Origin of the sequence: Curtobacterium sp. MCBD17_028, from assembly GCF_003234875.1 — a bacterium.
Classification (GTDB): domain Bacteria; phylum Actinomycetota; class Actinomycetes; order Actinomycetales; family Microbacteriaceae; genus Curtobacterium.
The window spans coordinates 283,699-365,808 of record NZ_QKTQ01000003.1; the positions used below are offsets into that span (position 1 = coordinate 283,699).

The window sequence follows — 82,110 nt, forward strand, 5'->3', positions numbered from 1 at the left end:
CGATGCTCATCGCGTGGCTCCGGCGGACGTGCTCGAACGTCGTGTCGGCGTGCTCCGGCGTGGTGGACGCGCGGAACGCGTCCCACGAGGCCGGACGGAGGTCCGCGGTGCGCCCGAACCAGCTCGCGACGCCCTCGGCGAGCCCGCGGACGCTCATCGCGCGCGGCGACACGACGTTGTAGACGCGGCCGGCGGCCACGTCCGGCCGCTCGATGGCGAGCGCGAACGCCTGGGCGACGTCGTCGGCGTGCACGTGGTGCAGCGTCTCGAGCCCGAGGTCCGGCACGGTGAGCGGCTCCCCCGCGGCGAGGCGTTCCCAGACGGTCGCGTCGAGGTTCCCGAGCGGCGTGATGACGGGCCACCCGGGGCCGGTGATGTGGCCGGCGCGGAGCACGGTGGCGGGGAGCCCGTCGGCGCGGGCGGACTCGGCGAGCAGCAGGTCCTCGATCGCCGCCTTCCGCGTGCCGTACTCGCCGATCGGCCCCCGCGGGTCGTCCTCCGAGGTGGGGACGACGAGCGACGGACCGTGCACCCAGATCGTGCCGCAGTGCACGAGGTGCCCGGCGCGCCCACGGAGCGCCTCGACGAGGGTCCGCGCGTCGTCCTCGGTGAAGCTCGTCAGGTCGACGACGACGTCGGCCCCGAGGTCCGCAACCGCACGCGGGAACCCTTCGGGGTCGCCCTCGCGGTCGAGCACGATCCGCTCCACGTCGTCCCACGCGGCGTCCGCCACGTAGGGGGCGCGGTGCCCGCGACTGATGGCGACCACGTGGTGTCCGCTCCGGACGAGGCGGGGCACGAGGAAGCTCCCGATGTGACCGGTGGCTCCGATGACGGCGACGTTGCTCATGTCCTCCATCGTGCTCCTCCGCGCGGGACCGCGAGCGGCCGCGGCCCCGGACCGACGACGAACGGGAGGCACGGTGCGGGCTTGCACCGTGCCTCCCGGCCGTCAGGCGGTCACGTCCCCCCGCCGCCGCGCGGCGGCGTCAGTGGTGGTGGTGGTGGTGGTGCCCACCGCCCCAGCCCGGCTTCCCCGGCTTCCCCGGCTTCCCCGGCCCGTGCGGCGGGGCCGGCGTGTGCGTCGGGACGGTCGACACGACCTTCGCGACGGCGCCGGTGGTGGTGTCCAGCAGGACCTCGCGCTGCTGCGGGTGCGCGAAGTCGAACATCCCGGCGAGTGATCCACCGCGACGGTCGAACGAGGCGTCCCCGATGTGGCCGAGGCCCCAGTTGTCCTCGATGAACGCCGTGGTCGACGTCTGCTCGATCCGGGTGTGGTCGACCGCGTTCTGCTTGGCGAAGGGCGAGATGACGAGGTACGGCAGGCGCTGCGAGGGGCCGCAGCGGTCCTGGTACCCGCCGGCGACCGCGGCACGGGCGTTCGTGCAGATGGTGCTGTCGGTCGCCGTGTCCTTCGACCCGTTGAGGATCGTCGGGGCCTGGTGGTCGTACCAGCCGTCCGAGTCGTCGTAGTTGATGACGATCGCGGTCGAGGACCACGCCTTCGACTGCTCGATGGCGTTGATCTCGCGCGTCAGGAACTGCTGCTCGTCGATCGGGTCGGAGTAGCCCGGGTGGCCGTCCTGCGCCTCGGGGGCCTTGAGGAACGACACGGCGGGGACGTTGTCCTGCGCGAGCGCGGTGGTGAACGCCGACAGGTCGTACTCGTGGTTCGCCTGGTCGCTGTGCCCGATCATCGCGTCGCTCGTCGGCGGCAGGTGGTGCGGGTTCGACGTCGACTTGTAGTACGCGAACGGGTTGTGGTGCGGCGAGTAGTCCTTCGCCGCGGTCCCGCCGAGGTTCGCGGTGGTGGCGTCGCACTTGGCGTACGTGCCGGAGCCCGCGTACTTCGTGGTCGGCGTGAAGCCGCCCTGGAACCAGCCCCACGTGACGCCCTTGGCGTTGAGCAGGTCACCGATGTTCTTGCCCTGCATGGCGACGAGGTTCGACGTCGACGTGTGGTCGCTGTCGGAGCAGTCGTCGTAGGCGGGGTCGGGGTCACCGATCACGGTGCCCACACCGTCCGCGTTCGCCGAGGCGACCGCGGTGGAGCCCTTGACCACGGCGCCGGTCACGGAGTCGACCGCCACGCCGCCGTGCGTCTGGCCGCTCACGAGGTTCAGCGCACCGGGGGTGGACGGCCCGAAGGTCGTGTCCCAGGCGTTGTCGCTCATGGCGTAGTTCTGGGCGTAGTTCCACAGACCCGTGACGGTGTTGCCGTCGTAGTAGTCCATGGCCAGGCCCGGGCTGCCGTACTCGCCCGTGCAGGTGTCGGTCGAGGTGTTCTGGACGAAGGCGTCCATCTTCCCGCCGTCCTCGGCCTTCTGCTCGGCGGCGTACCCGTGGTTCTGGTCGCAGGTGAGCGCCTGGGACGAGGTGAGCCGGCTCGGCGCGTAGAGGTTCGGGTTCTTCGTCAGCGTGCCCGAGGTGACGAGGTCGTTCACCCTCGGCGTGCCCTTGGCGGCGGCGAAGGTCGTGCCGTCGGTGTTCGTCGCGTTCGGGTAGGTCCCGAAGTAGTGGTCGAACGAGACGTTCTCGTCGAACAACACCACGAGGTGCTTGATGGGCGTGCTCGTGCGCGACGACGAGGCCGGTTGGTTCGTGGCCGATGCCGTGAGCGGCGCGATGGCGATGGCCCCCACGGTCACGGCGGCCACGGCGGTCGCTCCGGCGGCGAGTGCGAATCGCCCCTTCGTCGACCGCATGAGCGCGGATGGTCGGATCACTGGTGTCCCCTGTCTGGTGGTGTGTGGAACAGTGCGTCAACTGAGCAGTGGTCGCCCGAGCCAGTCGTCCGCGTGGCGGACACCGGGGAGGGCGAAGTAGTAGCCGCCGCCGACGGGCGAGATGTAGTCGACGAGCGGTTCGTCGGCGAGGCGCTTCTGGACCGTGACGAACTGCCGTTCGAGGTCCGCCTGGAAGCACGTGAACAGCAGCCCCATGTCGAGGTTCCCGTTCGCGTCGGTGCCGGCGTCGTAGTTGTAGGGGCGACGGAGCATCTGCTGACGCTTCGCCGCGGCCGTGCGGGGGTTCGCCAGCCGGATGTGTGCGTCGAGCTGGATGACGTCGCCCGTCGGGTCGTCCGCGTAGTCCGGGTCGTCGAACTCGTGCGTTCGGGTGAGCGGGGCGCCGGAGTCGCGGTGGCGGCCGATCATCGTCTCCTGCTCGTGCAGGGACACGCGGTCCCAGAACTCGACGAGCATCCGGATCGTCCGCACGACGTGGTAACTGCCGCCGGCCACCCAGTCCGGCTCGACGACGCCGTCCTCGGTCCGGCCCGCCCGGGTCCACACGAGGTCGTCCATGGCCGTCCGGTCGCTCGTCGACGGGTTGGCGGTGCCGTCCTTGAACCCCAGCAGGTTCCGCGGCGTGCCACTCGGCCGCGGCGGGGACACGAAGCCGTCCTGTCGCCACCGCACCTGCATCGCACCGCGCGTCGCCCGCGTGACGTCCCGGAGCGCGTGCACGACCGTGTCGGTGTTGTTCGCGCACACCTGCAGGAGCAGGTCGCCGTCGCAGATCGCCCGGTCGAGCGCGTCGTTCGGGAAGTCCTCCATCGTCCGCAGGCGCGCGGGCTTCCGGTCCGCGATGCCGTACCGGTCGTCGAACAGCGACGCCCCGACACTCGTGGTGATCGTCAGACCGTCGGCGGGCACGTCCGGTCCGAGCACGCCCGAGTCCGACGGCGGTGCCGTGATCCCGACGTCGGTCGGCTGTCCGCCGCGGGTGAGGAACCGCGAGCGCTCCGTGATCGTGCGCAGCAGGTCGCGCAGCTCGGACCGGGAAGCCGCGGTCACGTCGAGCGCCACGAAGGCCGCCGACCGCTGGGCCGGTGTGGTGATGCCCGCCTGGTGGGCGCCGTGGAACGCGTACGACGCGGCGGCACCACCGTCGGTCGCGGTGTCGCTCGCCGGGTTCCCGGCGCTCGCCGCGGTCGTGTCGGCCACGGCCGGGAGGCCCGGTGCCAGGGCCGCGGTCATGGTCGCCGCCGCCCCGGCGCCGGCTCCGGCCGCTCCCGCCAGGAACCCACGGCGGGAGGGACGGCGTGCCGCGGCGTGCGGGCACTGGGGCTGGTCGGTCACGAGGTCCTCCGGATGTCGCAGATCGCCGCGACGGGCGCGAGCAGTTCGAGTGCGCGGTCGATGGACGCGTCGAGGTCCTCCCGCTGCGTGGTCGTGAGGTCGGCGAGCGGCGTCCACGTGCCGTCGGCGTGGCGGCCCTCGTCGACGCGCGCCGTGAGCGCGGCGAGTGCCGCATCGGTCGCGGCGAGGTGCGGGTACCGGGTGCGGAGGATCCCCCTGATCGGGTCGAGGGCCCGCTCCGTGCCGGCGACGTTCGCGGCGATGGTGGCCAGGTTCGTGTGGCTGCCGGCGTCGGTCGCGCCCGTGGCCTCGAACTGCAGCGCGTTCTCGAGGATCTCGTGTGCGCGGAGCCCGATGTCGAGCGGGTCGATGCGGGCGGTCGGGAACGTGGCCTCGAGGTGCTGGACGGCCGCGACGAGCGCGTCGGCGACCGGAGCGCTCGCGGACACCGGTGCGCCGGACCAGAGCAGGGCCTCCAGGCGGTGGAACCCGGTGAGGTCCGGGTCGTCGAGCGCGGTCCGCCCCGACGCGGGAGTGCCGTCGATGGCCGTGTCGGCGTCGCCGAACGCCCCGTAGGCGGCGCCGAGCTGCTCGTACTCCACGTGCCCGGTCAGCCAGTCCCGCTCGGCGGCCGCGCGGTCGCCGCCGTACACGTCGGCGGCGACCCGCCGGACGTCGGCCTCGAGCACGGGCAGTCGACCCTCGATCCAGTCGCCGTACGCCTTGGCGGCCGGGATGAGGTCGTTCCGGGTGACGGGCACGACCCCGGGCGTCGCGCCGGTCACGTACGCCGCGCCGTGGAGGTGGACGACCGGACCCACCACCGCGTCGGCGTCCGCCGGCAGGCAGCGGAACCGGTAGACGCCCGAGCCGAGGCGCACGCGGTAGGTCTGGGACGCGCCGGCGCCGAGCCCCTCGGCGTCGAGGTACACGGCCCCGGACCGGGGGTCCTCGAGCTGCACCTCGACGCCCGCGACCGAGGTGTTCGTGATGCGGAGGGTCTGCGTGCCGCCCGCGGGGTCGGTCCATCCCGTCCCGCAGACGTCGGTGCCCGCGGCGACGTCGTAGTGTCCGGGGACGGCGCGCGTCGGCAGGAGGTGCGGCACGACGATGCCGGCCGTCACGACGAGTGCGACGACGATCCCGACGATCCCGTACGCGAACCGCTTCGGCACCCGAGCCCCTTCCGTTCCGGTCCTGTGGAGCAGCACAGGAAGCCCTGATCGGACCCCCGTCCGGGGGATCCGCGGAACACGGTAAGCCCGCTCCGAGGCCGGGTTTCCCCTGCGTTCACCGTCGTCACCGACTGTTCAGACAGCCGTCCGCCGACGGTCACGGAAGTGGGGGCTTGCCGAACCGTCCTGCGGGAACTGGGAGGATCGGGGCATGGACGCCGCCGACCTCGCACAGCTGCTCACGCCCGAGGGCATGGCGCTCCTCGACCGTGTCCCGGGCCTGGCCGAGGGCGACGACGTCGTGCGTGCCGTGTCGCGCCTCCGCGCGGAGGGCCACGATCCACGGCTCGTGGCGACGGTCCTGACGCAGGCGCGACTCCGTCAGCGGGCCCGGGCGAAGTTCGGCGACTTCGCGGGCCGGATGCTGTTCACCGAGGCCGGTCTCGAGCAGGCGACGCGCCTCCGCGTCGCGGCACAGCACGCCGGCCGGTTCGCCGCCGCCGGGATCACACGCGTCGCCGACCTCGGGTGCGGCATCGGCGGGGACGCGCTCGCGCTCGCGGCGCTCGACCTGGAGGTCGTCGCCGTCGACCGCGACGAGGTCACCGCCGCGATCGCCACGCACAACCTGGCACCGTGGCCCGCGGCCCGGGTCGAGCTCGGCGACGCGGCGCGGTTCGACGTCGGCCGCGTCGACGGCGTGTGGCTCGACCCGGCACGGCGCACCGCGGGACACAGCGACACACGACGGCTCGACGACCCGGACGACTGGTCCCCGTCCCTCGACACGGTGTTCGCCGCGGCGACGCAGCTGCCCACCGGGGTCAAGCTCGGGCCGGGCGTCGACCGCGACCTCGTCCCCGACACGGCCGAGGCGCAGTGGACGAGCGTCGACCGCGAGGTCGTCGAACTCGCGCTGTGGTTCGGTCCCCTCGCGCGGCCGGGCGTCCGCCGCGCGGCCACCGTCATCGGCGCGCACGGGGTCGCCGAGCTCACGGGTCCGGCCGACGCCGAGGACGTCGAGGTCGGCCCGCTGGGCGAGTACCTCGTCGAGCCGGACGGCGCGGTCATCCGAGCTCGGCTCATCGGAGATCTCGGGCGGCGACTCGGCGGTCGGATGCTCTCGTCGGGCATCGCCTACCTGAGCACGGACGCCCCCGTCGACACCCCGTTCGCGCAGGTGTTCCGCGTCCGCGACGTCCTGCCCCTCGACCCGAAGCGCATCGGCGCGCGGCTGGCAGCGGACGGCGTCGGCCGGGTGGAGATCAAGAAGCGCGGCGTCGATGTGGACCCCGCGCAGTTCCGTCGGCGGTTGCGCCTGCAGGGCGGGTCCGGGCAGGCGACGCTCGTCCTCACCCGCCTGGAGGGACGGCACGCGGCCGTCCTGTGCGATCGCCCCTGACGCCGGTCCGGCCCGGCCCCATCCACCGAGATCGCACAACACGCCGCTCACCTTCGAAGGTGAGCGGCGTGTTGTGCGATCTCGGTGAGGACCGCCGTCGGCGGGCGGCCGGGGCGGGGCGGCCGGGGAGGCCCGGGATCAGGTGTTCGGGTAGTTCGAGTAGTCGCCGTTGTGCGACGCGACGAACGCGAAGAAGATGACGATGAACACGATGTAGGCGACCCACAGCGCCGTGATCACGTAGCCCGCGATGAGCCCCGTGAGCGCGAGCGGGCGCCCCTGCTCCCCCGTGCGCTTGATCTGGTGCAGGCTGATGTGCCCGAACACCACCCCGAGGGGCGCCACCACGAAGCCGAACACGATGGCGAGGATCGAGAACAGGTTCCAGCTCGACGACGCCTGCGGGTACCCCGACCCGGGCTGCCCGTAGGGATTGGGCTGGCCGTACTGCGGCTGGCCGTACGGCTGCTGTCCGTAGGGCTGCTGGCCGTACTGCGCCTGCCCGTACGGCTGCTGACCGTGCTGCCCCTGCTGTCCGTACGGCGACTGCTGCCCGTGCTGCGGCTGTCCGAACTGGGGCTGTCCGTACCCGTGGTGTCCGGACGGTGTCTGTCCGGACGGCGCCTGGCCGGACGGCGTCTGTCCGTACTGCGGCTGGTCGTTCTGGTCGGACACGTGTTCCCCTCCTCGTCGCCCACGGTGCGGGCGTCCCGCCGATCCTCCCACAGGGCGCGTGCGCACGACCGGCCGCCAGCACCCCCGGAGCGGGGGAGGCACGGCCGGCGGACGCGCGGTGCCGCGCCGCCGCGGTCGTCAGGCCCGCACCGTCGTCGGACCTGCACCTCGTCAGCCCTGCATCGTCGTCAGGACCTGCACCGTCGTCAGGCCTGCACCGTCGTCAGACCTGCACGGTCGTCACGGGCAACGTCGAGTCCGCCGCGATCCCCAGGTCGCTCGGGGCGTGCCCGGACGCCACGAGCTGCGCCCCGATCGCGGCGATCATCGCGCCGTTGTCGGTGCAGAGGTCGAGCGGCGGGATCCGGAGCGTGACGCCGGCGGCCGCGCACCGTTCCTCGGCCACGGCCCGGAGCCGCCGGTTCGCGACGACACCCCCGCCGAGCAGGAGCCGGTCGACGCCGGTGTCCCGGCACGCGGCGAGCGCCTTCGTCAGGAGCACGTCGACGACGGCCTCGCGGAAGCTCGCGGCGACGTCGGCGACGGGGACGTCGCGCCCGTCGTCGCGGCAGCGCTCGACCCAGCGGGCGACCGCGGTCTTGAGGCCGGAGAACGAGAAGTCGTACCGGTGGGCCGCCATGTCCTTCGGCAGGGTGAGGCCGCGGGGGAACCGGATCGCGGAGGGGTCGCCATCGGCGGCGGCTCGGTCGATCTCGGGCCCGCCCGGGTACGGCAGCCCGAGCAGCCGTGCGACCTTGTCGAACGCCTCACCGGCAGCGTCGTCGATCGTCTCGCCGAGGAGCTCGACGTCGTCGACGAGGTCCCGCACGAGCAGGAGCGACGTGTGGCCGCCCGACACCAGCAGTGCGACGGTCGGCAGCTCGATGTCGGTGCCGTCGGCACGCAGGACGTCCGCCCCGACGTGGCCGACCAGGTGGTTCACGCCGTAGAGCGGCTTGCCGGTCGCGACCGCGAGCGCCTTCGCCGCGCCGACCCCCACCATGAGGGCGCCGGCCAACCCGGGCCCCGCGGTCACGGCGACGGCGTCGAGCTCGTCGAGCCGCACGCCCGCGGTGTCGAGTGCCTGCTCGAGCGTCGGGGTCATGGCCTCGAGGTGGGCGCGCGCCGCGACCTCGGGCACGACCCCGCCGTAGCGGGCGTGTTCCTCCATGCTCGACGCGATGACGTTCGCGAGCAGGGTGCGGCCCCGCACGATGCCGACGCCGGTCTCGTCGCAGCTCGTCTCGATCCCGAGGACCAGCGGGCCGTCCGTCGTCGTGCTCATGCCGTGCCTCCCGTCGTTCGGTCCCGGACCGCGCCCCGCATGACCAGCGCGTCGACGTCGTCGGGTTGGTAGTACCGCGGCCGCGTGCCGATGGCCTCGAAGCCGAACGAGCGGTACATGGCCTGCGCGACGGGATTGTCAGCACGGACCTCGAGGAACACCTCGCGCACGTCGCGGCGGGCGGCCTCGTCGAGCAGCTCGCGGAACAGCGCTCGCCCGAGGCCCTGCCCGCGGTGGTCGGCGGCCACGGCGATCGTCTGGACGTCACCGTCGTGTCCTCCGGGCAACGACGAGAACCCGGCGTACCCGACCAGGACCGGCTCCGGTGCCTCGTCGGTCGTCTCGGCCACGACGTAGTGGCCGTAGGGCGAGCGGAACTCCTCCCTCATCTGCGCGGTCGACCACGCGTCGGTCGGGAAGGAGGTCCGCTCGAGCCGCATGACCGCGTCGAGGTCGTCGGGCCGGGCGGGCCGGATCCGCCAGCTCACGAGCGCACCCGCTTCGGCGCACCCGGCATGGTCACGTCCGGGTCCCGGAGGTACAGCGGCTCGTCGTCGGCGAACGGTGCGCCGACCGCCAGACGTTCGGCGGCGAGCAGTCCGAGGCGCCCGGCCGGGATCGTCACCGCGGTGACGCGACGCAGGTCGGCGGCGTCACCGAGCACGGCGTCGAGGTCGTCCGGGCGCGCGAGCCCGGGCCCGGCGGTCCGCACCGGGAGCGGTCGGGAGGCACGGTGCCGGTCCGACCGGCCGGTCGCCACCGCCTCGCTGCCGCCCGCGTAGACGCTCCAGTAGACCTCGCGTCGGCGCGCGTCGGTCAGGACGACGAGCGGCCCGCCGTCGGCCTCGGCCGCGGCGACGGCGTCGTGGCTCACGACCGGGAGGAACGGCACCGATCGCGCGACGGCGAACGTCCGCGCCGCGGCGATCCCGACACGGAGGCCCGTGAACGGCCCGGGACCCATGCCCGCGACCACGCCCGTGACCGCCGCAGGGGTGACGCCGGCGATCGACAGGACGTCGGCCAGGAAGGGCCCGACGACCTCGGCGTGCCGCCGGGTGTCCTCGGTGCTCCGCTCGGCGAGCACGGTCCGGGCGGCCGGGTCGACGAGGGCGACGGCCGTGCCGGCGGACGTGTCGATGGTCAGGAGCACCGGACCATCGTACGGTCGTGGCGGGGACGCAGGGTGGCCACCCGCGCCTCCCCGGCGTACGCGGGGACGAGATCGAGCTGTCCGACGAGCTGGACGAGCGCGGGCGCACCGTCGCCGGCCGGTGCAGGGCACCGGCCGGCGGGTTGCTCAGTTGCTGATGCCGGCCGCGGCGAGGTCGTCCGCGATCGCGTCCCCGAGGACCCGCTGGCCCTCGACGGTCGGGTGCTCGCTGTCCCCCTGGAGGAGTTGCGGCTGTCCGGCGAGCGGCTGCCCGACGTCGACGAACGTCCCGCCGGCGGCGGTCACCGCGGCCTGGAGGGCGTCCGAGCTCTCCGAGACCACCGGGTCCGCGGGCCCGGGCTGGTTCCAGAGGGTGCTCAGCCCGACGATGCGGGCATCCGGCAGTGCGCCGTGGATGCGCGCCACGGTCCTCCAGGCTCCCCTGGCGATCGCAGCGGCGCTCTGACCCTGGTCGTTGTCGGACGCCTGGATGACGACGAGGTCGGGGTGCGCCGCGACGGCCTGCCCGACGAGCCCGTTGAAGTCCGTCCCACAGTCGCCGACGCGGACGAACCCGGCACCGCTGCACGCGAGGTTCGTGACGTCGACGTGCTCGTCCGCCGCCTCCAGGGCGGGCCACGCCTGGTCCGGGCTGGCGAGGCCGTAGCCGGCCATGATCGAGTCGCCGATCGTCACGATGTGCGGTCGCGTCGCGTTCGCCGCGGAGGGCGCCGTCGAGTCGGCCGCCTCTGCGAACGCGGTCTGTCCGACGAGGCCGGATGACGCGGCCACACCGAGGATGGACACGAGGATTGCTTTCGGGAGCATCTTCATGGCGGTGACGGTAGCGGCGTGACCGGATCGTGACCTGTGCGCTCGGGGGACGGAATCGCCCTCGCCTGGGACCCGACGGCGCTCCTCAGGACGACGCGACGACCCCGGTCAGAGCCGCGGATCGACCGGCTCCGACTCCATCGCGAGCACGGCGAACACCGGCTGGTGCACCCGCCACAACGGCTCACCGGCCACGAACCGCTCGAGCGCCTCGAGTCCGAGCGCGTACTCCCGCAGTGCGAGGGAACGCTTGTGCCCGAGCTCCCGGTCGCGGAGGCGTTCGAGATTGCGGGGTTCGGTGTACTCCGGCCCGTACACGATGCGGAGGTACTCACGCCCGCGCACCTTGATGCCCGGCTGCGTGAGCCCCTTCGCCCCGCGGTGCAGGTTGACGAACGGCTTCACGACCATCCCCTCGCCTCCCGCATCGGTCAACTCGGTCCACCACGCGGTCCCCGCCTCGACACTCGCCGGATCGGCGAGGTCGACCACCACCGAGCGCGTCCGCTCCACGAGGTCCGGCGCGGCAGCCGCCAGGCGGTCGGCGACGCCGAGGTGCCAGCCGTGGTCCGTCGTCGCGTACGTCCGTCCCTCGGCGGCGAGCACCTGGAACGGGGCGAACCGCACCCCGTCGAGCCCGTCCGCGTCCGCGGCGTACCTCCGGTAGGACGCGACGTACGCATCGGCGTCCACCGCCCGTGCCCGCGTCCGCTCGAGCAACGCGGTCACGTCGATCCCGGAGGCCGCGGCCTGCTCGAGCGCGGACACCGCGGTGGGCAACGCACCCGTGGCCGCGGCACCGATCGCGGCGTACTGGCCGCGGATCATCCCGCCGGCCTTGATCGACCACGGCAGGACCTCGCCGTCGAGCAGCAGCCAGTCCGTCGCCAGCTCCGACCAGAGTCCGGCGTGCTCCACGGCCGCGTCGAGCCGTCCGAGGAACCGGGCGGTCAGCTCGGGCGTGAAGAACGCCCGCCCGGTGCGGGTGGTGACCACGCCCCGCCAGCCGTCCGGTGCTCCGAAGCGCCGCGGATCGCGGGTCAGGAGGACCGTGGCCCGCGAGCCCATGTGCTTCTCCTCGCCGACGACGCGGTCCACCCCCGCGTCCCGGTAGGTCGCGAAGGCCTCGGCCGGGTGTTCGAGGAGGCCGTCGACCCGGGAGGACGAGGTCGGACTCATCGTGGGCGGCAGGTAGAGCAGGTGCGCGGGGTCGACCGCGAACCGGCTCATCACCTCGAGCGCGCCCGCCGCGTGCTCGCCGCGGACGCCGATCCGTCCGAGGAACCGGGTCTCGACGACCTGCCTGCCGAGCACGTCGTCGATCGCGAGCATGCCCGCCGGGCGCGGGCGGGTCGTCGTCACCTCGCGTCCGGGAGGCACCACACCGACCGTCGATGGGCCTCCCGGGCCGCTGTTCACCGGTCCGGTGCCGTCGGCCGACGCGACGCGGTCGGCGCGGAGGGGTTCGAGCGGCTTCGCCGCGGCGCACCAGACCCGCTCGGCGGGGACCTGCACGAGCTCGCGCTCCGGGTACCGGAGGGCGGACAGCACGCCGCCGAACACGCACCCCGTGTCCAGGCACATGGTGCCGTTGATCCACTCGGCATCGACGGTCGGGGTGTGGCCGTACAGCACCATGGCGCTCCCGCGGTAGGAGTCCGCCCACGGGAGCCGCACCGGGAGCCCGTACTCGTCGGTCTCGCCCGTGGTCTCGCCGTACAGCGCGAACGCCCGAACGCGACCGGAGGCCCGGCCCTGGTAGGCCTCGGTCATGCCGGCGTGAGCGACGACGAGGCGTCCGTCGTCGAGGACGAGGTGCCCCACCAGGCCCTCGCAGAAGGCCAGCACGGCTGCGCGGAACGACGCGGGCTCGGCCGCGAGCTGTGCCAGGGTCTCGGCGAGCCCGTGCGAGGTCTGGACCTTCCGCCCCCGGAGTGCCCGGACGAGCTTGTCCTCGTGGTTCCCGGGGACGGCGATCGCGTGTCCGGCACCGACCATGCCCATCACGAGTCGGAGCACGCCCGGGGTGTCCGGCCCGCGGTCGACGAGGTCGCCGAGGAACACCGCGCGCCGCCCGGCGGGGTGGACCGCGTCGACGGGGCGGCCGAGGTCGTCGCGGACGAGCGCGTAGCCGAGCTGGCCGAGGAGGGTCTCGAGCTCCGACCGACATCCGTGCACGTCGCCGATCACGTCGAACGGGCCGTGCTCGTCCCGCGCGTCGTTGAGGAGTCGATCACGGACGATCGTCGCGTCGGCGATCGCGTCGACGCCGTCGAGCACGTGGACGCGCCGGAAGCCCTCCTTGCCCAGCGACCGGAGGGATCGACGGAGCTGGTCGTGCTGCCGCTTGACGACGGATGCACCGAAGGTCCGGTCCGTCCGGGCCGCGTTCCGCTCGACGCACACCGACTCGGGCACGTCGAGCACGATCGCGACCGGCAGGACGTCGTGTTCGCGCGCCAACCGGACCCAGTCGCGGCGCGCTTCGGACTGCACGTTCGTCGCGTCGACGACCGTCAGGAGCCCCGCGCGGAGCCGCTGCGCGACGACGTACCGGAGGGCGTCGAACGCCGCCGGGGTCGCCGACTGGTCGTTCTCGTCGTTCGCGACGAGACCACGGAAGAAGTCGCTCGACAGGGTCTCGAAGCGGCCGAAGTGCCGTGCGGCGAAGGTGGACTTGCCGGACCCGCTCGGCCCGACGAGCAGCACGAGCGCCATGTCCGGGACGTGGAGCTCGCTCATGCGGCCGCCACCGTCCCGGCTGTGGCGAGGTCGGACCGACGGAACACCGCCATCTGCGTGGGTGGACCGACCTCTGCGTCGTCGTCGCCCACGGGGCGGTACTCGACGACGTAGCCGTTGTCGGCCGCCACACGCTGGCTCCACGCACGGAAGGCACCACGAGTCCACTCGAACCGGTGGTCCTCGTGGCGGACGTGACCCGCGTCGAGGTGCGGGAACCGCACGTTGTGCTCGGCGTTCGGTGTCGTCACGATGACCGCGCCCGGCCTCGCGACGGCGAACACGGAGACCTCGAGCGCCGGCAGTCGCCCGGGGTCGACGTGTTCGACGACCTCCATGAGGACCGCGGCGTCGAGCCCGGCGATCCGGTCGTCGAGGTAGGTGACGGAGGACTGCACCAGGCGGATCCGCGCACGTTCGGCATCGCTGGCCTCGTCGAGGTGGAGCCGACGCTCGGCCCGCGCGAGCTCCCGCGGCGACACGTCGCTGCCGATGACGGTGGTGAAGGACCGGTCGGACTTGAGCCGCATGAGCAGTGCACCCTCGCCACATCCGAGGTCGGCGACCGTGTGGGCGCCGACGTCGTGGAGTGCGGCCATCACCGCGTCGGCCCGTCGTCGGTACAGCGGCGCGTGGTCGGGTTCGGCGGCCGGGTCGTCGGGCGTGTGTCGGGCCTCCCGGTCGGCCGTGGCCGCTCCGTCCCGGTCGGCCGTCGCCGCTCCGACCGTGTCGCCGACCACGTCCTCGACCCCGAGGAGCCGGTCGGTGGCGTCGACGACCATGCCCCGCTGGTGGGCGAGGTACCGGGCCGTGATGAGGTCGCGGAGCGGGTGGTCGGCGAGCCAGCCCTCGCCTGCGCGGAGGAGCTTGCCGACCTCGTCGTCGTTCACCCAGTAGTGCTTCGCGTCGTCGAGGACCGGCAGGAGCACGTACAGGTGCCGGAGCGCGTGTCCGAGCCGCACCGTCCCGCGGAGGGTGAGACCGACGGTGGGAGCCGGTCCCCACGCCGGATGCGTCTCGTCCAGGAGCCGACGATGCTCCTCGACGTCCCACCCGAGCGGGGCGAACAGACGCGTGGCCAGGCCGGTGCCGTCCTGGTCGAGTTCACTCGGCACCGACGTCAGCGTCACCTCGAGGGGCATCGGCGCCGCGGCACGCTCGGGCAACGACGTGCTCCGGCCGCCCATCGCGGTGCGGAACACCTGCCCGATCGCGACCGCGACCATGGACGAGGAGGCGTACGGCCGGTCGTTCACGTACTGCGCGAGTGCGAGCGTGTCCCCGCCGAACCGCCGGCTCCGCGCGAGACCCACCGGATCGACCTCGAGCAGGAGCGCCGCCGTGCAGCGCTCGGAGGTCGCCTCCGGGTAGAAGACGTGGGCGTCACCGACGCTCAGCGAGAACGTCTGCGCGCGTCCCGGGTGCTTGTGGAGCAGGTGCCCGAGGTCGAGGGCGTCGACGCCGCCCGGGTCGGTGTCGCCGGTGGTGGAGATGGTGACGAGCACTGCTGCGGTTCCCCCCTGACACGACCGCCCTCCGCGGTCCGAGCGCCATGGTAGGGCACCCCCTCAGACGGTGACGCCGTCCCACCGCGGGCCCGTCGCGCGGACCACCACGTGCCGCGGTTCGTCGGGGACGTCGTCCGGGTCGACGTCGTCCGCTCCGATCCCGCCCGCACCGTCGCCGGGCAGCGCAGCACCACTCGCCCGCTCGATCTCGACCTCGAGCACGTCCGCGCTGATGCCGTCCACCATGCCCCGCCCCCACTCGACGACGACGACCGAGCCGTCCCAGTCGAGGTCGAGGTCGTCGAGTTCGACCGGGTCGGACAGCCGGTACGCGTCGACGTGCACGAGGTCGACGCCCCGGGCCGTCGGGTGGGTCCGGGCGAGCACGAAGGTCGGGCTCGACACCTGACCCCGTGCGCCCATGGCGGCGCCGAGGCCGCGGGTCAGGGTCGTCTTGCCCGCGCCCAGGGGCCCCGTCAGCACGACGAGGTCCCCCGCACGGAGCACCGCTGCGAGCCGGGCTCCGAGCGCCTCCATCGCCCCGGTGCCGTCGACCACGACGTCGAGCAACACGGTCACGGTCGGCCACCCGCACTGCGGTTCAGGACGGCGGCACGCTGGCTGAACTCCTCGGCGTGCCGCCCGGAGTAGCGCCGTGGCACGCGTCCGCCGATCCGGCAGGCGAGCTCCTCGCCGATCGTGTCGAGCCCCGCGGCCCACTCGAGGATCGTCGACTCGCCGCGCTCGCCCGTGCCGAACAACACGACCGTGTCGCCCACACGGACGTCGTCGTCCCCGACGTCGACGAGGAACTGGTCCATCGCCACCCGGCCCGCGATCGGGTAGCGGACGCCGCCGATCGTGACCTCGACCCGTCCCTGGGCGCGCCGGGGCACGCCGTCCGCGTAGCCGACGGGCACGAGGGCGAGCGTGGTCTCGGCGGCGGTCCGGTAGGTGTAGTCGTACGAGACACCCGTGCCGACGGGGACCCGCTTGACCTTCGCGACCGACGCCGTGAGCGTCATCACGGGGGTGAGCCCGAGGTCCGCCGCGACGACGCCGTCCGCGCCGGGGATGCCGTACGTGTTCGCCCCCATGCGGACCATGTCGTGCCGGAACTCGGGCCGCTCGAGGCCGGCGAGGCTGGCGGCGACGTGCCGGATCGGCAGCTCGAGCCCGAGTCCCGCAGCGGCGTCGACCGCCTCGGTGAACACGGCGACCGCCGCGGCGTCGTCGTCGTCGGACGCCTCCGCGAGGTGCGTGTACGCGGCGACGACCTCGATCGCATCGGCGCGCTGGGCGTCGCGGGCACGCTCGACGAGCGCAGGCCACCGGTCCGGCGTCGCGCCGTCGCGGTGGAGGCCCGTGTCGACGCCGAGGTGCACGCGCGCCGGCCGCTGGGTCACGGCCGCGACGATCCGGTCGAGCTCGGCCACGTTCGACACCCCGAGGTCGACACCGGAGTCCACGGCGTCCCGGGGGTCGAGGTCCGGGTCGTGCTGCCACGCGAACAACCGGACGTCCTCGCCGACACCGACCGAGCGCAGCCGCAGGGCCGCCTCGACCGTGAGCACCCCGAGCCAGCGGACGCCCGCGTCGACCGCGGTGAGCGCGAGGGGCACCATGCCGTGTCCGTACCCGTCGGCCTTGAGGACCACCATGACCTCGACCGGGTCCATCCACGACCGCAGGAGGTCGATGTTGGCCCGGTACGCATCGAGGTCGACGACGGCCTCGCGGAGCGGCGCGCTCACATGGTCCTCCTCGCCAGGAGGGGGCCGAGTCGTGCGACCACCTCGTAGTTGATCGTGCCGATGGCGGCCGCCCACTCCTCGACGGACGGCACCCCGGTGGCCGGGTCGCCCCAGAGGACGACCTCGTCGCCCGCCGCGACCTCCGCGTCGCCGACGTCGATGTGCATCGCGTTCATCGCCACGCGGCCGACCACCGGGAAGCGTCGGCCGCCGATCGACACCGACACCCGGTTGCCGAAGCCACGGTCGAAGCCGTCCGCGTAGCCGAGTCCGATGATCGCGAGCGTCGTCTCGCGCTCGGTGCGGTGGGTGTAGCCGTACGAGACACCGTGCCCCGCCGGCACCCGGATCGTCCGGAGGACCGACGCTGTGACCGTCATCGCCGGGCGGAGTCCGAGCTCGGCGGACGTCCGGTCCGCGAACGGGCTCAGGCCGTACAGGGACAGGCCGATCCGGGCCAGGTCGCGTCGCGTCTCGGGCACCGCGATCGACGCCGCGCTCGCCGCGAGGTGGACGACCTCGGGCACGATCCCGTGGGCGGCGAGCGCCGAGAGCGCCCGCTCGAGGGCGGCGTCCTGGGCGAGGTCGTCCTCGCGGGACGCGTTGGCCAGGTGCGACATGACGCCCTCCACCCGTGTCCGCGGCAGCGCGGCGGCAGCGGCGAAGAGCTCGGGCCACTCGGACTCGACCGCGCCGTTGCGGCTCAGGCCGGTGTCGAGGACGAGGTGGACCGCGGGCACCTCCGCGCCGGCCGCCGCGGCGAGCTGCTCGACCGACGAGACGGCTGGCGTGATGCCCTCGGACGCGGCGCGTACGAAGTCCTCGTCCGGGGCGTGCAGCCACGCGAGGATCCGCACGTCGATGCCCGCGCGCCGGAGCGCGAGGGCCTCGTCGACGTCCGCGACGCCGAGCCACTCCGCGCCCGCGTCGACGAAGGCGCGTGCCGCCTCGACGGCGCCGTGCCCGTACCCGTCGGCCTTGACGACCGCGATCACACCCGCCGGTGCCACCCGCTCGGCGAGCGTCGCGTAGTTGGCGATCAGGGCCTCCCGGTCGACGGTGACGCCGGTGAACGCGCTCACCGGGTCACCACCACGGACGGGAGGCACGGTTCGGCCCCGGCGTGCTGGGTCGGCCGCGCGCTCCCGCGCGGCCTCCACGTATGGTCGGTCAACTCCTCAGTTCCCTTCGATGACGACGAACGCCGTCGCGATCGGTCCATCGTGCGACAGTGACAGATGGACGGCCGTCACGCCACGCGCGTCGGCCACCGCCTGGGCCCCCGCGTGCAGGGTCAGCGACGGTGCACGCTGGTCGTCCGCGACGACCTCGAGTTCCTGCCAGCTCAGTCCCGCACTCGTGCCGAACGCCTTGATCAGGGCCTCCTTGGCCGCGAAGCGGGCGGCGAGCGAGGCGGTGGGGCGGGGCTCGCCGTCCCGCAGCAGCTCCGCCGGCGTGAACAGGCGACGCCGGAGCGCGGGCGTGCGCTCGAGGACCCCGGCGAACCGAGCGAGGTCCACCACGTCGACACCGATGCCGATGATCACGGGACTACTCGACGGTCACCGACTTGGCGAGGTTGCGGGGCTGGTCCACGTCGAGCCCCTTGGCCGCCGCCAGTTCCATCCCGAACATGTGCAGCGGCGCGACCGCCAGGAGCGGCTCGAACAGCGGCGTCGCCAGCGGGATGCGCAGGACCTCGTCGGCGTAGGGCAGGACGGCCGCGTCGCCCTCTTCCGCGATCGCGATGACCCGCGCGCCACGGGCCCGGATCTCCTGGATGTTCGAGACGACCTTCGGGTGGAGCGACCGCTCGTCGCGGGGGCTCGGCACGATGACGAACACGATCTGCCCCGGTTCGATGAGCGCGATCGGGCCGTGCTTGAGCTCGCCCGCGGCGAAGCCCTCGGCGTGGATGTACGCGAGTTCCTTGAGCTTGAGCGCCCCCTCGAGGGCGATGGGGTAGCCGACGTGGCGCCCGAGGAACAACACGCTCCGGGTGTCCGCCATCCAGCGCGCGAGCTCGGTCACCGAGGCGGCGTCCTCGATCGTCTGCTGCAGCTTCGCCGGGAGCGCGTCGAGCTCCGCGACCTGCGCCGCGACCTGCTCCGGCGTGAGCGTGCCCCGGAGCGTCGCGAGGTGCAGGCCGAGCAGGTACAGCGCGACGCCCTGCGCCAGGAACGCCTTCGTCGAGGCCACGGCGACCTCGGGGCCCGCGTGCGTGTACAGCACGGCATCGGACTCGCGCGGGATCGTCGCGCCCTGGGTGTTGCAGATGGACAGCGTGCGGGCACCCTGCTCACGGGCGTACTTGACCGCCATCAGGGTGTCCATCGTCTCGCCGGACTGGCTGATCGACACGACGAGGGTCCGCTCGTCGAGCACCGGGTCGCGGTACCGGAACTCGTGCGCGAGCTCGACCTCGACCGGGACCCGCGCCCACTGCTCGATCGCGTACTTGCCGAGGATCCCGGCGTACGCCGCGGTGCCACAGGCGATCACGATGACGCGGTCGACCTGGGCGAGGCGGTCCGCGATCGGCTCGAGGTCCGTCAGGGTCACGGCGCCGTCGTGCACGCGGCCGAGCAGCGTGTTCGCGACCGCCTCGGGCTCCTCGCTGATCTCCTTCGCCATGAAGCTCGACCAGCCGCCCTTCTCGGCTGCGGACGCGTCCCACGACACCTCGAACTCGCTCGCGGTCGCGGGCGTGCCGTCGAACCCGATCACCGTCACGGCGTCGGGCCGGATCGTGACGATCTCGTCCTGCCCGATCGCCAGCGCGCGCTTGGTGTGCGACACGAAGGCCGCGACGTCCGAGCCGAGGAAGTTCTCGCCGTCGCCCAGGCCGACCACCAGGGGCGAGTTGCGGCGGGCGCCGACCACGACGTCCGGCTCGTCCGCGTGCACGACGAGCAGCGTGAAGGCGCCGTCGAGTCGGGCGACCGTCCGCCGCATCGCCTCGGTCAGGTCGTGGCCGGCACGGAACTCCCGCGCGACCAGGTGCGCCGCGACCTCGCTGTCCGTCTCGCTGTGGAACGTCACACCCTCGGCCAGGAGCTCGTCCTTGAGCAGGGCGAAGTTCTCGATGATGCCGTTGTGGATGAGCGCCAACTTGCCACCGTCGGCCAGGTGCGGGTGGGCGTTGCCATCGGTCGGGCCGCCGTGCGTCGCCCATCGCGTGTGGCCGATGCCCGTGCGGCCGTCCGTCATCGGGTCGGCCTGCAGGTCGTCCTTGAGGACCTGCAGCTTGCCGGCCCGCTTGCGCGACTCGAGGTCGCCCGCGGCGTCGATCACGGCGACGCCCGCGGAGTCGTACCCCCGGTACTCGAGCCGACCCAGTCCGCCGAGGAGGACCTCCAGACTGCTGCCGTTGCCGACGTACCCGACGATGCCACACATGCGCTCGATCCTATGGGGTGCGCGGCCGGGAGCCCGCCGCAGGGGCGTCGCGCGATCGCCCTGCCGGTCGCCGGTCCCGGGACACGCACGGCGCCCAGCTGCCGGGTCTAGCTTCGGCCCGTGACCCTCACCGACATCCCGATCACCACGCTCCAGGGCGAGCAGACCACCTTCGGCGCGTTCACCGACAAGGTCGTCCTCGTGGTGAACGTGGCCTCCCGATGCGGCCTCGCGCCGCAGTACGAGCAGCTCGAGGAACTCCAGCGCCGGTACGGCGACCGTGGGTTCACCGTCCTCGGGTTCCCGAGCAACCAGTTCCTGCAGGAGCTCGGGTCGTCCGAGGCCATCGAGGAGTACTGCAGCACCACCTGGGGCGTCACGTTCCCGATGTCCGAGAAGGTCAAGGTGAACGGCCGCGGAGCCCATCCGCTGTACCAGGAGCTCAAGCAGACCCCGGACGCGAACGGCAAGGCCGGACGGGTGACGTGGAACTTCGAGAAGTTCGTCGTGACGCCGGACGGCGCCGTCCACCGGTTCCGGCCCACCACCGTGCCGGACGACCCGGCGATCGTCGCCGTGATCGAGGCCGCGCTCCCCGCCTGAGCCCGGGCGAGGCCCCGCACGCTCGGTGGCGTGCGGGGCCTCGGACCGATCGGCGGTCAGTCCTGGTGCAGGTGTCGCCCGATGAGGCTGAGGTCGGCCGCGCTCGACCGACCGTCCGCCGTGTTCGCCTGGTGCCAGTACGGGTACTGCAGCGGGGTCGCGCTCGCGTCGTCGAGGCGGGCGATCTCGTCCGCGGAGAGCTGGACGTCCGCCGCTCCGAGGCTGTCGGTGAGCTGCTCCTCGGTCCGTGCGCCGACGATCGCCGACGTCACGCCCGGCTTCGCGAGCGTCCAGGCCAGGCCGACCTGCGTCGCGGTGACGCCCCGCTGCTCGGCGATGTCGACGAGCACCTCGATCGTGTCGTACAGGCGGTCCTCGTCGTCGATGGGCGGCTCGGTCCAGCCCTCGAAGCGCCGCGAACCCTCGGGCACGTCCTGACCGCGACGGTACTTGCCGGTGAGCAGCCCGCCCGCGAGCGGACTCCAGACGAGGATGCCGATGCCCTGGTCGAGCGTGATCGGCACGAGCTCGTTCTCGGCGTCACGGGACTGCAGCGAGTAGTAGATCTGCTGGCTCGCGAAGTGCTCCAGGTGGTGCTTGTCGGAGGCCCACATCGCCTTCATGAGGTGCCATCCGGAGAAGTTCGACGCACCGATGTAGCGCACCTTGCCCGACCGGACGAGGTCGTCCAGCGCGCCGAGCGTCTCCTCGAGGGGCGTCGATCCGTCCCAGCCGTGCAGCTGGTAGAGGTCGATGTGATCGGTGCCGAGCCGACGGAGGCTGTCCTCGGCGGCCTTGACGATGTGGTGGCGGGACAGTCCGCCGTCGTTCGGTCCGGGCCCCATGCCCCCGCGGACCTTCGTGGCGATGAGCACGTCCTCACGCGCGCTGCCCAGCGCCTGGCCGAGGATCTCCTCGGACGCGCCGTCGGAGTAGACGTCGGCCGTGTCGATGAGGTTGACGCCCGCGTCGCGCGCGATGTCGATCTGCCGGCGAGCCCCATCGACGTCGATGTGGCCGACCGGACTCGCCCAGCCGGTGCCGGCGAACCCCATCGTGCCGAGGCTGATCGTGGAGACCTGCAGTCCCGTGTTGCCCAGATGACGGTATTCCATGCGGCCGACCCTACTCAGACAACAGACAGCAGTAACCCCAGATGAGCGACGCGCTCGGTCACTTCGACGAGGCCTGGGGCGGGGTGTAGACGGCGGAGGGAGTGCGCGGAGCGTGCGCAGGGGCCGGCCGGTTCGTTGCGGGAGGCGCGCCCCACCACTGCACGGGTGGCGCCTCGAGACGGAGTTCCGCGTGGAGGCCCAGGGCCAGTGCGGTGGGGATGACGACCGCCATCACGAGGATCGCGACGCCGGCGAGCGCCGACTGTGCGCTCAGGGTCTCCCGCGGCGCTGTGATCCGGTCCACCCGCTGTGGACAGCACGTCGTCCAGACCGCGTCGGCTCGGAGGCTGCACCGTCCTCTCGTCTACCCTCGTCCTCATGGCCAACGCCCACGCGGAGACCGTCGCCCACCCGACGCCCTTCGTCGAGATCGACCGCCCCGAGTGGTCCGCCCTCGCACCCTCCCAGCACCTCGCGCTCACCGAGACCGAGATCGTCCAGCTCCGCGGGCTCGGCGACCGGCTCGACATGGACGAGGTGCAACAGGTCTACCTCCCGCTGTCCCGGCTGCTCAACCTCTACGCGGCGGGCGCCCGGAGCCTCCACGCGGCAACGAGCGGGTTCCTCGGCGAGCGAGCGTCACGCACGCCCTTCGTGATCGGCGTCGCGGGGTCGGTCGCGGTGGGCAAGTCGACCGTCGCGCGGCTGCTCCGCGAGCTGACGAAGCGGTGGGAGGACACCCCGCGGGTCGAACTCGTGACGACCGACGGCTTCCTCTACCCGAACGCGGAGCTCGAGCGCCGCGGGATCATGGACCGCAAGGGGTTCCCCGAGTCCTACGATCGCCGCGCCCTGCTGCGCTTCGTCAGCCAGGTCAAGAGCGGTGCGGCCGAGGTCCGCGCCCCGTTCTACTCGCATCTGCAGTACGACATCGTGCCCGACACCGAGATCGTCGTCCGCCAGCCCGACGTGCTCATCGTCGAGGGGCTCACGGTGCTCGCACCACCCGTCAACGGCGGCCTGGCACTGTCGGACCTCTTCGACTTCACGATCTACGTCGACGCGAAGACCCGCGACATCGAGTCCTGGTACGTCGACCGCTTCCTCGCCCTGCAGCAGGCGGCCTTCGCGGACCCGAACTCGTTCTTCCACCGCTTCGCGACGCTCTCCCACGAGGACGCCGTCCGCACCGCGACGGACGTCTGGCGGAGCATCAACGAGCCGAACCTCCTCGAGAACGTCCTGCCGACGCGATCCCGCGCGACGCTCGTGCTCAAGAAGGGTGCGGACCACTCGGTCTCGAGCGTGCTGCTCCGCAAGATCTGACGCACCACCCGGACACGACCGGGAGGCGCGGTGCGGGTCCGATCCGCACCGCGCCTCCCGCCCGTGATCAGGCCGCGTCGAGTCCGAGCCGGTCGTGCACGACCGCGGCGAGTTCGTCGGCGACGCGCTCCGCGGTCGCCTGGTCCGCCGCCTCGACCATCACCCGGACCACGGGTTCGGTGCCCGACGGCCGGAGCAGGACCCGCCCGGTGTCACCGAGCGCTGCCTCCGCGCCCGCGATGGCGCGCTGGACACCGGCGTCGTCGAGGCCGTGCCGGTCGACACCGCGCACGTTGACGAGCACCTGCGGGAACACGGTCATGCAGGCGGCCAGTTCGGCCAGGGTCTTGCCCGTGCGGGCCATCTCGGCGACCAGGTGGAGCCCGGTCAGGATGCCGTCGCCGGTCGTGGCGAACTCGTTGAAGATGATGTGGCCCGACTGCTCGCCGCCGAGCGAGTACCCGCCCTCGACCATCTTCTCGAGCACGTACCGGTCGCCCACGGCGGTCTCGAGCACCGCGATGCCGTTCTCGGCCATCGCCCGGCGGAGACCGAGGTTGCTCATGACCGTGGCCACGAGCGTGTCGTCCTGCAACCGGCCGCGCTCCTTGAGGGACAGCGCGAGGATCGCCATGATCTGGTCGCCGTCGATCGCGTTGCCCTCGGCGTCGACCGCCAGGCACCGGTCGGCGTCGCCGTCGTGGGCGATCCCGACGTCGGCGCCGGCCTCGAGCACGGCGCGGGCGAGGTTGTCGATGTGGGTCGACCCGACGCCGTCGTTGATGTTGACGCCGTCCGGGTCGGCACCGATGAGGGTGATCCGCGCGCCGGCGTTGACGAACACCTCGGGCGACACCGCGGCCGCTGCCCCGTTCGCGCAGTCGAGGACGACGTGGATGCCGTCGAGCCGCGCGGGCAGGGTGCTCAGCAGGTGGACGACGTAGCGGTCCTCGGCGTCGGCGAAGCGGGTGATCCGCCCGACGTCGGCGCCCGTGGGCACCGGGACCTCGGCGCTCCCGATCGCTGCCTCGATGCGGTCCTCGACCTCGTCGGGGAGCTTCCGGCCGCCGGCGGCGAAGAACTTGATCCCGTTGTCGGGCGCCGGGTTGTGGGACGCGGAGACCATCACGCCGAAGTCCGCGTCGATGTCGGCGACGAGGAACGCCGCCGCGGGGGTGGGGATGACCCCGGCGTCGAGGACGTCGACGCCGGCGCTCGCCAGGCCGGCCGCGACGGCCGCGCCCAGGAACTCCCCGGAGACGCGCGGATCGCGCGCCAGGACCGCGATGGGACGCGGCCGACCGGACGCACGACGTGCGTCCGCGTGGTGTCCGTGCGTGAGCACGGCCGCGCTCGCCTGGGCGAGGCCCAGTGCGAGCGCGGCCGTCAGCTCGCCGTTGGCGAGACCACGAACACCGTCCGTTCCGAACAGACGTGGCACGGTGATGCCGTCCGAAGCGCGATCAGCGCTTCGAGAACTGCGACGCCTTACGGGCCTTCTTGAGACCGGCCTTCTTGCGCTCGATGACGCGGGCGTCACGGGTGAGGAAGCCCGCCTTCTTGAGCGTGGCGCGGTTGTTCTCGCGGTCGATCTCGTTGAGCGCCCGGGCGATCGCCAGACGCAGCGCGCCGGCCTGGCCCGAGGGGCCTCCACCGGTGATGCGGGCGGTGACGTCGTACGAACCGATGAGCTCGAGGACCTTGAACGGGTCGTTGATGAGCTGCTGGTGGAGCTTGTTCGGGAAGTAGTCCTCGAGCGAGCGGCCGTTCACCGAGAACGTGCCGGCGCCGGGGACGAGGCGCACGCGGGCGATGGCCTCCTTGCGGCGACCGACGGCCGCGCCGGAGACGTTGAGGATCTGACGAGGAGCCGCCTCCGAGGTCGCCGGGGCGCTCTCGGTGCTGAAGCTCGACGGGGTCTGGTCGATGGAGTCTGCGATCTGAGCCATGAGTGTGGAGTCCTGTGTCTTCTGCTGCGTGGCCGTCGTTACTGCGCGACCTGGTCGAGGGTGTACGGCGTCGGCTGCTGGGCGACGTGCGGGTGCTCGGGACCGGCGTAGACCTTGAGCTTCTTGAGCTGGGCGCGGCCGAGGCTGTTCTTCGGGAGCATGCCGCGGATCGCCTTCTCGACGGCGCGGGTCGGGTGCTTCTCGAGCATCTCCGGGTAGGTCGTGGCGGTGATGCCGCCCGGGTAGCCGGAGTGCCGGTAGTACGTCTTCTGCGCCAGCTTCGAGCCGGTCAGGGCGACCTTCTCGGCGTTGACGATGATGACGAAGTCACCCATGTCCATGTGCGGAGCGAAGGTGGCCTTGTGCTTGCCACGCAGGAGCGCCGCGGCGTGCGAGGCGAGACGGCCGAGGACGACGTCGGTGGCGTCGATGACGAGCCACTTCGGCTGGACGTCCGCGGGCTTCGGTGAGAACGTGCGAGTCACAGGTGTGCTGCTTTCGTGTCGAGGTGAGGTGTCCGTGAATCCCACTCCGGTGGGGTGTTCCGCGGGGCGACGCCCGGCGAACGCTCCGGTGGAGGGCTCAACTTCGGGTCCGACGCACGAGGCGCAGACCAATCGACGACACTACCGGAGCGTCGCGGTACCGTCAAACCTCGACGGACTCAGTGGCCGATCGGGACCCAGCGGTCACCGACCCGGTGCACGGCGGGCCCGTGGCCCGGCAGCACGATCCCCGGCAGGGGCAGCGCCGCGGCCGACTCGACAGCGGTGGCCGTGTCCGCGGTGAACAGGGCCGGGATCATCCGCGGCCGCGGCGACCACGACCGGGGCTGCACGTCGTGGTGCGTGACGACCGCGTCGCCGGTGACGAGCGCGTCCGCGGCGGGCAACAGGTACGCCGTCGACCCGAGCGTGTGCCCGGGGGCCGGCAGGGGTGCGATGGCCCGCTCGTCGAAGTCGCGGGCCGTGAACGCGCGGACCGGGGGCACGGTCACGGGGTCGAGGCCACCCGAGCGGACGGCACGGGCGGCCCAGCCGAGCACCCGCGGCGCCGCGATCCGGCCACCGATGTCGCCGAGCGTCGCCTGGTCCCGCTCGGGCCCGCGCACGGCCGCGACCTCGTCGGCGTGGGCCAGCACGGTCACGCCGGGGTGGGCCTCCAGGATCGCGGGGAGGCCACCGATGTGGTCGACGTGCCCGTGCGTGACGTACACCCGGCGCAGGTCGGCCGGGTCGTGTCCCGCGTACCGGATGGTGTCGAGCACGAGTCCGGCGTCGGCGGGGTACCCGGCGTCGACGAGGGCGACCCCGTCCTCCTCGGCGAGCACGACCCAGTTCGACACGGGTCCCTCGACGAACACCACGCCCGGTGCGACCGCGACGACGGCCCGGGGCCTGCGCCGGCTCACGCGCGTCGCTCCGCGACCGCACCCGACCCTGCGGGGCCTTCCGGGACGGCGGTGGGCGCGGCGGTGCTGATGGCGACCTGTCGAGCCTGGTCGGCCTCCGACCGGTGCCCGTCCTGGTCGCGGCGGGCCCGGGTCTGCTCCGCGCGGGCCGCGAGCTCGTCGTCGGGCGGGTAGCCGACCTCGGTGAGGACGAGCCCCTTCGCCGGGGCGACGTTGAACGCGCTCGTGCGCACCGCCTCCTCGCGCAGCTCCGCCAGCCGGTGCGGCGCGAGCCGCCCCTCGCCGACCGCGAGCGACGCACCCACCATCGCCCGCACCATGCTGTGGCAGAACGCGTCGGCCTGGAGGGACGCCACGAGCACGCCGTCCGGCTCACGGTGCCATCGGAACTCCTGGAGCGTTCGGATGGTGGTGGCGCCCTCCCGCGGCTTGCAGAACGTGGCGAAGTCGTGCAGGCCGAGCAGCGTCAGGGCGCCCGTCTCCATCGCGCCCTCGTCGAGGCGCGTGGGGTACCACAGCGTGTGGCCGCGGCGGAGCGGGTCCCGCGGTGCCCCGAGGTCCGCGACGCGGTACGCGTACCGTCGCCAGACCGGGGAGAACCGGGCGTCGAACCCCGGCGGCGCGACCGCGACGGCCGTCACCACGACGTCACTGTCGAGCCCCGCGATGCCGTTCAGGCGGTGCAGGAGGGCGTCCGTCGGCAGCCGCTGGGGTCGGCCGACCGCACCGCGGTGCGGTCGAGCGAGGCTCCCCCACTGTTCGGGGGTGAGGTCACAGTGGGCGACCTGCCCCGTCGCGTGCACGCCCGCGTCCGTCCGGCCCGCCACCGTGAGGCGGGGCGCCGGACCGGAGCGCCGGAACACGGTCTCGAGCGCGGACTCGAGTTCGCCCTGCACCGTCCGGAGGGTCGGCTGCCGAGCCCATCCCGCGAAACCGCTGCCGTCGTAGGCGATGTCGAGCCGGAGACGCACGGTGCCGGCCTCGTCTGTCACGGGACGAGGGTACCGGCGTCAGCACCACGTCAGTGCCACGTCAGCGCCCGCCCGGAGCATGGGCACCGTCGAACGAAAGGACACCCCATGAACGACCAGGCGACGCTCGCCGTCGAGGCGACCGGCCTCGTCAAGACGTTCGGGCAGAACCGTGCGGTGGACGGCGTCGACCTGCGGGTCGAGGCGGGCACCGTGTACGGCGTGCTCGGGCCGAACGGCGCGGGCAAGACCACCACCATCAGCATGCTCGCCACGCTGCTCAAGCCCGACGCGGGCGAGGCACGCATCTTCGGACACGACGTGCGGCACGAGGCCCAGGCGGTCCGACGGCTCATCGGCGTGACCGGGCAGTACGCCTCCGTCGACGAGACGCTGAGCGCGACCGAGAACCTCGTCATCTTCTCCCGACTGCTCGGCCTCGGTCGGGCCGAGTCGCGGGCGAAGGCCTCGGACCTCCTCGAGCGTTTCGGACTGACCGAGGCCGCGAAGCGCCCGCTCAAGGCGTTCTCCGGCGGGATGCGACGGCGGCTCGACCTCGCCGCGAGCCTCATCGCGCAACCGCCACTCATCTTCCTCGACGAGCCGACCACCGGGCTGGACCCCCGGACGCGTGCGCAGATGTGGGACACGATCCGCGAGCTCGTCGCGACCGGCTCCACCGTGCTCCTCACCACGCAGTACCTCGACGAGGCCGACCAGCTCGCCGACCGGATCGCCGTCATCGACCGGGGCCGTGTCGTCGCCGAGGGCACGGCGGACGACCTCAAGGCGTCGGTGGGCACGGCCTCCCTGCAGCTCCGGCTCGTGGAGGCCGCCCGGCTCGACGCGGCGCAGGCGATCGTCGAGCGGGTCCTCGGGGCCGGCGCGGCCGTGTCACCCGAGGGTGCCCGCATCACCGCGCCGATGGCCGACCCGGACCGCGTCACCGACCTGCTCGTCGCGTTCCGCGACGCGGGCGTCTCCCTCGCCGAGATGAGCGTGCAGAAGCCGACGCTCGACGAGGTCTTCCTCACCATCACCGGTCGGCCCGTCGCGCAGGACGACCCGACCAGCGACACCGACCGCGTCCTCGAAGGGACCCTCGCATGACCACCATCACCAGCACGCCCCGCACCATCGCTCCGCGCCCCGGCGTCGGCGGTTCGGGACTCGGGGCCACGGTGCGCCAGTCGCTCACGATGGCCTACCGCGGACTGATCAAGGTCCGCCGCACGCCGGAGCAGCTCTTCGACGTCACGCTCATGCCGATCATCTTCACCGTGATGTTCACGTACATCTTCGGCGGGGCGATCGCGGGCGGTGTCACGGCCTACCTGCCGATCATCATCCCGGGCATCCTCGTGCAGACGAACATCACCTCGTCGATCGTCACGGGCGTCCAGCTCCGCGAGGACATGGACAAGGGCGTGTTCGACCGGTTCAAGTCGCTGCCCATCGCCCGCATCGCCCCGCTCGCCGGAGCGCTGCTCGCCGACACGGTCCGCTACGCGATCGCGACGACCATCACGTTCGTCGTCGGGTTCTGCATGGGCCTGCGTCCCGAGGGCGGCTTGGGGTCGGTCGTCGCCGCGGGACTCCTCGTCGTCGTGGTCGCCTGGGCGATCAGCTGGGTGTTCGCGTTCTTCGGTGTCGTCGCGCGCACCGCGTCGAGCGTCTCGGGCATCTCGAACATGGTCCTGTTCCCGCTGACGTTCCTGTCGAACGCGTTCGTCCCCGCCGACACGCTGCCGTCCTGGCTCCGGTGGTTCAGCGAGGTGAACCCGATCTCGCACCTCATCACCGCCGTGCGCGACCTCGTCAACCACGGGCAGGTGGGCAACGACCTCGTGCTCTCGCTCGTCGGTGCCGCGGTCGTCGTCGCGGTCTTCGCCCCCTTGACCGTCCGCGCCTACATGCGGAAGGCCTGAGCCTCCGCCCGCCGCGGGACGCGGACCTGCTCGAGCAGCGCTCGGGCCCGCGCGACGGCCTCGGCCCGGTCCAGACCGGCCGAGGCCGTTTCGGCGTCCGCGAGGGCGGCCCGTCCCGTCCACCGCGCGAGCACGTCCCGGACGCGCTCGTACCGGAGCACGGCGAGGTCCTGCCGCGCTCCCACGCGCACGGCGGTCCCCCAGATCGCCGCGACGAGACCCGGTTCGACGCGCTGCGTGGTGGCCCCCCACAGGGCAACCGCGATGAGCGCGTCGCCGATCACCGGCAGGTCGAGCCACCACGCGCCGATGCGGATCGCGACGAGCGCGCCGACCTTGGCCACCCGGGCCGCCTCCGTCGCCCTGCCGTCGTCCGGGAGGCGCGGTGCACCCCCGTCCCGCTCGCGGGCCTCCAGGTCGATCGCGATGCGCGCCGCGGCGACCATGAGCGTCCACTGCGGTGCCTGCTTCATGTGGTCACGGACGTACGCGAAGCCGCGGTCGTACTCCTCCAGCGCGGTCTGCACGTCACCCTCGGCGCGGGCGGCCTCCGCCCGGACGGCGAACGCGAGCGTCCGGAACTGGAGTCCGTCGTCGTCGAGTCGGGCGCCCGGTCGGGGCAGGTCGAGGTCGACCGCGACGGCGCGCGCCCGGTCCGGCTGACCGGCAGCAGCGGCAGCCAGGCCCATCGACCAGCTGATCTCGGCGAGGTCGTCGTCCGCGCCGAACCACTGCAGTCGCTCCCGTGCGCGATCCGCGGCGACCAGTGCCTCCTCGGGGTGCCCGGTCTGGGTGAGGAGCTGCACGCGGGACACGTCGGCCGTTCCCGCCGTCCAGAGGTCGCCGTGGGCGCTCGCGAGCGCCTCCGCCCGGCGGGCGTAGCGGAGCGCGTCCGCCACGTCGCCCGCGTTCTCGGCCAGGGGCGCACTGATCGTCAGGGCGAAGCACGCGACCTCGGGGTCGTCGTCGTCGCGGAGGCGGGCGAGGGCCGCCATCGCGAGGTCGGCGCGTCCGATCGCGGTGAAGAGCTCCGCTTGCGCATCCGCCAGGCGGACTCCGGTCGGACCGTGCTTCCGACGCAGTCGGCGCAAGGCGGACACGGCGACGGCGGCCGTCCGGAGGTCGGTGAACGCCGACGACGCCCCCATGACGGTGAGGGCCACGACGGTGGGCAGGAGCAGGTCGGGGTCGGGCGCGCCGCCCGCCAGCGCCGCGACGACGTCGGGCGCGATCGCCACGACCTCCCCGTGCACGCCCCGGAGTGACCAGTAGGTCCCGAGCGCTGCGGCGATCGGCGCGATCGCCCTGTGGTCGCCCCGGCCGAGCGACCACCGCAGGAGCGCGACGAGGTTGTCGACCTCGCGTTCGACCTCGCGGAACACGCGACGCTGCCCGGGACCGGCGAGGAGCACGTTCCGATCGAGGGCGTGGGCCGCGCCCCACCGGATCATCACCGTGCGCACGTCCTCGGTCGTACCCCGCTCGGTGAGCCGCGCGGCACCGAACTCCCGGACCGTCTCGAGCAACCGGTAGCGTGCGGGCTCGCCCTCGCGCTCCGTCAACTGGACGAGCGACTGCTCGACGAGTTCCGCGAGGTCGTCGAGCGCCGTGTCGACCCGGTCCGGGCGCACGACGGCCTCGACCGCCGCCACCGCGACGCCGTCCGGGAACAGCGCCAAGCGGGTCAACAGGTCCTGGGCGCCGTCGTCGAGGAGCCGCCAGCTCCACTCGATCACGGCGAGCAGCGTCCGATGCCGTTCGGGCGCGGTCCGATCGCCTCCGCGGAGCAGGGCGAATCGGTCGTCGAGCCGTCGCTCGATCTCGTCGACACTCATGCCGCGGACGCGTGCCGCCGCCAGCTCGATCGCGAGCGGCGAGCCGTCGAGCCGGGCGCAGATCCGACGGACCGCATCGACCGGCAACACGGCGCCGGGCCGGGCGGCCCGGGCACGCTCGGTGAACAGCCGGACGGCGGCGCCGTCGGCCTCGACCGGCAGGGGCGGGAGTGGTGCGACCACCTCGCCCGGCACCGCGAGCGGGGCACGTGACGTTGTGAGCACGCGGAGGCTCGGGACCTCGCCGAGCAGGTCGACGACGAGTGCGGCGACCTCCCCGACGACGTGTTCGCAGTTGTCGAGCACGAGCAAGGTCGGCGCTTCCCCGAGAGCCCGGAGGACCCGTGACCGGAGGTCCGCGAGCACGACGTCCCGGAGTGACCGTCCGGCGCGGAGTTCCGCGATCCCGAGCACCGCGCCGAGCGCGGGGACGATGTCCGCGCCGTCCGTGAGCGAGGCGAGCTCGAGGACGACGACGGCGACGTCGAGCGCGGTGCGCCCGGCGACCTCCTGCGCGAGCCGGGTCTTGCCGAGGCCTCCGGCACCGAGGACCGTGACCAGCCGCTCCTCCTCGACGAGCCGCTCGACGGCCTCCACCTCGGCGTCCCGGCCGATGAGCGTGGTCGGGGATCGGCGCAGACCGAGGCGCCGCACGGAACGGGCCGACGTCGACGTCGCTCGGAGGATCTCGATGTTGAGCCGCACCAGGTCCGCCGACGGGTCCGCGCCGAGCTCCTCGGCCAGGCGATCGCGGTGTCCTGCGAACACCGTGAGGGCCTCGGCGCCCCGTCCGGCCGCGACGAGTGCCCGCATGTGCCCCGCGACCGCAGCCTCGTCGAACGGGTGGGCCACGACCTCCTGCTCCCACAGCCGCGCCGCGCCGTCGGGGTCGTCGCACGCCGAGAGCGCCTGGGCCAGGGCGCGCCGCAGGATCCGCTGCACGGTCGCCGCCCGGTCCGCGAGCTCCTCGGCGACCCGTCCCTCGAGGTCCGCACCCGGCTCACCGCGCCACGTGGCCAGCACGGCCGATGCCCGGCGGGCCGCGCCGGCTGGATCGGTCCGGAGTTCGTCGGAGATCCGCTCGGCGACCTGCTCGGCCCGTCCCAGGTCGAGCGCCGACGGGTCCAGGGCCAACCGGTAGCCGGTGCCCGTCGACGCGACGACGCCCTCGACGGTCGACCGCCGTACCCGCGACACCAGGGTCTGCAGCGCGGCGCGCGCCCCCTTCGGCGGGGTGTCGCCCCAGAGCTCGTCGATGAGCGTCTCGGTCGTGGCGGTGTTGCCCCGGGCGAGCACGAGGACCGCGATGAACGTCCGGGCGAGCGCGCCGGGCAGCGGATCGAGGTCCCCTGCCGGGGACTCGACGAGCACCGGGCCGAGGACGGCGACGCGTGGCTGACCGGTCACGCGTCGAGTCTAGGGACCGGGGGCCCCACCGACGACGGAGGGCCTCCGCAGCGATCGCTGCGGAGGCCCTCCGTGTGGCGTGCTGGCGAGGACCTACTCGGTCTCGTCGGCCTTGCTGGCGGCGTCCGCCTCGACCTCGGCGGCCGCGTCGGTCGTCTCCTCGGCGGCGACGGGCTCGGACTCCGCGACGGCGTCCGTGCTCTCGGCCTCAGCGGCGTCGGTCGCGGTCGCGTCGGTCGCGGTCGCCTCGGTCGTCTCCGCGGCGACGGCGGCGTCGTCGGTGGTCTCCTCGGTGGCGGCCTCCTCGGCGGCGGTCGTCGACACGGCCCCGGCTGCGGCCGAACCGGACGCACGGTTCGAGCGACGGTTCACCGGAGCGGGCGTGCCCGAGACGGGCTCGAGCACGAGCTCGATCGACGCGAGGGGCGCGTTGTCGCCCTTGCGGAAGCCGAGCTTGGTGATCCGGGTGTAACCGCCCTGGCGGTCGGCCATCTGCGGCGCGATCTCCGTGAAGAGCGTGTGCACGACGGACTTGTCCCGGATGATGCTGATCACCTTGCGGCGGGCGTGCAGGTCGCCACGCTTCGCGAACGTCACGAGACGCTCCGCGACGGGACGGAGGCGCTTGGCCTTCGTCTCGGTCGTGGTGATGCGGCCGTGCGTGAACAGCGCGTTCGCGAGGTTGCTCAGGAGCAGGCGCTCGTGCGCGGGACCGCCTCCGAGGCGGGGGCCCTTGGTGGGCTTGGGCATGTCAGTTCTCCAGTGGTGGGAAGGGGGTGGGTGTGCTGCGCTCCGTCAGGAGCGGCACGGGATCAGTTGGACTCGTCCTCGTCGTACCCGCTGTAGAAGTGGGCGCCGTCGAATCCGGGAACGGTGTCCTTGAGGGACAGGCCGAGCTCGGTGAGCTTGTCCTTGACCTCGTCCACCGACTTCTGACCGAAGTTGCGGATGTTCATGAGCTGCGTCTCCGAGAGGGCGACGAGCTCGCTGACCGTGTTGATGCCCTCGCGCTTGAGGCAGTTGTAGCTGCGGACCGACAGGTCGAGGTCCTCGATCGGGGTCTGCAGCTCGTTCGAGAGCACCGCGTCGACCGGCGCGGGGCCGATCTCGATGCCCTCGGCCGCCGTGTTGAGCTCGCGGGCGAGCCCGAACAGCTCGACCAGCGTGCGGCCGGCGGAGGCGATGGCGTCGCGAGGCGTGATCGCCGGCTTCGACTCGACGTCGACGACCAGACGGTCGAAGTCCGTGCGCTCACCGGCACGGGTCGCCTCGACCCGGTAGGTGACCTTGAGGACCGGCGAGTAAATCGAGTCGATCGGGATCTGACCGGCCTCGCTGAACTCGGAGCGGTTCTGGGTCGCCGAGACGTACCCACGACCGCGCTCGATCGTGAGCTCCAGCTCGAACCGGGCGGTGTCGTTCAGCGTGGCGATGACGAGGTCCGAGTTGTGGATCTCGACACCGGCCGGAGCCGAGATGTCCGCCGCCGTGACCTGGCCCGCGCCCTGCTTGCGGAGGTACGCCGTGATGGGCTCGTCGTGCTCGCTCGAGACGACCAGGTTCTTGATGTTGAGGATGATCTCGGTGACGTCCTCCTTGACACCCGGCACGGTGCTGAACTCGTGCAGCACACCGTCGATGCGGATGCTGGTGACGGCGGCACCGGGGATCGAGGACAGGAGCGTGCGGCGCAGCGAGTTGCCGAGGGTGTAGCCGAAGCCCGGCTCGAGCGGCTCGATGATGAACCGCGAGCGGAACTCGGAGATCGGCTCCTCGGTCAGGGTGGGGCGCTGTGCAATGAGCACTGTGGATTCCTTTCGGCGAAGTGTCCGCTATATGACACTTGGCGGTACGACGGGGCCCGAGGCCTCGCCGGGTCTGTTGAGTTGTGATCACGCGCACCGACGTGCGCGATCGAACGACCAGGAATGGCCGCGACCGGTCGACCCCGCTCGATGAGCGGGCGTCCGGTCGCGGCCGAGAGCTCCTAGCTCAGACGCGACGACGCTTCGGCGGGCGGCACCCGTTGTGCGCCTGCGGGGTGACGTCGTTGATCGAGCCCACCTCGAGGCCGGCGGCCTGGAGCGAGCGGATCGCGGTCTCGCGGCCCGAGCCCGGACCCTTGACGAAGACGTCGACCTTCTTGACGCCGTGCTCCTGCGCCTGGCGGGCGGCCGACTCGGCGGCGAGCTGCGCCGCGAACGGCGTGGACTTGCGCGAGCCCTTGAAGCCGACAGCACCGGACGAGGCCCAGCTCAGGACGGCGCCCGACGGGTCGGTGATGCTGACGATCGTGTTGTTGAACGTCGACTTGATGTGGGCCTGGCCCACGGCGATGTTCTTCTTCTCCTTGCGCCGCGGCTTGCGGGCAGCAGTCTTGGGGGTAGCCATGGTGATCTCCTATCGGGCCTTCTTCTTGCCTGCCACGGTGCGCTTCGGGCCCTTGCGGGTCCGCGCGTTGGTCTTGGTGCGCTGTCCACGCACCGGGAGACCACGACGGTGGCGGAGGCCCTCGTAGCTGCCGATCTCGACCTTGCGGCGGATGTCGGCGGCCACCTCACGGCGGAGGTCACCCTCGACCTTGAAGTTGCCCTCGATGAAGTCGCGGAGGGCGACGAGCTGGTCGTCGGTGAGGTCCTTGACGCGGATGTCGCCCGAGATACCGGTCTCGGCGAGCGCCTGGAGGGAACGGGTACGGCCGACGCCGTAGATGTACGTGAGTGCGATCTCCACGCGCTTCTCGCGCGGGATGTCGACGCCTGCTAGACGTGCCATGTCTGGCTGCTCCTGTTTTCGGTGGAGGTGTGGCGCAGTACCGGTGCCCGGGCCTCCGCCCCGAGGTGTCCCCGGTCGGTTCGTCGCCGATCGGTTCTGGCACTGCGTTGTCGATGTTCAGTTGTGCGTGCTGCTCAGCTGTTCGCTGTCGAGCCGGTGCGGGGCCTGGCGACCCCGCACGGCACCCGGCCGCGGCGGAGGGGCTAGCCCTGGCGCTGCTTGTGGCGCGGGTTGCTCTTGCAGATCACCATGACGCGGCCCTTCCGGCGGATCACCTTGCAGTGCTCACAGATGGGCTTGACGCTGGGGTTGACCTTCATGTCGATTCCTCGATCTCGCTGGCTTCGTACCCGACGGGGCCGTCGGGCCGTTCCTTTCCGGCGAGGATCACTTGTAGCGGTAGACGATCCGGCCGCGAGTGAGGTCGTACGGGCTGAGCTCCACGATCACGCGGTCCTCCGGGAGGATGCGGATGTAGTGCTGACGCATCTTCCCCGAGATGTGCGCGAGGACCTTGTGTCCGTTGGTCAGCTCAACGCGGAACATCGCGTTGGGCAGAGCCTCGAGCACCGAGCCCTCGATCTCGATGACGCCGTCTTTCTTGGCCATAGCCTCACTGTCGCTTGGGTTGCTGTCGCTGGGAGTGATCCGAACCGGTCTGCGGGTTCGGCGCCCGGTCTGGCAGGATGTGCAGACCGAACCGGTGACCACCGGAGCGGTCACCTGCGCCACGCCGAACGGCATGACACACCAAAGATCGATCTTATGTGGTAGCGGGACGATTGCCAAGTCCGGCCCGGTCTCGGCGCGTCCTGTTCGCGACCCGCGATCGCGCCGTCAGCGACCCCTCTTCAGGGGTTCTCCGGCGATTTCCAGGAGTGCGACAGGAGCGCCATCGTACGGTTCTCCACGGGAGTGCCGCCGCGCACCTCCGCCCGGCGACGCTCCGCCACCCGCGATGCCGCCCACGCCCCGCGCTGATGCGCCCACCGAACGGAGTCCACCTCGTGTCCGACGCCCCGCTGCGCCGCCGTCGCGGTCGCCCCGGCATCGCCCGGCACGGACGGCTCCGTCGTCCGAGCTCCTGGCGGACCCTGCTCACCGTCATCGCGTCCGTGCTCAGTGTCGCCCTCGTCAGCAGCGTCGCCGTCACGGCCTTCGCCGCGGTGACGCTCACGGGATCCGTCTCGACGGTCAAGCTCAGCGACGACGACCAGGCGAGCGCCAACAAGACCTCCATCACGGCGATGAAGGGCGGGGCGAACATCCTGCTCATCGGCAGCGACACCCGCGTGGGGCAGAAGGCGGAGTCGCTCGACACCGAGGGTGCGCGGAACGACGTCACGATCCTCATCCACATCTCCGCCGACCACACGCAGCTCACCGCCGTGAGCTTCCCCCGCGATCTCGTCGTGCCCCTCCCCGCCTGCACGAACCCGGACACGGGGACGTCCTACCCCGCGTCCTCCGCTGCGCAGATCAACACGGCGCTCGGCAACGGCGGTGTCTCGTGCGTCGTGGACACCGTCGAGAACCTGACCGGCCTGTCCATCCCGTACGCCGGTCTTATCACCTTCGACGGCGTCATCGAGATGTCGAACGCGGTCGGCGGTGTCTCGGTCTGCGTCGCGAACTCGATCAACGACAGCTACACGGGCCTCCATCTGTCGGCCGGGACGCACACGCTCCAGGGCACGCAGGCCCTCCAGTTCCTCCGGACCCGCCACGGCGTCGGCGACGGCAGCGACCTCGCGCGCATCAGCTCCCAGCAGGTGTTCCTGTCCGCCCTGCTCCGCAAGGTGACCTCGAACGGCACGCTGTCGAATCCCCTGACCCTGTACAAGCTCGCGCGCGCCGCGATCTCGAACATGACCTTGTCCGACGGTCTCGCCTCGGCCCAGACGCTCGTGTCACTCGCCACGACCCTCAAGAGCATGAGCACGGCGGACATGCTGTTCGTCCAGTACCCGGTGACCGACGATCCCTACGACGCGAACCGCGTGATCGTCTCCCAGAGCGACGCACACACGCTCAACGTCGCGCTGCAGAACGACACGAAGACGAGCCTCACCGACTCGAGCACCGGCCGTGCCTCCGAGGCCGAGGGCGGGACCGGCAGCGCGTCTTCCTCCGGCACCGGCAGCTCCGGGTCGTCGAGCAGCGGAACGTCGAGCAGCGGGACGTCGAGTGCGCCCTCCTCCGGGTCCTCGGCGAGCAGTTCGGCATCGAGCACGCCGAGCGCCACGGCGACGCCGCTGCCCTCGACGATCACCGGACAGTCGGCCGCCGAGCAGACCTGCTCGGTCGGCAACTGACAGCGGTCGCAGGCCGGGCGGGCCGCCCGCCGGTCCGCCGCTGACTTCCGCACGATCGGGAGGCGCGGCGCAGCCCGCCCGCCCGGCTCGGGAGGCGTGACGTGCTCCTGCCTCGGATGAGACGAACCGGGGCGTCGAGTGGCCTGTGACGTCGCGTCGCCCGCTGGTTCCCGCACTGCGGCTGGTTCACCCGCGCCGCTGGTTCCCGCACTGCGGCTGGTTCACCCGCGCCGCTGGTTCCCGCACTGCGGCTGGTTCACCCGCGCCGCTGGTTCCCGCACTGCGGCTGGTTCACCCGCGCCGCTGGTTCCCGCACTGCGGCTGGTTCACCCGCGCCGCTGGTTCCCGCACTGCGGCTGGTTCACCCGCGCCGCTGGTTCCCGCACTGCGGCTGGTTCACCCGCGCCGCTGGTTCACGCGCTGCGCTGGATCACGCGATGGGCTGCGGCTGCAGCCCGAGCGGTGCCAGGGCGGCGGCACCGCCGTCCGCTGCGGTGAGCACCCAGATGCCGTTTTCGTGCACCGCCACGCTGTGCTCCCAGTGCGCGGCGTCCGAGCCGTCGAGCGTGCGGACGGTCCAGCCGTCCGCATCGGTGCTGCTGTCGATCGTGCCGGCGGTCACCATCGGCTCGATGGCCACCGCGAGCCCCGGACGGACCGCGGGACCCCCGCCCCGCACCCGGTAGTTGAACACCGGCGGATCTTCGTGCATGGAACGACCGATGCCGTGACCCGTGAAGTCCTCCACGATGCCCCAGGCGCCGGTCTCGTCGATCGCGTCCTCGATGCTCGCGCCGATCTCGTTGAGGTTCCGTGCCGTCGCGAGAGCCGCGATCCCCCGCCACATCGACCGCTCGGTGACGTCCGCGAGCATCGTCCGTGCCGCGGCCCGCTCCGGGTCTCCCCCGGGCACGACGACCGTCACGGCGCTGTCGCCGTTCCAGCCGTCAACCTCGGCGCCCGCGTCGATGGACACGATGTCGCCGGCTTCGATCACCCGTTCGCCGGGGATGCCGTGCACGATCTCGTCGTTGACGGAGATGCACAGGGTGTGCTGGTAACCGGGGACCAGCTGGAAGTTCGGGACGCCACCGCCCTCGAGGATGACACGCTCCGCGATCGCGTCGAGTTCACCGGTGGTGATGCCGACGCGCAGCGCCGACCGGACGGCGTCCAGTGCCTGGGCGGTCAGGAGCCCCGGCCGGACCATCGCCCGGAGTTCCTCCGACGACTTGTAGAGCGACGGGCGGCGGAACCGCGCCACGGTCAGGCGACGGCGCGGCCGAGGCCGCGGGTCGCGAGCGCGTCGGCGATGCGGTCACCGACCTCGTCGACACCGCCGAGACCGTCGACGTCGATGACGAGCCCCCGCTGTGCGTACAGCGCCACGATGGGCTCCGTCTGCTCGAGGTAGACGTCCTGCCGGTGCCGGATGGCGTCCTCGGTGTCGTCGCTGCGACCCTGCTCGAGCGCACGCCTGCGGAGCCGGTCGACCAAGGCGTCCCGGTCGGCGACGAGCTGCACCACCGCGTCCAGGGCCTGCCCCTGCTCGGCGAGGAACCCGTCGAGGAACTCCACCTGCGCCGTCGTCCGGGGGTAGCCATCGAGCAGGAACCCCGGCTCGGCGTCCGGCTGACGGAGCCGATCGGCGATGAGCTCGTTCGTGAGGCTGTCGGGCACGTAGTCGCCGGCGTCCAGGATCGCCTTGACCCTGATGCCCAGCGGCGTCTCGTCACGGACGTTCTGCCGGAAGATGTCGCCCGTCGAGATCGCCGGGATCCCGAAGGCCTCGGCGATCCGCCCTGCCTGGGTGCCCTTGCCCGCACCAGGCGGGCCCACGATGATCAGCCGCGCGCTCATCGGAGGAGTCCCTCGTAGTGGCGCTGCTGCAGCTGCGAGTCGATCTGCTTCACGGTCTCGAGGCCCACACCGACGATGATCAGCAGGCTGGCACCACCGAACGGGAAGTTCTGGTTGGCGCCGAACCAGGCGAGTGCGGCGAGCGGGATGAGCGCGATGATGCCGAGGTAGAGAGCGCCGGGGAGCGTGACCCGTGTGAGCACGTAGTCGAGGTACTCCGCCGTCGGACGCCCGGCACGGATGCCCGGGATGAACCCGCCGTACTTCTTCATGTTGTCGGCGACTTCTTCCGGGTTGAACGTGATCGCGACGTAGAAGTACGTGAACCCGACGATGAGGAGGAAGTAGAGGACCATGTAGAAGGCGTTGTCGCCCGAGGTCAGGTTGTTCTGGATCCAGGTGACCCATGCCGCGGGCTCGGTCCCGTCGGACTTCTGGTTGAACTGTGCGACCAGCGCCGGCAGGTAGAGCAGCGACGACGCGAAGATGACGGGCACGACACCGGCCATGTTCACCTTGATCGGGATGTACGTGTTGTTGCCACCGTAGGTGCGACGCCCGACCATGCGCTTGGCGTACTGCACCGGGATCCGGCGCTGCGACTGCTCGACGAACACGACCGCCATCATGATCACGAGTCCGACGAGGATCACGAAGAGGAAGAGCTCGAAGGACTGCGACTGCTCGATGGCCCAGAGCGCGGTCGGGAACTGGGCCGCGATGGACGTGAAGATGAGGAGCGACATACCGTTGCCGACGCCGCGCTCGGTGACGAGCTCGCCCATCCACATGATGAGTCCGGTGCCAGCCGTCAGCGTGACCACCATGAGGAGGATCGCGTACCAGCTGTCGTTCGAGATGATCGACGTGCAGGAGGTCGACGCCGAGGTGCCGAAGAGCGCACCCGAGCGCGCGACCGTGATGAGCGTCGTCGACTGCAGGACCCCGAGCGCGATCGTGAGGTACCGCGTGTACTGCGTCAGCTTGGCCTGACCCGCCTGGCCCTCCTTGTAGAGGGCGTCGAAGTGCGGGATCACGACGCGCAGCAGCTGCACGATGATCGACGACGTGATGTACGGCATGATGCCGAGCGCGAAGACCGAGAGCTTCAGCAGCGCGCCGCCGGAGAACAGGTTCACGAGCCCGTACAGGCTCCCCTGGGATGAAGCGCTCGCGAGGCACGACTGCACGCTGGCGTAGTCGACGAACGGCGCGGGGATGTAGGACCCCAGGCGGAACAGCGCGATGATCGCGAGGGTGAAGCCGATCTTCTTGCGAAGGTCGGGGGTGCGCAAGATCCGCGCGACCGCTCTGAACACGAGTTCTCCGTACTTCGTTCAGTGCGACCCGAGCATCTCGGATCGCGTCAAGCGATGCCGAACCGGCGGCCCGAGCTGTGCTCGGACCGCCGGTCAGGTACTACTTGGAGACGGTGCCGCCCGCCGCCACGATCTTCTCCTCGGCGGAGCCGGAGACCTTGTCGACCGTGATGTTGAGCGCCACGCTGATGTCGCCCTGGCCGAGGACCTTGACCTTCTCGTTCTTACGGACCGCACCCTTGGCGACGAGGTCACTCACGGTGACGTCACCGCCCTGCGGGTAGAGCTCGCCGAGCTTGTCGAGGTTCACGACCTGGTACTCCACGCGGAAGGGGTTCTTGAACCCGCGGAGCTTCGGGGTGCGCATGTGCAGCGGCATCTGCCCACCCTCGAACCCGGCCTTGACCGAGTAGCGGGCCTTCGTGCCCTTGGTGCCACGTCCGGCCGTCTTGCCCTTCGAGCCCTCACCGCGTCCGACGCGGGTCCGGTCCTTCTTCGAGCCAGCAGCGGGACGGAGGTGGTGGACCTTGAGGACCTGCACGCGGCCCTCGGTGTTGCCGGCCTGTCCGGCCTTGGGGGTTTCGTCGCTCATGCGTTGATCTCCTCGACCTTCACGAGGTGCGCGACCGTCGCGACGTACCCGCGGTTCTGGGCGTTGTCCTCACGCTCGACCGACTGGCCGATGCGCTTGAGGCCCAGGCTGCGCAGGGTCTCGCGCTGGTACTGCTTCTCGCTGATAACGGACTTGATCTGGGTGACCTTGATCTTGCCGGCCATCAGGCACCTGCCTTCTCGGTCGCAGCCGTGCGGGCCGCGGCCTCGGCACGCAGCAGACGACCCGGGACGACCCGGTCGACGTCGAGGCCACGGCGGCTGGCGACCGCACGGGGCTCCTCGAGCTGCTGCAGCGCCGTGACGGTGGCGTGCACGATGTTGATGGTGTTGGACGACCCGAGCGACTTGCTCAGGACGTCGTGGATGCCGGCGCACTCCAGGACGGCGCGCACCGGACCACCGGCGATGACGCCGGTACCGGCAGCGGCCGGGCGGAGGAGCACGACGCCAGCGGCGGCCTCACCCTGCACGGGGTGCGGGATCGTGTTGCCGACGCGCGGGACGCGGAAGAAGTTCTTCTTCGCCTCCTCGACGCCCTTGGAGATCGCGGTCGGGACCTCGCGGGCCTTGCCGTAGCCGACGCCGACGAGTCCGTTGCCGTCACCCACCACGACGAGCGCGGTGAAGCTGAAGCGACGACCGCCCTTGACGACCTTCGACACACGGTTGATCGTCACGACGCGCTCGAGGAACTGGCTCTCGGCGGCGCGGTTGTTGCGGTCGCCGCGACCACCCTGCTGGCGGTCACGACCCCCACCACGGCGTCCGCGCTCGGGGCCCGTGTTCTCGCGGTTCGCCGACGCGGAGCCGGCTGCGGTCTCGACCGGCTTCTCGACCGGTGCTTCCTGATTGGTGCTGCTCGCGGTGTCGCTCACAGGTTCAGCCCTCCTTCACGGGCGCCTTCGGCGATCGCGGCGACGCGACCGGCGTACTTGCTGCCACCGCGGTCGAACACGACCGCCTCGACACCCGCGGCCTTCGCGCGCTCGGCGACGAGCTCGCCGACGCGACGCGACTTCGCGGTCTTGTCGCCGTCCAGGCTGCGGAGGTCCGCCTCCATGGTCGACGCGCTGGCGACGGTGTGGCCCTTGGTGTCGTCGATGACCTGCACGAACACGTGACGCGACGAGCGGGTGACGACCAGACGCGGACGCGTCTCGGTGCCGGTGATCTTCTTGCGGAGGCGGGTGTGACGGCGCGCCTTGGCGGCCGACTTGCTCGCTCCTCGAGTTCCGAGAGCCATGATCACTTACCTGACTTTCCGGCCTTGCGGCGGACGACCTCGCCGGCGTAGCGAACGCCCTTGCCCTTGTACGGCTCGGGCTTGCGAAGCTTGCGGATGTTTGCGGCGACCTCACCGACGGCCTGCTTGTCGATGCCGTTCACGGTGAGTCGGTTGTTGCCCTCGACGGTGAAGCTGATGCCCGCGGGCGGCTCGACCGTGATGGGGTGCGAGTAGCCGAGTGCGAACTCGACGCTCGTGCCGCGTGCCTGGACGCGGTAGCCGGTCCCGACGACCTCGAGGCCCTTGGAGTAGCCCTGGGTCACGCCGGTGATCTGGTTGGCGATCAGCGTCCGGGTCAGGCCGTGCAGCGAGCGCGAGGTGCGCTCGTCGTCCGGACGGGTGACGAGGATCTGGTTGTCCTCGATCGCGACCGCGATGGGGCTGGCGACGGTGAGCGCGAGCTCACCCTTCGGCCCCTTGACGGCGACGTTCGCGCCGTCGACCGTCACGGTGACGCCGGCGGGGATGTCGATGGGAAGACGTCCGATACGAGACATGGTCGATCACCACACGTAGGCGAGGACTTCCCCACCCACGCCCTTCTGCTCGGCCTCGCGGTCCGTGAGGAGACCCGAGGAAGTCGACAGGATCGCCACGCCGAGGCCACCGAGGACCTGGGGGATCTCCGTCGACTTGGCGTAGACCCGGAGACCGGGCTTGGAGACGCGCTTGATGCCGGCGATGGAGCGCTCGCGCTCGGGGCCGTACTTGAGGTCGATGGTGAGGGTCTGCCCCACGCGGGCATCCTCCACACGCCACTCGCTGATGTAACCCTCGCGCTTGAGGATCTCGGCGATGTGGGTCTTCAGCTTCGAGCTGGGCAGCGAGACGGCGTCGTGGTGCGCCGAGTTCGCGTTGCGCAATCTCGTCAGCATGTCTGCGACCGGATCGGTCATCGTCATGGTTGGTTCATCCTGTTCTCACCCGGTTTCGACACCCGTTCCACGGATGCCGACCTGTGTGATCGGGCGACGTCAGGGCGATTCCCCGACGTCTCGGTGCTCGTGCGGCGGGCCGGAGGGGGCGCCCCTCCGGCCCGGCCGTCCGAACGATCTTAGACCGTCTGCTCGCTGGAACGGAACGGGAAACCGAGCTGGCGGAGCAGCGCGCGGCCCTCGTCGTCCGTCTTGGCCGTGGTGACGACGGTGATGTCGAAGCCACGGACGCGGTCGATGCGGTCCTGGTCGATCTCGTGGAACACGCTCTGCTCCGTGAGACCGAAGGTGTAGTTGCCGTTGCCGTCGAACTGGCGGTCGCTCAGACCGCGGAAGTCGCGGATGCGGGGCAGTGCCAGCGACAGCAGGCGGTCGAGGAACTCCCACGCGCGGTCACCGCGGAGGGTGACGTGCGCGCCGATGGGCTGGCCCTCGCGCAGCTTGAACTGCGCGATGGACTTGCGGGCCTTCGTGACCTGCGGCTTCTGGCCGGTGATGGCCGTGAGGTCGCGCACCGCACCGTCGATGACCTTCGAGTCACGAGCGGCCTCGCCGACACCGGTGTTCACGACGACCTTGACCAGGCCGGGGACCTGGTGGACGTTCGTGTAGCCGAACTGCTCGGTGAGCGCCGCGGCGATCTCGTTCTGGTACTTCTGCTTCAGCCGCGGCTGGACCTTCTCGCTGGACGCGGCCTCGGCCGGCGCCGTAGTGGTGTCGCTCATCAGAGGTCCTCCCCCGACTTCTTGGCGTAACGGACGCGGACGGTCTTGGTGACGCCGTCCTTCTCGACCGTCTCGGTGCGGTGACCGACACGGGTCGGCTTCTTGGTCTTCGGGTCGACCACGGCCACGTTGGACACGTGGATCGGGGCCTCGTGGGTCTCGATGCCACCGGTCTTCGAGCCGCGCTGGGTCTGACCGACGCGGACGTGCTTCTTGACGAAGTTCACGCCCTCGACGACGACACGCTGCTCGTCGGGGAGCACCTCGATGACCTTGCCCTGCTTGCCGCGGTCGCCACCGCGCGCCTGCGACGGGCCCGAGATCACCTGGACCAGGTCGCCCTTCTTGATGTTCGCCATGACTAGATGACCTCCGGTGCCAGCGAGATGATCTTCATGAACTTCTTGTCGCGGAGCTCGCGACCGACCGGCCCGAAGATGCGGGTGCCCCGGGGGTCGCCGTCCGCCTTGAGGATCACCGCGGCGTTCTCGTCGAACTTGATGTAGGAGCCGTCCTGACGACGGGTCTCCTTCTTGGTGCGAACGATGACGGCCTTGACGACGTCACCCTTCTTGACGTTGCCGCCCGGGATCGCGTCCTTCACGGTCGCGACGATCACGTCACCGAGGCCGGCATAGCGACGACCCGAGCCACCGAGCACGCGGATGGCCAGGATCTCCTTGGCTCCGGTGTTGTCGGCGACCTTCAGGCGGGATTCCTGCTGAATCACTGCTGTCTCCTATTCCGCAAGTAGGCCCGGGGGCTTACTTGGCCTTCTCGAGGATCTCGACCAGGCGCCAGCGCTTGGTGGCGCTGAGGGGACGGGTCTCGCTGATGAGGACCAGGTCGCCGATGCCGGCGGTGCCCTGCTCGTCGTGGGCCTTCACCTTGGAGGTGCGACGGATGACCTTGCCGTAGAGGGGGTGCTTCACGCGGTCCTCGACCTCGACGACGATCGTCTTGTCCATCTTGTCGCTCGTGACGTAGCCACGACGCGTCTTGCGGTAGCCGCGCGCGGTGGTCGCGGCGTCGACCTCGGTGGCCTGCTTCTCGGTGGCCATCACTTCTCCTCGGTGCTGGTCGATGCAGCGGTGTCGGTCGTCGTGGCCTCGGCCGCGTCGGCCTTCTTGCGGGACGACTTCTTGGTCGTGGTGGTGCTCGCCTCGACCGGGGTCGGGGTGGCACGGATGCCGAGCTCGCGCTCGCGCAGCACCGTGTAGATGCGGGCGATGTCGCGCTTGACGGCACGGAGGCGGCCGTGGCTCTCGAGCTGGCCGGTGGCCGACTGGAAGCGCAGGTTGAACAGCTCTTCCTTGGCCTTCTTCAGCTCGTCAGCGAGACGCTCGTCCTCGAAGGTGTCGAGCTCCGACGGACGGAGCTCCTTGGAACCGATCGCCATTATGCGTCGCCCTCCTCGCGCTTGATGATGCGTGCCTTGAGGGGCAGCTTGTGGATTGCACGGGTCATCGCCTCGCGGGCGATGTCCTCGCTCACGCCGGAGAGCTCGAAGAGCACGCGTCCCGGCTTGACGTTCGCGACCCACCACTCGGGCGAACCCTTACCGGAACCCATGCGGGTCTCGGCGGGCTTCTTCGTGAGCGGACGGTCCGGGTAGATGTTGATCCACACCTTGCCGCCACGCTTGATGTGACGCGTCATGGCGATACGAGCGGACTCGATCTGGCGGTTCGTCACGTAGGCGGGGGTCAGGGCCTGGATACCGAAGTCACCGAACGACACCTTGGTGCCGCCGGTCGCCTGGCCGCGACGCGTGGGGTGGTGCTGCTTGCGGTGCTTGACTCGACGGGGGATAAGCATGGTTACGCCTCAACTCCTGCGCCGGCCGGCGCCTCCTGCGGAGCCTGCTGCTCGCGACGGTCGCCGCGGGGGGCGCCGTCACGGCCGCCACGACCGCCACGGCCGCCGTCACGACGCTCGGGGCGCGACGAACGCTGGTTCGCCTGCTCGCGAGCGAGCTCCTTGTTGGTGATGTCGCCCTTGTAGATCCAGACCTTCACACCGATCCGACCGAAGGTCGTGCGGGCCTCGTAGAAGCCGTAGTCGATGTTGGCGCGGAGCGTGTGCAGGGGCACGCGGCCCTCGCGGTAGAACTCCGAACGGCTCATCTCGGCGCCGCCGAGACGACCCGACACCTGGATCCGGACGCCCTTGGCGCCAGCGCGCTGGGCGCCCTGGAGGCCCTTGCGCATGGCGCGACGGAACGCGACACGAGCGCTGAGCTGCTCCGCGATGCCCTGGGCGACGAGCTGCGCCTCGGTCTCGGGGTTCTTGACCTCGAGGATGTTCAGCTGGATCTGCTTGCCCGTGAGCTTCTCGAGGTCGCCGCGGATGCGCTCGGCCTCGGCGCCACGGCGGCCGATGACGATGCCAGGACGGGCCGTGTGGATGTCCACGCGGACGCGGTCACGGGTGCGCTCGAGCTCGATGCGGGCGACGCCGGCGCGGTCGAGGGACTTGGTCAGCATCTGACGGATGCGGACGTCCTCGGCGACGTAGTCGCTGTACCGCTGGCCCTTCTTGGTGCTGTCCGAGAACCAGTGCGACACGTGGTCCGTCGTGATCCCGAGACGGAAGCCGTACGGGTTGACCTTCTGGCCCATTACTTGCTCGCCTTCTTGCTGGTAGCGGCCGCCTCGACCTCGTCCGGCGTCGCGAGGACGACCGTGATGTGGCTGGTGCGCTTGTTGATGCGGAAGGCTCGCCCCTGGGCACGCGGCTGGAACCGCTTCAGGGTCGTGCCCTCGTCGACGAAGACGCGGCTCACGTAGAGGTCGCGCTCGTCGAGGAAGCTGTTCGTCTGGTCCGCCTTGACCCGGGCGTTCGCGATCGCCGAGGCGACCAGCTTGTAGACCGGCTCAGAAGCGCCCTGCGGGGCGAACTTCAGGATGGCGAGGGCCTCGTGGGCCTGCTTGCCGCGGATCAGCTCGATGACGCGACGGGCCTTCTGAGGCGTGACGCGGATGTGTCGCACGCGTGCGATCGACTCCACCATTTCGTTCCTCCTTCAGCGTCCCCGCCTTAGCGGCGACGGCCCTTCTTGTCGTCCTTCACGTGACCACGGAAGGTGCGGGTCGGCGCGAACTCGCCGAGCTTGTGACCGACCATCGACTCGGTGACGAACACCGGGATGTGCTTGCGGCCGTCGTGCACGGCGATCGTGTGCCCGAGCATGTTCGGAACGATCATCGAGCGACGCGACCACGTGCGGATCACGTTCTTCGTGTTGGCCTCGTTCTGGACGACCACCTTGCGAAGCAGGTGCTCGTCGACGAAGGGGCCCTTCTTCAGACTGCGTGGCATCTTCTACAACTCCTACTTGCGCTTCTTACCGGCGGTGCGGCGACGGACGATGAGCTGGTCGCTCGGCTTGTTCGGCTTGCGCGTCCGGCCCTCCGGCTGGCCCCACGGGCTGACCGGGTGGCGACCACCGGAGGTCTTGCCCTCACCACCACCGTGCGGGTGGTCGATCGGGTTCATCGCGACACCACGCACGGTCGGGCGGACGCCCTTCCAGCGCATGCGGCCGGCCTTACCCCAGTTGATGTTCGACTGCTCGGCGTTGCCGACCTCGCCGATCGTCGCGCGGCAGCGCGCGTCGACGTTGCGGACCTCGCCCGACGGCAGGCGGAGCTGCGCGTAGGGGCCGTCCTTCGCCACGAGGCGCACCGAGGCACCCGCGGAACGGGCGAGCTTGGCGCCGCCACCCGGACGGAGCTCGATCGCGTGCACGACCGTACCGACGGGGATGTTGCGGAGCGGCAGGTTGTTGCCCGGCTTGATGTCGGCGCCGGCACCCGACTCGACGACGTCGCCCTGCTTCAGGCGGTTCGGCGCGAGGATGTAGCGCTTGGTGCCGTCCACGAAGTGCAGCAGCGCGATGCGCGCGGTGCGGTTCGGGTCGTACTCGATGTGCGCGACCTTGGCGTCGACGCCGTCCTTGTCGTTCCGACGGAAGTCGATGACCCGGTACTGGCGCTTGTGGCCACCACCGATGTGACGCGTCGTGATCCGGCCGGAGCTGTTGCGGCCACCGGTCTTCGGGAGCGGACGCAGGAGCGACTTCTCCGGGGTCGAACGCGTGATCTCGGCGAAGTCGGCGACGGAGGAGCCGCGACGACCCGGGGTCGTGGGCTTGTAGTTACGAATAGCCATGATGTATCCCTTCCGGTCCTCAGCCGACAGCCGTGAAGATGTCGATCGAACCGGACTTGAGCGTGACGATGGCGCGCTTGGTGTCCTTGCGCTTGCCGATGCCGAACCGCGTACGACGGGTCTTGCCCGGACGGTTCAGGGTGTTGATGCCCGCGACCTTGACGTCGAAGATCTTCTCGATGGCGAGCTTGATCTCGGTCTTGTTCGCGCGCGGGTCCACGAGGAACGTGTACTTGCCCTGGTCGATGAGGCCGTAGCTCTTCTCCGACACGACCGGCGCGATGATGATGTCGCGCGGGTCCTTGTTGAAGCCGCTCATGCGTTGTTCTCCTTCGCGGTCTTCGACGCGACGAAGGCGTCGAGGGCGCTCTTGCTGAAGACCACGTCGTCGCTCACGAGGACGTCGTAGGCGTTCAGCTGGCCGTACGTGAGCGCGTGGACGTTGGGCAGGTTCCGGACGCTCTTGAGCGCGACCTCGTCCGTCGACTCGAGCACGACGAGGACGTGCTTCGACGGGGCGATCTTCTCGAGGAGCGTGCGGACGCTCTTGGTCGAGGGGACCTCGGCGTCGAGGAAGGCCTCGACCGCGTGGATCCGCCCACCGCGAGCGCGGTCCGAGAGCGAACCGAGCAGCGCCTTGGCGATCATCTTCTTGGGGGTGCGCTGCGCGTAGTCGCGCGGCACGGGTCCGTGGACGATGCCACCGCCGGTCATCTGCGGGGCGCGGATCGAGCCCTGACGCGCGCGGCCGGTGCCCTTCTGCTTGAAGGGCTTGCGGCCGGCACCGGAGACCTCGCCGCGGCGCTTGGTCTTGTGGGTGCCCTGACGCGCGGCGGCGAGCTGCGCGACGACGACCTGGTGGATCAGCGGGACGTTGGTCTCGACGTCGAAGATCTCGGCGGGGAGCTCGACCGTGCCGGCCTGGGCGCCCGACGCGTCGAGCACGTCGATCGTGGTTGCAGTCGTGGTGGCCATGCTCACTTACCCTTCACGGCGGTGCGGACGAAGACGATGCGACCGCGAGCACCGGGGACCGCGCCCTTGACGAGCAGCAGGTTCTTCTCGGCGTCCACGGCGTGCACCGTGAGGTTGAGGACGGTGACGCGCTCCCCACCCATGCGACCGGCCATGCGCATGCCCTTGAAGACGCGCGACGGGGTCGACGAAGCACCGATCGAACCGGGCTTGCGGTGGTTGCGGTGCGCACCGTGCGAGGCGGAGACACCCTTGAAGTTGTGGCGCTTCATGACACCGGCGAAGCCCTTGCCCTTGCTGGTGCCGACGACGTCGACCTTCTGGCCGGCCTCGAACATATCGACGGCGAGCTCCTGGCCGAGCGCGTACTCGCCGGCGTCAGCGGTGCGGATCTCGGTGAGGTGGCGGCGCGGCGTGACACCGGCGGCCTCGAAGTGCCCGGCGGAGGGCTTGTTGACCTTGCGGGGGTCGATCGCGCCAGCGGCGATCTGGACGGCCTGGTAGCCGTCCTTCTCGGCGGTGCGGATCTGGGTCACGACGTTCGGGGTGATCTCGACGACGGTGACGGGGATGAGCTTGTTGTTCTCGTCCCACACCTGGGTCATGCCGAGCTTCTTGCCGAGCAGGCCCTTGACGGTCTTGGTTGCGATGGCCATCGTTGTCGCCCCCTTACAGCTTGATCTCGATGTTGACGTCGGCGGGCAGGTCGAGACGCATGAGCGAGTCGACGGCCTTCGGCGTCGGGTCGATGATGTCGATGACCCGCTTGTGCGTGCGCTTCTCGAAGTGCTCGCGCGAGTCCTTGTACTTGTGGGGAGAACGGATCACGACGACCACGTTCTTCTCGGTGGGGAGCGGCACCGGGCCGACCACGGTCGCACCGGCACGGGTCACCGTGTCGACGATCTTCCGGGCCGACGTGTCGATGACCTCGTGGTCGTACGACTTGAGCCGGATGCGGATCTTCTGTCCCGCCATGTCTCTCTCGTTCCTCTCTGCGCCGCGCACCGCGTGGGCCGCCTGACGCCGCCTGCCTCGTCGGGCAGGCTGTTTGCCTAGATCACCGGCACGTCACCGTCGGGATCACTCCCGCCGGCCATGACCGCTGTTCTCCTGTCAACTGCCCTCCCGGGCCGATCGAGAACCCACTCCGCAGGAGGGGGATTTCGACCGTTCCGGTCGGACCCGTATCGCCTCCGCGGAGCACACGGGTGTCCCCGTGCGTTCCAGGTGTGGAGTCGATGTGGTGTTCTTGCTGCCTGCGGCCCAGGCGCAGCCACCCGGAGGGCGGGGCCTGTGCACTGCCTGGGCAGTGACCCGGCGGACACGTGTGTCCGCGGAATTTGGAACCGGACAAGTCTCGCATGTCCTCCGCACTCGTGCAACCCGGGCGTGTCGCGTGCGATCCACGCCGTTGCGGGGCTCGAGGAGCGGCGGACGGGCGGTCCGGGGCGACCTGGTGACGGGCCTCCCGTCGGGAGTCCGGCGACCGCCCGCCGACGTCAGACCGTCGGACGGAACCAGGGCGGGAACACCGCGACACGCGGGGCGTGGCCGCCGGCCTCCGCCAGGACCGAGCGGACGTCGTCGCGGACGCGGTCGTTCGGCACGCCGACGACCGCGACGGCCGAGAACGGCACACGCGGACCCGCCAGCAGCTCGACGCGCTGCAACTCGGGGTCCTGGAGCGAAGCGCGTCGGAGCAGGGTGCCCGCGGCCTCCGGGCCGACGGCCGAGCGCGCCGCGGGGTCCTCCGCGTCGAGATCCGTCACGATGACCGACGCCCCGAACGCGACGGTCGGCACGACCAGCATGACGTAGTCGACCGGACGACTGCGACGTGCCGCCTCGGACCACCGGTCGCCCTCGGCGCCGGTGCGCAGCGACTGCCAGGTCAGGGCCTCCGGGGTGAGCACGAAGGCGACGTGGTCCGCGACGGACCCGCCGTCCGGGGTGGCCGCGGCCGCTCGGGCCGCGCGGACCTCCGCCGCGCTGACGTCGAACTCAGGGACCACCGACGACGCGGCCAGCAGCGCACCCTCGGCGACGATGGCCGCGAGGTTGTCACGATGGGTCCAGTGGTGCGCGCGCATCGACGCGAACGGGCGGACCTGGGGCTCCGCCGCCACCGGGGCCGCGGTCCGGGTCGCACTCCGGGAGGCCCGGGGCGCGTCCGACGGACCGTCCGACCGGAGCGAGACCGGACGGGCACGCCGCGGGGCGCGGGCCGGTGCGACGACCGGTTCCGCCCGCTGCCGTGGGGTGCAGATGTCACAGAGCTCGACGGGGAAACCGTGGATGCACTCGTCGGTCACGCTGGCCTCTCCGTGCCGACGCCCGAACGGTCGGCACGTGCATCAACGGTACGTCATTCAGTCGCGGTAGAGCAGCGCGCGGACCTCGGACTCCGCAGAGGCCAACCGGGCCGGATCGATCGTCTCGCCGTGGTTGTACGCGTCGATCACGCGCGGGTCGATGTAGCTCTGCCGCGCCACGGTCGGGGTGTTGCCGAGCACGTCGGACGCGGCCTTCACCGCATGCGAGATCGCCTTCTTGCGCTTGGCGTCGGACGACTGGGGGCCCGTCTTCGCCAGGTCCACGGCCGCGGCGACCGTACCGTGCAGCGTCCGGAAGTCCTTCGCCGTGAAGTCGTCGCCAGCGCGCTCCTTGACGTACTCGTTGATGAGCTCGGCCGACAGCGGACGCCACTCGGCACCGGGCTCGTCGCGGAACGAGAGCAGTCGCGCGTTCCCGCCCCGACGCTTCATGCCCACGAGCACCCGCGCGAGGTCGTGGTCGTGGATGGTGGACGACCACTCCTGCCCGCTCTTGCCCGGGAACCCGAGCTCGATGTCGTCGCCCGAGATGTGCGCGTGAGAACACAGCAGCGTCGACAGGCCGTGGCTCCCGTGCTCGAGCGCGTACCGCTCCGAGCCGACCCGGAGCGACCCCTGGTCGAGCATCCGGAAGGCCGCGGCCTGCGCACGTCGGAGGTCCGGGTCCGGTCGGCGGAGGTCCATGGTCACCATCCGTCGAGCGGACGGGAGCGACTCGGCGAGGGCGAGCGCCCGGTCGTACTTGATCTTGTCCATCCGCTCGCGCCAACCCGGGTGGTACATGTACTGGCGCCGACCGGCGCCGTCGATGCCCGTCGCGAGGATGTGTCCGTTCTCGTACGGCGAGATCCACACGTCGTTCCACGCGGGCGGGATCACCAGCTCGTCGAACCGGTGGCGGAGGTCGGCGTCGTGGACAGTACCGCCGTCCGGATCGCGGTAGGAGAACCCCTTGCCGGATCGGACCCGGTGGAATCCGCGTCCCGTCGTCCTCGAACGGCGCAGACGTGTCATGCGACCAGTCAACACCGGCATCCCCGCCGATGACCCACCGAGGTGCCCACGGTCCTCCCGGCTCACGGTGGGCTCGCGCACGTCGCGCCCTGCCTCGTCCCGCCCCGTCATGCCCAGGGACGCCACGTCACGCCCGGGGACGCCACGTCATGCCCAGGGACGCCGGGTCCCGCCCAGGGACGCCACGTCATGCCCAGGGACGCCGGGTCCCGCCCAGGGACGCCACGTCCCGTCCGGGAACGACGAAAGGGGCCGGACCCGAAGGTCCGACCCCTTGTCGCAGCAACCGGAGTTACTTGATGATCTTCTCGACCGTACCGGCGCCGACCGTACGACCACCCTCACGGATGGCGAAGCGGAGGCCCTCCTCCATGGCGATCGGCTGGATCAGCTCGACCGTGATGGAGGTGGTGTCGCCGGGCATGACCATCTCGGTGCCCTCGGGCAGCGTGATGACGCCGGTGACGTCCGTGGTGCGGAAGTAGAACTGCGGGCGGTAGTTCCCGTAGAACGGGTTGTGACGACCACCCTCGTCCTTCGACAGGATGTAGACGTTCGCGGAGAACTCGGTGTGCGGCGTGACCGAACCCGGCTTCACGACGACCTGGCCGCGCTCGACGTCCTCGCGCTTGGTGCCGCGGAGGAGCAGACCCGTGTTGTCACCGGCCTCGGCGGAGTCCAGCAGCTTGCGGAACATCTCGATGCCCGTGACGGTGGTCTTCTGCGTCGCGCGGATGCCGACGATCTCGACCTCCTCGTTCACCTTGAGCGTGCCACGCTCGACACGACCGGTGACGACGGTGCCACGACCGGTGATCGTGAAGACGTCCTCGATCGGCATCAGGAAGGGCTGGTCGGTGGCGCGCACCGGGTCCGGCACGTTCTCGTCGACGGCGTCCATGAGGTCGGCGACCGTCGCGGCCCACTTCTCGTCACCCTCGAGCGCCTGGAGCGCCGAGACGCGGACGATCGGGGCGTTGTCGCCGTCGAACTCCTGGCTCGAGAGGAGCTCGCGGACCTCGAGCTCGACGAGCTCCAGGATCTCCTCGTCGTCCACCATGTCGGCCTTGTTGAGGGCCACGACGATGTAGGGGACACCGACCTGACGGGCGAGCAGCACGTGCTCACGCGTCTGCGGCATCGGGCCGTCGGTGGCGGCGACCACGAGGATCGCGCCATCCATCTGCGCCGCACCCGTGATCATGTTCTTCACGTAGTCCGCGTGGCCCGGGGCGTCGACGTGCGCGTAGTGGCGCTTCTCGGTCTGGTACTCGACGTGCGAGATGTTGATCGTGATACCGCGCTGCTTCTCCTCAGGCGCGTTGTCGATCTGGTCGAACGCCGAGGCCGTGTTCAGCTCCGGGTACTTGTCGTGCAGGACCTTGGTGATCGCCGCGGTGAGCGTCGTCTTGCCGTGGTCGACGTGCCCGATGGTTCCGATGTTGACGTGCGGCTTGGTCCGCTCGAACTTGGCCTTAGCCACTGTGGGTCCTCCTCAGGACTCGGATGCAGGACCCCCGGTTCACGTCCGGCGGCGCTGCGTGTTGGTGTGGAACTACTGTACTTGGTGGCGAGGGGGCCGCTGCCGACCCCCTCGCCTGGGGAGTCACGCCGAGGGCGTCACTCCCCCTTGCTCTTCTGCACGATCTCGTCCGCCACGGCCCGGGGGACCTCGGCGTAGGAGTCGAACACCATCGAGTAGACGGCGCGGCCCGACGTCTTCGACCGGAGGTCGCCGACGTAGCCGAACATCTCGGACAGCGGCACGCTCGCGCGGACCACCTTGACGCCCGAGGCGTCTTCCATCGACGAGATCTGCCCACGACGGGAGTTCAGGTCGCCGATGACGTCGCCCATGTACTCCTCGGGGGTGCGGACCTCGACGGCCATGAGCGGCTCGAGCAGGACGGGGTTCGCCTTGCGCGCAGCCTCCTTGTAGGCCATCGAACCGGCGATCTTGAACGCCATCTCGGACGAGTCGACGTCGTGCGCCGCACCGTCGAGGAGGGTCGCCTTGACGCCGACCGTCGGAAAGCCCGCGAGGATGCCGACCTGCATGGCGTCCTGGATGCCGGCGTCGACCGAGGGGATGTACTCGCGCGGAACGCGGCCACCCGTGACCTTGTTCTCGAACTCGTAGACCTTCTCGGCCGTGACCTCCATCGGCTCGAGCGCGATCTGCACCTTCGCGAACTGGCCGGAACCACCGGTCTGCTTCTTGTGGGTGTAGTCGTACCGCTCGACCGGCTTGCGCAGGGTCTCGCGGTACGCGACCTGCGGCTTGCCGACGTTCGCCTCGACCTTGAACTCGCGCTTCATGCGGTCGACGAGGATGTCGAGGTGGAGCTCGCCCATGCCCTTGATGACCGTCTGACCGGTCTCCGCGTTGAGCTCGACCCGGAACGTCGGGTCCTCCTCCGCCAGCTTCTGGATGGCGGTGGAGAGCTTCTCCTGGTCCTGCTTGGTCTTCGGCTCGATCGCGACCTCGATGACCGGCTCCGGGAACGTCATCGACTCGAGGACGATCTGGTTGTCCGGGTCGCACAGGGTGTCACCGGTCGTCGTGTCCTTGAGGCCGATCACCGCGTAGATGTGGCCCGCGGTCACGCTGTCGACCGGGTTCTCCTTGTTGGAGTGCATCTGGAAGATCTTGCCGATGCGCTCCTTCTTGCCCTTTGTCGAGTTGATGACCTGCGACCCGGACTCGATGGAGCCCGAGTACACGCGGACGTAGGTGAGGCGACCGAAGAACGGGTGCACCGCGACCTTGAACGCGAGGGCGGAGAAGGGCTCGGTCGAGTCGGCGTGACGGGTGAGGATGGTCTCCTCGTTCTTCACGTCGTGGCCCTCGACCGCCGGGACGTCGAGCGGGCTCGGCAGGTAGTCGATGACCGCGTCGAGCATCGGCTGCACACCGCGGTTCTTGAACGCCGAACCACAGAGGACCGGGTAGACCTCGCTGTTGACCGTGAGCTTGCGGATGGCGCCCTTGATCTCGTCGACGGAGAGGTCCTCGCCACCGAAGTACTTCTCGAGCAGGGCGTCGTCGGTCTCGGCGACGCGCTCGATCAGCTTCGCGCGGTACTCGTCGGCCTTGTCCTTGAGGTCGGCCGGGATCTCCTCGATCTCGTAGTGCGCGCCCATCTGGACGTCACCCTTGGCGTCACCGCGCCAGGTGAGCGCCCGCATCTCGACGAGGTCCACGACACCCTCGAAGGTGCTCTCGGCACCGATCGGGAGCTGGATCACGAGCGGCTCCGCGCCGAGGCGGTTGATGATCGTGTCCACCGTGAAGTAGAAGTCCGCGCCGAGCTTGTCCATCTTGTTGACGAAGCAGATGCGGGGCACGTCGTACTTGTCGGCCTGACGCCAGACGGTCTCCGACTGGGGCTCGACGCCCTCCTTGCCGTCGAACACGGCGACGGCGCCGTCGAGGACGCGGAGCGAACGCTCCACCTCGACGGTGAAGTCGACGTGACCAGGCGTGTCGATGATGTTGATCTGGTTCTTGTTCCAGAAGCACGTCGTCGCGGCCGACGTGATCGTGATGCCGCGCTCCTGCTCCTGCGCCATCCAGTCCATCGTGGCGGCCCCGTCGTGGACCTCCCCGATCTTGTGGGTGATGCCCGTGTAGAACAGGATGCGCTCGGTGGTGGTGGTCTTGCCGGCATCGATGTGCGCCATGATGCCGATGTTGCGGACCTTGTTCAGGTCGGTGAGCACGTCCTGTGCCACAGGGTTCCTCCGAGTAGTTGTGGGAGTCGACAGCGCCCATGGGGGCGCCGGGATCATGTCGCCGGCACCCCCGATGGGGCCGGGAGTGTTACCAGCGGTAGTGCGCGAAGGCCTTGTTCGACTCGGCCATCTTGTGGGTGTCCTCGCGGCGCTTGACCGCGGCACCCAGACCGTTCGACGCGTCGAGGATCTCGTTCATGAGACGCTCGGTCATCGTCTTCTCGCGACGGGCCTTGGCGTACGAGGTGAGCCAGCGGAGCGCGAGCGTGTTCGCACGGTGCGGCTTGACCTCGACCGGCACCTGGTAGGTCGAACCACCGACGCGGCGGCTGCGGACCTCGAGGGTCGGACGGACGTTGTCGAGGGCCTTCTTGAGCGTCGCGACGGCGTCCTGCTGGTTCTTGGCGGCGACGCCTTCGAGTGCACCGTAGACGATGCGCTCGGCGAGGCCCTTCTTGCCGTCGAGCAGGATCTTGTTGACGAGCTGGCTGACGACCGGAGCGCCGTAGACCGGATCGGCGACGACGGGGCGCTTGGGGGCGGGTCCCTTACGAGGCATCTATCTCAACCCTTCTTCGCGCCGTAGCGGCTGCGGGCCTGCTTACGGTTCTTGACGGCCTGGGTGTCGAGCGCACCACGGACGATCTTGTAGCGGACACCGGGGAGGTCCTTCACACGACCACCACGGACGAGCACCATCGAGTGCTCCTGGAGGTTGTGGCCCTCACCGGGGATGTACGCGGTGACCTCGGTGCCGTTCGAGAGCTTGACACGAGCGACCTTGCGCAGTGCCGAGTTCGGCTTCTTCGGGGTGGTGGTGTAGACGCGGGTGCACACACCACGCTGCTGGGGGTTCGCCTTGAGGGCGGGCGCCTTGGTCTTGACGACCTTCGGCGCGCGGCCCTTGCGAACCAGCTGCTGAATCGTAGGCAACTGCTGCTCCTGGTTCCTGCTCGATTCCCTGGCCGACGTGATCCGTCGGCTTCCTCGTCCCGCGGCCGGACGGCGCCCGACACGGTGATCCGTGTCGCTCCCCGTACAACCCCGACACCGGGCCGACGATTCCAACGTCGGACCACGGCGGGCGACCGCTCTCGCGGTACCGCCTGGGACGGACATGTCCTGTACCGCTCCGTGAGCGTTCGGACTTCCGGGCACGCCGCTGTCGGCGCACACCGGAACAAGATTACTCGGCGTGACAGAGGCGGTCAATCCCGCTCAGGAGGCCGTGCCCGCGTCGGTGCCGTTCGTCACAGTCGGTCGGCACACCGCTCCCGCGTTCGTGCAGCCCGTGACGACACCGTCCGCGGGGAACGCGACCGGACACGCACTCGCGATGCCCGGTCCGGCCGGACTCGCGAACGTTGCCGAGAACGAGCGCTCCCGGGCGAGGCCGACCGGAGCGGCCGTCATGGCACCGGGAACCGGGACGGGAGGGACGGTGTGGGCGGCGTCGTCGGCCTCCTCGGTCGTCACGACCGCCCGGTACCGAGGCCGGGCCCGCCCTCCTGCCGGCGGCGGTCCTCGTGGCGGGCCAGGAGCACCGCCGCGATCACGACCACGAGCGCGATGACGACCGTGCCCACGACGAAGGGGCCGAGCGCGTAGCCGGCGGGGAACACCACGAGCTGCGCGGCGTCACCGTGGACCAACGCGTAGCCGACCGACCCGACGCCGAGCATGACGAGGTACGCCGTGGCCGCACACACCAGCCCGGACATCGCCGGACTGCCGCTCCGCGCGCCCACCGCCGTGCCTGCGAACACCACGATCGCGACGCCCGTCACCATCGCCGGGCCGAGGTACGGGGTGGCGTCGGGTTGGCGGATGACCTCGAGGCCGGAGAACAGGCTCTCGAACCCCGTGACCGCGATGACGAGCGCGAAGAACAGCACCGTCGTCATCGTCGCGAGGAGCCACCGGGACATGGGACGAGCGTAGTGCCGGGGGCGAGGGGAGGTCAGGCCGCCGCTCGGTTCACCCAGCCGCCTGTGTCGAGGTGGCATCGGTCGACGACGAGGACGCGGACGACGCCTTGAGGACGTAGATCTCTCCACCGAGCGACCAGTTCTGCCCGCCGGACCCGCCGCTCGAGGAGTCCGAGAGGGACTGTGAGACGGTGTCGACGAGGAACAGGCGGGACCCGTTCTGCAGGGCCTTGGTGAAAGCGAGCGCCTGCTGGTACGAACCCGTCACCGCGACCGTCACGGGGACGACCGTGAAGTCCGCACTCGTGATCGACGAGTCGGTCGTGGGGCCGCCAGGGGCGGGCGTCGCCGCTGGCGCGGCCGTGGGGGCCGCCGTCGCCGTCGCGCTCGGTGACGGGGTGGCCGACGCGCTGGCCGTCGGCGAACCGGTGCTCGTGCCCGTCGTGGTGGCACCGGCCCCGGCGGCGGCCGATGGCGCGTACGCGACCGGGGTGTCGAACTGCACCGAGGAGATCCCGACGCCGCTCGTGGTCGCGGCGGTGTTGATCTCACGCGTGAAGCCCGTGGTGTCGGCCTTCGCAGGGACCGATTCCTGGAGATCGGCGAACGTCGTCTTCATCGTGCCGAGCTTCTGGTACTGCTCCTCGAGGCGCGTCAGCTCCGCACGGTTCGAGGCGTTCGTCTCGTCGATGCTCTCGCGCTGGAGGTCGTTCGCGGACGCGGTCGCGAGCTGCGGCTGCACCCCGAGGAACCAGCCACCGACGATGATCACGAGCGCGGCGACGCCCGCGAGGACGAGTGAGAGCTTGTGCTTGTTCATCGGTTGCTCCCCGTGTACTTGCCGTCGTAGGCCTTCTCGTCCAGGTCGACCGAGATGGACGCCGTGTACGCGTCGCCGTCGGACGCGCGGTCGATGGACGCGATCGACGAGTCGACGTAGCCCTTGAGCTTCGAGAGTCGGTCGGTCCAGTCCGGTACCGACGGCACGGACGTGCTCGACACCGAGACCTGGATGGCCGCGACCCGCGACGCGTCGAGCGGCGACGTGCTCTGTGCGAACGGCACCGTCGCGTTGGCCGACGTGATCGTCATGCTCGTGATCGTGACGCCGCTCGGGAGGTACGACGCGAGGTTCCCGAGCATCGAGGACCAGTCGATCTCGGTCGATCCGCCGACGGTCTGACCCGCTTCGAGCAGTGCGATCTGCCCCTCGAGCGTGCGGACCTCGGCGTACTTCTGCTGCTCGAGGAGGAGTGAGGTCGTCTCGTTCTGAGCGGTCGCGAGATCGGTTCGCGACCGGATGGCATCGACCGTCGCTCCGCCCGCGACGAGCAGCACCACGACGGCGAGCACGACGACACCGAGCCACGCGCGTCGCGCGACCGCGCGCTCGCGTCGGTCGAGGTGCACCTCGGTGGGCAGGAGGTCGACACGGGGCTCTCGGCCGACGAGGGAGGACGCGACCGCCGCCCGCGTCGCCGGCGCCGCCGAGCCTCCCGTCGTCGCGGTACCGCCCTTGACCCGGGACTGCTTGCCGGTGCGCGGCGCCTTGGCGCCGCCGATCACCGAGGTGCGCTGCTTCTGCTCCTTGCGGATGTCCGCCTCGACCTTGCTCATGCTGCCCTGCTTCCGACGGCGAGCCCGAAGGCCACCGTGATCGCGTCGCCGCGCTCTGCGACGTCCTGCTCCGAGATCGATCCGGCGAGCGCCACTCCGCCGAACGCCTGCCCGTACGACACGGGGATCCGGGTGTAGTCGGCGAGTGCCTCCCGGAAGCCGCGCATCCGCGCGCCTCCGCCTGCGATGAGGATGTGGCCGACGGGTTGGTCCGGGTGGGTGTTGACGAAGTAGTTGATCGTGTTGCGGAGGCTCGCGAGGACCTCGGTGATCGTCTCGTGCGTGACCGCGATCGCGCGACGGTCGTCCGCGGTCTGGGCGACGGCCGCGATCCCGAGATGGCGCTTGACGGCCTCGGCATCGTCCGCCGCGATGTCGAGCTGTCCGCTGAGGGCGCGTGTGACGTCGGCACCGCCCGCTGGGATGATGCGCACGAACTGCGGCACGCCGTCCGTCGCGATGACGACGCTCGTCGTGTCGGCCCCGATCTCGATGAGCGCCACCGTCCCGACCAGACCCGGTCGTGAGACGAGTGCGCGGGTCAAGGCGAACGGGATCAGGTCGACGCCCGCCGGGTTCAGGCCCGCGAGTTGCACCGCTTTGACGTTCGCCAGCACGGCGTCCTTGATCGCGGCGATGAGCAGACCCCGGACGACCGGTCCGTTCTCCCCCATCCCCTCGGACGTCGGGTAGAAGTCGAGGATCGCGTCGATGACCGGCACGGGAAGCATGTCCTGGACCTGGAACGGCAACGACTCGCGGATCTGCTCGATGGGCGCGAGCGGCACGGTCAGGTCACGCGACAGCACACGCTGGTTCCCCATGCCGAGCACGACGTCCCGGGAGCGGAACTTGCCGAGGGACCACAACTGCTTCAACGCGCCGGCCACCGTGTTCGCCTCGAGGACCTCACCCCGGCTCACCGATCCTTCCGGCGTGGGGACCTCGGCGAACCGGACGACGGTCGGACGGCCGCGGTCGGCCGAGGCGACCTCGACCGCGCGGATCGAGGCGGCCGCGATGTCCAGGCCGACGATGCTCTTCGCCATGGGTGTGTTCTCCGTAGGGGGCGGCGCTCAGGCCAGACCGATGAGGTGCAGGTAGGCGTGCGACGCGGGCGCGCCGACGAGGACGCCGATCCAGGCTCCGGTGAGCATGGACGGGCCGAAGGGGATCCCTCCGCGCCACTTCGCTCGGCGCGCGGCGACGAGGACGAGCGCGAAGATACCCCCGACGAGGAAGGCGCCGAAAGCACCCACTGCGAGGGGTCCCCATCCGAGGTACGCGAGCGCGAGGCCCAGGATCCCGGCGAGTTTGACGTCGCCGAGCCCCATGCCGCCGGGCACCGCGATGGCGAGCACGAGGTACAGGACCCCGAGCGCAGCGGCACCGATGACGCCCCGCACGAACGCTGCCCAGTCGCCCGACAGTGCCGATGCACCGGCCAGGAGCACCGCGAGCACGACGGACGACGGGTAGGTGATGGCGTTCGGCAACGTGTGCGTGTCGACGTCGATCAGAGCCAGGGCCACGCTGATCGCCATGAGGTAGAGGAACGCCAGCAGCAGGACGACGTGCGCGGCGAGCACCCGGTCCCCCGCGGTGGTCGCCGGCCAGAACCGGAGCGCCACCACGACGAACAGGAGGCCCGTGGCGAGCTCGACGAGTGGGTACCGCGACGAGATGGGCGCGCCGCAGTCGCGACACCTGCCGCGCAACACGAGCCACGAGAGCACCGGGACGTTGTCGTACCCGCGGATCGGATGGTCGCACCGCGGGCACGCGCTCGGCGGCGACACGATCGACACGTGCGCCGGCACCCGGTACACGACGACGTTGAGGAACGAGCCGATGAGCAGCCCGAACACCCCGCCGAGGGTCGCGACGAGCGGGCCGAGGTCGAGCGCGGTCGTCATCGGCACTTCCCCCCAGTCGTCGCGCACGAGCCGTCCGGGTTGTAGGCCGGCTGGACCTCGACCTGCGTGGTAACGCCGTAGGACGTCGACACGGGCTGCAGGAACTTCGGCGGCGCGGTCGTGAGCAGCCGGTTGTCGTAGATGTAGTTCTTCGTGAAGCCGGTGCTCACCTTGCCGTTGCCGCTGTTCGAGGTCGCGACCGTGCCGCGGTACTTCTGGGCGATCGAGCCCTTCACCGTCAGGGTGCCGAGCGCGCTCCCCTGGTCGTAGTTCTGCACGTAGAACGTGCCGTTGTTGCTGGCGATGGCCGCGTCGATCGTCAGGTTGGCGCCAGCGGATCGGACGAGCTGGACGTTGCGGCACGTGACGTAGTTGCCGTAGCCCTGGTAGTAGACCGACTGGTAGTTCCAGCACGTCATCGGGTTGTAGACCTCGACCGCGTTCTGCCCGACCAGGCCGAGGATGTCGTCGTTCGGGTCGGTGTAGGTGATGTCACCGGTCACCCAGACCGTGCCCGCCGATGCGATCGTCATGTGCCCCGAGAACCTGCCACTGACGAAGACGTCGCCGGCGGTGCAGCTGTAGACGGAGGACGCCGTCCCGGGTGTCGAGTCGGTGCCGATCCACTCGTTCGACGTCGGGTAGCCGACCCCGTTGCTGAACGTCTGGTTGTCGCTGTAGCTGACCGAGTTGCCACTGACGGTCACCTTGGTCGTGCAGTAGGTGTTGGTGTAGCGCTGGGGGTACGACGAGCCCCAGTAGTTCGGGTCGGACTTCGTGGTGGGCACGCCCTGCACGTACATGAGGTTCGTCGGGAGCGTCGGGATAGTCGCACCGCTCGCGCTCTGGAGCGCGGCGCTGCTGCCACAGAGTGCATCCGCTGCCGCCGTGTCCGAGGAGTGGCTCGTCGCGGTCACCTGCGTGAACCGCGTCCACGGGGACCAGATCGTCATGGTGCCACCACTGTTGAACTGCACCTTCGTCGGTCCGGTGTACAGGCACCCGGGGCGCGGGACGGTCGTCGGCAGGTCCGTGCGGGCCTCCTGGGCCATGTTCGTGTTGAGGGACGGCAAGCCGAGGTAGGCGGCTGCACTCGGCTGGCCGCCGTTGTACTTCGGCTTCGTCGTGCAGCCGCTCGGCGCGAGCACCGTGCCGCTGTGGTCCTCGACGGAGGAGTTGAAGGTCGACCCGCAGGCGGTGAAGTCGTCGTCGGAGCGGATGGCACCGTTGAGCACGTCGCCACTGGCGAACTGCACGGGGTCGCAGGTCCTGCTCGTCGCCTGCCACTGGTAGTCGTTCGTGCAGTTGTCGCCCGTGATGTCGTTGTCCGCTGACTCGTACTGCGTGAAGTACAGGTAGTTGATGAAGCCGTCGCCGCGGAGGTCCGCCACGAGCGACCGGGTCTTCGTCCCGCTCTTGCCCGTCACCCGAACACGGAGGAAGCCCTGCGACGCGTACTTCGAGTTGTCGACCTCGTAGCGGAAGAACTCGTCGGTCGTTCCGACCACCGGAGCCCACGTCGAACCGCTGCTCGTGAACGCGACGTTGCCGTTGTCGCCCTGGAACACCGAGCCGCTGTCCTTGCTGAACTGCGCGTCCTTGTTGCCGTACGTCGCGTAGCCGTTGTCGTTCGAGATCTTCGCCTGGTAGTCCGCGAGCCCCGCGTACGCTGCCGCCGCCGCGTTCTGGTAGTTGCGGTCGTTCCCGGACTTGAGCGACCCGGCCGTCGAGAGAGCGACCATCGCGGCGACGATCATCGTGACGATCATGCCGAAGATGATGACGTTGGCGAGGACGAACCCCTGCTCGTCACCGCGGTCGACGCTCCGCATCACGCGGACGATGCGGTTCATCATGGTGCCGGGCTCGCAGTGCTCGTGCTGTACCCGACGTTGAACAGGTACAGGGTGTTCTGGATGTGGGTGTTCGAGGCGGTGCCGGCCTTGGTGGAGCCGAGCTCGAGGTTCACCTGGATCGCGCGGACCGCACTGGGGTTCGCCATCGGACTCGCGATCTTCGCACCGCTCGCGTCGAGGTACGTGAAGAGGTCCGTGCCGTCGCTCGTCGGCGACGCGATGGGACCTCCCAGCGTGACCGTCCGTGCGGCCGCGCCGGTGGTCGTGAAGCTGTAGTAGCCCTTGGCATCGGCCGAGCCGTCCCACTGCTTCTCGATCAGGTTGCCCGTCACGGTGTCGATCTTGAACTCGACGTACTCCGGCTGGTCCACCGTGCCGTTCGTCAGGTTGACGTACGAGTAGAAGGCGAGGTCTGTCGCCGTTGCGGTGGTGATCGCGTTCGCGTACGTGCCGTCCGGCTTCGGCAGGACCGTCGCGGCGTGGATGTACTGGGTCAGCGCGTTCATGACGTTGGACGCCTGCCGCGTGTTCGTCTCGGCCGTGCTGCCCGTCTTGCTCGCGTGCAGCGATGCGGCGAAGAAGCCGCCGACCGCGGTGAGGACGATCATCGAGACGGACACGGCGACGATGAGCTCGATCAGGGTGATGCCGCGCTGACCGCGGTGGAGCTGCCGGATGTCGCCGATCACTTCGTCTGTCCTCGCGGGTCGACGAGCACGGTGTTGCCGGTGACCGAACCGGGCGTGACGTTCTTGATGTTCGCGCCAGCGACGGTGCCGGTCACAGCACCGGACGCTCCCGATGTCGTGGAGATCGACCAGGTCCCGAAGGGCAACGCGAGCGTTGCGGTCGAACTCGTGGTCTTCGGGAAGTTCAGCGTCATGCCGGCCGAGCACCCGGGATCGTCGGCGGTGGTTCTCGACGCCGTCGTCGCCCTGAGGTACGAGCCGCTCGCGACCGACACCTGGATGACGCCGAGTGCCACGTTCTGCGGAGGCGACACGGTCTGCCCTGGGCTGACGCTGACGACCGGCACCGGCACACTGGTCCCGACGGCGCCTGCCGAGGTCGGGGTCGTCCACTTCGTCGGGTTGGTGTCGATGCAGCTGCTCGCACCCGAGCTGCTGTTGAACGTCCCCCCGTACATCTGGTAGCCGTCGGAGAAGGGGAAGACGTTCATCGACACCTTCGTCGACGACGTCACGGTGGCGCTGGTCGACCACGGGGTCATCGTGTCGAGGCCGCCGGAGTTGCTCGACAGGGTCGTCGTCATGTTCGTCGCCATGGTTGCGCTGTACGTCTGCGCGTAGTTGACGGGGATCGTCGCGGCTTGGTCGTACGAGATCGGTTGATACGCACTCGCGCCTGCGATGACGGGGATGGTCCAGGTGGACGTCGCAGCCTGGTTGGAATCGATCCCCCCGGTCGTGCTCGCGGTCAGCGTGTACGTGCCCGGCTGCACGTCCGTTGCGTACCAGCAGCCCGCCGCGTCGGTCGTGGTGGGGGCGGTGGTGATCGCCGCGCCGGTTCCCCCGCTCACGGGCGCCGCCGACACGCTGACGCCCGCGTTCGCCGCGCCAGCAGCGTCCCTGACGGAGACGATGATCGTTCCATCACCGGGATCGGTGACAGCGTCGGACGGCGCGATGGCCGAGGTCACGGTCGTCGACAGCTTGCCGGGGCCATGCGGGTTGTTCCAGCTGACCGTCTCGGCGACGCTCTTGTACGCCAACGTGCCGTTGCTCGATCCGCAGGCTCCGGTGGCACCGTCACTCTGGACCCAGTTGGCGGTGCGCGTGACGGTGTACGTGACACCGCCGATGCTCTTGGTGGTGGAGGCGCTCAGGACGCTGAAGATGCCGTTCGTCGTCGCCGCGGCGGTCTGTCGCATCGTGTCGATGTCCTGCGACGCGAGCGACACGGCCATGTCCCGGCCGCGGCTCGCTTGCGTGGTCTGCAGGGAGTTCGTGATGCCGTAGGCGAGGCCCACGCTGATGATCGCGAAGACCATCATCGCGACCATGACCTCGATGACCGTGAAGCCCTCCTCGCGGCCGGTCAGCGCGCGGTTGAGGACGCGGCGCAGGTGTCGCATTGCGCGTCCTTTCCGGCGGAAGGGAATGGGATTCGGGATTCAGGCAGGAGCCCACACCGGCGCGTGTCGGCGTGGGCTCCTGGTGAGACGATCAGCAGCCGCTGGGCACCGTGGCGGTCTTCGTGACGCCCTTTGAGTCGGTCGCGTAGAAGTACGTACCGTTCACGCTCTGTCCGATGACGCAGAAGGAGCTGTTGTTCGAACCAGCGGTGTACTTGAGGGACTGGGTGTTCGCCGAGACGGTCACGCCGGCTCCGGCCCAGCTCTGCGTTGTCGTTCCACTTCCGGTGGACGGCGCGGGAGTTGCCGTGGTGTTGGCCTTCAGGTCCGCCTGCGTCGCGGGGAACGCGCCGAGGTCCGTCTGCAGGCTGACGATCGCGGTCTTCGCGTTCGACACGTCGGACTGGGTACCGCTGTCCTGCGCGTTGTGCTGCACCCCCAGGTACACGGGAATCGCGATCGCGGCGAGGATGCCGATGATGATCACGACGACGAGGAGCTCGATCAGGGTGAAGCCCTTCTCGTTCTCCTCGAGCAGGTTCTGCCGGCGAGCGTTGAGCTTGCCCATGAGGCGGAAGTACATGAGATTTCCATTCTTTCGGGAATGTGAGGGGAGAATTGGATCCGGCGTGTGCTCGCCGCCGGAGACCAGCGTATTCAGGGCACTCGCTCGGGAGAATCCCGAGAACGGGGGTGATCGGGCAAGCGAAATGCCCCCAGAACCGGGGGCAGTTCGCGGGCGAACCACCCCCGCACGGGGGCATTCCGGTCAGATTCAGTGGATGAGCGTGGTGATCTGGAAGATCGGCAGGTACAGCGCGACGATCATCCCGCCGACCACGACGCCGAGGAACGCGATGAGCAGCGGCTCGATCAAGGAGGTCAGGGCTTCGGTGGTCGACTCGACCTCGGCGTCGTAGAACACCGCGATCTTCTCGAGCATGACCTCCATGGAACCGGCGTCCTCGCCGACCGCGACCATTTGACTCACCATTTGCGGAAAGACACTCTCCCGCGCCAGTGGAGCGGCGATCGATTCACCTTTTCGGACGGATTCGGCGACGCGGTCCAGGGCCTTTTCCACCACGAAGTTGTTCGACACTTCGCCGACGATCTTCAACGCTTGCAGGATGGGCACGCCGGCGCCGATCATGTTCGCGAAATTGCGGGCGAACCGGGCGATCACGATCTTGGTGCTCAATTGCCCGAACACCGGCAACTTGAGCCGGATCGGGTCGAGGAACCCACGCACCCGGTCGGTGTTCTTGTTGGCGCGGTACCAGAGCCATCCGACGATGATCAGCACCGCCAGGACCGGCCCAAGCCAGACCATGGCATGCGATGCGTACACGAGCATCATCGTCGGCAACGGGAGCTTGCCGCCGAGACTCGCGAACATGTTCTGGAAGATCGGCACGATGAAGATGAGCATGATCACGACGCTGGCCAGCGACATGATCAGCACGACGGTCGGGTAGGTCATCGCGGACTTGATCGTCGAGCGGAGCTTGTGCTCCTTCTCGAAGTTCATCGCGATCGAGTCCATCGCCTGGTCGAGGAACCCGCCGGTCTCACCCGCACGGATCATGTTGATCATGATCGGCGGGAACTCGACGGGGTACTTCGACACGGCGTCCGAGAACGAGACGCCCTGCTCGACCTCGTCGCGGACCTTGCCGAGGATCTCCTTGAGCTTCTTCGACTCGGTCTGGTCGGCCAGGATCGTCAGTGCGCGGAGCAGCGACAGGCCGGACGAGAGCATGGTGGACGCCTGACGCGCCATGATGGCGAGGTCCTTGAGCCCGACGCCCTTCTGGAACCCCGGGATCTTGATCTCGGCCTGGAGGCCCGTGCCCGGCTTGGCCTCGTCGAGCGCGATCGGCGAGATGCCCATGGTGCGGAGCCTCGCGACGGCGGCACCCTCACTCGCGGCGTCGAGCTTGCCCTTGACGAGCTTGCCTGCGGTGTCACGCCCGCGGTAGTCGAACGCGAGGGTCATCAGTAGCCTCCCGAGTACTTGTCGCCGAAGTCGATCTCGCTCGCGGCGATGGCGGCGGCGGACGAGTCGGACGGTGACTCGACGCGCTGGACGAGGCGACCGAAGCCCTCTTCGTCGTGCACCTTCTCGAGCGCGGCCCGGCGCGTGATGGTGCCCACGTTGACGAGTTCGGCGAGGTCCTGGTCCATCGTGTGCATGCCGGCGTCACCGCCGGCCTGCATGGCCGAGACGATCTGGTACGTCTTGCCCTCACGCACGAGGTTCGCGATGGCGGGCGTGGTCACCATGACCTCGGTCGCCACGACGCGGCCCGAGCCGTTCGCCTTGGGCACGAGGGTCTGGCAGACGACACCCTGCAGGGTCGCGGCGAGCTGGGTCCGGATCTGCCCCTGCTGGTGCGGCGGGAAGACGTCGATGACACGGTCGATGGTGCCGGGCGCACTCTGCGTGTGCAGGGTCGCGAACACCAGGTGGCCAGTCTCGGCCGCGGTGAGCGCGACCGAGATGGTCTCGAGGTCGCGGAGCTCGCCGATGAGGATGACGTCCGGGTCCTGGCGGAGCACGTGCTTGAGCGCCTGCGCGAACGAGTGGGTGTCGGCCCCGACCTCGCGCTGGTTGATGATCGCCTTCTTGTGCTCGTGCATGAACTCGATCGGGTCCTCGACCGTCACGATGTGGTCGGCGCGGGTCTCGTTGACGAGGTCGATGAGCGCGGCGAGGGTCGTCGACTTGCCGGACCCCGTCGGGCCGGTGACGAGCACGAGCCCACGGGGCAACTTGGCGAACTCGCCGATGTGCTCCGGGATGCCCAGCTGCTTGAGGCTCTTGATCCTGGTGGGGATGATGCGGAAGGCCGCGCCCCAGTTCCCGCGCTGCTGGTAGAAGTTCACGCGGAACCGCGACTCGGTCGACAGCGAGTACGCGAAGTCGAGTTCCTGCTCCGACTCGAACTGCCGCAGCTGCTCCGGGCTGAGCAGTGTCGTGAGCGCGTTGATGACCTTGTCGCGCGACCACGGGCCTCCCGGCACGGCGGGACGGAGCGAACCGTCGACGCGCACGGTCGGTGCCGCGTCCGCGGTGACGTGGAGGTCCGACGCGCCCTGGTACACGACCTGCGACAGGGCGACGACGAGGTCCGGGTCGGCGACCTCACGCGCGTGTCGCGTGTACTCGATGACGACCGCGTCGTCGTCGGTGGGGACCGCCGCGGCGACGTGCGCGGCGGGCGCCGGCACGAACGCAGGGGTCGGGAGGACCGTGGTCGGCGGGGCGGGTTGTACCGGCACCTTGGCGGTCGCGACCTCGGACGGAGCGGCGTACGCGACGGAGGAGGCGACGGGGTACTGCGGTGCCGGCGGTGTCGCCGGGACGCTGCCGTCGGGCGAGGCGTACACCGGCTCCGAGTACGGGGACGACACCGGCGCCGTACTCGCCGCGGCCCACGCAGCGTCGTCCGACAGGTCGAACACACGCCCGGTGCCTGCGACGACCGGCTGCTGGCCGGTCTCCGCGAGCCGCGCCGCGCGCCGTCCACCGACGACGTTGCCCGCGGAGCCGGGATGCCATCCGGCGACGGGCTCGTCCGAGCCGGCACCGAGGTCGTAGACCGAATCACTCATGCGATGACCTGTTCGTTCGTTCTCTGGGCTACGCGACGACGCGCAGGATCTCCTCGACGCTGGTGAGGCCGAGCTTGACCTTCTCCCAGCCGTCCTGGCGGAGCGTGAGCATGCCCTGGGCCTGGGCGACCCGGCTGATCTCCACGCTCGAACTGCGGGAGACGGCGAGGCGCTCGATCTCCTCGGAGACCGTCATGACCTCGTGCAGGGCGATGCGGCCGCGGTACCCGGTGTTCGAGCACACGGCGCAGCCGACCGGTGCGTACACGGTCGGCAGGGGCTGCGCCACGTCGTCGATGAAGCGGAGGTCCCGGAGTCGCTCCATGGTGTGGTTCGCCGGTGCCTTGCAGCGGTCGCAGAGCTTGCGGGCGAGGCGCTGCGCGACGACGCAGTCGAGGGCAGAGCCGACGAGGAACGGCTCGATGCCCATCTCGGTGAGGCGGGTGACCGCGCTCGGGGCGTCGTTCGTGTGGAGGGTCGAGAGCACGAGGTGCCCGGTGAGCGAGGCCTCGATGGCGATCTGGGCCGTCTCGTGGTCGCGGATCTCACCGAGCAGGACCACGTCGGGGTCGGACCGGAGGATGCTCCGCAGCGCCGAGGCGAAGGTCAGGCCCGCCTTCGGGTTGACCTGCACCTGGTTGACGCCCGGCATCCGGTACTCCACCGGGTCCTCGACGGTGATGACGTTGATCTCGGGCTTCGCGACGGCGTTCAACGTCGTGTACAGCGTGGTCGACTTGCCGGAACCCGTCGGGCCCGTGACGAGGATCATGCCGTACGGCTTGGAGTAGGAGCGCTTGTAGGCCTCGGCGTTGCGCTCGAGCAGGTTGAGGTCGCGCAGGGACATCGAGGTGTTCGAGTTGTCGAGGATCCGCATGACGACCTTCTCGCCCCACACGGTGGGGAGCGTCGCGACGCGGAGGTCGATCTGCCGGCCGCCGTGCCGCACGGACATGCGGCCGTCCTGCGGCTTCCGTCGCTCGGCGATGTCGATGTCGCTCATGATCTTGAGCCGACTGATGACACCGTTCTGGATGTTCTTCGGCGCCGGCGTCATCTCGTGCAGCACGCCGTCGATGCGGTAGCGGACCCGGACGTCGTGCTCGCCGGGCTCGATGTGGATGTCGGACGCGTGGTCCTGGATCGCCTGCGACACGAGCAGGTTCACGAACCGGACGATCGGGACGTCGTCGAGGCCGCCGTCGCCGATGTCGACCTGCTCGTCGTGGTGCACACCAGCTTCCTCCTCGAGCGAGGAGGTCAGGTCGTTGAGTTCGTCGTCCGCACGGAGGTACCGGTCGAGTGCGGCGACCATGTCGCGCTCGTCCACCTGCAGCGGCTTGATGACCCGACCGGACGCGGCACGGGCGTCGTCGAGGGCGAGCACGTTCGCGGGGTTCACCATCGCGAGGACGAGGGCCTCGCCCTCGAACCCGACGCCGAGGATCCCGTGCCGTCGACACAGGGCGGCCGGGAGCATGGACACCGCGGTGCCGTCGACGGGGTAGTCGGTGAGCGGCACGGACTTCGAGTTGTTCGACGCTGCACGCGCCGTGACGAACTGGGCCTCGCTCACGACGCCCTGGTCGACGAGGGACCGGATCGCCCGCTCGTCCACCTGCTCGTCGCCGGTGAGGGTGTCGAGGTGCTCGATCGGCAGCGCGCCGTTGAGGATGAGGATCTCCGAGAGGGTCGCCATGGCGCTCCTCACCTCCTTGTTCTCGCACGATCAGGGGACGCGGCACGGCAGGGATGACCGAGACCTCGTCGATGCGGCCGGAACGCGATGCGGATCAGACCCGGGACGCCGCGTTCTCGGACGTTGACCCACGCTAATTCGTGCGCATGATCCGGGCGCAGTCCCAGAAAGAGGGGGGACCGCGCTGGATCAGAACAGCGCTGCGTGGCTGACGGTCGTGCGCGCCCGTACGAACCCCATCCGCTCGTAGAGGCCGAGCGCCCCGGAGGGGTTCTCCGCGTCGACGTCGAGCACGACGTGGTCGAGGCCGGCCCGCTGGGCTGCCCGCATGGTCGCGCCGAGCACGAGCGGGGCGAGTCCCCGCCCTCGGTGGTCGCGCACGACCCCCACGTAGTCGACGTAGGCGTGCGATCCGCCCCGGGCCGCGAAGGCGTCGGGATCGACCTCGGTGACCGAGAACGCGACCACGGCTCCCGACCCGTCGACGACGACGTACGAGAGGTCGAAGCGGAAGGTGTCCTCGTGGAACCGGCGCGCCCAGTCCTCGGCCGGGGTCGACTGCGATCCCCAGTGGTCGCGGAAGGCGTCGTTCCGGGCGATGCGGATCGCCTCGACGTCGGACTCGACGGACGGCCGGAGCACGAACCCGTCCGGGACGGCGCGCTCGGGGATCGGATCGGCGAGGTCACGTTCGAGCTCGAGCCAGTACCGGAGCGGCACGAGACCGGCGCGTGCGGCGAGGCGCAGCGGTCCCGAGCCCTCGGCCGCGGCGAGTTCGAGCATGCCCGGCACCGTGAGCTCCGAGGCCGCGAGGAGCTGCCGACCGCGACCGAGTTGCCAGGCGAGGACGCGTCGGCCGATCCCCTGCCCGCGGACGTCGGGGTGCACGGCGCCGAGGAGCAGGACGCGGAGCATGGTCTCGCGTCCGGGGACCGCGAGGTCGAGCGCTGCAGCCATGACATGCCCACCAGCATCGACGCCGACGAGGCCGTCCCGCTGCGGATCGACGCCACTTGTGGAGAACCAGTGGGCGATCTCGCCTCGGGAGGGCCGCCACGTCGGGGCGTCGACCGCGGCAGCGGCGACGATGAGCTGGTGCACGGCCTCGAGGTCACGCTGCTCGAGCGGCCGGAACGACAGCCCGGCGATCGACGTGGGCAGCGACAGGGCCGCCGGAGCGGTCACCCGCTCGGCGAGGGACGTGGTGCTCGTGCTCATGCCGCCAGTCTCCCAGGAACCGTCCGTCCGGCTCGGCGGGGATCTCGACGGGCACAGCGCCGGTGTCGCAAGATGGACCATGGACATCACGAGCGTGACCGTCGGGCTCCCCGTCACCGACATCGAGGCGTCGTGCCTCTGGTACGGCGCGGTGTTCGAGCGCGCCGAGCCCGACCTCGAGCCCGCCGACGGCGTCGCCGAGTACGAGGTCAGCGGCATCTGGATCCAGCTGTACGAGGACGAGCACGCCGAGGAGCAGTGCGTGGCCGTCCGGTTCGGCGTCGATGACGTCGCCGCCCAGCACGCGCGGATCGGCGCCCTCGGCATCGACGTCGGCCCGATCGCCCGGGTCCCCGGCGCCGTCGAGTACTTCGACTTCCGCGATCCCGACGGCAACGTGTTGAGCCTCTACTCGCTCATCGACGAGACGGGTCGTGACGAGTCCGGGCGCGACAGCGACGCCGGTCGCGCGCCCGGCAAGGGCTGACGCCGGTCGGGAGGCACGGGGCGGCCGCCCACCGCCCCTCCCGGCCGCGGCCGGCCACAGAGCACCGGCGAGATCGCAGTGGTTGTCGCTCCGACCCCGGTCGGAACGGCGACGACTGCGATCTCCCGAAGGGACCGGAGGACCGGGGAACGCGGAAGGGCCCCGCACCGATGATCGGTGCGGGGCCCTTCGTGGTCACCTGACTCAGTTGTAGGTACCCGGCGTGAAGTCGTCCGACGAGAAGCTGTCGAAGTCGACGAAGCTCAGGTCGGCGTCCGAGAACGAGGAGTCGTCGGCGAAGATGCGGTTGGGGTACCGCTCCGCCTTGGCTTCCTCGGTGGCCTGGACGTCCACGTTCCGGTACCGGCTGAGGCCCGTCCCCGCGGGGATGAGCTTGCCGATGATGACGTTCTCCTTGAGACCGACGAGCTGGTCCTGCTTGCCCTCCATGGCCGCCTGCGTCAGGACGCGGGTGGTCTCCTGGAAGGACGCGGCGGACAGCCACGACTCGGTCGCGAGGGACGCCTTGGTGATGCCCATGACCTCCTGGCGGGCGGAAGCGGTCTTCTTGCCCTCCTGGAGCGCCGCACGGTTGATCTCGTTGTACCGCGAACGGTCGACGAGCTCACCCGGGAGCAGCTCGGTGTCGGCGTGGTCGACGACCGTCACCTTGCGGAGCATCTGGCGGACGATGACCTCGATGTGCTTGTCGTGGATCGGCACACCCTGCGAGCGGTACACGTCCTGCACGCCGCCCACCAGGTGCTTCTGCACCTCGCGGACACCCTTGACCCGGAGGACCTCCTTCGGGTCGACCGTGCCGGCGATGAACTGCTCGCCGAGCTCGACGTGCTGGCCGTCCTCGACGAGGAGGGTCGCACGCTTGAGCACCGGGTAGACGAACGGCTCGTCACCGTTGTCCGGCGTCAGGATGACCCGACGCTGCTTGTCCGTGTCCTCGATCGTCACGCGACCGGCGGCCTCCGCGATGGGCGACGCACCCTTCGGGGTGCGGGCCTCGAAGAGCTCCGTCACGCGGGGCAGACCCTGCGTGATGTCGTCCGCCGACGCCGAACCACCCGTGTGGAACGTGCGCATCGTGAGCTGCGTGCCGGGCTCGCCGATCGACTGGGCCGCGATGATGCCGACGGCCTCGCCGATGTCCACCAGGTTGCCCGTGGCGAGCGAGCGGCCGTAGCACTTCGCGCAGACCCCGACCGCCGACTCGCACGTCAGGACCGAGCGCACCTTGATGCTCTCGACACCCGCCGCGACGAGCTTGTCGATGAGGACGTCACCGACGTCCTCACCGGCCTCGGCGAGGACCGTGCCCTGCTCGTCCGTGACCGCGGTCGCGAGCGTGCGGGAGTACACGGTGTTCTCGACCGTGGCGTCGCGGTGCATCGTGCCGTCCGCGTCCTTGGTCGCGATCGGCAGCTCGAGCCCACGCGTCGTCCCGCAGTCGTCCTCACGGATGATGACGTCCTGCGACACGTCGACGAGACGACGGGTGAGGTACCCGGAGTCCGCCGTGCGGAGCGCGGTGTCGGCGAGGCCCTTGCGGGCACCGTGCGTGGCGATGAAGTACTCCGCCACGGTCAGGCCCTCCCGGTAGGAGTTGATGATCGGGCGGGCGATGATCTCGCCCTTCGGGTTGTTCACCAGACCACGCATACCGGCGATGTTCCGGACCTGGAGCCAGTTACCACGAGCACCCGAGGACACCATGCGGTTGATGGTGTTGTCCTTCGGGAAGTTGTCGCGCATCTCCTGCGCGATCTCGTTCGTGGCTTCGGTCCAGATCTTGATCAGGTCCGCGCGACGCTCGGCGTCGGTGATCAGACCCTTGTCGAACTCGCCCTGGACCTTCGCCGCCTGCGTCTCGTAGCCGGCGATGATCTCCTTCTTGCGGGGCGGGGTCACGACGTCCGACAGCGCCACCGTGACGCCCGAGCGGGTGCCCCAGTAGAAGCCGGCGTCCTTGATCCGGTCGAGCGCCGCAGCGACCTCGACCTTGGGGTACCGCTCCGCGAGGTCGTTCACGATCGACGACAGGGTGCCCTTGTCCGCGACCTTCTGGACGAACGGGTAGTCCGCCGGGAGGGTCTCGTTGAAGAGCGCGCGACCGAGGGTCGTCTCGAGGATGAACGGCTGACCGGCCTCGAAGCCCTCGGGGGCCTCGCCCTCGGCGAAGTGGAGGTCCGACATGCGGATCTTCACGAGCGCGTTCAGGTGCAGCGAGCCCTGGTCCTTCGCGAGGATCGCCTCGGCGACGGACGAGAACGCTCGGCCCTCGCCGACGGCACCCTCGGTGACGGTCGTCAGGTGGTGCAGACCGATGATCATGTCCTGCGCGGGCAGGGTCACCGGGCGGCCGTCCGACGGCTTGAGGATGTTGTTCGAGGCGAGCATCAGGATGCGGGCCTCGGCCTGGGCCTCGACCGACAGCGGCAGGTGCACGGCCATCTGGTCACCGTCGAAGTCCGCGTTGAACGCGGCACACACGAGCGGGTGGAGCTGGATCGCCTTGCCCTCGACGAGCTGCGGCTCGAAGGCCTGGATGCCGAGGCGGTGCAGCGTGGGCGCGCGGTTGAGCAGCACGGGGCGCTCGCGGATGATCTCCTCGAGGACGTCCCACACCTGCGCGCGCGACCGCTCGACCATGCGCTTGGCGGCCTTGATGTTCTGTGCGTGCGACAGGTCGATCAGGCGCTTGATGACGAACGGCTTGAACAGCTCGAGCGCCATCTGCTTCGGGAGACCGCACTGGTGGAGCTTGAGCTGCGGGCCCACGATGATGACCGAACGACCGGAGTAGTCGACGCGCTTGCCGAGCAGGTTCTGGCGGAAACGACCCTGCTTGCCCTTGAGCATGTCGCTGAGGGACTTGAGGGCGCGGTTGCCGGTACCCGTGACCGGACGACCACGGCGACCGTTGTCGAACAGCGCGTCCACGGCCTCCTGCAGCATGCGCTTCTCGTTGTTCACGATGATCTCGGGGGCACCGAGGTCGAGCAGGCGGCGGAGACGGTTGTTGCGGTTGATCACACGACGGTAGAGGTCGTTGAGGTCACTCGTGGCGAAGCGGCCACCGTCGAGCTGCACCATCGGGCGCAGCTCCGGCGGGATCACCGGCACGACGTCGAGGACCATCGCCGCCGGCGAGTTGCCGGTGATGAGGAAGGAGTTCACGACGCGGAGACGCTTGATCGCGCGGATCTTCTTCTGGCCCTTGCCCTCGGCGATCTGCAGGTGCAGCGCCTCGGCCTCGGCGTTCAGGTCGAAGCCCTCGAGCCGGAGCTTGATCGCCTCGGCGCCCATGTAGGCGTCGAAGTAGATCCCGTACCGGTCCTGGAGCTCGTGGAACACGGCGTCCTCGGGCTTGAGGTCGCCGACCTTGAGGTTGCGGAAGTCCTCCCACACCCGCTCGAGGCGCGTGATGTCCTCGTCGAAGGACTTGCGGACCTGCGACATCTCCTTCTCGGCGCCGTCCTTGGTGCGACGCTTCTGGTCGCTCTTGGCGCCCTCTTCCTCGAGCGCCGCGAGGTCGTCCTCGAGCTTCTTGAGGCGGTCGGCGATGATCGAGTCGCGCTGGTTCTCGAGGTTCTTGATCTCGAGGCGCATCTCGTTCTCGAGGCCGGGCATGTCGGCGTGACGGCCCTCCTCGTCGATGTCGATGATCATGTACGCCGCGAAGTAGATGACCTTCTCGAGGTCCTTCGGCGCCATGTCGAGCAGGTACCCGAGGCGCGACGGGACGCCCTTGAAGTACCAGATGTGCGTGACGGGCGCGGCGAGCTCGATGTGGCCCATGCGGTCACGGCGGACCGAGGACTTGGTGACCTCGACACCGCAGCGCTCGCAGACGATGCCCTTGAACCGGACCCGCTTGTACTTGCCGCAGGCGCACTCCCAGTCGCGGGACGGACCGAAGATCTGCTCGCCGAACAGACCGTCCTTCTCGGGCTTGAGGGTGCGGTAGTTGATGGTCTCCGGCTTCTTGACCTCGCCGTACGACCACTGACGGATGTCGTCGGCCGTGGCGAGGCCGATCCGCAGTGCGTCAAAGGAAGTTGCTTCGAGCAATGTTCTTCTCTCTTGCTGGATCTGACGTGTGTCGGGCGGGATCAGATGTCGTCGATCGTGGACGACTCGAACCGCGAGGAGATGTTGATGCCGAGCTCTTCAGCGGCGCGGAAGACCTCGTCGTCCGTGTCGCGGAGGCTGACCGCGGTGCCGTCGGCCGAGAGGACCTCGACGTTCAGGCAGAGCGACTGCATCTCCTTCATGAGGACCTTGAAGCTCTCCGGGATGCCGGGCTCCTGGATGTTCTCGCCCTTGACGATCGCCTCGTACACCTTGACGCGGCCGAGGATGTCGTCGGACTTGATCGTGAGGAGCTCCTGGAGGGCGTACGCGGCGCCGTAGGCCTCGAGGGCCCAGACCTCCATCTCGCCGAAGCGCTGACCACCGAACTGCGCCTTCCCACCCAGCGGCTGCTGCGTGATCATCGAGTACGGACCGGTCGAGCGGGCGTGGATCTTGTCGTCCACCAGGTGGTGCAGCTTCAGGATGTACATGTAGCCGACCGAGACGGGCTCCGGGAACGGCTCGCCGGAGCGACCGTCGAAGAGCTGCGCCTTGCCCGAGGAGCCGATCAGCCGCTCGCCGTCGCGGTTCGGGAGGGTCGAGTCGAGGAGTCCCTCGATCTCGCGCTCCGCCGCGCCGTCGAACACCGGGGTCGCGACCTTCGTGCCCGGAGCCGCGGTGCGCGCGGCCTCCGGCAGGTTCTCGGCCCACTCCTGGATGCCCTCGACGTTCCAGCCCTGCTTGGCGAGCCACCCGAGGTGGATCTCGAGGACCTGGCCGAAGTTCATGCGGCCGGGGACACCGAGCGGGTTGAGGACGATGTCCACCGGCGTGCCGTCGGCGAGGAACGGCATGTCCTCGACCGGGAGGATCGTCGAGATGACGCCCTTGTTCCCGTGGCGGCCGGCGAGCTTGTCACCCGCGGTGATCTTGCGCTTCTGGGCGATGTAGACGACCACGCGCTGGTTGACGCCCGAGCCGAGCTCGTCGTCGCCGTCCTGCGCGTCGAACACCTTGACGCCGATGATCGTGCCCTCTTCACCGTGCGGCACCTTGAGCGAGGTGTCACGGACCTCGCGCGACTTCTCGTTGAAGATCGCGCGGAGCAGGCGCTCCTCGGCGCTGAGCTCGGTCTCGCCCTTCGGCGTGACCTTGCCGACCAGGATGTCGCCGGGGCGGACCTCGGCACCGATGCGGATGATGCCGCGCTCGTCGAGGTCGGCCAGGAGGTCCGGGCTGACGTTCGGCAGGTCGCGGGTGATCTCCTCCTTGCCCAGCTTGGTGTCGCGGGCGTCGACCTCGTACTCCTCGATGTGGATCGAGGAGAGGACGTCGTCCTTCACGAGGTTCTGCGACAGGATCATCGCGTCCTCGTAGTTGTAGCCCTCCCACGGCATGAACGCGACGAGGAGGTTCTTGCCGAGCGCGAGCTCGCCGTTCTCCGTCGCGGGGCCGTCGGCGATGACCTCGCCGGCCTCGATGCGCTCACCGGCGTTGACGATCACGCGGTGGTTGTAGCTCGTGCCCTGGTTCGAGCGGTCGAACTTGCGCAGGTAGTAGGTCTGCGTCCCGCCCTCGTCGAGCTGGACGGTGACCGCGTCGGCCGAGACCTCGGACACGACACCAGCGGCGTCGGCGGTGACGACGTCACCGGCGTCGATCGCGGTGTAGCCCTCCATGCCGGTGCCGACGAGCGGCGACTCGGAGCGGAGGAGCGGCACGGCCTGGCGCTGCATGTTCGCACCCATGAGGGCGCGGTTCGCGTCGTCGTGCTCGAGGAACGGGATGAGCGAGGTCGCGACCGACACCATCTGGCGCGGCGAGACGTCCATGTAGTCGACCTCGGCCTTGTCGACGAGCTCGACCTCGCCGCCCTTCTTGCGGACGAGCACCTTGTCGTCGACGAAGTTGAAGTCGCTCGTCAGCGGGGCGTTCGCCTGGGCGACGACGTAGTCGTCCTCTTCCGAGGCGGTGAGGTAGTCGATGTTCGTCGTGACCTGACCGTTGACCACTCGGCGGTACGGCGTCTCGATGAACCCGAAGGAGTTGATCCGGGCGAACGAGGCGAGCGAACCGATGAGGCCGATGTTCGGGCCTTCTGGGGTCTCGATCGGGCACATGCGGCCGTAGTGCGACGGGTGGACGTCGCGGACCTCGACGCCGGCACGCTCACGCGACAGACCACCCGGACCGAGGGCCGACAGACGACGCTTGTGCGTCAGGCCCGCGAGCGGGTTGTTCTGGTCCATGAACTGCGACAGCTGGCTGGTCCCGAAGAACTCCTTGATCGCGGCCACGACGGGGCGGACGTTGATCAGGGTCTGCGGCGTGATCGCCTCGATGTCCTGCGTGGTCATGCGCTCGCGGACGACGCGCTCCATGCGGGACAGACCGGTGCGGACCTGGTTCTGGATGAGCTCGCCGACGGCGCGGATGCGACGGTTGCCGAAGTGGTCGATGTCGTCGACGTCGAGGCGGAGCTGGACCGGCTCGCCGTCGCGGACGCCGTTCAGCGTCTTCTGCTCGGCGTGGAGCGCGACGAGGTACTTGATGGTCGCGACGATGTCGGCGACGGTCAGGACCGAGTCGGACAGCGGCGCGTCGATGCCGAGCTTGCGGTTGATCTTGTAGCGACCCACCTTGGCCAGGTCGTACCGCTTCGGGTTGAAGTAGAAGTTGTCGAGGAGCGCACGCGCGGCCTCGGCAGCGACCTGCTCGCCCGGACGGAGCTTGCGGTAGATGTCCTTGAGCGCCTCCTCCTTGGTGAGGATGGCGTCCTTCTCGAGGGTGGCCTCGATCGACGCGAAGCCCTTGAACTCGTCGAGGATCTCCTCGCTCGTCAGGCCGAGCGCCTTGAGGAAGACCGTGACGGACTGCTTGCGCTTGCGATCGATGCGGACGCCGACCTGGTCGCGCTTGTCGATCTCGAACTCGAGCCAGGCACCGCGCGACGGGATGACGCGAGCGGAGTAGATGTCCTTGTCGGACGTCTTCTCCTGGGCGCGCTCGAAGTACACACCGGGCGAACGGACGAGCTGCGAGACGACGACGCGCTCGGTGCCGTTGATGATGAACGTGCCGCGCTCGGTCATGAGCGGGAAGTCGCCCATGAACACGGTCTGCGTCTTGATCTCACCGGTCATGTGGTTCATGAACTCGGCGTTGACGTACAGCGGCGCGGCGTAGGTCTTGCCGCGCTCCTTGCACTCGTCGATCGAGTACTTGGGGTCCTCGAGCTCGGGGGCCGTGAACGAGAGCTGCATGGTCTCGCCCAGGTCCTCGATCGGGGAGATCTCCTCGAAGATCTCCTCGAGCCCCGAGTGGAGCGCGAGGTCCGTGCGACCCTGCTCCTGCCCCTCGGCGAGGCGGGCCTTCCAGGTGTCGTTGCCGACGAGCCAGTCGAAGCTCTCGGTCTGGAGGGCGAGGAGATCGGGGACGGTGAGCGTGTCCTTGATCTTGGCGAACGAGAGCCGCTGGTGAGCGCGGCCGTTCTTGGGTGAGTTGGTGGATGCGTTGGGCGCAGCAGCCAAGGGGGTAACCTCCGGATGGCCCCGTCGGGCCGATACTGACGGGCAGTATGTAGGTGGATGGACTGATCGCTCGGCGACCCCGGGTGGGCACCCCGCACCGTGTCGGACCTGGGTCCGATGAGTCGGTGTGGGATGATCAGGCGAGCTGCTCCGTCACCCCCGCCGCCATATACGGGGTAGAGCCGGAGCGCTGCACCAGGGGCCTTGGTCGACCGCAATATGACGACACCGATGCCAGGGAGCGCGAACCTCTATCATAGGTCGCCGGTTTCGGTGCTGTCCAGTCCGTAGTTGACCGGAATCCGCACCGGAGTGTATAAGCGGGCAGCGCCTCCCGGCATTCCCACTGCCAGGAGGCGCTGCCCGCGTCCGTCAGTCGGGGCGCGCGTCCTCAGATGTTGAGGCCCGACATGTCCGGGTAGCGGTCGCCCGCGGCCGGCTCGAGCCGGTCGAGCGCGGCCATCTGCTCGGGCGTCAGCACGAGGTCGTCGGCCGCGAGGTTCTCCTCGAGCCGCTCGATGCGCTTCGTCCCGGGGATGGGCGCCATGTCGTCGCCCTTGGCGAGCACCCACGCGAGCGCGATCTGCGCCGGGGTCGCGTCGACCTCGCGGGCGATGCGCTCGACCTCGTCGACGATCGCCAGGTTCTGCTGGAGCGCCTCGCCCTGGAACCGCGGGTTGTTCCGACGGAAGTCGTCGGCGTCGAGCTTCGAGGGGTCACGGAGCGCGCCGGTGAGGAACCCGCGGCCGAGCGGCGAGTACGGCACGAAGCCGATGCCGAGTTCGCGGAGGACGGGGATGACGGCCTCCTCCGGGTCCCGCGTCCACAGCGAGTACTCCGACTGCACGGCGGTGACCGGGTGCACGGCGTGCGCGGCTCGGATCCGCTCGGGCGCCGCCTCGGACAGGCCGTAGTGCAGGATCTTGCCCTGCTCGATGAGCTCCGCGAACGCGCCGACCGTGTCCTCGATCGGAGTGTCCGGGTCCATGCGGTGCTGGTAGTAGAGGTCGATGTGGTCGGTGCCGAGGCGCTGCAGCGAGCCCTCGACGGCGATGCGGATGTTCTCGGGGCTGCCGTCCGTGCCGCGCTGGCCGTCGCCGCGGTGCCGGATGTTGCCGCCCTTCGTGGCGATGACGACCTCGTCGCGGTGCTCGCGGAGGGCCGCGCCGACGAGTTCCTCGTTCGTGTAGGGGCCGTAGATCTCGGCGGTGTCGAAGAACGTGACGCCGAGTTCGACGGCGCGGTGGATCGTGGCGGTCGACGCGGCGTCGTCGGCGGCGGCACCGGAGTAGAAGGCGCTCATGCCCATGCAGCCGAGACCGAGTCGGCCGACGTCGAGGGTTCCGAGGGTGACGTGACGCATGCGGGTGCTCCTGTCGGGTCGGGGTGGGGGGACGAGCGGAGGCTACGCTCCGCACCTGTCTCTTATACACATCTC

General features: G+C 70.2%; 83 protein-coding genes (1 of these 83 only partly in view). 7 read left to right on the forward strand and 76 right to left on the reverse strand.

The window, feature by feature from the left end; genetic code table 11:
* From DEI86_RS05770 to DEI86_RS05785, 4 genes are all read right to left on the reverse strand, one after another.
* Positions 1 to 850, reverse strand: the 5' portion of a protein-coding gene (locus DEI86_RS05770; protein ID WP_111049058.1) for an NAD(P)-dependent oxidoreductase. The gene continues 152 nt to the left of window position 1, outside the view; 850 of the gene's 1,002 nt are visible here — the first part of the coding sequence; the start codon lies at positions 848 to 850; its stop codon lies off the left edge, out of view.
* 139 nt (positions 851 to 989) lie between these two features.
* A complete protein-coding gene (locus DEI86_RS05775) occupies positions 990 to 2,729 on the reverse strand; it encodes an alkaline phosphatase family protein (RefSeq protein WP_258376468.1) in 1,740 nt (579 codons plus the stop codon).
* 36 nt (positions 2,730 to 2,765) lie between these two features.
* A complete protein-coding gene (gene efeB / locus DEI86_RS05780; RefSeq protein WP_111049024.1) occupies positions 2,766 to 4,085 on the reverse strand; it encodes an iron uptake transporter deferrochelatase/peroxidase subunit in 1,320 nt (439 codons plus the stop codon).
* The gene (locus DEI86_RS05785) at positions 4,082 to 5,260 is read right to left on the reverse strand and encodes an EfeM/EfeO family lipoprotein (protein WP_111049025.1); all 1,179 of its coding nucleotides are present in this window, start codon (positions 5,258 to 5,260) and stop codon (positions 4,082 to 4,084) included. Before DEI86_RS05785 ends, efeB begins: the two co-directional genes overlap by 4 nt.
* A 211-nt stretch (positions 5,261 to 5,471) precedes the next feature.
* Between DEI86_RS05785 and DEI86_RS05790 the strand changes: the two genes are divergently transcribed.
* Positions 5,472 to 6,662 carry a class I SAM-dependent methyltransferase gene (locus tag DEI86_RS05790; protein ID WP_111036905.1) on the forward strand — a complete coding sequence of 397 codons (1,191 nt, stop codon included), beginning with the start codon at positions 5,472 to 5,474 and terminating at the stop codon, positions 6,660 to 6,662.
* Between the two features lie 138 nt (positions 6,663 to 6,800).
* Here DEI86_RS05790 and DEI86_RS05795 read toward each other — a convergent pair whose 3' ends face one another.
* From DEI86_RS05795 to glmS, 12 genes are all read right to left on the reverse strand, one after another.
* Positions 6,801 to 7,337: a DUF4190 domain-containing protein gene (locus DEI86_RS05795; protein WP_111012151.1), complete on the reverse strand. Its 537-nt coding sequence runs from the start codon at positions 7,335 to 7,337 to the stop codon at positions 6,801 to 6,803.
* A gap of 223 nt (positions 7,338 to 7,560) precedes the next feature.
* On the reverse strand, positions 7,561 to 8,622 hold the full coding sequence (tsaD, locus tag DEI86_RS05800) for a tRNA (adenosine(37)-N6)-threonylcarbamoyltransferase complex transferase subunit TsaD (protein WP_111049026.1): 1,062 nt from the start codon (positions 8,620 to 8,622) through the stop codon (positions 7,561 to 7,563).
* A complete protein-coding gene (gene rimI, locus DEI86_RS05805; RefSeq protein ID WP_258376469.1) occupies positions 8,619 to 9,110 on the reverse strand; it encodes a ribosomal protein S18-alanine N-acetyltransferase in 492 nt (163 codons plus the stop codon). The genes tsaD and rimI overlap by 4 nt, the downstream gene beginning before the upstream one ends.
* Positions 9,107 to 9,775 carry a tRNA (adenosine(37)-N6)-threonylcarbamoyltransferase complex dimerization subunit type 1 TsaB gene (gene tsaB / locus DEI86_RS05810; RefSeq protein WP_111012149.1) on the reverse strand — a complete coding sequence of 223 codons (669 nt, stop codon included), beginning with the start codon at positions 9,773 to 9,775 and terminating at the stop codon, positions 9,107 to 9,109. The genes rimI and tsaB overlap by 4 nt, the downstream gene beginning before the upstream one ends.
* 147 nt (positions 9,776 to 9,922) lie before the next feature.
* Positions 9,923 to 10,609: an SGNH/GDSL hydrolase family protein gene (locus tag DEI86_RS05815; RefSeq protein WP_111049027.1), complete on the reverse strand. Its 687-nt coding sequence runs from the start codon at positions 10,607 to 10,609 to the stop codon at positions 9,923 to 9,925.
* Positions 10,610 to 10,717: 108 nt separating this feature from the next.
* Positions 10,718 to 13,351, reverse strand: coding sequence for a polynucleotide kinase-phosphatase (locus tag DEI86_RS05820; RefSeq protein WP_111049028.1), 2,634 nt, complete (start codon positions 13,349 to 13,351; stop codon positions 10,718 to 10,720).
* On the reverse strand, positions 13,348 to 14,856 hold the full coding sequence (locus DEI86_RS05825) for a 3' terminal RNA ribose 2'-O-methyltransferase Hen1 (RefSeq protein ID WP_111049029.1): 1,509 nt from the start codon (positions 14,854 to 14,856) through the stop codon (positions 13,348 to 13,350). The genes DEI86_RS05820 and DEI86_RS05825 overlap by 4 nt, the downstream gene beginning before the upstream one ends.
* A gap of 63 nt (positions 14,857 to 14,919) precedes the next feature.
* Positions 14,920 to 15,396, reverse strand: coding sequence for a tRNA (adenosine(37)-N6)-threonylcarbamoyltransferase complex ATPase subunit type 1 TsaE (gene tsaE / locus DEI86_RS05830; RefSeq protein WP_111049060.1), 477 nt, complete (start codon positions 15,394 to 15,396; stop codon positions 14,920 to 14,922).
* A gap of 38 nt (positions 15,397 to 15,434) precedes the next feature.
* Entirely contained in the window at positions 15,435 to 16,613 is a 1,179-nt protein-coding gene (alr, locus tag DEI86_RS05835; RefSeq protein ID WP_111049030.1) for an alanine racemase, read from the reverse strand.
* Positions 16,610 to 17,695, reverse strand: a complete 1,086-nt coding sequence (gene alr, locus DEI86_RS05840) for an alanine racemase (RefSeq protein ID WP_111049031.1) — start codon at positions 17,693 to 17,695, stop codon at positions 16,610 to 16,612. Before alr (DEI86_RS05840) ends, alr (DEI86_RS05835) begins: the two co-directional genes overlap by 4 nt.
* Before the next feature lie 96 nt (positions 17,696 to 17,791).
* Positions 17,792 to 18,160, reverse strand: a complete 369-nt coding sequence (locus DEI86_RS05845) for a holo-ACP synthase (RefSeq protein ID WP_111012143.1) — start codon at positions 18,158 to 18,160, stop codon at positions 17,792 to 17,794.
* A gap of 4 nt (positions 18,161 to 18,164) precedes the next feature.
* On the reverse strand, positions 18,165 to 20,012 hold the full coding sequence (gene glmS, locus DEI86_RS05850) for a glutamine--fructose-6-phosphate transaminase (isomerizing) (protein WP_111009811.1): 1,848 nt from the start codon (positions 20,010 to 20,012) through the stop codon (positions 18,165 to 18,167).
* A 120-nt stretch (positions 20,013 to 20,132) separates the two neighbouring features.
* On the opposite strand from glmS, the gene DEI86_RS05855 reads away from it, so the two are divergent.
* Positions 20,133 to 20,615, forward strand: coding sequence for a glutathione peroxidase (locus tag DEI86_RS05855; protein WP_111009812.1), 483 nt, complete (start codon positions 20,133 to 20,135; stop codon positions 20,613 to 20,615).
* A gap of 56 nt (positions 20,616 to 20,671) precedes the next feature.
* Here the strand turns inward: DEI86_RS05855 and DEI86_RS05860 are convergent, their stop codons facing one another.
* Together DEI86_RS05860 and DEI86_RS05865 are read right to left on the reverse strand one after the other, a co-directional pair.
* Entirely contained in the window at positions 20,672 to 21,730 is a 1,059-nt protein-coding gene (locus DEI86_RS05860) for an aldo/keto reductase (RefSeq protein WP_111036911.1), read from the reverse strand.
* A 58-nt stretch (positions 21,731 to 21,788) separates the two neighbouring features.
* Positions 21,789 to 22,034: a hypothetical protein gene (locus tag DEI86_RS05865; protein WP_111049032.1), complete on the reverse strand. Its 246-nt coding sequence runs from the start codon at positions 22,032 to 22,034 to the stop codon at positions 21,789 to 21,791.
* Between the two features lie 74 nt (positions 22,035 to 22,108).
* Here DEI86_RS05865 and coaA point away from each other — a divergent pair, with 74 nt between their 5' ends.
* Positions 22,109 to 23,056, forward strand: coding sequence for a type I pantothenate kinase (gene coaA / locus DEI86_RS05870; protein WP_111049033.1), 948 nt, complete (start codon positions 22,109 to 22,111; stop codon positions 23,054 to 23,056).
* Between the two features lie 67 nt (positions 23,057 to 23,123).
* Here the strand turns inward: coaA and glmM are convergent, their stop codons facing one another.
* The 5 genes from glmM to truA form a co-directional block, all read right to left on the reverse strand.
* Positions 23,124 to 24,497 (reverse strand): phosphoglucosamine mutase, encoded by a 1,374-nt coding sequence (glmM, locus tag DEI86_RS05875; RefSeq protein ID WP_111049034.1) that lies wholly within the window; start codon positions 24,495 to 24,497, stop codon positions 23,124 to 23,126.
* A 22-nt stretch (positions 24,498 to 24,519) separates the two neighbouring features.
* Complete coding sequence (gene rpsI, locus DEI86_RS05880) at positions 24,520 to 25,005, reverse strand: 30S ribosomal protein S9 (protein ID WP_111009817.1); 486 nt, start codon at positions 25,003 to 25,005, stop codon at positions 24,520 to 24,522.
* A gap of 38 nt (positions 25,006 to 25,043) precedes the next feature.
* Entirely contained in the window at positions 25,044 to 25,490 is a 447-nt protein-coding gene (rplM, locus tag DEI86_RS05885; protein WP_111009818.1) for a 50S ribosomal protein L13, read from the reverse strand.
* Positions 25,491 to 25,669: 179 nt separating this feature from the next.
* Positions 25,670 to 26,416, reverse strand: coding sequence for an MBL fold metallo-hydrolase (locus DEI86_RS05890; RefSeq protein WP_111036917.1), 747 nt, complete (start codon positions 26,414 to 26,416; stop codon positions 25,670 to 25,672).
* On the reverse strand, positions 26,413 to 27,408 hold the full coding sequence (gene truA, locus DEI86_RS05895) for a tRNA pseudouridine(38-40) synthase TruA (RefSeq protein WP_111049035.1): 996 nt from the start codon (positions 27,406 to 27,408) through the stop codon (positions 26,413 to 26,415). Before truA ends, DEI86_RS05890 begins: the two co-directional genes overlap by 4 nt.
* A gap of 87 nt (positions 27,409 to 27,495) precedes the next feature.
* Here truA and DEI86_RS05900 point away from each other — a divergent pair, with 87 nt between their 5' ends.
* The gene (locus tag DEI86_RS05900) at positions 27,496 to 28,497 is read left to right on the forward strand and encodes an ATP-binding cassette domain-containing protein (RefSeq protein WP_111012137.1); all 1,002 of its coding nucleotides are present in this window, start codon (positions 27,496 to 27,498) and stop codon (positions 28,495 to 28,497) included.
* Positions 28,494 to 29,315, forward strand: a complete 822-nt coding sequence (locus DEI86_RS05905) for an ABC transporter permease (RefSeq protein ID WP_111049036.1) — start codon at positions 28,494 to 28,496, stop codon at positions 29,313 to 29,315. The genes DEI86_RS05900 and DEI86_RS05905 overlap by 4 nt, the downstream gene beginning before the upstream one ends.
* Here DEI86_RS05905 and DEI86_RS05910 read toward each other — a convergent pair.
* The 7 genes from DEI86_RS05910 to infA all read right to left on the reverse strand — a co-directional run bounded on the left by DEI86_RS05910 (position 29,297) and on the right by infA (position 35,941).
* Positions 29,297 to 32,557, reverse strand: a complete 3,261-nt coding sequence (locus DEI86_RS05910; RefSeq protein ID WP_111049037.1) for a BTAD domain-containing putative transcriptional regulator — start codon at positions 32,555 to 32,557, stop codon at positions 29,297 to 29,299. The two genes, DEI86_RS05905 and DEI86_RS05910, sit on opposite strands and share 19 nt — an antisense overlap.
* Positions 32,558 to 32,650: 93 nt before the next feature.
* Positions 32,651 to 33,307: a 50S ribosomal protein L17 gene (gene rplQ / locus DEI86_RS05915; RefSeq protein WP_111027361.1), complete on the reverse strand. Its 657-nt coding sequence runs from the start codon at positions 33,305 to 33,307 to the stop codon at positions 32,651 to 32,653.
* 62 nt (positions 33,308 to 33,369) lie between these two features.
* On the reverse strand, positions 33,370 to 34,362 hold the full coding sequence (locus DEI86_RS05920) for a DNA-directed RNA polymerase subunit alpha (RefSeq protein ID WP_111009825.1): 993 nt from the start codon (positions 34,360 to 34,362) through the stop codon (positions 33,370 to 33,372).
* A gap of 187 nt (positions 34,363 to 34,549) precedes the next feature.
* Complete coding sequence (gene rpsK, locus DEI86_RS05925) at positions 34,550 to 34,948, reverse strand: 30S ribosomal protein S11 (RefSeq protein WP_055950867.1); 399 nt, start codon at positions 34,946 to 34,948, stop codon at positions 34,550 to 34,552.
* A 9-nt stretch (positions 34,949 to 34,957) separates the two neighbouring features.
* Positions 34,958 to 35,332, reverse strand: coding sequence for a 30S ribosomal protein S13 (gene rpsM / locus DEI86_RS05930; RefSeq protein ID WP_111009826.1), 375 nt, complete (start codon positions 35,330 to 35,332; stop codon positions 34,958 to 34,960).
* A gap of 203 nt (positions 35,333 to 35,535) precedes the next feature.
* Positions 35,536 to 35,652, reverse strand: coding sequence for a 50S ribosomal protein L36 (rpmJ, locus tag DEI86_RS05935; protein WP_066517823.1), 117 nt, complete (start codon positions 35,650 to 35,652; stop codon positions 35,536 to 35,538).
* Between the two features lie 67 nt (positions 35,653 to 35,719).
* Positions 35,720 to 35,941, reverse strand: coding sequence for a translation initiation factor IF-1 (gene infA / locus DEI86_RS05940; protein WP_017885509.1), 222 nt, complete (start codon positions 35,939 to 35,941; stop codon positions 35,720 to 35,722).
* A gap of 398 nt (positions 35,942 to 36,339) precedes the next feature.
* On the opposite strand from infA, the gene DEI86_RS05945 reads away from it, so the two are divergent.
* Positions 36,340 to 37,647 carry an LCP family protein gene (locus DEI86_RS05945; RefSeq protein ID WP_258369894.1) on the forward strand — a complete coding sequence of 436 codons (1,308 nt, stop codon included), beginning with the start codon at positions 36,340 to 36,342 and terminating at the stop codon, positions 37,645 to 37,647.
* Positions 37,648 to 38,077: 430 nt separating this feature from the next.
* On the opposite strand, the gene map is transcribed toward DEI86_RS05945, so the two are convergent.
* The 43 genes from map to DEI86_RS06160 form a co-directional block, all read right to left on the reverse strand.
* The gene (gene map / locus DEI86_RS05950) at positions 38,078 to 38,911 is read right to left on the reverse strand and encodes a type I methionyl aminopeptidase (protein ID WP_111049038.1); all 834 of its coding nucleotides are present in this window, start codon (positions 38,909 to 38,911) and stop codon (positions 38,078 to 38,080) included.
* Positions 38,912 to 38,913: 2 nt separating this feature from the next.
* Positions 38,914 to 39,507: an adenylate kinase gene (locus tag DEI86_RS05955; RefSeq protein WP_181439712.1), complete on the reverse strand. Its 594-nt coding sequence runs from the start codon at positions 39,505 to 39,507 to the stop codon at positions 38,914 to 38,916.
* Positions 39,504 to 40,826, reverse strand: coding sequence for a preprotein translocase subunit SecY (secY, locus tag DEI86_RS05960; protein ID WP_111012132.1), 1,323 nt, complete (start codon positions 40,824 to 40,826; stop codon positions 39,504 to 39,506). The genes DEI86_RS05955 and secY overlap by 4 nt, the downstream gene beginning before the upstream one ends.
* A 100-nt stretch (positions 40,827 to 40,926) precedes the next feature.
* Positions 40,927 to 41,418 (reverse strand): 50S ribosomal protein L15, encoded by a 492-nt coding sequence (rplO, locus tag DEI86_RS05965; protein WP_111009830.1) that lies wholly within the window; start codon positions 41,416 to 41,418, stop codon positions 40,927 to 40,929.
* A complete protein-coding gene (rpmD, locus tag DEI86_RS05970) occupies positions 41,415 to 41,603 on the reverse strand; it encodes a 50S ribosomal protein L30 (protein ID WP_111009831.1) in 189 nt (62 codons plus the stop codon). The genes rplO and rpmD overlap by 4 nt, the downstream gene beginning before the upstream one ends.
* On the reverse strand, positions 41,603 to 42,316 hold the full coding sequence (rpsE, locus tag DEI86_RS05975; protein WP_111009832.1) for a 30S ribosomal protein S5: 714 nt from the start codon (positions 42,314 to 42,316) through the stop codon (positions 41,603 to 41,605). Before rpsE ends, rpmD begins: the two co-directional genes overlap by 1 nt.
* Complete coding sequence (rplR, locus tag DEI86_RS05980; RefSeq protein WP_111012131.1) at positions 42,313 to 42,684, reverse strand: 50S ribosomal protein L18; 372 nt, start codon at positions 42,682 to 42,684, stop codon at positions 42,313 to 42,315. Before rplR ends, rpsE begins: the two co-directional genes overlap by 4 nt.
* A 2-nt stretch (positions 42,685 to 42,686) precedes the next feature.
* On the reverse strand, positions 42,687 to 43,223 hold the full coding sequence (rplF, locus tag DEI86_RS05985) for a 50S ribosomal protein L6 (RefSeq protein ID WP_111009834.1): 537 nt from the start codon (positions 43,221 to 43,223) through the stop codon (positions 42,687 to 42,689).
* A gap of 6 nt (positions 43,224 to 43,229) precedes the next feature.
* Entirely contained in the window at positions 43,230 to 43,628 is a 399-nt protein-coding gene (gene rpsH, locus DEI86_RS05990; protein ID WP_111009835.1) for a 30S ribosomal protein S8, read from the reverse strand.
* Between the two features lie 152 nt (positions 43,629 to 43,780).
* The gene (gene rplE / locus DEI86_RS05995; protein ID WP_111049039.1) at positions 43,781 to 44,386 is read right to left on the reverse strand and encodes a 50S ribosomal protein L5; all 606 of its coding nucleotides are present in this window, start codon (positions 44,384 to 44,386) and stop codon (positions 43,781 to 43,783) included.
* Positions 44,386 to 44,745, reverse strand: coding sequence for a 50S ribosomal protein L24 (rplX, locus tag DEI86_RS06000; protein WP_111009837.1), 360 nt, complete (start codon positions 44,743 to 44,745; stop codon positions 44,386 to 44,388). Before rplX ends, rplE begins: the two co-directional genes overlap by 1 nt.
* Positions 44,746 to 44,747: 2 nt before the next feature.
* On the reverse strand, positions 44,748 to 45,116 hold the full coding sequence (gene rplN / locus DEI86_RS06005; protein ID WP_066517778.1) for a 50S ribosomal protein L14: 369 nt from the start codon (positions 45,114 to 45,116) through the stop codon (positions 44,748 to 44,750).
* A gap of 34 nt (positions 45,117 to 45,150) precedes the next feature.
* Entirely contained in the window at positions 45,151 to 45,447 is a 297-nt protein-coding gene (gene rpsQ, locus DEI86_RS06010; protein ID WP_111012128.1) for a 30S ribosomal protein S17, read from the reverse strand.
* On the reverse strand, positions 45,447 to 45,785 hold the full coding sequence (gene rpmC, locus DEI86_RS16960) for a 50S ribosomal protein L29 (protein ID WP_111009839.1): 339 nt from the start codon (positions 45,783 to 45,785) through the stop codon (positions 45,447 to 45,449). Before rpmC ends, rpsQ begins: the two co-directional genes overlap by 1 nt.
* Positions 45,785 to 46,204 (reverse strand): 50S ribosomal protein L16, encoded by a 420-nt coding sequence (rplP, locus tag DEI86_RS06020; RefSeq protein WP_111009840.1) that lies wholly within the window; start codon positions 46,202 to 46,204, stop codon positions 45,785 to 45,787. Before rplP ends, rpmC begins: the two co-directional genes overlap by 1 nt.
* A 2-nt stretch (positions 46,205 to 46,206) precedes the next feature.
* The gene (gene rpsC, locus DEI86_RS06025; RefSeq protein WP_111009841.1) at positions 46,207 to 47,007 is read right to left on the reverse strand and encodes a 30S ribosomal protein S3; all 801 of its coding nucleotides are present in this window, start codon (positions 47,005 to 47,007) and stop codon (positions 46,207 to 46,209) included.
* Positions 47,007 to 47,399 carry a 50S ribosomal protein L22 gene (gene rplV, locus DEI86_RS06030; protein WP_111009843.1) on the reverse strand — a complete coding sequence of 131 codons (393 nt, stop codon included), beginning with the start codon at positions 47,397 to 47,399 and terminating at the stop codon, positions 47,007 to 47,009. Before rplV ends, rpsC begins: the two co-directional genes overlap by 1 nt.
* Before the next feature lie 26 nt (positions 47,400 to 47,425).
* Positions 47,426 to 47,707, reverse strand: coding sequence for a 30S ribosomal protein S19 (gene rpsS / locus DEI86_RS06035; protein WP_111009845.1), 282 nt, complete (start codon positions 47,705 to 47,707; stop codon positions 47,426 to 47,428).
* A gap of 12 nt (positions 47,708 to 47,719) precedes the next feature.
* Positions 47,720 to 48,559, reverse strand: a complete 840-nt coding sequence (gene rplB, locus DEI86_RS06040; RefSeq protein ID WP_111009847.1) for a 50S ribosomal protein L2 — start codon at positions 48,557 to 48,559, stop codon at positions 47,720 to 47,722.
* 19 nt (positions 48,560 to 48,578) lie between these two features.
* Complete coding sequence (gene rplW / locus DEI86_RS06045; RefSeq protein WP_111009849.1) at positions 48,579 to 48,878, reverse strand: 50S ribosomal protein L23; 300 nt, start codon at positions 48,876 to 48,878, stop codon at positions 48,579 to 48,581.
* Positions 48,875 to 49,534 carry a 50S ribosomal protein L4 gene (rplD, locus tag DEI86_RS06050; RefSeq protein WP_111012127.1) on the reverse strand — a complete coding sequence of 220 codons (660 nt, stop codon included), beginning with the start codon at positions 49,532 to 49,534 and terminating at the stop codon, positions 48,875 to 48,877. Before rplD ends, rplW begins: the two co-directional genes overlap by 4 nt.
* A gap of 2 nt (positions 49,535 to 49,536) precedes the next feature.
* On the reverse strand, positions 49,537 to 50,190 hold the full coding sequence (gene rplC, locus DEI86_RS06055) for a 50S ribosomal protein L3 (RefSeq protein ID WP_111009852.1): 654 nt from the start codon (positions 50,188 to 50,190) through the stop codon (positions 49,537 to 49,539).
* Positions 50,191 to 50,203: 13 nt separating this feature from the next.
* Positions 50,204 to 50,512 (reverse strand): 30S ribosomal protein S10, encoded by a 309-nt coding sequence (gene rpsJ / locus DEI86_RS06060; protein WP_111009854.1) that lies wholly within the window; start codon positions 50,510 to 50,512, stop codon positions 50,204 to 50,206.
* A 524-nt stretch (positions 50,513 to 51,036) separates the two neighbouring features.
* Positions 51,037 to 51,849, reverse strand: coding sequence for a DarT ssDNA thymidine ADP-ribosyltransferase family protein (locus tag DEI86_RS06065; RefSeq protein ID WP_111049040.1), 813 nt, complete (start codon positions 51,847 to 51,849; stop codon positions 51,037 to 51,039).
* Between the two features lie 57 nt (positions 51,850 to 51,906).
* Positions 51,907 to 52,884, reverse strand: a complete 978-nt coding sequence (locus DEI86_RS06070; RefSeq protein WP_111009909.1) for a DNA topoisomerase IB — start codon at positions 52,882 to 52,884, stop codon at positions 51,907 to 51,909.
* 292 nt (positions 52,885 to 53,176) lie between these two features.
* Positions 53,177 to 54,367 carry an elongation factor Tu gene (gene tuf / locus DEI86_RS06075; protein ID WP_111009858.1) on the reverse strand — a complete coding sequence of 397 codons (1,191 nt, stop codon included), beginning with the start codon at positions 54,365 to 54,367 and terminating at the stop codon, positions 53,177 to 53,179.
* Between the two features lie 137 nt (positions 54,368 to 54,504).
* Positions 54,505 to 56,619: an elongation factor G gene (gene fusA, locus DEI86_RS06080; RefSeq protein ID WP_111009860.1), complete on the reverse strand. Its 2,115-nt coding sequence runs from the start codon at positions 56,617 to 56,619 to the stop codon at positions 54,505 to 54,507.
* 88 nt (positions 56,620 to 56,707) lie between these two features.
* Positions 56,708 to 57,178 carry a 30S ribosomal protein S7 gene (rpsG, locus tag DEI86_RS06085; protein WP_111009862.1) on the reverse strand — a complete coding sequence of 157 codons (471 nt, stop codon included), beginning with the start codon at positions 57,176 to 57,178 and terminating at the stop codon, positions 56,708 to 56,710.
* Positions 57,179 to 57,183: 5 nt separating this feature from the next.
* Positions 57,184 to 57,552: a 30S ribosomal protein S12 gene (rpsL, locus tag DEI86_RS06090; protein WP_111009864.1), complete on the reverse strand. Its 369-nt coding sequence runs from the start codon at positions 57,550 to 57,552 to the stop codon at positions 57,184 to 57,186.
* A 285-nt stretch (positions 57,553 to 57,837) separates the two neighbouring features.
* The gene (locus tag DEI86_RS06095; protein ID WP_111012124.1) at positions 57,838 to 58,095 is read right to left on the reverse strand and encodes a hypothetical protein; all 258 of its coding nucleotides are present in this window, start codon (positions 58,093 to 58,095) and stop codon (positions 57,838 to 57,840) included.
* Positions 58,092 to 58,547 (reverse strand): DUF6121 family protein, encoded by a 456-nt coding sequence (locus DEI86_RS06100; RefSeq protein ID WP_111012123.1) that lies wholly within the window; start codon positions 58,545 to 58,547, stop codon positions 58,092 to 58,094. The genes DEI86_RS06095 and DEI86_RS06100 overlap by 4 nt, the downstream gene beginning before the upstream one ends.
* A 49-nt stretch (positions 58,548 to 58,596) precedes the next feature.
* Positions 58,597 to 59,367 carry a hypothetical protein gene (locus DEI86_RS06105; RefSeq protein ID WP_111049041.1) on the reverse strand — a complete coding sequence of 257 codons (771 nt, stop codon included), beginning with the start codon at positions 59,365 to 59,367 and terminating at the stop codon, positions 58,597 to 58,599.
* Positions 59,364 to 60,164 (reverse strand): hypothetical protein, encoded by an 801-nt coding sequence (locus DEI86_RS06110; RefSeq protein WP_111012121.1) that lies wholly within the window; start codon positions 60,162 to 60,164, stop codon positions 59,364 to 59,366. Before DEI86_RS06110 ends, DEI86_RS06105 begins: the two co-directional genes overlap by 4 nt.
* Complete coding sequence (gene pilM, locus DEI86_RS06115) at positions 60,161 to 61,213, reverse strand: type IV pilus assembly protein PilM (RefSeq protein ID WP_111009871.1); 1,053 nt, start codon at positions 61,211 to 61,213, stop codon at positions 60,161 to 60,163. The genes DEI86_RS06110 and pilM overlap by 4 nt, the downstream gene beginning before the upstream one ends.
* Before the next feature lie 27 nt (positions 61,214 to 61,240).
* Positions 61,241 to 62,080: an A24 family peptidase gene (locus DEI86_RS06120; RefSeq protein ID WP_111012396.1), complete on the reverse strand. Its 840-nt coding sequence runs from the start codon at positions 62,078 to 62,080 to the stop codon at positions 61,241 to 61,243.
* Positions 62,077 to 63,936, reverse strand: a complete 1,860-nt coding sequence (locus DEI86_RS06125; protein WP_111049042.1) for a hypothetical protein — start codon at positions 63,934 to 63,936, stop codon at positions 62,077 to 62,079. Before DEI86_RS06125 ends, DEI86_RS06120 begins: the two co-directional genes overlap by 4 nt.
* The gene (locus tag DEI86_RS16485) at positions 63,933 to 64,625 is read right to left on the reverse strand and encodes a PilW family protein (protein WP_181439713.1); all 693 of its coding nucleotides are present in this window, start codon (positions 64,623 to 64,625) and stop codon (positions 63,933 to 63,935) included. Before DEI86_RS16485 ends, DEI86_RS06125 begins: the two co-directional genes overlap by 4 nt.
* Positions 64,622 to 66,031, reverse strand: a complete 1,410-nt coding sequence (locus DEI86_RS06135; RefSeq protein ID WP_111049043.1) for a prepilin-type N-terminal cleavage/methylation domain-containing protein — start codon at positions 66,029 to 66,031, stop codon at positions 64,622 to 64,624. Before DEI86_RS06135 ends, DEI86_RS16485 begins: the two co-directional genes overlap by 4 nt.
* 91 nt (positions 66,032 to 66,122) lie before the next feature.
* A complete protein-coding gene (locus DEI86_RS16965) occupies positions 66,123 to 66,614 on the reverse strand; it encodes a type II secretion system protein (protein WP_111049044.1) in 492 nt (163 codons plus the stop codon).
* Positions 66,615 to 66,806: 192 nt separating this feature from the next.
* Positions 66,807 to 68,030: a type II secretion system F family protein gene (locus DEI86_RS06145; RefSeq protein WP_111012118.1), complete on the reverse strand. Its 1,224-nt coding sequence runs from the start codon at positions 68,028 to 68,030 to the stop codon at positions 66,807 to 66,809.
* A complete protein-coding gene (locus DEI86_RS06150) occupies positions 68,030 to 69,649 on the reverse strand; it encodes a PilT/PilU family type 4a pilus ATPase (RefSeq protein ID WP_111049045.1) in 1,620 nt (539 codons plus the stop codon). Before DEI86_RS06150 ends, DEI86_RS06145 begins: the two co-directional genes overlap by 1 nt.
* 28 nt (positions 69,650 to 69,677) lie before the next feature.
* Positions 69,678 to 71,348 (reverse strand): GspE/PulE family protein, encoded by a 1,671-nt coding sequence (locus tag DEI86_RS06155; RefSeq protein ID WP_111036952.1) that lies wholly within the window; start codon positions 71,346 to 71,348, stop codon positions 69,678 to 69,680.
* A 189-nt stretch (positions 71,349 to 71,537) separates the two neighbouring features.
* Positions 71,538 to 72,566: a GNAT family N-acetyltransferase gene (locus DEI86_RS06160; RefSeq protein WP_111049046.1), complete on the reverse strand. Its 1,029-nt coding sequence runs from the start codon at positions 72,564 to 72,566 to the stop codon at positions 71,538 to 71,540.
* 79 nt (positions 72,567 to 72,645) lie between these two features.
* Between DEI86_RS06160 and DEI86_RS06165 the strand changes: the two genes are divergently transcribed.
* On the forward strand, positions 72,646 to 73,053 hold the full coding sequence (locus tag DEI86_RS06165; protein ID WP_111009880.1) for a VOC family protein: 408 nt from the start codon (positions 72,646 to 72,648) through the stop codon (positions 73,051 to 73,053).
* 204 nt (positions 73,054 to 73,257) lie between these two features.
* Here DEI86_RS06165 and rpoC read toward each other — a convergent pair whose 3' ends face one another.
* The 3 genes from rpoC to DEI86_RS06180 all read right to left on the reverse strand — a co-directional run bounded on the left by rpoC (position 73,258) and on the right by DEI86_RS06180 (position 82,035).
* Positions 73,258 to 77,139 carry a DNA-directed RNA polymerase subunit beta' gene (gene rpoC / locus DEI86_RS06170; protein ID WP_111009881.1) on the reverse strand — a complete coding sequence of 1,294 codons (3,882 nt, stop codon included), beginning with the start codon at positions 77,137 to 77,139 and terminating at the stop codon, positions 73,258 to 73,260.
* A 41-nt stretch (positions 77,140 to 77,180) separates the two neighbouring features.
* Positions 77,181 to 80,672, reverse strand: a complete 3,492-nt coding sequence (rpoB, locus tag DEI86_RS06175; protein ID WP_111009882.1) for a DNA-directed RNA polymerase subunit beta — start codon at positions 80,670 to 80,672, stop codon at positions 77,181 to 77,183.
* Positions 80,673 to 81,063: 391 nt separating this feature from the next.
* Positions 81,064 to 82,035 (reverse strand): aldo/keto reductase, encoded by a 972-nt coding sequence (locus tag DEI86_RS06180; RefSeq protein ID WP_111009883.1) that lies wholly within the window; start codon positions 82,033 to 82,035, stop codon positions 81,064 to 81,066.
* Positions 82,036 to 82,110: the final 75 nt, after the last annotated feature.

Bases quoted from the DNA above. Each gene is read 5' to 3' on its own strand.
- DEI86_RS05790 (WP_111036905.1), top strand. From the start codon at position 5,472: ATGGACGCCGCCGACCTCGCACAGCTGCTCACGCCCGAGGGCATGGCG.
- tsaD (WP_111049026.1), bottom strand. From the start codon at position 8,622: ATGAGCACGACGACGGACGGCCCGCTGGTCCTCGGGATCGAGACGAGC.
- DEI86_RS05815 (WP_111049027.1), bottom strand. From the start codon at position 10,609: ATGAAGATGCTCCCGAAAGCAATCCTCGTGTCCATCCTCGGTGTGGCC.
- DEI86_RS05820 (WP_111049028.1), bottom strand. From the start codon at position 13,351: ATGAGCGAGCTCCACGTCCCGGACATGGCGCTCGTGCTGCTCGTCGGG.
- tsaE (WP_111049060.1), bottom strand. From the start codon at position 15,396: ATGGAGGCGCTCGGAGCCCGGCTCGCAGCGGTGCTCCGTGCGGGGGAC.
- glmS (WP_111009811.1), bottom strand. From the start codon at position 20,012: ATGTGTGGCATCGTCGGGTACGTCGGCAACGGCAGCAGTCTGGAGGTC.
- DEI86_RS05860 (WP_111036911.1), bottom strand. From the start codon at position 21,730: ATGGAATACCGTCATCTGGGCAACACGGGACTGCAGGTCTCCACGATC.
- coaA (WP_111049033.1), top strand. From the start codon at position 22,109: ATGGCCAACGCCCACGCGGAGACCGTCGCCCACCCGACGCCCTTCGTC.
- rpsI (WP_111009817.1), bottom strand. From the start codon at position 25,005: ATGGCTCAGATCGCAGACTCCATCGACCAGACCCCGTCGAGCTTCAGC.
- DEI86_RS05900 (WP_111012137.1), top strand. From the start codon at position 27,496: ATGAACGACCAGGCGACGCTCGCCGTCGAGGCGACCGGCCTCGTCAAG.
- DEI86_RS05905 (WP_111049036.1), top strand. From the start codon at position 28,494: ATGACCACCATCACCAGCACGCCCCGCACCATCGCTCCGCGCCCCGGC.
- rplQ (WP_111027361.1), bottom strand. From the start codon at position 33,307: ATGCCCAAGCCCACCAAGGGCCCCCGCCTCGGAGGCGGTCCCGCGCAC.
- rpsK (WP_055950867.1), bottom strand. From the start codon at position 34,948: ATGGCTACCCCCAAGACTGCTGCCCGCAAGCCGCGGCGCAAGGAGAAG.
- rpsM (WP_111009826.1), bottom strand. From the start codon at position 35,332: ATGGCACGTCTAGCAGGCGTCGACATCCCGCGCGAGAAGCGCGTGGAG.
- rpmJ (WP_066517823.1), bottom strand. From the start codon at position 35,652: ATGAAGGTCAACCCCAGCGTCAAGCCCATCTGTGAGCACTGCAAGGTG.
- infA (WP_017885509.1), bottom strand. From the start codon at position 35,941: ATGGCCAAGAAAGACGGCGTCATCGAGATCGAGGGCTCGGTGCTCGAG.
- DEI86_RS05955 (WP_181439712.1), bottom strand. From the start codon at position 39,507: ATGAGCGCGCGGCTGATCATCGTGGGCCCGCCTGGTGCGGGCAAGGGC.
- rplO (WP_111009830.1), bottom strand. From the start codon at position 41,418: ATGAGCGACGAAACCCCCAAGGCCGGACAGGCCGGCAACACCGAGGGC.
- rpmD (WP_111009831.1), bottom strand. From the start codon at position 41,603: ATGGCCGGCAAGATCAAGGTCACCCAGATCAAGTCCGTTATCAGCGAG.
- rplR (WP_111012131.1), bottom strand. From the start codon at position 42,684: ATGGCTCTCGGAACTCGAGGAGCGAGCAAGTCGGCCGCCAAGGCGCGC.
- rplF (WP_111009834.1), bottom strand. From the start codon at position 43,223: ATGTCTCGTATCGGACGTCTTCCCATCGACATCCCCGCCGGCGTCACC.
- rpsH (WP_111009835.1), bottom strand. From the start codon at position 43,628: ATGACGATGACCGATCCGGTCGCAGACATGCTGACGAGATTGCGCAAC.
- rplE (WP_111049039.1), bottom strand. From the start codon at position 44,386: ATGAGCGACACCACTACGGCGCCGGCCGAGGCCGCGTCCAGCGAGAAG.
- rplX (WP_111009837.1), bottom strand. From the start codon at position 44,745: ATGGCGAACATCAAGAAGGGCGACCTGGTCCAGGTGATCTCGGGCCCG.
- rpsQ (WP_111012128.1), bottom strand. From the start codon at position 45,447: ATGGCCACCGAGAAGCAGGCCACCGAGGTCGACGCCGCGACCACCGCG.
- rpmC (WP_111009839.1), bottom strand. From the start codon at position 45,785: ATGGCGATCGGTTCCAAGGAGCTCCGTCCGTCGGAGCTCGACACCTTC.
- rplP (WP_111009840.1), bottom strand. From the start codon at position 46,204: ATGCTTATCCCCCGTCGAGTCAAGCACCGCAAGCAGCACCACCCCACG.
- rpsC (WP_111009841.1), bottom strand. From the start codon at position 47,007: ATGGGCCAGAAGGTCAACCCGTACGGCTTCCGTCTCGGGATCACGACG.
- rplV (WP_111009843.1), bottom strand. From the start codon at position 47,399: ATGGTGGAGTCGATCGCACGCGTGCGACACATCCGCGTCACGCCTCAG.
- rpsS (WP_111009845.1), bottom strand. From the start codon at position 47,707: ATGCCACGCAGTCTGAAGAAGGGCCCCTTCGTCGACGAGCACCTGCTT.
- rplB (WP_111009847.1), bottom strand. From the start codon at position 48,559: ATGGCTATTCGTAACTACAAGCCCACGACCCCGGGTCGTCGCGGCTCC.
- rplW (WP_111009849.1), bottom strand. From the start codon at position 48,878: ATGAGCGGCTTCAACAAGGACCCGCGCGACATCATCATCGCGCCGGTC.
- rplD (WP_111012127.1), bottom strand. From the start codon at position 49,534: ATGGCCACCACGACTGCAACCACGATCGACGTGCTCGACGCGTCGGGC.
- rplC (WP_111009852.1), bottom strand. From the start codon at position 50,190: ATGGCCATCGCAACCAAGACCGTCAAGGGCCTGCTCGGCAAGAAGCTC.
- rpsJ (WP_111009854.1), bottom strand. From the start codon at position 50,512: ATGGCGGGACAGAAGATCCGCATCCGGCTCAAGTCGTACGACCACGAG.
- DEI86_RS06070 (WP_111009909.1), bottom strand. From the start codon at position 52,884: ATGACACGTCTGCGCCGTTCGAGGACGACGGGACGCGGATTCCACCGG.
- rpsG (WP_111009862.1), bottom strand. From the start codon at position 57,178: ATGCCTCGTAAGGGACCCGCCCCCAAGCGCCCCGTCGTCGCCGATCCG.
- DEI86_RS06100 (WP_111012123.1), bottom strand. From the start codon at position 58,547: ATGTCCCGGTGGCTCCTCGCGACGATGACGACGGTGCTGTTCTTCGCG.
- DEI86_RS06105 (WP_111049041.1), bottom strand. From the start codon at position 59,367: ATGAACAAGCACAAGCTCTCACTCGTCCTCGCGGGCGTCGCCGCGCTC.
- DEI86_RS06110 (WP_111012121.1), bottom strand. From the start codon at position 60,164: ATGAGCAAGGTCGAGGCGGACATCCGCAAGGAGCAGAAGCAGCGCACC.
- pilM (WP_111009871.1), bottom strand. From the start codon at position 61,213: ATGGCGAAGAGCATCGTCGGCCTGGACATCGCGGCCGCCTCGATCCGC.
- DEI86_RS06120 (WP_111012396.1), bottom strand. From the start codon at position 62,080: ATGACGACCGCGCTCGACCTCGGCCCGCTCGTCGCGACCCTCGGCGGG.
- DEI86_RS06125 (WP_111049042.1), bottom strand. From the start codon at position 63,936: ATGATGAACCGCATCGTCCGCGTGATGCGGAGCGTCGACCGCGGTGAC.
- DEI86_RS06135 (WP_111049043.1), bottom strand. From the start codon at position 66,031: ATGCGACACCTGCGCCGCGTCCTCAACCGCGCGCTGACCGGCCGCGAG.
- DEI86_RS16965 (WP_111049044.1), bottom strand. From the start codon at position 66,614: ATGTACTTCCGCCTCATGGGCAAGCTCAACGCTCGCCGGCAGAACCTG.
- DEI86_RS06145 (WP_111012118.1), bottom strand. From the start codon at position 68,030: ATGACCCTCGCGTTCGACTACCGCGGGCGTGACACCGCAGGCAAGCTC.
- DEI86_RS06150 (WP_111049045.1), bottom strand. From the start codon at position 69,649: ATGAGTGATTCGGTCTACGACCTCGGTGCCGGCTCGGACGAGCCCGTC.
- DEI86_RS06155 (WP_111036952.1), bottom strand. From the start codon at position 71,348: ATGGCGACCCTCTCGGAGATCCTCATCCTCAACGGCGCGCTGCCGATC.
- DEI86_RS06160 (WP_111049046.1), bottom strand. From the start codon at position 72,566: ATGAGCACGAGCACCACGTCCCTCGCCGAGCGGGTGACCGCTCCGGCG.
- DEI86_RS06165 (WP_111009880.1), top strand. From the start codon at position 72,646: ATGGACATCACGAGCGTGACCGTCGGGCTCCCCGTCACCGACATCGAG.
- DEI86_RS06180 (WP_111009883.1), bottom strand. From the start codon at position 82,035: ATGCGTCACGTCACCCTCGGAACCCTCGACGTCGGCCGACTCGGTCTC.